The organism is Domibacillus aminovorans (genome assembly GCF_001643235.1).
GTDB classification, from domain to species: Bacteria; Bacillota; Bacilli; order Bacillales; family Domibacillaceae; genus Domibacillus; species Domibacillus aminovorans.
Map to the genome: position 1 here is coordinate 1 of NZ_LQWY01000005.1, position 115,343 is coordinate 115,343.

A 115,343-nucleotide genomic window follows, 5' to 3' on the forward strand; every position below is an offset into this window, starting at 1 on the left:
TGCCAAGGTGGGGGTCGCGGGTTCGAATCCCGTCTTCCGCTCCAATAATTGAATGATGTGCCGGGGTGGCGGAACTGGCAGACGCACAGGACTTAAAATCCTGCGGTAGGTGACTACCGTACCGGTTCGATTCCGGTTCTCGGCACCATTTATTATTAAGAAAAGTGAATAGCTGCGCCCGTAGCTCAATTGGATAGAGTATTTGACTACGAATCAAAAGGTTAGAGGTTCGAGTCCTCTCGGGCGCGCCATACATAACTTGCAAGGTAAACGATGAAGTGATTGGCAGGTTAACGTACTAAAATCGGGAAGTAGCTCAGCTTGGTAGAGCACTTGGTTTGGGACCAAGGGGTCGCAGGTTCGAATCCTGTCTTCCCGATCTTTTGTTTGATATAACTAAATGGGGCCTTAGCTCAGCTGGGAGAGCGCCTGCTTTGCACGCAGGAGGTCAGCGGTTCGATCCCGCTAGGCTCCACCATTTTTAAATTTTACAGGGGCGGTGTAGCTCAGCTGGCTAGAGCGTACGGTTCATACCCGTGAGGTCGGGGGTTCGATCCCCTCCGCCGCTACTTTAAAGGACCTTTAGCTCAGTTGGTTAGAGCAGACGGCTCATAACCGTCCGGTCGCAGGTTCGAGTCCTGCAAGGTCCACCACTCGACTTAATTGTATATATTTCGGAGGGATACCCAAGTCTGGCTGAAGGGATCGGTCTTGAAAACCGACAGGGGAGTCAAATCCCGCAGGGGTTCGAATCCCCTTCCCTCCTCCATTTTTTATTATTATCGCGGGGTGGAGCAGTCCGGTAGCTCGTCGGGCTCATAACCCGAAGGTCACAGGTTCAAATCCTGTCCCCGCAATCGTTGGTCCGGTAGTTCAGTTGGTTAGAATGCCTGCCTGTCACGCAGGAGGTCGCGGGTTCGAGTCCCGTCCGGACCGCCATTTTTTTAAAAAGGCTCAGTAGCTCAGTTGGTAGAGCAAAGGACTGAAAATCCTTGTGTCGGCGGTTCGATTCCGTCCTGAGCCACCATTTATAATATTGGCGGCTATGGCGAAGTGGTTAACGCATCGGATTGTGGCTCCGACACTCGTGGGTTCGATTCCCATTAGTCGCCCCATCTGATTTAATTTACTAGCTTCGCGGGTGTAGTTTAATGGTAAAACCTCAGCCTTCCAAGCTGATGTCGTGGGTTCGATTCCCATCACCCGCTCCATTATATATAATGGGCCTGTAGCTCAGCTGGTTAGAGCGCACGCCTGATAAGCGTGAGGTCGATGGTTCGAGTCCATTCAGGCCCATTAGTTTATTCCGCAGTAGCTCAGTGGTAGAGCAATCGGCTGTTAACCGATCGGTCGCAAGTTCGAGTCTTGCCTGCGGAGCCATATTCAATTGGGGAAGTACTCAAGAGGCTGAAGAGGCGCCCCTGCTAAGGGTGTAGGTCGGGTAACCGGCGCGAGGGTTCAAATCCCTCCTTCTCCGCCAGTTTGGCCCCTTGGTCAAGCGGTTAAGACACCGCCCTTTCACGGCGGTAACACGGGTTCGAATCCCGTAGGGGTCATCAATTTAAAAAACGCTTTAAGGAATTGTAATAATTCCTTAAAGCGTTTTTTTATTTCATATTATTAAATTCATAAAAACTTTACATGATTAAGATTGTTATTTAAATAGGAATTAGAGAATATAGTAATAGTTGGTCTTTCGAAGATGGCTTTTCTTGTGATGGGAATAAGATTAATAGAATATTAATTTTAAAAAAACAGACAAATAGAAGAGACGATTTTTATGAGTAACGAAGGGAGAATTATATACTTAGCATACATAATAAAAACTTAACTTCACTGAAAGATGCCCCTATTAGTTGCAAACACTAATTAACGGCTAGGTAGCACCCTGGCCTTTTATCCCTTCTTTAATTTCTCGAAAAAATGTAATGTTTTTAGAGCTTTTGTCGAATGTATGGTAATTCTTTTGAGATTATTTTATGATACTCCCTGTTGTGTTAGTGAAAATAAACTTACACAGGGGAGATGTAATGGTATCTACTCAATTAAGTTTAGAAGACTTATCCGTTCAAGTTAATGATATGCGTAAGTTACTGATAGCTGCTGGTTTAAAAAAGGGATTCACAGATAGTGAAACTCTTAAATATAGCGAAGAACTGGACAAGTTAATTATGCAATTTCAATTACAAAGATGTCTTTATTTTTAATTGGAAAAATAGATTCAAATAATTAATAAAATGAAGGAAGGAAATTTATCATTTATACAGAATACTAAAACTATTAGAAAAATACGGAATTATTCGAAATTTCCTCTTTTTCCACTTCACCAAGAATACATAACAAAAGGGTGTGGACCATGTCATCGAATTCATTTTATCCAAGCGATTTTGATCTTCATTTGTTTCATGAAGGAAATTTATTTAAAGCTTACAATTTATTTGGAGCGCATGTTCGAAATGGAAAGACTGTTTTTGCTTTATGGGCGCCAAATGCAAAAAAAGTACGGGTAATAGGTAACTTTAACGAATGGAATGGACATGCAGCAGAAATGAAGCGAACAACAAACGAAGGTGTGTGGTTTCTTGAGTTGCCAGAAAACCTAGAAGGATCTCTTTATAAGTATGAAATTGTTTCAGAAAGCGGAAGAGTAATTCATAAAACGGATCCATTTGCCTTTATGACGGAGTTACGTCCCAGAACAGCAGGTATTGTACATACACTTGACGGGTACATATGGCACGATGAAAAATGGCGCAGCCATCATCGTCCTTCTCATATATATGAAGAACCACTAGCTATATATGAAATGCATTTAGGTACATGGAAGAAAAAAGGTAAAGGAGAAGATGATCTTTATACGTATCGTGAATTAGCGGATATGCTGATCCCTCACGTAAAAGAGCAGGGTTTTACACATATTGAGGTAATGCCGGTCACAGAACATCCATTTGACCGTTCCTGGGGTTATCAAAGTACCGGCTATTTTGCAGCGACACGCCGATATGGAACACCCGAAGATTTTATGTACTTCGTCGATGAATGTCATCGCTATGGTCTTGGCGTTATTATGGACTGGGTGCCAGGTCATTTTTGTAAAGATTCGCATGGACTTCATAATTTCGATGGCGGATTTAGCTACGAATATGAAAACAATTGGGATCGTGAAAATTATGTATGGGGAACAGCCAATTTTGATTTGAGCAAAACGGAAGTGCATAGCTTTTTAATTTCAAATGCGCTTTTCTGGATGGATTATTATCATATAGACGGTTTTCGTGTCGATGCGGTATCAAATATTTTTTATTGGCCTAATCGGGATGGATTGGAACCAAATCCGCACGGTGTTTCTTTTTTACAGAAATTAAATAAAGCAGTGTTTGCATTTAAACCAGAAGCACTTATGATCGCGGAAGATTCAAGTGACTGGCCGCAAGTTACAGCCCCGGTACATCAAGGCGGCATTGGATTTAATTATAAGTGGAATATGGGCTGGATGAATGATGTACTTGATTACATGGAGACACACTGGAATGAGCGTTCAGATAAGCATCATCTGATGACATTTTCCCTCATGTATGCATATTCGGAAAACTATATTTTACCTTTTTCACATGATGAAGTCGTTCATGGGAAAAAATCATTGCTTGATAAAATGCCAGGAGATTATTGGCAAAAGTTTGCACAGCTTAGGCTCTTGCTCATGTTCATGATGGCGCATCCTGGTAAAAAACTGTTGTTCATGGGTACGGAGATAGCTCCTTTTTCCGAGTGGAAAGACCTTGAAGAAGTAGACTGGCACTTGATGGATTACGATATGCACCGCAGCTTTAATGATTATTTTAAACAGCTTATGCATGTATATAAAACAGTCCCTTCTTTATATGAATTGGACCATAGTCCGGATGGATTTCAATGGATTGATGTACACAATCAAGATCAAAGTGTTTTTTCCTATGTGCGAAAAGATAAAGAAGGAAATGCAGTTGTTGCCGTTTGTAATTTTGGAGATTACGGATACAGTGATTATAAAATAGGCGTACCTGAAATAGGTACCTATGAAGAGCTATTAAACAGCGATGAAGCGGCTTTCGGCGGCTCAAACCAAGTGAATAATACGAAGATTGAAGCGGTTGCGGAGGTAATGCATGGACAGCCTGCTTATGTCGATATAAATTTACCACCATTTGGCGCAGTATACTTACGGCGTATAGAAGAAGATAAAGGGAGGAACTAATATGGCAAAACAAAAATGTGTAGCGATGCTTCTGGCTGGAGGTAAAGGCAGTCGTTTAAAAGAATTGACGGAGAACTTGGCAAAACCAGCTGTACCATATGGTGGAAAGTATCGTATTATTGATTTCCCACTTTCTAATTGTGCAAATTCTGGTATTCATACGGTCGGCGTACTGACTCAGTATCAACCGCTCGTCTTAAACTCATATATCGGTATTGGCAGCGCATGGGATCTGGACCGTAGAAATGGCGGTGTGACGGTTTTACCTCCGTATAGTGAGTCATCGGAAGTAAAATGGTATTCTGGTACAGCAAGTGCGATATATCAAAACTTAAATTATATTAAACAGTATGATCCTGAGTATGTACTTATTCTGTCCGGAGATCATATTTATAAAATGAATTATGATATTATGCTAGATTATCACATTGAAAAACAGGCAGATGTGACTATATCGGTTATTGAAGTGCCATGGGTTGAAGCAAGCCGTTTTGGCATCATGAAAACGGATGAATCTTTCAATGTGACACGCTTTGATGAAAAACCAGAAAAGCCGGAAAGCAACCTAGCTTCAATGGGTATTTACATTTTTAAATGGTCGGTACTGAGCAAATATTTAGAAATGGATGAAAGTAATCCAGATTCATCGAACGATTTCGGGAAAGATGTCATTCCAGCGATGCTGTCAGATGAGTTGAAATTGGTGGCTTATCCATTTGAAGGCTACTGGAAAGACGTTGGAACGGTGAAAAGTTTGTGGGAAGCAAATATGGATTTACTGGATGATGAACAGGATTTGAATTTATTTGAACACTCGTGGCGCATTTATTCGGTTAATCCAAATCAGCCACCGCAAATTATTGGTAACGATGCCGTTATCAAACATTCGCTTGTAAATGAAGGATGCGTCATTGACGGTGAAATTCAGAATTCGGTTATGTTCCAAGGTGTTGAAGTAGAGAAAGAAGCGGTTGTGAAAGAGTGCGTTGTGATGCCGAATGCACGTATTGGACGAGGATCTTTCATTGAACGGGCAATTGTCATGAGTAATCTTGAAGTGCCAGAAAATACGATTATTCACAATAAATCAGATGATATTTTACTTATTACAGAAGCTTTCTTAGTAGAGCATGCACAAGAACGGACGAAATTGGAGGAAGCTTAATGAAAAAATCAATGCTCGGCATTATAGATGTTACAATGTATCCGGGAGAATTGGGTAAGTTATCTGCTCATCGTTCACCGGCAGCAATTCCATTTGCGGGCCGATATCGGTTAGTAGATTTTATTATATCTAACATGGTTAATTCAGGGATTCAAAGTGTCGCTATTTTCCCGCCTTCACCGTCTCGTTCGTTAATGGATCATCTTGGATCAGGAAAAGAATGGGATTTAAATCGAAAGCGTGATGGATTATTTTTCTTTCCGTCACTGTCCAAAGATGGACAATTAAGCCGTCTTGACGAACACCGTGATTATTTTGAGCGAAGCCAACAAAAATACGTGCTCGTGTCAAACTGCACGACGGTTGCAAATATGGATTTTACACCAGCGCTGGATCGTTTTATTAACCAGGAATGTGACTTACTTGAAATTACACATAAAGGCAAGTCAGCGGAAATGTATATTATATCGCTTCCTTTACTTATGGAAATTATTGATAATAGATATGAGACAGGTTATAAATCTGTAAAAGATGCAGCAGAGGATGAAAAATCGCCTTATACAAGATGCAAATATGAATATGATGGTCTTTTAAAGTGTATTAAAACGATCAATGACTATTATCAAACGAGTATGAATTTGCTTGAAAAAGAAAAATGGAGCCAATTATTTAATGAATTCCAGCCTATTTTTACAAAAGTAAAAGATGAACCGCCGACAAAATACATAGATGGTTCACAAGTTACTAATTCAATGATTGCAAATGGCTGTAACATTGAAGGGGAAGTGAACCACAGTATTATTTTCCGTGCAGTGTATATTGGAAAAGAGTCGATAATTCAAAACAGTATTGTCATGCAAAAAAGCAAAATCGGTAATAACTGTGTGCTTGAGCATGTCATTCTTGATAAAGATGTGGTCGTCGGAGACGGGGTTGTTTTGCGTGGAACAGCGGAAGAACCGCTTGTTGTGAAAAAAGGATCGGTTGTTGAGAATGCGGTGACAAGCTCATGAAGGTGATGTTTGCTGTATCTGAATGTGTACCATTCATTAAATCGGGAGGGCTTGCCGACGTGGCAGGCGCCCTTCCGAAAGAATTGGCGAAGCTAGGTGCGGATGTCCGGGTCATTATGCCAAACTACAGTATGATACCGGAAAAATACCGAGATAAAATGAAAAAAGTTGCCGTGTTTAATGTGCCGGTTGGATGGCGTAATCAATATTGCGCTATTTTTGAGCTTGTACAGGATGGGATCACATATTATTTCATTGACAATCTTTATTATTTTAGACGAGATAGCTTATATGGTCATTATGATGATGGCGAGCGCTTTTCTTATTTGACGCGTGCAGTGCTGGATTCACTATATCATCTTGATTTTTATCCGGACATTCTACATTGTCATGACTGGCACACAGGAATGATTCCATTTATGCTCAAAGTTGAACATCAGCATCGTCCAGGATACGAAAAAATAAAGACTGTGTTTACGATTCATAATTTAATGTTCCAAGGGATTTTTCCTCCGCAAGCTGTAACCGACTTGTTGAATTTACATAGCCAGCATTATCAAACAGGTCAGCTTGAATTTAACGGCAATACGAATTTCATGAAAGGTGGTATTGTAGCCTCTGATGAGATTACGACAGTAAGTCCAACGTATCGCAATGAAATTTTAAATCCGTATTATGGAGAACAAATGGATGGTATTTTGCAGGAGCGGCAAGGGAATTTAATAGGCATTTTAAATGGCATTGATTATTCGATTTATAGCCCAGAACAAGATGAGTCCATAGTACCTTATAAAGTAGGTGACATGGCTGGAAAAGCAGAAAACAAACAGAAGTTACAAGAATTTTTCCATTTGCCGGTTCGCGAAGATATACCCATTATCGGTTTAATTTCACGTTTGACAAAGCAAAAAGGACTGGACCTTATTACACGAGTGTTCCATCAAATAATTGAAGACGATGTACAGTTTGTTTTACTTGGGAGCGGCGACACTGAATTTGAAAACTTTTTTAGAGAAATGGAATGGCGATATCCGGAAAAAGTTCGTTCATATATTGGTTTTAATGAAAATTTGGCACATCAAGTATATGCAGGGACAGACCTCTTTTTAATGCCTTCGCAGTTTGAGCCGTGTGGTCTTGGTCAAATGATTGCGATGAAATATGGTTCGCTTCCGATCGTTCGCGAAACAGGTGGCTTAAACGATACAGTCCGTTCCTATAATGTGGAAACGGAATCAGGCAATGGATTTTCATTCAGCAACTTTAATGCGCATGATATGCTGCATACGATTCGCCGTGCGATACACTTATATCAGAAAGAGCCGGATACTTGGGCGAAAATTGTCGAAGAGGCAATGAATGAGGATTACAGCTGGTCGCAGTCGGCTCGGGAGTATATGCGTTTGTATGAAAATGTATCGATTAGGAGGGAAAGCCATGTTTTCTGAAAAAAATGCGTTTCAGGAGTCGTTTAAAAAACGGCTTGAGCAATCGTACAGTATCAGTTTTAATGATTCAACCCGTGCCCAGCAGTTTGTGACGTTAAGCCAGATGGTTCGCGAGCATATTAGCAAGGAATGGATTGAAACAAATGAACGGTATCGCCAAGGTAAAAAACAAACGTATTACTTATCAATTGAATTTTTACTTGGGCGTTTGCTCGGTCAAAATTTAATTAATCTTGGCCTGTATGAAACGCTTGAAACGTGGCTTCGTGATATTGGCATACCTCTTGAGGAATTAGAAAATGTTGAGCCGGATGCGGGATTAGGGAATGGCGGACTTGGCCGCCTAGCTGCTTGTTTTCTTGATTCTCTTGCATCACTCGGCTTGCCTGGACATGGCTTCGGCATTCGCTATAAACATGGCTTATTTGAACAGAAAATGGTTGACGGCTTCCAGATGGAGCTGCCAGAAAATTGGCTTCGCTACGGATACGTATGGGAAGTGCGCAAATCAGACCTAGCTGTAGAAGTGCCATTTTGGGGAAGCGTTGATGTGGTTGAACGTAAAGAAGGCATGAAATTCCGCCATGTCGATGCAGAGTATGTAAAAGCAGTACCATACGATGTACCGGTTATTGGCTATGGCGGTGAGACGGTCAATACACTTCGTCTTTGGACTGCAGAGACATCGAGTTTTTCACTGAATCAAGATGTTCTAAAGTATAAAAAAGAGACAGAAGCCATTTCCGAATTTTTATATCCGGATGATTCAAATGATGACGGGAAAATTTTGCGTTTAAAGCAGCAATATTTCTTAGTATCAGCAAGTATTCGCTCGATTTTGCGCCAACATTTAAATAACGGGGGCGAGCTGCACAGTTTGCACGAGCGCGTGGCGATTCATATTAATGATACGCACCCGGTGCTGGCGATTCCGGAATTGATGCGTGTATTGATGGATGATTATCAGATGTCCTGGGAAGATGCGTGGCATGTAACGGAAAACACATTTGCTTATACGAATCATACAACATTATCAGAAGCGCTCGAACGCTGGCCTATTCGTATTTTCAGACCGCTGTTGCCGCGTATTTTCATGATTGTTGAAGAAATTAATGAACGTTTCTGTAAAAGCTTGTGGGAGCAATACCCAGGTGAATGGGAACGTATTGAGAAGATGGCGATTGTTGCAAAAGACGAAGTACGGATGGCGCATCTTGCTATTGCAGGCAGCCACAGTGTCAATGGAGTAGCAAGGCTGCATACGGAAATTTTGAAAAACCGTGAAATGAACGATTTTTATCAATTTTATCCGGCGAAGTTTAATAATAAAACGAATGGTATTACGCACCGCCGTTGGCTCTTAAAAGCGAATCCGGAGCTGACTGCGCTCTTGACAGATACGATTGGCGACGGCTTTAAAAAGGATGCATCAGAATTATCAAAACTTGCGCCGTTTGCGGAAGATTCAGCGTTTCTTGAAAAACTGTGGGATGTGAAGCTGAAGCGAAAAGAAATTTTAGCGAAACGCATTTTTGAACAAAACGGCATTAAAGTTGATCCGACATCAATTTTTGATGTACAGGTAAAACGGTTGCATGCGTATAAACGTCAACTCTTAAATGTCCTTCATATTTTGTCATTGTATAACAAAGTGAAAAATGAGCCATCGTATCATATGCCGCCGCGCACGTTTATTTTCGGTGCCAAAGCATCGCCGGGTTATTTTTATGCAAAACGCATTATTAAATTAATTCATTCTGTTGCTGATCTTGTCAACAATGATCCGGATACGAAAGGCTTAATTACCGTCGTCTTTATGGAAAATTATCGTGTGTCGCTTGCAGAGGATATTATTCCGGCAGCGGACATTAGCGAACAAATTTCCACAGCAAGTAAAGAAGCCTCGGGTACAGGGAATATGAAGTTTATGATGAACGGTGCCGTGACGATGGGGACGCTGGACGGAGCAAATGTGGAGATTTTAGAGCAAACAGGACCGGATGATATTTTTATTTTCGGTTTGAAAGCAGAAGAAGTGATGGCTTATGATCGAGACGGAGGATACCGTTCGATGGATTATTACCATCATGGTCCGCTTATTCGCCGTACATTGGATCAACTTGTTGATGGCACACTTGATGATAAAGGATTATTCGGTGTTATTTATGACTCACTGCTAGCTGAAAACGATCAATATTTTGTCTTAAAAGACTTTGAAGCCTATCGTATAGCACAGGAAGAAGCAGGACGCATTTATGAACAGGATCCTGAGCGCTGGCGCAAAATGATGGTCAAAAATATTAGCGGTTCAGGTATCTTCTCAAGTGATAGGACTATTAAAGAATACGCAAATGAAATCTGGAACATCTAATAAAAAAGCCGGTGCATACATTGCCGGCTTTTTTGCTGTTTATTTATCCTCGTCCTCTTTATAGAATTCATTGTAATTGTCTTTATCTTCTATAAAATCGGACGGTGTTTCCGATGTACCATAATCAGCTGCATCATTGAAACTGTCAATGCCGTCATCGGGGTGCGGCAAACGGTCTTCCGGGACGCGATCGGTTTCAAGTGTTTGGTCCGGTGTATGTTCGACCGAGTAAAGTGTTGTCGGTACAGCTTGAAGCCGTTCGAACGGAATGTCTTCACCGCTTTTTTTACAAGCGCCATACGTACCTTCATTCATTGCTTTAAGAGCGGCCGCTACTTTTACGAGTTCATTGCGGCTATGTTCATCTAATGTAATATCCCGTTCATGTACATATAGTTCTGTTCCTATATCCGCAGGATGATTATCATACGAAGACAATTCACCTGTATCTTTGCTGTCATCGTCCTGTTCAATATGTTTCGTTAATCATTCTTTCTGACGGAGCAATTCTTTTTTTTATTCAGCTAATTGATCGGTTGTTAACATGAGTTCTCATCCTTTCATTATAGTATAGATATAACCGTTTTTGCCCATGAAAAAACCCGCTCATGTGAGAGCAGGTTAAAAAAGATAACTTAAACATAAGCCGATTGATAAAAGAAAACCGTACATCGTATTCGTTTGAGCCGTTGACTTCATCGCAGGCATCATCTCAATTGGGTTCTTTTTTCCTTTAAATCCATTCACTGCTCTCATTGCTTTCGGAATGCTTAAATAGGTTAAAAACAGCAAGTAAGAACTGTAAACGCTGAAAAACAGTATGAACACCCATAGATAAGCGATAATAAACAATGTCGCAAGAAGCATGACAGCACGATCATGACCAATTAAAATGGCAATCGTTTTCCGTCCCGCTTCTTTGTCGCCAACACGGTCACGGATATTGTTGGCCAGATTGATTCCGCCAACTAAAAGAATGATCGGAATCGAAAATGAAATGACGGCATTTGAAATGAATCCGGTTTGAATATAAAACGAAATATAAATAATGACGCCACCCATTAAAAAACCGGATGCAAGTTCTCCAAAAGGTGTGTATGCAATCGGAAGAGGACCGCCTGTGTATAAATAACCGACTGCCATGCAGATCACACCAACCAGACCAATCCACCAAGTTGTCACAGAACAAATAAAAATACCGAGCAAAAGCGCAATACCGAAAAACAAAAATGCCATATTTAATACGGTTTTTGGCTTAACACCATTACGCACAATGGCGCCGCCAATGCCGATCGATTCTTCGGTATCAAGCCCGCGCTTATAATCGAAATATTCATTGAACATGTTCGTCGCCGTTTGAATAAGCAGAGACGCAATCAACATTGCCAAAAATAAAAAGACATGTAATTCGGTATGCTCAAGTGCAAGCACAGTCCCGAGAAAAACAGGGACAAATGCAGCTGTCAGCGTATGAGGGCGCATAAGCTGCCACCATATTTGAAAGCCCGTATCCGCGGAAGGGATTTGTTTCATTATATAAGTCTCCCCTAATCAATCATTGTGAACAATTAAACATATGTCCTTTATCAAGTGTAGAAAACGAAATTAAAAGTGTCAATCTTTTTTCACAAATTAAAAGAGAAAGAAACCATTTTCGGAAAACTCGAACAATGTTATTCGAAATGAAAATCGATGTTAAGTGGTATATAATAAGGAAGAAGAATGCGAATCGTTGACACTCTGTTGAAAACAGGTGTATCTTAAAAGAAGTTTGACCGTTTTTGGTCTGCACAATGGAGGGATTTCATTGGCTAAGATAAAAGGGCATCCGCTAAAAGGGGCCTTTATTAATTTTATACAGGAAATAAACGGATCGACGCTGTTTAGCTACGTTGAAAAAGTGGAAGCAGCCGATCCTATTCGTTTTTATGAAAAAGGGAAAGAGTGGTATAAAGGCGAGCGGTTTTATTTTAAAGACCGTGATGGTGAAATGACGCTGGCCGGGCTTGGCAGTGTTCATACTATTCAGCATGGACCAAAAAATCGGTTTGCCGGAGTGGAGTCAGATTGGGATGCTTTAATGAAACGAGCGTCTGTCCATAATCCGTATGATGTATATGGAACAGGTCCGGTTGCATTCGGCGGCTTTTCATTCGATCCAGCGCAACAAGAAGGAGAAGAATGGTCCCGCTTCGCTCCCTCTTTTTTTTATGTGCCAGAGATGATGATGACCGTGTATGGCGGAGAAACATATGTGACGGTAAACATGCTTTGTGATGGGGCAGAATCTGAGCCTTTGTTTGATTATATTGAAAAACGAAAGAAATGGATTTTAGCGCGAAATGATTTGCAGTTTGATAAAGAAGCCGTTTTGAAAAAAATTCTTTCTGGTGATTCAAGTGTATGGAAGAAATCTATTCAATCGGCCATTCAAGCTATTGAATCGGATAATGAATTAAAGAAAGTCGTTCTTGCCCGTAAAGTGACAGCCGTTTTTGATCAAGCGATTGAACCAGATCGTGTCCTGCGCCGTCTTGATGAAGGGCAGCCGGATAGCTTCATCTTTTCTATTGAAGCGATGGACAGCTGTTTTCTCGGGGCTTCTCCGGAGCGGCTCGTTAAAAAGCGCAACAGTACGTTATTGACGACGTGTCTAGCCGGTTCTACTGCGCGCGGTAAGACGGAAGAAGAAGACCAACGTCTGGAAACGGCGTTATTAACGGACGATAAAAATCGAATTGAACATGATTATGTCGTTCAGATGATTCGCCGCGAAATGCAGTCGATGTGCGAAGAGGTAATGGTGCCGAATGAACCGATTATTATGAAAGTACGTGATATTCAACATTTGTATACACCGGTTATCGGAACAGCTGATGAACATGAATCGGTTTTACGATTCGTGGAGCGGTTTCACCCGACACCAGCACTTGGTGGATTGCCGGCGCAGAAAGCACTTCATGTCATCCGAAAACTAGAACCGATGGACCGCGGATTTTATGCGGCACCGATTGGCTGGATGGATTACCGGAAAAATGGCGAGTTTGCCGTTGCAATCCGTTCAGGTTTACTTGTGAAAAATGAGGCATTTTTATACGCAGGATGTGGAGTCGTACCCGATTCAAATCCAGAAACAGAGCTAGAGGAAACAAATATGAAACTTCGGCCGATGCTTCGGGCGATTGGAGGAAGCGATGAATAATCATCAAGAAAATATGACACAGTATAACGCTCATTTTATTGACAGCCTCAATCGTTCAGGCGTAGAGTATGCAGTCATCAGTCCAGGTTCTCGCTCGACACCGATGGCTATATTAATGGAAGAGCATCCGGATTTAACAACTTTTATTCAAGTAGACGAGCGGTCAGCCGGTTTTTTTGCATTAGGTCTAGCAAAATCAACACAAAAACCAGTGGCACTTCTTTGTACGTCAGGCACAGCAGCGGCTAATTACATGCCGGCAGTTGCTGAAGCGGCTATTTCGCGTGTACCGCTTATCGTCTTGACGTCAGATCGTCCCCCTGAATTGCGGGACGTCGGCGCACCGCAGGCGATTGATCAAATTCATCTATACGGCCACACGGCAAAATGGTTTGCAGAGATGGCCATTCCGGAATCAACTGAAAATGCACTAAGATATGTCAGAACGCAAGGTGCACGTGCTGTGTTTGAAGCGACTGCAGCGCCGGGGGGACCGGTTCATCTTAATTTTCCATACAGAGAACCGCTTTTGCCGGATTATGATGGGATTTATGAACGCATCTATATTCCTGCACCAATCCGGTTAATTACGGGGAAACAAATGCCAGATGAGCAGCAAATGAACGAAATTGCAGACACGATTCACGTTGAAAAAGGTGTCATTGTTGCCGGTGAATTAGTAAATATGAACGCATTATCAGCTATTCTTTCACTTTCTGAAAAAAGAGGCTGGCCCATTATTGCCGATCCACTTTCGCAGCTCCGTAAAAACGCAGATGTCATGGATAGCTATGATGCGTTTTTACGCGATGATGATATTAAAGATGCATTAAAGCCGGAAGTGATCATCCGGTTTGGAGCATTGCCTGTGTCAAAATCGCTCATGCTTTATATGGAGCGACACAGCAATGTTCCGCATGTCATTGTGGATACGGACGGCGGTTGGCGTGATCCATTTCATCTGGCAACGCATATGGTACGTGTCAATGAAGCCGCTTTTTGTATAGAAATGATGAAGCGGCTGCCCGAACAGTCATCGAACTGGACGACATGCTGGCAAAAAGTGAATGCAGCGGCACGGACTGTCATGAAAGAAGCGGATGGAATGGATGAAGGAGCTTTGTTCAGCCGGTTTTTACAGGCCGTTCCAGAGGGTGCCTCTATCTTCACAGGAAACAGCATGCCGATCCGCGATCTTGATTCATTTTTATTTGCGGGTGAACAGCATGTTCGTCTGTACGGAAACCGTGGTGCGAACGGCATTGATGGACTTGTATCCACGGCGCTTGGTATTGCCGCAAGTGGTGAAAATGTGTATGCCGTCATAGGAGATCTTTCCTTTTTCCACGATGTGAACGGATTGCTTGGGGCGAAAATGAACAGGCTATCGATGACCGTTCTTGTCATGAATAATGACGGCGGTGGCATTTTCTCCTACTTACCGCAGTCAGGTGAAAAAAAGCACTTTGAGCGGCTGTTTGGCACACCGACAGGACTTAAGTTTGAACATGCAGCGGCATTGTATGGCTGCCATTATGTGCGTATTGACAGTGGAGACCAACTTGCAAAAGAACTGAATGAGTCACGCGACGGTGTGACGATTTTAGAAGCGTTCACGGACCGGGCTGCAAATACATCGGTTCACCGGACGTTATGGAAAGAAGCCATTCAACAGGCAAAACAGGCACTGGAGGAAATGAGATGAACGATTTTTCCTTCTACCGAATTGAGAAGAAAGGTGAGGGGGAACCCGTTTTATTTTTGCACGGTTTTACGGGTACAGGGGACACATGGAAAGAAATCGCATCGTCTATTTCCTGCCATGCGGTCATGCCGGATCTTGCCGGGCACGGACGAACGCTATCGGCTACATTTAATCTGGAAGCAGAAGCAAAAGCAATGAAACAAATCATGGACGATGCAGAAATCCTGTCTTTTCATGTCGTCGGTTATTCAATGGGCGGCCGGCTGGCGCTTGCATTGGCTGTTTTATATCCAACATCTGTCCGCTCACTCGTCCTTGAAAGTGCTTCACCGGGACTTGATACGGAAGCAGAACGTGAATTACGCCGCCAGTCTGATGAGAAGCTTGCACAAAAAATTGAGCAGGACGGGATTGAAACATTTGTAGATTTCTGGGAAAATATACCTATGTTTGAAACGCAAAAATCATTGTCTGCTCCAATCCGTGAATCGATGCGCCGCGAGCGGTTGAGTCAGTCTAAATCAGGACTTGCTTCGTCGCTTCGTGGAATGGGTACCGGGGCACAGAAATCCTACTGGAATCGTCTCCATGACTTAACGATGCCTGTTCTATTATTGACGGGCACGCTCGACCAAAAATTCACAAACATCGCCCGCCGTATGAAAACAAGCATACCAAACTGCAAATGGACTGAATTTGATGGGGCAGGCCATGCAGTTCATGTGGAGCAACGCGAAAAATTTGGTACAATAGTAAAGACGTTTTTGTTTGATATAAAAGGGAGGCAATTTTGATGGCTGTGAATTGGGTAACTGAACGTGAATATGAAGATATTATGTATGAAACGTATAACGGCATTGCAAAAGTGACGATTAATCGTCCAGAGGTACATAACGCATTTCGTCCGAAAACGGTCATGGAAATGATCGATGCTTTCTCACGTGCGCGTGATGATTCTAAAGTAGGTGTCATCGTTCTTGCAGGTGCAGGCGGCAAAGCATTTTGCTCAGGCGGCGACCAATCTGTACGGGGTCACGGCGGCTATGTTGGTGATGATGAAATCCCGCGCTTAAATGTGCTTGATCTGCAGCGTTTAATCCGTGTGATTCCAAAACCCGTCATCGCGATGGTATCAGGCTATGCAATCGGCGGCGGCCACGTTCTGCATGTCGTCTGTGATTTAACGATTGCGGCAGATAATGCTGTATTCGGTCAAACAGGTCCGAAAGTCGGTTCGTTTGATGCAGGTTATGGTTCTGGTTACCTTGCTCGTATTGTTGGACATAAAAAAGCGCGCGAAATCTGGTTCCTTTGCCGTCAGTATAACGCACAGGAAGCACTCGATATGGGTCTTGTAAATACAGTCGTTCCGCTCGATAAACTAGAAGATGAAACGATAAAATGGGCGGAAGAAATGCTTGAAAAGAGCCCGACAGCGCTTCGTTTCATTAAAGCAGCGATGAATGCTGACACAGACGGTCTTGCTGGCCTTCAGCAATTCGCAGGTGATGCAACACTTCTTTATTACACAACAGACGAGGCAAAAGAAGGACGCGATTCATTTAAAGAAAAACGCGATCCAGACTTCGGTCAGTTCCCAAGATTTCCGTAAACATATGCAAAAAGGGTGTCCACTCAAACAGGACACTCTTTTTTTCAATTGAAAGGATGACTTTTATGAACATGCCAAACTGGTTAAAACAGCGCGTGTTTTTAACACCGGATCGAAGAGCACTTGTTTTTGAAAATAAAACGTGGACATTTGCGGAGATGTACAATGAAACGCTAAAAAAAGCATCAGTACTTAGCCTGTCGGGCATAAAAAAAGGGGATTTTTGCGGTGTGCTTGCTGCCAATCGTCCAGATATGATTTTCACGATTCAGGCACTTCAACAAATTGGAGCGGTTGCTGTTATGCTAAACAGTCGACTCACAGCCAAAGAAATCGAGTGGCAGCTACGAGATGCCAATGCATCGCATTTATTATTCGACTCTTTACATGAAAAAAAGGCATCAGCCATTTCCGGCATTCCATCTATTTCTATTTCAAGTAATTCCACTGACGAACAATTTACACCGCGAGACCTATTTTCAATGGGTGAAATATGTTCGATTATGTACACATCTGGTACAACGGGACGTCCAAAAGGCGTTATACAAACATATGGAAATCATTATGCTAGTGTGACTGCTTCAGCACTCAATCTCGGTCTTCACGTCGATGATTCATGGCTTTGTACCGTGCCGCTGTTTCATATTTCGGGTTACTCCATTTTAATGAAAAGTGTTCTGTATGGAATGGAAGTCCGTCTCGTTGAAAAATTTGACGCCTCAGTTATTAATGAATCGCTTCAAAATGGAGAAGCAACGATCATTTCCGTCGTGTCAGCGATGCTAAGCAATATGATAAACAGACTTTCAGGTACGTATAGTCCACGGTTTCGCTGCATGCTTCTCGGTGGCGGGCCGGCACCAGTATCGATTCTAGAGCAGTGCAAACAAAAGAACATACCTGTTTTTCAAACGTACGGGATGACAGAAACATCATCTCAAATTGTGACACTTGCACCTGAATATACCATGGAGAAACTCGGCTCTGTCGGCAAACCGCTTTTCCCTTGTGCTGTGAAAATTGATGGAGAAAACGAAGGTGAAATACTCGTCTCTGGTCCAAATGTGACAACAGGTTATTTAAACCGCCAGGAAGCAAATGAATCGTCATTTCAAGACGGATGGTTCCGCACCGGGGACATCGGCCGTCTCGACGCAGATGGATTTTTGTACGTACTTGATCGACGTTCGGATTTAATCATTTCCGGCGGTGAAAACATTTATCCAGCTGAAATCGAGTCGGTGCTTACCTCGCATCATGCCATTCGTGAAGCCGGTGTGGCGGGTGTAGCAGACGAGAAATGGGGCAGTGTGCCGGCAGCTTTTTATGTCGCCAATCATCCAGTTACATCGGAAGAATTAGCCGCATTTTGTATAGAAAAGATGGCCCGCTACAAAGTGCCAGCTTATTTTATTGAGACGGCTGAATTGCCGCGCAATGCATCAAATAAATTGATGCGCCGTGAACTCGCCGCAAGATGGAGAGATGATCATGCTTATTAAAAAGTTAACGATGCGCGTAATCGAAATGCCGCTGAAACAGCCCTTTTACACACATCTTGAAACAGTGTCCGTCCGTCAAGCGATTATCATTGAAGCAGAAGACGAACAAGGGATAACAGGGTGGGGAGAAGCATCGGCTTTTTCCACACCGTGGTACACAGAAGAAACGGTACAGACAGAATGGCACATTATAAAAGATGTGCTCTTTCCCCTTTTACAAGGAAAAACAATTGATCATCCAAAAGACGTGCATGCCCTCTTTAGAACGATTCGGGGCAATCGAATGGCAAAAGCGGGTGTGGAGTGTGCGATCTGGGATTTATATGCGAAACAGCAAAACAAACCGCTTCATGAACTACTCGGCGGAACACGCACATCGATCCCGGCCGGTGGGGTGGCGGCCGGCAAAACAACGGCGGATATGATCGCGAGAATAGAGGCACTCGTTCAATCCGGGTACGAACGTATTAAAATTAAAATCAATCCGAAAACAGATCGAATCATGCTGACGGAGATTCGCCGTCAATTTCCCGACGCGCCCATCATGGCAGATGCAAATTCTGCGTATAGGCTGCAAGATATCGATCAATTAAAAAGTCTTGATGAATTTAAATTGCTGATGATTGAGCAGCCGTTTCACGTGGAGGATTTGTGGGAGCACTCGAAGCTGCAAAAGCAATTGAATACCGCTGTTTGTCTCGATGAAAGCATTCGGTCTGTGCATGATGCGAAGTGTGCGATTCAAATGGAGGCATGCCGGATCATCAATGTGAAATTCAGCCGGGTCGGCGGCTTGACAGAAGCCGTTCGCATTCATGACGAGTGTAAGGTTGCACGTACAGGGCTGTGGGCAGGTGGAATGATTGAGTTCGGTATTTCCCGCGCTCATAATGTGGCACTTGCTTCACTGCCAGGCTTTACGATCCCTGGCGACATTGTCTCATCGAATCATTACTGGGAAGAGGACATTATTGAGCCGGAAATTTTGGTGGAAAACGGGCGAATCCAATTATCAAGCAAACCTGGAATCGGTTATGACGTCAATCGAAAAAGGCTTGAGATTGTAGGAAAAGAGATATATTTTATTTGAAATTTGGTTTAAGTGAAACTATTTAAGGGGAAAAAGAGTATAAAGCAGTAACGAATAAATAAGGGAACCATTCTTTATTCAGTGAAGTTTTCTTCATCCCAACGTAGTCTTTTTATGCGAAGTCTTACTGCCCATTAATGTGGGGATAAAGCAGGAAAGAGGTGGAGCATTGGAAAACGGATTGTGGATTATTTGTGCGGGGGCCGGTCCCACTCTTCTTCTGTTTGTCATGACCCATAGGAGACTTAATGGTTTGCAAAAAAAAACAGATCGATCGTTTCAAGACGTGGATCGGTTCATGGCAGTTTGTGTCAACGTGTATGGGCAGTGGGCGGAAATCGTGGCGGCTTATGATTTAAATGAGCAGGGAATGCTGGCTGAAATAATGACTATACGCGACACGTTTGCAAAGATGACAGTGGAAGAAAAGCTGCGAGTATGCGGACAGCTCGACACCTTTTATGACAGAATGACGGCATCTGCTGTGAAGTGTCCACGTCTTCGAACGTCCTCGATGTATATTCGCCTTCATGCGCAAGTGGATGAAATGATCGAGCAAATGCCGAATGCATGCAGTCATTATAATGAACTTGCCGGACAACTGAACGATGAAATCAGTCGTTTTCCAGCAAATATGACTGCTTTGCTGTTCGGATTTGAAAAAAAGGAACTGCTCACCGGGTCGGAAAAATCGGATATTTCTGCCATCTAGCAGTCCGATTTTCTCCTCGGCCATTGATCAGGTACGTAATCAACGCCGCCCGAATGAAACGGGTGACATTTACAAAGGCGGATGATGGTCATCAATCCGCCTTTTAATGTGCCGTGTTTTTGTATGGCTTCATATCCGTAATGAGAGCATGTCGGATAAAAGCGACACGTTGGCGGCTTAAGCGGTGAGATGCCTTTTTGATAAAAATGGATTAAACTGAGAAACAACTTTTTCACTTTGTCTCACGCGTTTCTTCCTGCTTTTCGCTAGCAGGTGGATCGATCGTATGTTTATAATCATAGCCTTTATTAATTGTCAGAACCGATAAGACAAGTATAATGAGAACGACAATGATGGAAATAATGATAATAGTTGTCAAAAAAATACCCCCCCCTTTACTTCTCTAGTTTATCACGATTATGTTTACTTTTGAACAAAGAGGGAAGTAATATAATGTCAAGATTAATTACATATTTGGAGGTATTTTTTTTATGGCAAAGAAATTAACAAGCAGCGTAAACAAGCAAATTGCAAACTGGACTATTTTATACACGAAGCTTCACAATTATCACTGGTATGTAAAAGGGCATCAATTCTTTACACTGCATGCAAAGTTTGAAGAGCTTTACACTGAAGCAAGCCTTCACATTGATGAACTGGCTGAACGCCTTCTTGCTCTTGACGGCAAGCCGATTGCGACACTCAGAGAATCACTTGATAAGGCAACGGTAAAAGAAGCGGAAGGAAAAGAGTCGGCGGAAGAAATGGTGAAATCGATTATCGATGACTTTTCAACCATGACAGCTGAATTGAAAGAAGCGATGGATCTTGCCGATGAAGTAGGCGATGAAACAACAGGTGATATGCTTCTTGCTATTCATCAAAGCCTTGAGCAGCATATTTGGATGCTTAAATCATTTCTCGGAAAATAAGACAAAAATCGAGCCTGCTCAAGGCTCGATTTTTGTTAGGTTTCTTCCTTCTTTTGTATGTATTAATGAAACTGGCTGTTTTTTCGTACAGGTATTTGATCCTGATTAAACTTTTCTTTCAAGCCTTCGTGCAAATAAACACGGAACAGCCAGGCCAGTTCTTCTTGTGGCATATCTTGAATGACTTTCAAAATATCCGCTTCAGACATTTCACCAAGTACCGTCAGCGTAATCATATCAAGATCATCTTCCGTCCCCTGCAGCCTCCCTCGGTACAATTCGAACAGCTCATCCACGAAATTCATCCCTGTCCCTCCTTAAATAGAATATATATATAGTTATACATGAAAACGCTATCATATTCCAACTTTTTTCAGTGGATGAAAAAAGTTTTAACGGGCATTCTACGGGAAAAGGAGGGATTCATATGGAAAAACAGCCCTATTATATACAGATGGCAAACGGTGAAATTCAGTCAAGATCGGATGTTTCACCATGGAACTTTCGTATTTTTGCAAATGAAAAAGAAATTCAAGATTTGCGTGAATTGTTTAACGAAATGAATGGAGCAGATTCTCGCACGTTCTGGCGGGCACATGTACCGTATATTCCGTATCATATGGACAAAGACAATGATCAATACGATAACAGAATGATGGAGGTGTATGATAAATTGTACGAACTCGGTGACGAGGATGCTCGTACACATATAAAAAAGCTGCGTAATGAAGTATAATAGAGTGATATGAAGCAGAGATGAGGGGTCATGGGTGCATACTTTTATAGACAAAAATGGATTTTCTGTAAATATGACATTTGAGCGCGGTGCTTTCAGGGAGTCACCGACGCATGTCTTTGTTATTTGTCGGTATATGGAGGGGTGGCTGTTAACGAAACATCGGAAGCGTGGTCTTGAATTTCCAGGTGGAAAAAAGGAACAAGATGAAACGTTGGAAGAGGCAGCGCGTCGGGAAATATGGGAAGAAACTGGTGCCCACGTTGCCGAATTGCACTTTATAGGTGAGTATTGTGTACATGTTCCAGAAAAACCGTTTCTAAAAGCGGTTTTTTTTGCACGTGTAACGGATATAGAAAAGAAAGAAGATTATTTGGAAACGGATGGTCCATACAATGAAACGGGCGATTTATTACACGTGCGTTTCCAAGAATCTTATTCATTTTTAATGAAAGACGATGTAATCGCCTGCTCGTTTCATGAGCTGGAAAGGAAAGGACTTTTATGATAGAGCGTACGCCTTATCCATCGCCAAATCCACATGTACGTCTGTATACAGTCGTATATAAATCAGGTGGACTACGCGTCAAAGGGTTTCTAGCGGAGCCTTTGGACGACGAACAGCATGATGGTCTCTTGTACTTGCGCGGTGGCATCAAAAGTGTTGGTATGGTGCGTCCGGCCCGAATTGCGGAGTTTGCAGCCGAAGGATTTATTGTCTTTGCACCATTTTACCGAGGCAACCGTGGTGGTGAAGGAAATGAAGATTTTGCCGGGGAGGATCGGGAAGATGCATTTTCTGGGTTTGACTTGTTACAAGACAATGAACGTGTAAGAAATGGACGTGTTCACGTATTCGGGTTTTCAAGAGGAGGTGTTATGGCGATATTAACGGCCATTTACAGGCCAGTTTCATCACTAGTGACATGGGGCGGCGTATCAGATATGATCCTCACCTATAAAGAACGAAGCGATATGCGTAGGATGATGAAACGTGTCATAGGCGGCAGTCCGAATAAAGTACCTGAGCAATATGATTGGCGTACGCCGTTAAACGAAGCAGCGATGATAACAGCTCCTGTGTTCATTATTCACGGGAGGCTTGATGACAACGTATCCGTAGAACATGCATATCGTCTTGAGAAAAAGTTGAATAAGGCAGATATATTATATTTTAACGAGTATGATCATTACATACCACCTGCTGTAAATCGCAAAATTGTCGGGAAAATTGCAGTATGGATGAAAGAAAAAGGGAAGGGGAATGTATGATGGGCATGCCAATGGAATTAAACACAATGATTGTCACGAAAGGAAATGAAACGAGAGAAGAGGAAAACAGATTTGTATTAACAAAGAACGGCTACCGTCTGTATCCAATAGACATTCCGATTGCCGTATACAAGGTGAAAGACAGTGAGCAAAGCGGGATAGCAATTATTGAAAAAGTGGAGTGGCAAAATGATACGACAACCATTACGTATACACTAGTATCATTGAAATCAACGAATTAATATGAAAACCCTCCTGATGAACAGGAGGGTTTTCATATTTACATTTTAGGTCCGCCAAGTACTTCGATGTCAGAAGGAACACCGGTGAATTTTTTGAAATTAGCACGGAATTTAGCAGAAAGTTCTTGTGCTTTGACCATGAACGCTTCCTGATCAGCCCATGATTTACGTGGAATTAATACATCATCAGGCACGCCTGGTACTTGAACTGGAATATTGAGACCGAATACTTTTGTTGTGTATGTTTCAACGTTATTTAGTTCTCCTTCAAGTGCTGCTTGAATCATCGCACGTGTGTATGAAAGCTTCATACGTTGTCCTGTCCCGTATTCGCCGGCTGTCCAGCCTGTGTTCACAAGGAATACCTGCACGTTATGCTCGTCAATTTTTTTGCCAAGCATTTCTGCGTACACGGTTGCAGGAAGCGGAAGGAACGGTGAGCCAAAGCATGTTGAGAATGTAGCTTCCGGGCTTGTAATGCCGCGTTCTGTACCGGCAAGTTTTGATGTGTATCCACTCAAGAAATGGTACATAGCCTGCTCTTTTGATAACTTGCTGATTGGAGGCAAAACGCCGAATGCATCAGCTGTTAAAAAGATAATTGTATGTGGATGACCCGCGATGCTTGGATCAATAATATTCTCAATTGCTTGAATCGGGTAAGCCGCACGCGTATTTTCAGTTAACGAGTTATCAGTGTAATCTGGAATGCGTGTATCATGATCAAGGATAACGTTTTCGAGAACAGAGCCGAAACGGATCGCATCGTAAATTTGCGGTTCTTTTTCACGTGTCAAGCCAATTGTTTTTGCATAGCAACCGCCTTCAATATTGAACACACCGTTTGCAGACCAGCCATGCTCATCATCCCCAATCAAGCGTCGGTTCGGGTCAGCAGAAAGCGTCGTTTTGCCTGTGCCGGAAAGACCAAAGAACAGGGCAACATCACCTTCGTAGCCGACATTTGCCGAGCAGTGCATGGACAATACGTTGTTTTCTGGCAAAAGGTAGTTCATCACGGAGAAGATCGATTTTTTCATTTCTCCAGCATATTCTGTTCCACCGATTAACACGACGCGCTGTTCAAATGAAATAATGATGAACGTTTCAGAATTAGTGCCATCCACAAGGGGATCGGCCTGGAACGTCGGAGCAGATAAAACCGTGAATCCCGCTTCATGCGTGCGGAGCTCTTCTTCTGTCGGACGGATGAACAATTGATGAGCAAACAGGTTGTGCCACGCGTATTCATTGATGACCTGAATGGGCAGGCGATGTTTATGATCTGCACCGGCAAAGCCATTGAAAACGAACAGTTCATCTTTTTCTTTTAAATGGCGTAGGACTTTATCGTACAAGTTATTAAACTTTTCTTCAGAGATCGGTTGGTTCGAGCCCCAATCGATTTTATCCTTTACGGCCGCTTCTTTGACGGTAAATTTGTCTTTTGGAGAGCGTCCTGTATATTTGCCTGTTTCGGCGCAAACCGCACCGGATGCGGTTAAAATACCTTCAGCGCGTTTGAGTACCTTTTCTACGAGTACAGGTACAGAAGGCTGTTGTAATACATTTGAGCCTTTCAGCAGCTCGACGATTTCGCTGGAAACAGTTAGAGAGTTCATATTTGTACGACCATCCTTTTTGAAATTTTTATATGTGTTGTGGTTAAGATGAAATTAGTATAACACATTAATATCAATAATCTATACTATTTAAAGATATTTTTATATTTTAATGATTTTTTTGATTTTTGGGGTTTGATCAGTGTACTATATTAATAAGAAAGAGTGATATTGGATCATATAAAGTTTCTCTTCCGTCCGATTCAATGGGAATTTACTGACCGTTCATCTGCGACAAATGATGCTGCACATGTAACTTATCTTTTTTCTAAGAAAAATCGGTTGACATGATGAATGATCTTTCGTAACATTGACACTTGAACGGATACTCTTATCCTGAGCCGGTGGAGGGACAGGCCCTGTGAAACCCAGCAACCTGCCGTATAAAACGCGGAAAAGGTGCTAAACCTGAGCAAGGATCAACCTTGGACGATAAGAGTGAAAGGCCCGAGTAAAAACAACCTTTCCTCTCTCTATGCCGGGAGAGTTTTTTTATTTTCCGGATCATCGGGGGAATATGAGTACCGTACCCATACTGATTTAAAGGAGGAATTTTTTCATGACAAAACAGCGTCGCCTGTTTACATCAGAATCTGTAACGGAAGGACATCCAGATAAAATCTGTGACCAAATTTCCGATGCGATACTTGATGCGATTCTTGACAAAGACCCGAATGCCCGTGTAGCAGCGGAAACATCTGTCACAACGGGGCTCGTACTCGTTGCCGGGGAAATTACCACTTCATCTTATGTGGATATTCCAAAAATCGTTCGTGAAACGATAAAAGAAATTGGGTATGTACGTGCAAAATATGGATTTGACTACGAAACAGCTGGTGTATTGACATCGATTGATGAACAGTCACCCGATATTGCAGCCGGTGTAAACGTGGCACTCGAAGCACGTGAAGGCCAGATGACGGATAAAGAAATCGACGAAATCGGTGCCGGTGACCAAGGCTTAATGTTCGGTTACGCATGCAATGAAACAGCGGAATTAATGCCGCTGCCCATTTCACTCGCACATAAACTTGCACGTCGTCTGACACAGGTACGTAAAGATGAAGTGCTTGAATACCTTCGTCCGGATGGCAAAACGCAAGTAACGGTTGAATACGATGAACATGGCCAGCCGGTTCGTGTGGATACAATCGTTATTTCAACTCAACATCATCCGGAAATTACACTTGAGCAAATTCAAAAAGAAGTTCGCGAACATGTCATTAATGAAGTCGTACCGGCTGAATTGATCGATAGTGAAACGAAATTTTTCATTAACCCGACAGGCCGCTTTGTGATCGGCGGACCACAGGGAGATGCAGGTTTAACAGGCCGCAAAATCATCGTTGATACGTATGGCGGATATGCTCGTCATGGCGGTGGGGCATTCTCTGGCAAAGATCCGACGAAAGTAGACCGTTCTGCGGCCTACGCAGCTCGTTACGTGGCAAAAAATATCGTGGCTGGGGGTCTTGCGGATAAATGTGAAGTTCAGCTTGCATACGCAATCGGTGTAGCACAGCCGGTATCGATTGCTGTTGACACATTTGAAACAGGTACAGTGTCAGAAGAAGTTCTTGTTGACTTAATTCGCAAAAACTTCGACCTTCGTCCAGCAGGAATTATTAACATGCTTGATCTGCGCCGTCCTATTTATCGTCAAACAGCGGCATACGGCCACTTTGGGCGTACGGACGTGGATCTTCCATGGGAACGTACGGACAAAGCTGAGCTTTTGAAATCAGAAGCAAAATAATAAAAAGCTGCCTGAAAGTTATTTGACTTTCAGGCAGTCTTTTTTGTATGATGGTATGCTTTTATGACAGCTGGTGGGATCCACCAATAAATGATCGGATCACAGGTTAAAAACGCAATGTTCATTTCCATACTTTTGTTAGCATATCTTGTACATCATTTTTGAATAGATTTATAATATTGTCCTTTTTCCGCATACTCTCGGACGATTCGTTCCATATCTTTCCGGTCCTCTTCAGTAACATCGCGAATGACTTTAGCGGGACGCCCGAATGCCATTGTGTTCGGTGGGATGATTTTGCCAGGCGGAACGAGGCTGCCGGCACCAATGAACGCACCTTCACCAATTTCAGCATTATCTAAAATAATGGACCCCATGCCGATGAGTGCACCTTTTCTAATTTTACAGCTATGTAAAAGAACTTGGTGGCCGATCGTCACATGATCTTCTAATATGAGCGGGTTGTTCGGACTTTGATGCAGGACGGAATTGTCTTGAACGTTGACTCGATTTCCAATAACAGTTGGAGCGACGTCGCCGCGAATCACGGTATTGTACCAAATGGTAGATTCCTCTCCGATGCTCACATCACCGGTAATTGTGACATGATCTGCAATAAAAGCAGACTCTGCAATCTCTGGTTCTTTGTCTTTATAAGGATAAATCATCTATGAAACCCCTTTCTTTTTTTATATGTACCGTTTTATTTTATCGAAAGCCAAAAGATTTGTATAATAGAAAAAACGATTGCCGTTTGTGAAGGAGAGAGCAACTATGTGGAAATGGGAGTGTGAAGGGCGACCAAAAGGTGTGATCGTCATCGTGCACGGTGCACTTGAACATCACGGACGTTACGGCTGGCTTATTGAAATGTGGCGGCAGAATGGGTTTAATGTCGTTATGGGCGACCTGCCAGGACAAGGAATGACATCACGTGCCAAGCGTGGTCATATTTCGTCCTTTACTGAATATACAAATGAAATTTCTGACTGGGTCAATGCAGCCTATCAGTTTGATGTGCCGGTTTTTTTACTCGGTCACAGCATGGGCGGACTGATTGTTACTCGTTATTTGCAGGAACAGAAGCCTGAACTTGCGGGTGTCATTTTATCATCACCACTATTTAAAATGAAACACGTGCCGCCAAAGCATTTAAACATGATGTCACACGGGCTTAATACTATGACGCCATCGCTAAAATTTGACTCGGGCATTACCGTCGATATGTCGACGCGGAATGAAGAGGTGCGGGCGTTCGACATGGAAGATACAATGTTTGTCCGAAAAGTGTCGGTCCGCTGGTATCGTGAAGTCATCCAGGCGATTAAAATGGTTGCTGCGGGGCCCGGTGAAATACCCGATATTCCTCATCTTATTATGCAGGCCGGCGATGATAAAATAGTTGACAGCAGTGCTGTCCGCTTATTCACGAAAAAAATCGACGTATCCGAGCTGCAGTATAAAGAATGGCCTAAATTGTATCATGAAATTTTTAATGAACCAGAGCGGGATGATGTATTTCGCTATACGATTGATTTTGTTCATAACCGATTGCGCGCACTCGGTTTTATTATTGAAAAGTGAGGTAACTTAATGAATGTCCCTAAAAATTCGCTATTATTAATGCGAAAAGCATATAAAAGCATTTATCCAGCAGTAAAGACGGAATGGAGTAAATGGAAAGTGATGGCGGAACGTATTCCGGATCCGGAGCTTCGTCAACAAGCGCTGGATGTATATGAAAAAAAATATTTTCATTGTGAAGCCGGTGGTATTATTTCCATGCTTGCAGGTGAGAAATCAGTAGATGCCATTGCATTTATTGTTCCGTATCAGCTCATTTGTGATTATCTTGATAATTTGTGCGATCAAACGAGGTCGTTTAATCCGGATGATTTTGCGGCGCTGCATGAAGCGCTGCACGACTGTTTCTTTCCCGGCGAGGCAAAAAGTGATTATTACCGCTTCCGCGAGACGAAAGACGATGGCGGCTACTTAAACGCGCTCGTTGATGGATGCCGGCGTATTGTTGCGAATACCCCATCATTTTCGGCCGCAAAGCCGCATGTGCTGGATTTAAGCCAGTATTACAGTGAATTGCAAATTCATAAGCATGTGCGAGAAGAAGAGCGGGAAGAGCGGCTGATCCACTGGTTTGAAAGCTATAAAGCAGATTTGCCAGATATGACATGGTATGAATTTTCTGCTTGCACCGGTTCAACGGTTGGTGTGTACTGCTTAATGTCGTGTGCAATGGGACCAGCTTTTACGCCGACATACGCTAAAATGGTGCGTGACTGCTACTTTCCATACGGTCAGGGCATCCATATTTTACTTGATTACTTTATCGATCAAGAAGAGGATCAAGAAGACGGCGAGCTGAATTTTTGTACTTATTATGAAAATGAATCGGTGATGATGGATCGCTTCTTACACTTTTTACAGCAAGCCAAAAAAGGAACAGAATCGCTTCCTCACGCAAAGTTTCATTCATTTTTAATTGAAGGTATCGTGGCGGTTTATTTGTCCGAAGAAAAAGCAACTGAGAAGAAAAGTGTACAAAACCAGTGCCGAAAGCTCGTTCATACAGCGGGATTTTCGAGTGTTTTCTTTTACTGGAATGGACGAACGTATAAAACAATCCGGAAAATGTACAAAGCTGAGTAATAGATTTTTTTCGTGTTCTGAAATAAAGTGAGACTTCATTAAAAACAAGCTCGTAGACTTCATCGTCTCCGGGCTTTTCGATTTTTTAGCGTGTTCGCACACAACGCCAACGAATCGTACACAACGTTACAAAAACAGGCAGCCTCCTCGTTGGAAGACTGCCTGTCACTTAAATTATGCTTTTCCCCCTTATCCATTTCGATAGCGTTTCATATACAATGGGGGCAATAACGAGCGTTAGTAACGTCCAGCCGGTCAATCCACCGATGACCGTCACGCCTCATCTCATCCTTTTAAAATCAATTCACATACTTGTTCACGCTCACCGCTTCTCGATCGCGATGATAAATGGCGGATTGTTTGCTTGATTGATAAATTCGTAGCGCATGACGTGAGCGTGCTTTTGATCCAGCGTCTCTGTGAATAACACGACTGCTTCGCGTTCAGCAGCGCCTTCTTCGTGTCCGTGGTAAATGACGAGCACAATGACACCACCGGTTTTCAACATCGTAAACAATTGCTGCACCGCTTCGATCGTTGTATCGGGTTTTGTTACGATCGATTTGTCACCTTTTGGCAAATAGCCAAGATTGAAAATAGCAGCAGATAATCGGCCGTGATAGTCAGCCGGAATGAGCTTTGCTGCTTGCTCATGACCGGAATGATAAAGCGATACACGGTTTGAAACACTCGCCTGTTTCAAGCGTTCGCCTGTATTTTTAATTGCCTGTTCTTGCACATCGAATGAGAAAACGTGTCCAGATTCGCCAACAAGCTTCGCTAAAAAGAGTGTATCGTGGCCGTTGCCTGCTGTAGCATCGACAGCGAAACCGCCGGCAGACACTGTTTTTTCAAGCAGAATTCGTGCGAATGGTAAAATGCCGTCGAGTGTCATGGTTGCAACACGGCCTTTTTGTACAATTTCCCTTGCCAGCTGCTACGCCGGACGAGTTCAGCGTCAATAGCGTTCAACACTTTCCATTTGTTTACACTCCACATTGGGCCGACCATTAAGTTAATGGGACCGTCGCCTGTAAGGCGGTGAATGACCATTTCTGGCGGCAATATTTCAAGCTGATCGCACACGAGATGGACGTAGTCGTCAAATGATAAAAAGTTGAGCAGTCCTTTTTCATACTGTTTCACAAGAGGTGTCCCTTTTAATAAATGTAGCAAATGAATTTTAATTCCCTGTACATCAAGATCAGCTATCGCTTGAGCCGTTTCCATCATCATTTTTGGCGTTTCGAGCGGGAGTCCATTTATAAGGTGGGAGCAGACACGGATATTATGTTTACGCAGTTTTTCAACACCTTCAACATACGTTTGGAAGTCATGTGCACGGTTGATCAGTTGAGCTGTTTGTTCGTGAACCGTTTGCAGACCAAGCTCGACCCATAAATAAGTACGTTCATTTAGTTCGGCTAAATAGTCCACGACGTCATCTGGCAGGCAGTCTGGTCGTGTTGCAATCGATAATGCAACAACATCATCTTGCTTCAATACCCGTTCGTATTTCGCGCGAAGCACATGAACGGGTGCATGTGTGTTTGTGTATGCCTGAAAATAGGCCATATATTTGCCATCTTTCCATTTTTGATGCATTTTGGCTTTTATATCATTAAACTGTTTTTCAAGTGGATCAACACGATCACCAGCGAAGTCACCGGAACCGGCTGCACTGCAAAATGTACAGCCGCCAAACGCCACAGTGCCATCACGGTTCGGGCAGTCAAAGCCTCCGTCAAGTGCTACTTTAAACACTTTATGACCAAAATGCTCACGTAAATGATAATTCCACGTAAGGTATCGCTTATCATCACTTGCGTAAGGAAATGGGTTTGTCATGATCATTCCTCCTTTCATGCTCCATCCAAGGTAAAATTTTAACATGAACGTGGTCCCGGGTAAAATGCGCTTGCATATTAACCGAAATTTTTTTACAATGAGTGTTAAAGGTTTATAATGAAGAGAGCCGGCGGATGGATGGTGCAGTCCGGTATACTCAACGCGTACAATCACAATTGGGTGGTACCACAGGAAGAGACAATTCTCTCCTGTCCCATATTTTGGGGCGGGGGTTTTTTCATTTGTAGATTACATAAGATGGAAGGCAGGTTCAACGAATGAATTTCGATCATAAGCAAATTGAACAGAAATGGCAGCAATACTGGGAGCAAAATAAAACATTTAAAACGAACGAAGAACCGGAAAAACCGAAATTTTACGCGCTTGATATGTTTCCATATCCATCTGGCGCAGGACTTCATGTCGGCCATCCAGAAGGCTACACAGCAACGGATATTTTAAGCCGTTTCAAACGTATGCAGGGCTACAACGTCCTTCATCCGATGGGCTGGGATGCATTCGGACTTCCTGCAGAACAGTACGCGCTTGATACGGGAAATGATCCCGCTGAATTTACGGAACAGAACATTAACAATTTCCGTCGTCAAATTAAATCACTTGGTTTCTCTTATGACTGGGACCGCGAAATTAACACGACAGATCCGAATTATTATAAATGGACGCAATGGATTTTCTTACAATTGTATAAAAAAGATCTCGCGTACGTTGATGAAGTGCCGGTTAACTGGTGCCCGGCGTTAGGTACAGTACTTGCGAATGAGGAAGTTATTGATGGAAAATCAGAACGGGGCGGTCATCCCGTCGAGCGCCGTCCGATGCGTCAATGGATGCTGAAAATCACGAAATATGCGGATCGTTTACTTGAAGATTTAGACGAACTTGATTGGCCGGAAAGCATTAAAGAAATGCAACGAAACTGGATTGGCCGCTCTGAAGGTGCTGAAGTAACGTTTGCGATTGATGGGTACAATGAGACGTTCAAGGTCTTCACGACGCGTCCGGACACATTGTTTGGCGCAACGTATGCGGTACTCGCGCCTGAACATCCATTTGTCGATAAAATAACGACAGCAGAGCAAAAATCAAAGGTTGAAGCGTATGTGAATCAAGTGAAATCGAAAAGTGATCTTGAGCGTACGGACCTTTCGAAAGACAAAACGGGTGTGTTCACAGGGGCGTATGCAGTCAATCCAGTCAACGGCGAAAAAATGCCGATCTGGATTGCCGATTATGTATTGATCACATACGGAACAGGTGCGATTATGGCCGTTCCTGCACATGATGAACGAGACTATGAATTTGCGCAGAAATTTGAACTGCCGATTACAGAAGTTGTTGCTGGCGGAAATGTTGAAGAAGCAGCTTATACAGGCGACGGTAAGCATGTGAATTCTGGCTTTTTGAACGGATTAAATAAAGAAGACGGTATTCAAGCGATGATTGAATGGCTTGAAAAAGAAGGAGTCGGCACGAAAAAAGTGACATATCGTCTGCGCGACTGGCTGTTCAGCCGCCAGCGCTACTGGGGTGAGCCGATTCCAATTATTCACTGGGAAGATGGTACATCAACAGCCGTTCCAGAATCTGAACTGCCGCTCGTCTTGCCGAAAACGACGGAAATTCGTCCATCCGGTACAGGTGAATCACCACTTGCAATCATTGAAAACTGGGTGAATGTTGTCGATCCCGCCACCGGTAAAAAAGGACGCCGCGAGACAAATACAATGCCGCAATGGGCAGGAAGTTGCTGGTATTATCTTCGTTTTATCGATCCGGATAATACGGAAGCACTTGCTGATCCGGAAAAATTAAAACGATGGCTGCCAGTTGATATTTACATCGGCGGCGCAGAGCATGCCGTTCTTCATCTTCTGTATGCGCGTTTCTGGCATAAAGTGTTGTACGATCTCGGTGTGGTTCATACGAAAGAGCCTTTCCAAAAATTGTTTAACCAAGGAATGATTCTCGGTGAAAATAATGAAAAAATGAGTAAATCAAAAGGAAACGTTGTGAATCCGGATCAAATCGTTGAAAGTCATGGTGCAGATACACTGCGTCTATATGAAATGTTCATGGGGCCGTTAGACGCTTCTGTTGCGTGGAGTACAACCGGTATTGACGGCGCACGCCGATTCCTTGATCGAATTTGGCGCTTGTTCGTAACGGATGATGGATCGTTGACTAAAAAAGTGACAGAAAGCGGTACAGAGCTTGAAAAAGTGTATCATCAAACTGTGAAAAAAGTAACAGATGACTATGCCGGTCTTCATTTTAATACGGCGATTTCACAAATGATGGTGTTTGTGAATGAAGCGAATAAGGCGGAAACGATTCCAGCTGATTTTGCGTCTGGCTTTGTGAAATTATTGGCGCCGCTCGCACCACATCTTGCAGAAGAATTGTGGGAAAAGCTTGGTCATAATGAAACGGTAACATATGAAGCTTGGCCAACATTTGATGAATCGAAGTTAATTGATGATGAAGTGGAGATTGTGATCCAGTTAAATGGAAAATTACGGACGAAATTAATGGTTTCAAAAGATGCAACGAAGGAACAGATGGAAGAGATCGCACTGGCGGATGAAAAGTTCAAGGAAGATCTTGCTGGTAAGACGATACGTAAAGTGATTGCCGTTCCAGGAAAACTTGTGAACGTGGTTGCTAATTAATTTGAAGGGATGATGAAAGTGATTCCAACGATTACAGCAGAAGAAGTAAGACAAAAGGTTGAAAGCGGGCAAAAGATTGAACTGATCGATGTACGTGAAGAAGAAGAAGTAGCAGAAGGTATGATTCCACAAGCTGAACATATTGTTATGGGCACAATCCCTGAAAATCTAGACCGTCTCGATAAAGAAACAGAATATATTATCATCTGCCGCTCCGGTAAACGTAGCGAAAATGTATCGCGCTATTTGATCGAAAATGGTTATAAAGCAACAAATATGACAGGCGGAATGCTTGACTATACAGGTGAAATAGTACCGAAATAAAAAAGAAAAAAGAGACTGTGCGATTTTTCGTACAGTCTCTTTTTAGATTTCGTTACGATAAAAGAGATTTACTTATGCCAGCTGCATTTGTGCCAGCAATATGACCGGTAATCAGTGCGGAAGTAATGTTGTAGCCCCCCGTGTAGCCGTGAATGTCGATAATTTCCCCACAGAAAAAGAGGCCGAGTTTCTTTTTTGATGCCATTGTTTTTGGTCCGATTTCTTTTACAGATACGCCGCCGCCGGTGACAAATGCTTTTTCAAGCGGCAGCGTGCCATTGACGGCAATTCTAAATGATTTCATCAATGAAGCGAGTTCACGAATCGCGCTGTCTGCCACTTGATTGCCGGGTGTATCTAAATCAATGTTTGCACGTTCAAGCAAAAAGTGTAAATAGCGTTCCGGAAGCAGGCCTTTCAAGCTATTTTTTATGGATTTTTTTGGCTCTTCTTTTAAGCATTTGCGAATTCGGACGCCTACTTCATGTTCATTGCCATCTGGCCATGCGTCAATGGACATGTAGATAGGAGATCCATTTTTCTTTAATTCTTTCACGACGAATTGGCTGCATCTAAGCGCTGCAGGCCCCGATAATCCGAAATGGGTAAAGAGCATATCCATCCGGTGCGTCACGAGTGTTTTGCCCTTTTTATTTAGCACGGATAAGCTGACGTCACGAAGCGCCAGTCCTTGCATCGAACGGTTGACGATAAATGGTTCTTTTGACGTAATCGGTACTTCTGTCGGGAAAAGTTCCGTTACCGTATGTCCGGCGCGTTCTGCCCACGGATAGCCGTCGCCCGTTGATCCGGTTTGCGGAACCGCTTTGCCTCCGGTTGCGAGTACAATAGCCCCGGCGCGAATTTCTTCGCCAGATTTGAGCCGGACACCGATTATTCGGTCGTCACTCATCAATAATTTTTTCACAGGTGATTCAAGCCGCAAATCTACACGAAGACGTTTTAGTTCATCAAGCAGTGCTTCAACGACATCCTGCGCCCGATCGGACACGGGAAACATGCGGCCATGATCTTCTTCTTTTAATTTTACACCGAGATTTTCGAAAAAGCGGATAATGTCTTCGTTGCTGAAGACGGAAAAGGCACTGTACAAAAATCGTCCATTGCCCGGTATATGGCGAATGATTTCTTCCACTGGCAGCCGGTTCGTTACATTACATCGGCCGCCGCCAGAAATTTGCAGTTTGTTGCCTGGTTTTTTCCCTTTATCAATTAACAGTGTGCGTGCACCCGCGCGTCCAGCTGCAATAGCCGCCATCAGTCCAGCGGGCCCGCCGCCTACAACGATTACGTCGTACATAACGTCATCTCCTAATTCAAACTTTGTTCATTATAGCAGACGTGAAAAAAATTGTCAGAAACAAATGAAAGAGTTACACTATTAATTGGTGCTCTATTTATAAGAATGAGGGATTAAACGATGTCATCCAATTTAATACGCGGAACGTTCATTTTAACGATCGGAACGTTCATCTCAAAGTTTCTTGGTCTTTTTTATGTCATTCCATTTTATAAAATTATAGGTGGAGAAGAAGCGGCTGCTTTGTATAGCTACGGCTACGTGCCATATACCATTTTTATTAGCATCGCAACTGCAGGTGTACCACTTGCCGTATCCAAGTACATAGCGAAATATAATGCGATTGAAGAATATGCGGTCGGGCGAAAGCTCTTTAAGTCAGGTCTTTTATTGATGACATTGACGGGTTTTTCCGCTTTTCTTATTATGTATATATTTTCGCCATTTTTTGCAGAATTGTCTATTCCAGACAGTGAGCAAGTCTATACGGTTGAACAAGTGACGACCGTCATTCGCGCTGTGAGTTTTGCGCTCATCATCGTCCCGTTTATGAGTTTAATGCGTGGCTTTTTCCAAGGGCATCAATCAATGGGACCATCCGCTGTATCAACGGTTGTGGAGCAAATTGCCCGCATAGCCTTTTTGCTTACTGGTGCATACATTGTGATTCATTTAATGGGTGGCTCCGTTGTCACAGCGATAAGTGTAGCAACATTCGCTGCCTTTATTGGAGCGATTTTCGGTCTTCTTGTTTTATTCTGGTATTTTTTCAAGCGGAAAAAGCAATTGGATGAACTGGTGAAAAAAGACAAAGGGCAGACAGATGTGTCCTTGTTCGGTATGTATTCAGAAATTGTGCTGTATGCGATTCCATTTATTTTTGTCGGCATTGCCATTCCGCTTTATCAGCTCATTGATCAAGTAACCTTTTCACGGGCCATGTCAGAAATTGGCCTAGCGGATCAGGCGGTCGTCGCGGCATTTGGTGTGTTGAACTTCAGTACACAAAAACTAGTCATTATTCCGGTTTCACTAGCGACTGCTTTTGCGATGACACTTGTGCCAATGGTAACGAGTTCATTTGTACAAGGTGATCAGTCTATTGTGAAACGGCAGCTTGATCAAACATTTGAAGTATTGCTGTTCTTAACGATACCGGCAGCGATCGGGATTGCGCTGCTGGCAGAGCCGCTTTATACGGTATTTTACGCTCATAGCGAGCTTGGAACGGACGTACTGCGTGTCTATGCACCGGTGGCCATTTTATTTGCGCTCTTCTCGGTTACAGCAGCCATTATGCAGGGAATCAATGAGCAGCGATTTACCATTTTAAGTTTGCTGACAGGTATTTTAGTGAAACTGTCGCTTAATATTCCGCTTATAAAAATGTTTGAAACAGAAGGAGCGGTCTATGCAACAGCACTCGGGTTTGTGTCATCGATTACGATTAACTTATTTGTTATTCGTTACTTTGCTGGCTATTCACTCCGATCGATTGGAAAAAAAATCAGCTTGATTGTTTTGTTTAATGTGGTGATGTCCATTGTCGTGTTCGGTCTATATAGCTTGCTGTCACTCGTTCTTTCTCCAGCTTCATTGTGGCCGTCTTTCTTGATTATTATCATTTGCGCAGCTACGGGAGCGATTGTGTATTTTGCTTTAAGCAGCAAATCAGGGCTTTTAGACACTTTGTTTGGCTCACGCTTAGATGGAATTAAACGAAAACTTCGCTTGAAAAAAGCATAATTTTAGAAAAGAGGAACGGTATGCGTCTTGATAAAATGCTCGCGAATTCAGGGATAGGCACCCGGAAAGAAGTGAAAAAGCTGCTTAAAGACGGCGGTGTGACAGTAAATGGATCGATGGTGAAAGAGGCAAAAACCCACGTGGACCCGGCTGTGGATGATGTCCGTCTTTTCGATGAACCGGTTGAGTATCGTGAATTTATTTATTTAATGATGAACAAGCCAGATGGTGTTGTGTCGGCAACAGAAGATAAGCGCGATGAAACGGTCATTGACTTACTTGATGAATCTCACAAGCATTTCGATCCGCATCCGGTTGGACGACTTGATAAAGATACAGAAGGCATGCTTTTGCTAACGAATGATGGACAATTGTCTCATAGCTTGCTGTCACCGAAGCGACATGTGGGGAAAACGTATTTTGCTCAAATAAAAGGGAATGTAACGGCGGAAGATGTGCAAGCTTTTGCTAAAGGTGTGACATTGGAAGATGGTTATTTAACGAAGCCAGCTGAACTCGTCATTTTATCAAACGGGGCTGAATCTGAAATCGAACTGACGATTACAGAAGGGAAGTTCCATCAAGTGAAACGCATGTTTATAGCGGTTGATAAAGAAGTGTTGTACTTGAAGCGTTTATCGATGGGGCCGCTTGCACTCGATGAATCACTTGAACTCGGTGAATACAGGGAACTGACGGAAGACGAAGTAAACATCCTAAAAGAAAACTAAAAAAAACGGCTGCCCGCATCGCGGACAGCCGTTTTTTTAGTATGAAAGGGTTACGATGTCATTCTCACCTTTTTTTCTGTCGTTGTCCATTTTCCGCGTGTTGGACTAAAGACGAGCTCATTATAAGCCAGTACATTTAAATCGCGTTGAATGGTGCGCGGGGTGATGCCAAACTCATCTACAATATCCTGTGTTGTCACAGTACCATTTTCTTTAATATACATGTAGACGGATTTAATGCGATTTAGCATCCGATTTGTAGTCGGTTTCAAAAAACCACTCCCTCGTCTTTTTTCCCTAAGGCATAACAACAGACGGCAGCAAATGATCTTACCAATTATAATAAAGTGTCTCAGACATCTCCTTTGCAAAATAGTATAAAGTGTCTGACAACTAAAGTGTACTGTATTTATTCTTATTTAGCTAGAAAAAAAGGTTGAATTTACACTTTGTTTACCCTTTTTTAATGATATTATGCCTTTAATCGGAAAATAACACTGATTGTAAATTTATATTCAGAAAATTTACAATTTAGTGAATAAATATGAAGTTGGTTTGTCAACACGTTCCGTTGTAAAATAAAAACAAGGAGGAATCGCTATGAATAATATAAACTGGATGGGCGAAATACTGGAGCGGCGCGATGAATTTATAGCTGATCTTCAGAAACTCATTCAAATTCCAAGTGTTAAAACCGAACAGGGGACAAAAGAAGCACCATTTGGAACTCACGTAAAAGAGGCACTCGATTATATGCTTTCACTTGGTGAAAAAGATGGATTCACAATAAAAAATACAGGAAATGTGGCTGGACACCTAGAAATAGGCTCAGGAGACGGACTTATTGGGGTATTATGCCACGTGGATGTTGTACCGGCAGGGGACGGCTGGACGCATGAACCGTTTGGTGGAGAACTCGAATCGGGTAAATTATTTGGCAGGGGAGCGATTGACGATAAAGGACCAACAATGGCAGCCTATTACGCGATGAAAATTGTAAAAGAACTTGGCATCCCACTAGAAAAAAGGGTACGGATGATTATTGGCACCGATGAAGAAAGTGACTGGCAATGTGTCGAGCGTTATTTTGAAACGGAAGAAATGCCGGATATTGGATTTGCTCCAGATGCTGATTTTCCAATTATTTTTGCGGAAAAAGGAATTGCTGATGTCCAGATCAAGCTCTCATTGCCAGCGCCGGATGAGGCGGCTGTTGCGATGATAGCATTTGAAAGTGGAGAAAGGTATAATATGGTACCTGATTTTGCTCGTGCATCTTTATTAATCGATCAAAATCATACACTTTTTTTACAAAACTACACAGAATATATAAATGAGTCCAATTTTGAAGGCAATTATCACATTGAAAACGGTGCTGTTGTTCTAGAAATGAAAGGAACATCTGCACACGCAATGGAGCCAGATTTCGGACAAAATGCGGCGCTCATGTTAGCTAGATTTTTGAGCAATCAGCGTCTTGATACAGCATCTATCGCTTATATTGATTTTATGATACGTTATTTCGATGGTGACACGCGCGGACGGGCATTAGGGATTGCGGCGACGGATCTTGAAATGGGTGACGTAACTGTGAATGCAGCGATTTTTCGTTATGAAAAAGGGAAGTCTGCTCAAATTGGCGTAAATGTGCGCTATCCGGCATCGTTTTCGTTTAATGAAGAAATACAAAAGCTGAAAAAGAGGATTCAAAAAGAAAAAGCGGAATTGTCTGTTATATCGAATAGTGAACCTCATTATGTGCAACCGGATGATCCACTTATTGAAACATTGAAGCGTGTATATGAAGAAGAGACAGGCAAAAAAGCAGATCTGCTGTCAATCGGTGGCGGGACGTATGCACGCGCTTTGAAAACAGGTGTTGCATTCGGTGCACTGTTCCCGGGACGTCCAGATGTCGCACATCAAAAAGATGAATATGCTTTTGTTGGAGACTTATTTCAAGCTGCGGCGATTTATGCACGGACAATAGTGGAACTGGCGGGCAAGAATGAGAAAGAATGACGTATATTAAAAGAGCCCCCCTTTCTATTCAAAGGGGGATCCATCTTATTATTTATATTGAAAAACGTCTGTTGATAAGTATCGTTCACCGGTATCAGGTGCAATACAGATAACGATATCGTCTTTCGATAATGTTTTCGCCACTTCGATCGCTGCAAAACAAGTAGCACCTCCGGAAGGGCCGACTAAAATGCCTTCCTCTGCGGCTAAGCGGCGTGTAATAGTATAGGCGTCATCATCTTCAATTTTAAAAATGGAGTCGTACACATCGATGTTTAGGGTTTTCGGAATGAAGCCAGGGCTCGTGCCGATGAGTTTATGTTTGCCCGGCTGGCCGCCTGATAATACAGGAGATCCCGCTGGCTCAACGACGTGTACCGTCAAATTGGGATACACTTTCTTTAACTCTTCACCTGTACCTGTAATGGTGCCACCTGTTCCGGAGCTGGCAATAAATGAGGCGAAGTTCTTCCCAATTTGATCAACTGCATCGATAATTTCAGCTGATGTTGTGCCGCGGTGGGCATCTGGATTTGCGGGATTATCAAATTGCATTGGAATATAACTGCCGGGAATTTCTTTTGCCAGTTCAATTGCTTTTTGGATCGACCCCATCATTTTTTTATCGCCTGGTGTTAACACGACTTCGGCGCCGTACGCTTTTAAAATATTGATACGCTCTTTCGTCATTGTATCGGGCATAACGAGAATCGTTTTGTAACCCCGGGCTGCGGCATTCATCGCAATGCCAATACCAGTGTTGCCGCTTGTTGGTTCGATAATGGTCGCACCAGGTGTCAGTTTTCCTGATTTTTCCGCTTCAATTATCATATTATAAGCGGCACGGTCTTTCACGCTTTTACTCGGGTTATAAAATTCTAATTTTACGTATACGTCCGCTCCATGTTTAGGCGACAGACGCTGCAATTTGACGACAGGCGTGTCGCCAATCAAATTTGCGATATTATGAACCACTTTCATTAAAAAGTCATCCTTTCTATACCTTTTATTAAATCACATCATTCAAATAAATCCAATCCATACACAATGATTTAAAAAACATAATAAATGATATATACTTTTTTGTTAAACTAAAGATAAACTCAGGGGGAGAAAATGAAACCGCATTATTTTTTCGCGATTGTAATACCCGATGATATGAAAAAGGCTATTTTTCATGAAATGAAGCAGCATCAATTACCATTTAAAAAATTTACACATCCAGAAGATTATCATATTACACTGGCGTTTATCGGTGATTCAGAAGAAAGGTTACTTGAAGAAGTATGCGCCCAGCTGGAAGAATCGTTAAAAGAGACGCATTCATTTCCACTAAGGCTCACTTCTTTTTATACATTTGGTCTGCCAGCATCCCCACGTATTTTCTGGATAGGCACGGACGAACCAAGAGAATTGTACCAATTGCAGTCGATTACTGTGAATGTTTGCACAAAAGCGGGATTCAAACTTGATGAAAGACCATACCGTCCTCATTTGACAACGGCGAGAAAGTGGAAGGGGGATAAACCATATAAACCTGTTGTTGCACCTAAGTGGAATAATATTACAATAAATGAAGTGGCGTTGTATGAAACAAATCGTTTAGAAGATCCTAAATATACGAAAAAATGGTCATACTTGTTAAACGAAACGAGAGAGGACTAATCTCATGGCGCAGTTAATTAAATTACAAAATTACATATCCCGTTATGAAAATGATTTGTTTCATTATCCAGCTCGCTATGTCCGTTTGAAAAAACAGGAATGGAGAAGGTTTCAAGAGAAATGGGCGCATCATCAAGCGGTATCATTCATAGAGCCTATTCAATTAGAAGATGACTGGATGATTGAACCGGAAAAAGAACGAACTGGTTTTTTTCGTTCATTCTTTTCAAAAAAAGAGTGTCAACTATCGGAGGAAGAATCGATTCAAAAAGCGGAAGATACACCGATTTTTTCTATTAATGAGACAGAATCGACATTTTTACACACAGAAGAGGATGCGAAGAAGCTATTCGTTGAAAAAATGTATCAATTTCAGGTGAAATGGGCGAGTTCGACGCTGCTTCATAAATCACCTCTTGATCATAAATACTACGTTGATGAACGGTTGAAATTTTTATTGCAGCGTCTGCCAGATACATTTCTCGTCTTTTACGAACCCGTTTTACGTTTTCAAAAAGCAACTGTTGAACTTGATATCGTCATCATGACGCCGATTGAAGTGTGGTGTCTTACTTTTTTAGAAGAACAAAATGATGCCGTTTTTTCAGGAACTGCGGAGCGCTTCTGGACAAAACGATACGGCGAGGCCGAATCAAAGCTGCTTAGCCCGGTCGTATCGCTGTCGAGAACAGAAACGCTCGTCAACAAGCTTTTGCGATATGAACAGATTGATCTTCCGGTTCGAAAGGCGATTTTATCCCGCAATGGCTATATTGATTATCCCAGCGCGCCGGCAGGTATTGACTACATTGATAAACGTGCGTTTGACACTTGGTTTCACTATATGAGAAAGGTGTCATCGCCACTTAAGATGATTCAGCTAAAAGCCGCTAAAGCATTGCTGGATCATGCAGACACGATCAGCATCCGCCGCCCAGAATGGGAAGAGGAGGAATCAAAATGATGAACACCCGTCCATTTAATGCGTATTTAGATAAATTAAATGAAGTGACCATTTTGTTACCTAAGCACTACTACGATGGAAAGTCTGCTTTTTTCTATATCGAAAGTGGGCATGACGTGACAAAAATGACGATTGTGGAAAAGCAGGAATTTGAGATGATGGTGAAATATGTTTGCCACATATCCGAGACTCCGGATTTTGGGTCCGAGCATATTATTCTCGATGAACGGTTGATGCGGACTGATTTGCAAATGGGATCTGTCATTCGAACAGAAGAGTTTGATCATTTATTTTATTACGATGGTGAGCTCGGGGCGATGTATAGTCCGGAAAAAACAAACTTTCGCGTATGGGCGCCAACGGCCACAGAAGCATTCGTGAAGTTTAAAGAACGATCTGACAGTCCGCTTCGCTACATTACGATGAAGCGAGGACCCCGCGGTACATTTGAAGCCACATTGCCTGAACAGGCAGAAGGTTATTATTACCAGTATCAAGTGCGTATTAATAATATTTGGCATGAAGCGGTAGACCCGTATGCGAAAATGGTGTCTGTCCATAGTGAATGGGCGCGTATTGTTGATGAAAATCATATGCATGTCCCACAAAACAAATTGCCACCGTTTTCATCACCGCTCGATGCGGTTATTTATGAAGCATCTATTCGGGATTTATCTGTTCAGCCAGAAAGCGGCATTAAACAGCGTGGAAAGTACCTTGGTTTAACGGAAGAAGGAACGCAAAGTCCGGACGGACAGCCGACAGGACTGGATTATGTAGCATCGCTCGGCGTGACACATATTGAATTTTTACCTTTTTTTGATTTTTTCGGTGTTTCGGATGTTGATGCATCTGTCAACTATAATTGGGGATACAACCCGCTTTATTTCAATGTTCCTGAGGGCAGTTTCAGTACGAATGCCGCTGATTTATATGCTCGTACAGTGGAACTGAAGAGGATGATTGAAGCGCTTCATAAAAAAGAACTACGCGTCATTATGGATGTTGTCTACAATCATGTATTTATTCGTGAAACGTCTTCATTTGAACGGCTTGTTCCTGGTTATTATTTCAGGCAAGGGCCAGATGGTATGCCGTCAAACGGATCAGGATGCGGCAATGATTTTGCATCGGAGCGGAAAATGGCGAGGAAATTCATTCTCGATTCGCTTGAATACTGGTTAACGGCGTACAATCTTGATGGATTCCGATTTGATTTAATGGGACTGATCGACGTGGAAACGATGCAGGAAGCGGTAAAGCGGGTACGTGCAAAGAAACCCGATGCGGTCATTCTCGGAGAAGGATGGGATTTAAACACAGCGCTTTCAGCAGAGAAAAAAGCAACGATTCAAAATGAACAGCAGCTGCCGGGCACGGCCTTTTTTAATGATCGGTTTCGAGATTCTATTAAAGGAAGCACGTTTCAATTATTTGAACCGGGCTTTGCTTTTGGGAATAGACAATTGATGGATCATGCCTTTGCGGCGTATACAGCAAATGTAGGGTGTGCAGGTATAGACCGTCTATTTCATTCACCCGCACAATCGGTGAATTATGTGGAATGCCATGATAATTATACACTTTGGGATAAACTTGAAGCTTGTTTTCCGGGAGATACTTTGCAAAATAAACGAAAACACCGGCTCGCAACCGCATTTGTCTTATTGTCGCAAGGTATTCCATTTTTACACGCTGGACAGGAATTTTGCCGGACGAAGCACGGTGTCGAAAATAGCTACACGAGTTCTGATATAATTAATCAAATCGACTGGCGCCGACGCGGGGAATATATTGATCAAGTGGAGTACGTGAAAGGTTTAATCAAGCTCCGTAAATCACACGGTGCATGGCGGATGCGGACAGAAGAAGAGATTTGTCATCATATTGTGAGATGGCCATCAAATGTCGATACATTGTCGATCTGGTTAAAAGATGTCGGCTTCTATGGTGCATGGCACGATATACTGCTATCATTCAACACCGGTGCCTCCATCTCGAGCTTCATTCTTCCAGAAGGCGACCCATGGGATCAAATTGTATCCGGTTCAATTGTTGGTACTACACCAGTTGCAAAAGGGCTTGTAACCGGCTATATAGACGGATTTAGCTGTGCAGTCTTTGTTCGGTAGCTTTGTCTTGAAATGAACTGGTGGAAAGCGCGTATTCGTGATACAATACTTCAGACAATAAAGAGTACGATATTATAAATTAAAAAGACAGTAATTGTTTTTCAAAGCGGCTGCTGTCTTTTTCTGTGAAACAGGTGAGGCATTGTGGAACACTTTCTTGGTGGAGACTGGGAGATAACACCAGCAGGCGGCATAACCGGAAAAGCATTTTTTGCAAGACAGGGAGGACAAGAGCTGTTTTTAAAACGGAACTCATCTCCTTTTCTTGCTATGCTCTCGGCTGAAGGAGTCGTTCCGAAACTCGTCTGGACGAAGCGGCTTGAAAATGGGGATGTTATCTCAGCGCAGCATTGGATGAATGGTCGAGAGCTTACGCCGGAAGAAATGAAATTCGACCGTGTCGCAAAACTAATGGGAAAAATTCATTCTTCAGACCCGCTATTGTCCATGCTGAAGCGGCTTGGTAAAAAGCCTTTTTGGCCATCAATGATGCTCGATGAAGTTCATGCGACAATCGACGTGATGTATACGCACCCTGAAGTGGCAGCAGCAGTCCGATTCCTCGAAACACAGCTTCCATCAGTGCCGGAATCCCAGCTTGTCGTCTGTCATGGTGATGTAAATCATCACAACTGGCTTTTGTCTGATGAGGATGAACTGTTTTTAATCGATTGGGATGGAGCGATGATTGCCGATCCGGCAATTGACCTCGGTACCCTGCTGTTTGGCTACGTTGAACGGGAAAAATGGACAAGCTGGCTCACGCAGTATGGTATCAGATTAACACCGTCTTTTTTTCGGCGGATGAAATGGTATGCGACCGCGCAACTGTTATTGTCGATTGAATGGGATGGTGAAAAAGGCCGCTTCCACGACATGAACAAAAGCATTGCTGCGTTGCATCGGTTAATGATTGAAGAGAAGAATTTATACGGAAATGGAGAGACGAGGCACGATGCGTTTAAGAAATAAACCGTGGGCACGTGAGAAAATCGATGCTCATCCGCAGTACATTATTCCAGAATCGTCCAATGTGAAAGGACACTGGCATGACATTTTCGGCAACAATAATCCGATTCATATTGAAGTTGGCACAGGGAAAGGCCAATTTGTGACCGGTATGGCGAAACAAAATCCAGACATTAATTACATCGGCATTGAACTGTATGAAAGTGTCATTGTCTCTGCACTAGATTTATTAATGGAAGCAGAGGTACCGAATTTGAAATTATTAAATGTCGATGGTTCTGATCTTTTGAATTATTTTGAAAAAGGGGAAGTAAAGCAAGTGTACTTAAACTTCTCCGACCCGTGGCCAAAAACGCGCCATACGAAGCGTCGTTTAACGTATAAATCATTTTTAAACCTGTATGAAGAACTCATGCCAGAAGGCGGCGAAGTGCATTTCAAAACGGATAATCAAGGCCTTTTTGAATATTCACTGAAGAGTTTTTCAGAATACGGTATGATGCTTAAATATGTCAGTCTAGATTTACACAACAGTGAGTTTGAAGGCAATGTGATGACGGAATATGAAGAAAAATTTTCAGCAAAAGGCCAGCGTATTTACCGGTCAGAAGCGAAATTTCAGCCGCGCCTATAAAGTGAAACTTCATTCAATGGGGGCTTTATTCCCGCTGAATAAGGAGGAACACAGGTGAAAAGCGCCGCGTCCTGCAGCAATACTTGAGTGACCAGGCTCAGCCGGTCCAAACTAATCGGGCTTTTACGGGCAGTTGATCGCCAAGTGGAGCCTTCTTTTCATAGTCTTGAAGTAGAGGTCTTATTGTCCGTTACTACGGGATAAAAAAGCTCAAACGGTGATGACCGTTTGAGCTTTTTTATATTAATGAATGGAATGTACGTTTAAAAGTGTACCTGTTTTTGCATCAGCTGCAAATTCAAATTGTTCATTGCTAGTTTTACCTTGACGGGAAATACCGCCTTTATACACTAAAACCTGAAAACCATTATGTGTGTAATCTTCCGGTTTCATTTGAATCCATGAGCCGTTGATCGGACCTTGCTGTTTAAATGTTTCTTTAATTTGTTTCAAGACTTTCTCAGGCGGCGCATTCTTCGACTCGGACGTTTGTTTTTGAATTAAAACGGTTGCGGCTGCTCCAGCGGCCACACCGATCAAAAAAGCTGTACGATCACACTTTATCATGTTTTATCCCCCCTGTCTCTCCATTTGTATACTTCTAAAGTATACAGGATTTCATCATTACGGAAAACTAAAAGGCGCTTCATTCCAAATTGAGGACCATTTCCGGTATAATGAACGAAAAAGACGTGCCGGGAGGAGATCGATCATGAAACAGGAAACGAAAGATATGTTTAAAACTTTAACAGAATTGCCGGGTGCACCAGGAAATGAGCATGCAGTACGTGCATTTATGAAGAAAGAAATGGAGCCATATGCAGACTCGATTATTCAAGACGGGCTCGGCAGCCTGTTCGGCGTAAAAGAAGGAGATGAAAATGGGCCGCATGTGATGGTAGCGGGTCATATGGATGAAGTTGCTTTTATGGTGATCGCTATTACCGATAACGGGATGATTCGTTTTCAAACGCTTGGCGGCTGGTGGGGCCAGACGATGCTCGCTCAGCGCGTTCACATTTTTACGAAAAAAGGGCCAGTAGAAGGTGTTATTTCATCGACACCACCGCATTTGCTGACAGAAGATCAGCGCAATAAACCGATGCAAATTAAAAATATGCAAATTGATATCGGTGCAGATGATAAAGCGGACGCTGAAGCGATTGGTATTAAGCCAGGTCAGTCTATCTTGCCTGTATCCGCCTTTACACGACTCGCTAACCCGAAGAAAATCATGGCAAAAGCATGGGATAATCGATATGGATGTGGGCTTGCGATTGAGCTTTTAAAAGAATTACATGGAAAAACTGTGCCGAACATGCTTTATTCAGGTGCGACTGTACAGGAAGAAGTTGGCTTGCGCGGTGCACAAACAGCTGCACACTTAATTAATCCTGATATATTTTTTGCACTTGATGCGAGTCCAGCGAACGATACAACCGGCGATAAAAATGAATTTGGCCAGCTTGGCAAAGGAGTATTGCTGCGCATTCTTGACGGAACGATGGTGACGCATAGCGGCATGAGAGAGTTTGTTCTTGATACAGCCGAATCTAATAGTATTCCATATCAATATTTCGTCTCACCGGGTGGAACGGATGCCGGCCGCGTTCATACGACAGGAAACGGCGTACCGAGTGCAGTAATAGGCATTTGTTCCCGATATATTCATACGCATTCATCGATTATTCATACGGATGATTATGATGCGGCGAAAGAACTGCTCGTGAAACTTATCACAACACTAGATAAGACGACGGTTGATACGATTAAAAATAGCTGAAAGAAGGAATTACGTATATGCAAACAAATAAATTGAGAAAAAAGCTGGAAGAAGAATTAAAGAGGGACAACCGGAGGATCGTGTTTGATCGTGAAAAAGAAGAAATGCGTTTTGAAAATAGTGATACAAAAAAAGGTGTAACGGTTACGCTTGGCGGTATCCTCGCTAAATTTGAAGGAAATGTAGAAAAAGCAGCGGAAGAAACGATTTATTATGTAAATGAAGCATTAAATGCATTTGACGGTTCTGGAAAAAAGGAAGAGAAAGAGAAACGTATCTATCCGGTTATTCGCGCGGCCTCGTTTACGAAAGAAGCAGAAGAAGGCGTACCACTTTTTTACGATGATCATACAGCGGAAACACGTATTTATTATGCTGTCGATCTCGGCACAACGTACCGGCTTATTGACGAAAAACTGATGACAAAGGAAAAATGGACAGCGGAGCAAATTCGGGAAATTGCTCGATTCAATCTGCGCTCACTTCCGCTAGAAATGAAGCAGGACACGGTTGCTGGCAACGTCTTTTATTTCTTGAATTCAAATGATGGCTACGATTCAAGCCGTATTTTAAACGATCGATTTTTAAAAGAGATGAGTGAAAAGATGGAGGGAGATATGACCGTGTCTGTTCCTCATGGCGATGTGCTTATTATCGGGGATATTCGCAATGTGACGGGTTATGATATTCTCGCTCAGATGGCGATGAGCTTTTTCGCTGCAGGACGCGTTCCGATTACGGCTCTTTCGTTCATTTATGAAGATGGCCATCTTGAACCGATTTTTATTATGGCACAAAATCGTCCGCAAAAAGACTGATCTCTTTTTACGGGCGGTCTTTTTTTATCCGATAAAGGCCTAAATGAAGATTTACTTTATCCCCATCCAATTTCCCAAAATGCTGTTTTTCTGTTAACAAATTTCATAATGCTGTTACAATGAAGAAAACTTCAAGTGGAAAGAGTGGTCAAAAATGAACATGTTTAAAAAAATCCTCTCTTATTTTAGAGAAGAAATTTACATAATTGAAGAAGAAGAAACTGAACAACTGAAGAGTGAAGAGATAAAACGCGATGAACAGGAAATGAAAAATGATGTAACCAAGCAGCGTTTGCTAGAGCCAGAAGCAAAATCAAAAAGGGAGCGGTATGTACCGTTGATCAATGCGGCACCATCTGCTCAGCAAATTTCAACGCGTGTCGCTTATCGCTATCCGACTGTAAAGCGTGGCGGTGAACCGGCACTGCCACGTAAAAGACAACGTGATCATGATATTAAAGCCGAAGTAGAAGAGTCTGTAAAGCATTATGAACAATCGACGTCTGCACCAGCAGCGCGTATTACACCGAGGCCATTTAGGCCAACTGAAATTCCATCACCGATTTATGGATTCCGCACGCGTCCTACCAAAGAAGATGTACGAATCATCCGCGGTGAAGAACAGGAGGAGCATGAGAAGCCGCTTCTTTTATTTACGAAAGAAACCGCAAACCGTCTGCCCGAACTGGAAAAGCCGGCGCCGGTGAAAATGAAACAGGAAGAAAAGCCGCTGGAAATAGTGAGTAAACGAGCGCCCGTTGATAACGAAGAGGGAAAACTGCCGTCAGCTGACCGTCGGGAACGATCGCGCGAAAGACGACACTCTCCGTTTAATGTTATCATGCTGAAAAAGGATCGTGAAAAAATAGCGGAATCAGCAATGAAACCAGTCTCGGCTGTAAAACCCGTCCCGGAAACGGTTGTGAAAAAGGCAACACAAGTCGTTATCGAAGCAGCCATTGACCGTCCACCGCTGTCTATTTTGACACCGCCATCGAAAAAGCCAATAGATGATGAATGGGTTTCGGAAAAAACAAAGCGATTAAATGAAACGTTTAAAAGTTTCAATATTGATGCTAAAGTAACGGGTGTCACGACTGGACCAGCAATTACCCGATTCGAAGTCACACCGTCAATCGGTGTAAAAGTGAGTAAAATCTCCAGCTTAACAGACGATATAAAGCGCAGTCTGGCGGCGAGAACACTCCGGATTGAATCACCGATTTCGGGTACTGAAGTGGTCGGCATTGAACTGCCAAACGACAAAAGCCGCTCCGTTTTTATTAGTGAAATTATCAGTCATAGTAAATTTCAGTTAGCTAAATCTCCGCTTGCGTCCGCACTCGGCCTTGATATTGCAGGGGAACCCGTCGTATTGGATCTGCAAAAAATGCCACATGGTCTTATTGCCGGTGCAACGGGTTCAGGAAAAAGTGTGTGTATTAACTCGATATTAGTCAGTCTTTTGTATAAAGCAGCGCCGCACGAATTAAAGCTGCTTCTCATTGACCCGAAAATGGTCGAGTTGACGCCTTACAATGGTATCCCACATTTGGCTAGCCCCGTCATTACCGACGTTAAAGCGGCTACAGCGGCATTGAAGTGGGCCGTTGAAGAAATGGAGCGTCGCTATCAGCTGTTTGTTCATGCCGGTGTACGCGACATCACTTCCTATAATGTGAAAGTAGAGAAGTCGGAATTTAATGAACCGCAGTTGCCGTATATCGTAATTGTTATCGATGAACTCGCTGATTTAATGATGATGGCACCATCGGAAGTGGAAGAAGCCATTTGTCGAATTGCTCAAAAAGCGCGTGCATGCGGTATTCATTTAATCGTCGCCACTCAGCGTCCGTCGGTTGATGTTATTACCGGTCTTATTAAAGCAAATATTCCGACGCGAATCGCTTTCTCTGTATCATCGCAAATTGATTCTCGTACAATATTAGATAAAGTAGGGGCAGAAAAGCTGCTTGGCAAAGGCGATATGCTATTTTTAGATAACGGGGCCAGTGAAGCAGTTCGTTTGCAAGGAACATTTGTTACAAATGAAGAAATTGATGAAGTGGTCCGATTCGTCAAAGAACAGCAAAAACCAGATTATTTATTTAAACAAGAAGAACTTCTGCAAAAAGCAGTCGTACAAGATGAAGAGGATGAATTGTTCCGAGAAGCTTGTGAATTTGTTGTCCGGCAGGGGGGGGGCATCGACATCGATGCTGCAGCGAAAGTTAAAAGTCGGATATAACCGTGCAGCCAACTTGATTGAAATGATGGAAGAACATGGACTCATCTCGGGTCAGCGTGCCGGACGTCCGCGCGAAGTGCTCGTATCTGAAGAAGAACTTTTTGCTTTTTTTAAGGAGACAAACTAAGAAACCGGTGCCTTAGCATCGGTTTTTCAAGTGGCATAGTCACGTTTTGAAAAAAGTGCTATAATGTACAAATGCAATGATTTGACTGCCATTCGTTTCAAAATAAACGATGATACATATACTGTATGTAGCAGGCTAGAGAATGTTGGAGGTTTAATGATGACAACCTATCATTTTGTTGGAATAAAAGGCTCGGGAATGAGCGCCCTTGCGCATATTCTTCACGATAAAGGATACGCGGTACAGGGTTCAGATATCGAAAAAACGTTTTTTACACAAAAAGGACTTGAAGATGCAGGCATTTTAATTTTGCCATTTAACGCAGATAATATTCAAGAAGGTATGACAGTGATTGCCGGCAATGCGTTCAGTGATGAGCACAAGGAAATTAAGCGTGCAGAGGAGATCGGGGTGCCGGTTATTCGCTATCACAAGTTCTTAGGAGACTTCATTCAAAATTTTACGAGTGTAGCAATTACCGGATCACACGGCAAAACATCAACGACTGGTTTAATGGCACATGTCATTAGCGGTGCAGCACCGACATCATACTTAATTGGAGATGGAACAGGATGCGGGGTAAAAGATGCACAGTATTTTGCATTTGAAGCGTGTGAATATCGCCGCCACTTTTTATCATATGCACCGGATTATGCGGTTATGACGAATATTGACTTTGATCACCCGGATTATTTTGCTGATGTCGATGACGTATTTTCCGCTTTCCAGGAAATGGCGAAGCAGGTGAAAAAAGCGATTTTTGCATGTGGTGATGACGAATATTTACAGGGTATTCAAGCAAACGTACCGGTTGTATTTTACGGTTTTGGTGAAGAAAATGATTTTCAGGCCCGCAACGCTGCGTTTGACGAAAATGGTACAACATTTGATGTCTTTGTACGCAACGAATACTATGCAAATTTCCGAATTCAAGGGTATGGCGACCATAATATTTTAAATGCGCTCTCCGTCATCGGTCTCTGCCATTATGAAGAAATTGATACAAATATCGTGAAAGAACGTCTTCTAACATTCTCAGGTGTGAAACGGCGTTTTACTGAAAAGAAAATCGGCGGTCAAGTGTTGATTGATGACTATGCGCATCATCCAACTGAAATTCGGGCAACAATTAATGCGGCTCGTCAAAAATACCCGAACCGTGAAATTGTTGCTGTCTTCCAGCCGCATACATTCTCACGGACACAAACATTTCTTGATGAATTCGCGGATGCTTTAAATAAAGCAGATGCGGTTTATTTATGCGATATTTTCGGCTCAGCCCGTGAAAATCATGGCAAGCTGACGATTGAAGATTTGCAGAAGAAAATTCCGGGAGCAAGGTTGATCAAAGAAGATGGCACAGAAGTGCTTGAAAATCATGAAACGAGCGTTCTCATCTTCATGGGTGCCGGTGATATTCAAAAGTTCCAGGCTGCGTACGAACAACATAGTGTATAAAAGAAAAACGCCCTCGCCGGTTTTGGCGAAGGGCGTTTTTCACTGCCAGCTCCAAACATTTACTTCAAGTTGTCTGGATTCAAGCCATCTAGCTCAGGCAAAACGAACAATCCGTCTTTTCTGATCAAAACATCGTCAAACCAGATTTCACCGCCACCATATTCTGGACGCTGAATGTTCACCATATCCCAGTGAATATTTGAGTGATTGCCGTTGTATGCTTCTTCATAACATTCACCTGGTGTAAAATGGAAGCTGCCGGCGATTTTTTCATCAAATAAAATATCCTGCATCGGATGCAGTATGTGTGGATTGACGCCAATCGCAAATTCACCAACAAAACGAGCTCCCTCGTCCGTATCAAAAATCGTATTAATTCGTTTTACATCATTTGCGTGGGCGTCAATAATTTTTCCGTTTTCAAACCGTAACTTCACATTTTCAAATGTAAAGCCGTTATAAGGAGACGGTGTGTTGTATGAAATAACGCCATTCACGGAATCGCGAACTGGTGCCGTATACACTTCGCCATCTGGAATATTTAAACGGCCGGCACACTTAATCGCGGGAATATCTTTAATGGAAAACATTAAATCGGTTCCCGGTCCTTTCAAATGAACTTGATCCGTCCGGTTCATTAACTCAACGAGCGGGTCCATCGCAGCCGCCATTTTCCGATAATCAAGATTGCATACGTCAAAATAAAAATCTTCGAATGCATCTGTGCTCATTTTGGCCAGCTGCGCCATTGATGTTGTAGGGTACCTTAAAACGACCCATTTCGTTTTCGGCACACGAATATCACGATGTACTTTTTTGCCAACCGTATTCCCTTGAATTTTTATTTTTTCTGCTGGAACATCTGCGTGTTCATTAATATTATCGCCAGCACGCAGTCCGATGTATGCATCCATTTCTTTCATCACATTTGCTTCAAAATCCGCCATTAAATCAAACTGTTTGTCGATCGCTCCCATTAAAAGTGAACGATCGACACGGTGATCCTTCAATAGAACAAACGGCCATCCGCCTGCTTTGTACGTTTCTTCAACAAGTGCCGTTATAAGCTCACGCTGAAGACCAAAATTTTCAATTAACACTTTTTCACCCGGCTGAATCTCGCACGAGTAGTTGATTAAATTGGCTGCCAATGTTTGAATTCTTGCATCTTTCATAAAAAACGCCTCCTTTTCATCCATTTCATTGTACGACGATCGCTATTTTTGTGCAAAAGAAGGAAAAAAGAGTGTTTTAAAGAATTATATTAGTGTTTAGATTTAGCGGAACAGGGTAATTTTATTAAATATAACATGCAGGAGGTGTCACGGAGTGGAAATCATTCTTTACTTAAGCGCAGCCGTTGCGGCAATTGCGTTTCTTATTTTGGTCATCAATTTGTCCAAAACATTAAAATCAGTCGATAACACGCTCGACACGCTTTCTCGGACAGTAGACCGTCTAGAAGGACAATTGAAAGATGTAACAGCGGAAACAGCGGAACTGCTACATAAAACAAATGTATTAGCTGAAGATGTCCAACACAAAACGGAGCAGCTAAACACAGTGGTTTATGCAGTGAAAGATGTTGGGTCATCAGTTCATAATTTGAACCAATCTCTGAGAAAAGTAACGACAACAGTTGCTTCACAAGTCGAGAAAAATCAGTACAAAATTTCGCAGGCTGTTCAGTGGGGAAACGTTGTAAAACAAATAGTGGACAAGTTTAAAGAAGAGAAAGGACATACGAAACAGGCTTCGCCTGCCAGTCATAACGAAATACTTCCTGTCAGTACAAACACAAATCAGTATCAAAATAATCTATAAAACAAGAGGAGCGTTTTATTTATGAGAAATAATAACACATATGATCAATTCAATATTAAAAAGAACGATGCAATTGCACCACAGCAAACACAATATGAAAATTTAGATTTGAATACAGACCGCTATAATTATAATGATTCAATTAACACAAAAGATTTTATCATCGGTGCATTGTGTGGTGCGTTCATTGGCGCGACGACGGCACTCATGGTCGCACCGAAATCAGGACGTGAACTGCGTGATGATTTGAACGTGCAGGCAGGTTCATTAAAGGAACGCGCAAGCTCCTTGACAGATACAGCTAAAGACAAAACATCTACTTTAACAAAAACAGTTCAGGAGCAGTCTACAGCGATCGTTGATAAAGTAAAATCGCTCAAACCAAGCGGAAGCTCAACAAATTCGGAAACAGCAGAAGGGAAAAAAGAAGAAGCAAAATCTGTTGTTGAAAATGTGGCAGACGCAGTGACGGACAAAGTGGACACAACAGCTGACACGGCAAAAACAAAACTGGATGAAGCGAAAAAAGCATTTGATAAAGTGGAAGAATCAACTAATTCACCATCTGTCACAGGCAATTCTTCTAAGCCGGCCTCTGAAGCTCCAGCAAGCCCGGCTGATAAAGGCATCAATGAGAAGAAAAACGGTGGTTTCAACAGTAATACGAATAATAGCATGAACAAAAAAACATATAATAAGTAATGAAAGAGCCGGGCTGATCCCGGTTTCTTTTTGACTAAAGGAGTTTTTACTATGGAAAAGATTGATGGGATTGCTCAATTTGAACAGCTGCTTGAAGAAAAAAAAGGCTTTTTTTTCTTCAAGCATAGCATGACATGCCCAGTAAGCGCAGCAGCATTTGATGAGTATGAAGCATTTTTAAGTGCAGAAGAAACCGATCAAATAGGATATTACCTGACTGTACAGGATTCGCGTGAACTATCTAATCACATTGCAGAAACAGCAAACATTCGCCACGAGTCGCCACAAGTCATCTATTTTAAAGACGGCAAGCCGGAATGGACCGAATCTCACTGGAAAATCACGAAAAATAAATTAGCATCGATTTATTAAAAACGTTATCCAGACGCAGTTTGTCTGGATTTTTTTAAACGAAAACACTTTAGTGCTTAAAAGCGTTTAATTAATAAAGCAAGTTTTTCGTGACATTTCGAAATGGATGATTTATAATAACGTTAATAACTCGTATCGGCTTTTAAACGGTATTTTTTTGCAGTCAAATGCGAGAATAATTTGAATTTCTACTTGCGGAAGGATGATAAATGTGAGCAATCAAGAACTGGATCAATTAAGAGGAAAAGTGGACGAGATGAATGTCCAAATTTTAAAGCTAATTAATGAGCGTGCTGAGCTTGTACAAGACATCGGCCGCATTAAAGAAAAACAGAGCGTGAATCGTTATGATCCAGTCCGCGAGCGTTCAATGCTTAACACTCTTTTAGAAAAAAATGACGGACCGTTTGAACGTTCAACGGTTGAACATATTTTTAAAGAAATTTTCAAAGCGAGTCTTGAATTGCAAGAAGATGATCATCGAAAAGCACTTCTCGTTTCTCGTAAAAAGAAACAGAGCGATACGGTCGTTACTGTTCGCGGTCATCAGGTGGGCAATGGCACACCGACATTCGTATTCGGTCCATGTTCAGTAGAGTCATACGAACAAGTTGCTGAAGTGGCAAAAGCGATTAAAGGCAAAGGCTTGAAAATGATGCGCGGTGGAGCTTTCAAACCACGTACATCACCATACGACTTCCAAGGTCTTGGTCTTGAAGGATTGAAAATCTTGAAACGTGTAGCCGATGAATTCGATCTTGCAGTTATCAGTGAAATCGTTAGTCCTGCTGATGTTGAAATGGCATGCGAATACATTGATGTCATTCAAATCGGCGCGCGTAACATGCAAAACTTTGAGCTTTTAAAAGCAGCAGGTTCTGTTAAAAAGCCGATTCTTTTGAAACGCGGTCTTGCTGCAACAATTGATGAGTTCATTAATGCGGCAGAATATATTTTAGCACAAGGAAATGATCAAGTTATTCTTTGTGAGCGCGGTATCCGCACGTACGAGCGTGCAACACGTAATACACTCGACATTACAGCTGTGCCGATCTTGAAGCAAGAAACACATCTTCCAGTCTTTGTTGATGTAACGCATTCAACAGGACGCCGTGATCTTCTTCTTCCGGCAGCGAAAGCAGGACTTGCAATTGGTGCAGATGGCATCATGGCAGAAGTTCATCCAGACCCAGCCGTAGCACTTTCAGATGCGGCTCAACAAATGAATTTACAACAATTTGATGAATTTTACACTGAAATTCTTAAATCCATGCCAGTAAAAGCGTAAAATTTAGACTCCTGTGTTTGCACAGGAGTCTTTTTTCGTTAATATAGAGAGAAAGAGACAAGAAGGAGTGAAAGCCACATGAATATTACTATTTATGATGTAGCACGTGAAGCAAGTGTATCGATGGCAACCGTATCGCGCGTAGTAAACGGAAATCCAAATGTAAAACCTGCAACGAGAAAGAAGGTCAATGAAGTTATTGAACGTCTTGGCTATCGTCCAAATGCAGTTGCGCGGGGACTTGCGAGTAAAAAAACAACGACAGTCGGGCTGATTATTCCAGATATCTCAAATATTTTTTATGCAGAACTTGCGCGCGGAATTGAAGATATTGCGACAATGTATAAGTACAATATTATTTTAAGCAACTCGGATCAAAATGAAGAGAAAGAAATGCGTCTTATTCAAACGATGCTTGGCAAACAAGTAGACGGCCTTATTTTCATGGGAAATCACATTAATGATGAGCATGTGAAAGAATTCGATCGTTCTCCCGTACCGATTGTACTGGCTGGATCAGTAGAACAGACAGGCAAGGCACCATCTGTTAATATCGACTATAAAGAAGCAGCGCGTGAAGCTGTTCAGCTTTTAATAGATAAGGGACATAAACGCATTGCATATGTGGCTAGCCCGTTTCATGATGTGATCAATACGGCATATGCGCTTGCTTCGTATAAAGAAGTTCTTAAAGGAGCAGGAATTTATGCAGAAGAGCTTATTATAGAAGGAGACTACACGTATGATTCCGGTATGGAGGCATGGCAGAAGCTTAATGATGTGAACGATCGTCCAACAGCTGTTCTTGTCTATAACGATGAAATGGCGCTTGGTGTCGTCCATGGGGCACAGGATGATGGATTAAATATACCGAACGATTTGGAAGTGATCAGTTTTGATTCAACAAAACTATCGCTTATGGTACGTCCGCAGCTAACAGCGGTTGTGCAGCCATTGTATGATATTGGGGCTGTAGCGATGCGCCTATTGACGAAATTAATGAACAAGGAAGAAGTCGATAATCCGGTTGTTGTCTTACCGCACCGTATTGAAAAACGGGGTTCAACGAAAGCTGAATGAGGGAAAGAGGGTAATGAGGCGCAGTCCCGGGTATAACCCGGGCTGCGCTGTCTTTATTTTTTATGATCGCGCAGCGGATACAATAGCTTTTCCACTGTTAGACGATTTTTCTCGTTAATCTCTTCTTTTCTTGGAATAACGGGATACATATTGTCCGGATCCGTCCAACTAACAGGAAGAGTATAAGGTGCTTTTGGTTGCCACTGTTTGGCCCAGTCCTCAGGAAAGCGATTTATCAAATGAGACTGACCGCTCATTTCCAACCAGAGAAGTGACCATGCACGAGGAACGACCCGCCATATATCATAACCGCCGCCACCGACTGCTATCCAGCGACCATCGCAATATTCATGTGCTAATTTGTGCGCCAGTTCCGGAATACGTTTATAAATATTCATCGATGCTGATAAATGAGTGAGTGGATCATAATAATGAGAATCGGCACCATTTTGCGTTAAGATAACATCAGGCTTAAAAAAGTGTGTCACTTCACTAAGGGTTGTTTCGTACGAATCGAGCCATGATTCATCCTCTGTAAACGCATCAAGAGGTACATTAAATGAATATCCATATCCTTGCCCGTGGCCACGTTCATTTACGTTCCCTGTGCCAGGAAAAAGGTAACGGCCTGTTTCATGAATAGAATATGTACATACATCGGGATCATCGTAAAAAGACCATTGAACGCCGTCACCGTGATGTGCATCTGTATCAACATACAATACGCGCACTTTGTATTTATCCTGCAAGTATTTAATGGCCACTGAGCTATCGTTATAAATGCAAAAGCCTGAAGCTTTGCCGCGGAAGCCGTGATGAAGTCCACCGCCTAAATGAACGGCGTGATTTGCCTTTTCCTGCATGACTTGATCCACTGCGGTTAATGTACCACCGACAAGGAGAGAGCTTGCTTCGTGCATTCCTTCAAACATCGGCGTATCTTCTGTACCAAGTCCATAACTTTCACCATCCGATTCAGATAATTCACCTCGACTTGCTTTTTTGACTGCGTCCACGTACTCACGATCGTGGATAAGCGCTAATTCGTCATCCGTTGCGTTGTGAGGTTCAACGATATCGCTGTCATTTAGTGCACCCATTTTACGAAGCAAATCAATCGTCAACGTAAGCCGAAACTGATTGAAAGGGTGATTTTCTGAAAATCGATAGCTTAATAATTGATCAGAATGTACGAAGACGGCATCATGTTTCATAAACAAACTCCAGGCATATTTGGCCAGAGAACATGATGTCCTGCTTTTTTCAAATCGTCGATCACCCCGACTGGATTCATCGTCCGGACACGAAACGCAATGACCTTATAGTTTTCATCATTTCGATCCGGATAAATGAGAACACTGTGAATATTGGCACGCCGTTGATTAAGTACTTGCAAAATTTCAAACAGCATACCGGCTTTATTCGGCACTTTTACTTCAATGCGTGAGCCGGGCTGATTAACGCCCGTTAGCTCAACAAATGTGTGCAATACGTCAGTTTCGGTTAAAATGCCAACCATGTCACCATTTTGAACGACTGGTATGCAGCTGATGTTATGTTCATAAAGCGTCGTAGCAGCATCTTCTACAAAATCGAGTGGGTGGCCGGTAATGACATTTTTCTTCATAATTAAACGGAGCGGTTTATTTAATTCGTCTTTTCCCGTTTCTTTTTGCAAAATCGAAGGCGTTGCATCTTTAATATCACGGTCGGTCACAAGCCCGACGAGTGCACCTTCTTCATTCGTAATGGGGATATGGCGAATTTTATGATCACGGCAAAGCTGAAGAGCTGTCGCGATCGTATCATCCGGTGAAAGCGTATGTACGTTTATTTGCATAATTTCCTCTACAATCATCTGTCATCCCTCCCTCATTCAATTAATACATAAACCGATTCATGAACCTTATTTGATCAAACTTTTGAATCGAGTCTTGATTAACACGCGCACCGATTCTCACCATTAAGCAGTTAGCAGGGTGGGAGCTGATTTCAGGATCATCGGTTGCATACCAAATAAGGCCGCCGGCGCCCATCATTTTTTCCATTATTTTTCTGTATTCCCACACATTCAAACCGGTTCCCTTCAGGTCCCAGTGCCAGTAATATTCGGTTGTGATGACAATGTAATCTTCCATTTGATCATCCATCATGGCTACTCTAAGCATGTTTTGGCCGACACGTGCACCGCGAAATTCAGGAGCTACTTCAATCGCCCCAAGTTCGATCAAACTATCCAATTTCGCTTCAGCCCAGCGTTCAAGCGGGTCTGGGTATAAAAATGTCACATACCCGACAATGGTATTCCCGCTTCGTGTAATAATAATTCGTCCCTCGGGAAGTTCTGCAATTTCAACGAGTGCTTTGTGTTGTTGTTCGGGTTGACGAAATGCGACAAGCCCTTCATGAAAATCATATTGGGAAAGTGATTCTGGCGTGACAGGCCCTTCAATAAATAGCTTGCCAGCCGGTGTCTCCACTTCTGTTGAATAATACGTTCTACTATGTTCCATTAAATCACCACCTTTACAATGATCTGCATTTAACATTATACTTCATTATTTATAAAAAAAAGCGTTATCAATAAATATTCAAAGAATCAACATAATCTTGACAAAAAGAATTTTGAAAAAATTGAGAAAAGATTAAAAGTATTATATAATATTTTTGTTAATCTATACATAAGGGGGAATCGATTATGAGATTGGAAGCGCTCCCAGCAGGCCAGGGGAATTATAATTTAAAAAGTTATGAAGATACATATGCTTCTTTTGATTGGAAAGAAGCAGAGAAGGCTTTTTCATGGTCTGAAACAGGAAAAGTAAATGCTGCTTATGAAGCGATTGACCGTCATGCTGAATCTGGCAAAAAAGACAAAGTGGCCCTTTATTATCGCGATGCGAATCGGAATGAGAAATACACATTTGCAGATATGAAAGCGAACTCAAACAAAGCAGCTAACGTGTTAAAAGAGTACGGAAATGTAGAAAAAGGAGACCGTGTTTTTGTTTTTATGCCGCGATCACCGGAACTTTATTTTGCCGTTATCGGAGCGATTAAAGCAGGTGCCATCGTAGGCCCATTATTTGAAGCGTTTATGGAAGGGGCCGTCCGTGACCGTCTGGAAGACAGCGAAGCGAAAGTGATCATTACGACACCAGATTTGCTTGAACGTATTCCAGTGAGCAAATTGCCGCATCTTGAAAAAGTATTTGTCGTGGCAGGTAGTGTAGAAGAAGACGACAAACATATTGATTTTCAATCGAAATGGAACGAAGCATCAGATGAGTTTGATATTGAATGGGTGGATCGTAACGACGGCTTGCTTCTTCATTACACATCAGGTTCAACAGGCAAGCCAAAAGGTGTTTTGCACGTACATAATGCAATGATTCAACAGTATCAAACAGCGAAATGGGTACTGGATTTACAGGAAAATGACGTCTATTGGTGTACAGCTGATCCGGGCTGGGTAACAGGGACAGCTTATGGCATCTTTGGACCGTGGCTGACAGGTACAACAAACGTCATTGTTGGAGGACGCTTCAGTCCAGAAGCATGGTATGGAACAATTGAAGAATATAAAGTGACAGTCTGGTATAGCGCACCAACGGCATTCCGTATGCTAATGGGTGCAGGCGATGAAGTCGTGAAAAAATTTGATCTATCTTCACTGAGACACATTTTAAGCGTTGGCGAGCCGCTTAACCCGGAAGTCGTCCGCTGGGGCAAAAAAGTATTTGACTTGCGCATCCATGACACATGGTGGATGACTGAAACAGGCGCACAAGTTATTTGTAACTATCCGGCAATGGATATTCGTCCAGGTTCAATGGGTAAACCGATTCCAGGTGTGAAAGCAGCGATCGTTGATGATCAAGGAAACGAATTGCCTCCAAACCGGATGGGGAACCTCGCAATTAAAAAAGGCTGGCCATCTATGATGACGGCGATTTGGAACAACGAAGCGAAATATGAGTCCTATTTTATGCCGGGTGACTGGTACGTGTCAGGTGACTCTGCATACATGGATGAAGACGGCTACTTCTGGTTCCAAGGCCGTGTTGACGATGTCATTATGACAGCGGGTGAGCGCGTCGGACCGTTTGAAGTGGAAAGCAAACTCGTTGAACATCCTGCTATTCAAGAAGCAGGTGTGATCGGGAAACCAGATCCGGTTCGCGGTGAAATTATTAAAGCATTCATCGCGCTTCGTGACGGCTACGAGCAGTCAGATGAATTAAAAGAGGAAATTCGCCAATTTGTGAAAAATGGACTTGCAGCACACGCCGCACCACGTGAAATCGAATTCCGTGACAAGCTTCCAAAAACACGTTCCGGCAAAATTATGCGCCGTGTCTTGAAAGCATGGGAACTCGATTTACCAACAGGTGACCTTTCTACAATGGAGGATTAATGAGTTTTTAGCTGCCCTGATTTTTGGGGCAGCTTTTGTTTTTGTGAATGGTCACAAATAGGCTTGAGTGTTTAGAAAACACTGTGAACGGTCATAAATCAAGATGAGTGGTCGCAAATTCAGTTTGACAAACAGAAATAAGCCGGCTACAATGTTTCTGTGTATAAAATAAACAAAGCGTTGAACGGAATAAGTAGTCCGCTGTCACTGTTCTTAGAGAGCTTTCGGCCGGTGAAAGAAAGCACAAACAGATGGATGAATTACCTCCCGGAGCTTCCACCGTGAACATTTAGTAGCGGTTGACGTAACCGTCGTTACCGGTTTAAGTGGAGAAATCAAATTTCTCAAGTTTGGGTGGTACCGCGCGTTAGCGTCCCTGCATAATGATGCAGGGACGTTTTTTGTTTGAAAAAAGGAGAGATAAACATGGAATTGTTAGAAGATTTAAAGTGGAGAGGCATCGTCTATCAGCAAACAGATGAAGAAGGTATTGAAAAAGTACTTAAAAAAGAAAAAATTGCGCTATACTGTGGTGTCGATCCGACAGCTGACAGCATGCATATTGGCCATTTGCTCCCATTTTTAACGCTGCGCCGTTTTCAAAAACACGGCCATAAACCAATTGTATTAGTCGGTGGGGCAACAGGTACGATCGGCGACCCGAGCGGTAAAAAAGAAGAGCGCACATTGCAGACGATGGAGCAAGTGCAAAAAAATGTTGATGGTTTGAGTATACAGCTGGAGAAAATTTTTTCGGTGGAAGGCGATAACGGTGCGCTCTTAGTGAACAACTATGACTGGATCGGTTCGATGGACGTTGTCACATTCCTTCGTGACTTCGGAAAAAATATTGGCGTCAATTACATGTTGGCGAAAGATACGGTATCATCACGCCTTGAGAGCGGCATTTCATTTACAGAATTTGCGTACACGATTTTGCAGGCGATGGATTTTTACTACTTGAATAAAAATCATAACTGTCGCATGCAAATTGGCGGAAGCGACCAATGGGGCAACATTACGACTGGACTTGAGATGATCCGGAAAATGAACCCGGAAGCGGAGCAGGCGTATGGATTTACAATTCCGCTTGTCACAAAATCAGACGGAACAAAATTCGGCAAAACAGAAAGCGGCGCAATCTGGCTCGACCCAGAAAAGACATCTCCGTACGAATTTTATCAATTCTGGATTAACACGGCAGACGCGGATGTGGTTCGATACTTGAAAATTTTCACTTTCTTGGAGCAGGCTGAAATTGAAGCGCTCGAAACATCTGTAAACGAAGAACCGCACCTTCGCAAAGCGCAAAAAGCACTCGCAGAAGCAATGACGCGTCTTATTCATGGTGACGATGCATTAAAACAGGCAGAAAGTATTACGAAAGCGTTATTCAGCGGCGATATTAAATCATTATCAGCGAATGAAATTGAGCAAGGATTGAAAGATGTGCCGACATATGTGCAAGAGGGAGAAATTCCAGCCATCGTGGATCTTCTTGTTGCAGCAGGTATTTCACCATCAAAACGCCAGGCGCGTGAAGATGTGCAAAATGGCGCTGTTTCAATTAACGGAGAGAAAATGACAGATACAGCATATGTATTGTCGAAAGAGGACAAAGTGGATGGCCGTTTCACAGTCATCCGCCGTGGGAAAAAGAAATACTACTTAATTCAATATAAATAATGAAAAGAGCTGCTCAGAATATTGGGCAGTTCTTTTGTTACATAATAAAACCGCCAATCCTAAACGGAAAGGCGGTTTTATAAGCTTGCTATTAACGAGAGTAGAACTCAACGATAAGTGCTTCGTTAATTTCAGCAGGAAGTTCTGAACGCTCCGGAAGGCGCGTGAATGTACCTTCAAGTTTGTCAGCGTCAAACGTCAAGTAATCAGGTACGAAGTTGTTTACTTCTACTGCTTCTTTAACGATTGCGAAGTTGCTTGATTTTTCACGCACGCCGATTGTTTGACCAATTTTCACACGGTAAGATGGGATGTCAAGACGTTTTCCATCAACAACAACGTGACCATGGTTAACAAGTTGGCGGGCTTGACGACGAGTGCGAGCAAGACCAAGACGGTAAACAAGGTTATCAAGACGTGTTTCAAGAAGAATCATGAAGTTCTCGCCGTATACACCTTTCATTTTGCCAGCGCGATCGAACAAGTTACGGAATTGACGCTCAGTCACGCCGTACATGTGACGAAGTTTTTGCTTCTCTTGAAGCTGCATTCCATATTCAGACAATTTTTTACGCTGATTCGGACCGTGTGGACCTGGAGCGTAAGGGCGTTTTTCGATTTCTTTACCTGTACCACTTAGTGAAATGCCGAGTCGGCGGGATAATTTCCAGCTTGGACCTGTGTAACGAGCCATAATATGACTCCTCCTTTAATGTTTTTATTTTGTTGTAAAATAAAAACCGGTGTGAATTAACTGCCAGCACATTTTGTTTTCATGCACCATCGCCCTGCAGCAACGGGTTACACGATGCCCCTTTTCCGGATCATGCCGGACAAAGAAACAAAATGAAATCAAAACAGCATACACATAGGCTGCATTTATTTTACACAAAGAATAGTATATAACGCACAAATACTACTGTCAATCTTTTTTAAAGGAAACGAGTCAGCACGTTTGCAAAGTGCGTGAGACCAATTTCATCTTCTTCTTCGAATCGGTTCACTTCTGGACTGTCAATATCAAGTACACCGATCAGTTCACCATCTTTTACAAGAGGCACGACAATTTCCGAGCGAGATGCCGCGTCGCACGCAATATGTCCGGGAAATTCATTCACATCAGCGACACGAATCGTTTTTTGTTCAAATGCAGCCGTTCCGCAGACCCCTTTTCCTAATGGAATACGGACGCAGGCAGGTAATCCTTGAAATGGGCCAAGGATAAGTTCATGGCCATCATATAAATAAAATCCGACCCAGTTGATTCGGTCCAGAAATTGGCCGAGAAGTGCAGATGCATTGCTTAAATTCGCTATTTTGTTTGGCTCGCCTGCTAAGAGTGCTTCCAGCTGCTTCGTAACAAGTGCATATTGCTCCTGTTTTGTACTAGAATAGTGAATGTATTGAAACAAGATTAAACACTTCCTTCTATTAATATAAGATCTATTTTGTCGAAACCTTGTCCGATGCCAGCTGCTGCATGCGCATCAGATCCATAAATAAGGGGGATACCGAGTGAACGGGCTGAGCGCGCAATGTGCTCAGGAGGATAGGATTCAAGACAAAGCGGTTTGACGGTGCCAGCTCCATTGTAATCTAATGAATAGCGGTTTTTTTTCACTGCTTGTAAAATCGCCGTGATACGGTCATCAAATGATACATGACACGGATACATACGCTGAAATTTATGAACAAGAGTCATATGTCCAATGCGGTCTGGTTTAAATGCGCCAAGATTTGCCTCGACTGATTGCAACAATGTGTCATAGTACGATGTATAGACTTCTTCAACTGATCCGAATCGTTCTACTATGATACGAAACTCATCTTCGCTAAAATCAACACAGTAATAGCGGTCTGCATGGCGCAAAAAATGCACCGATAAAATGCTATCATCAAGGTGTGGTCCATATTCATTAAGTAGATTAGTTGTATCTTGCTCAAAACCTTCGATAAAATCAACTTCAAGACCTGTTCGAATACGGATTGACGATTTATACTGTTTTTTCGCTAATTCGACATCTTTTAAATATGATTCCAAATCGATCCAGTCCATTGCACTGTCCCGTTCAGGTGCGGGATCGATGAAGTTTTTCGGAAGCGGTGCGTGCTCGGTGAAGGTAATATCGGTAAATCCGCACTCAATTGCGCGTTCAACATATTGATTAAGTGAATCTTTTGATCCATGCGGACAATAGATAGTATGAATATGCCCATCTCTAAACATATGCTAAATCTCCTTTTTAAAAAATTTGTTGGCCTTTTTGACATTTTTTTGCGAAAACTATGCGAAAAAACACAAGTTCCCATCCAAAAAATGTGTAGTCGTGCTATTATTAATACTAGTGAAATTATACGTAATTGAACTAAAGGACGCAATGTGTGGCGTCTATTTTACATATATCTTATTTATTCGTTGTTACGAGGGGGCTTATGATGGTGAAATTCGTCATTGGAGCGGTAGTTGTCGTATTGATTTTACTCATTTACATAATAATGACTAGGAAAAAAAATGCGACGGAAATTGATCGACTGGATATGAAAAAGACGGAGCTTCTGCATCGTCCTGTGAATGAAGAATTGACAAAAGTAAAACGGCTCAACATGACCGGACAGACGGAAGAACTGTTTGACAGATGGCGTGCAGAATGGGATGAAGTTGTAACGGTTGATATCCCTGCTATCGATGAAATGTTATTTGAATCTGAAGGAAAGATAGATCAATTTCGGTTCGGTACAGCAAAAAAGACGAATGCTGACATTGCCAGCCAACTCGATCAAATTGAGAAAAAAGTGGATGGGATTTTAACTGAACTTGACCAACTTGTGGGCAGTGAAGAAAAAAACCGGGCCGAAGGGGAAGACATGCATGCACGGCAGCGTGATGCTAGAAAGCGGCTTCTTGCTCATCGTCATACGTTTGGGAAAGCAGCATCTGTTCTTGAAGTGCAGTTAGATGTATTAACAGGGCGTTTTGAAAAATTTGCTGACTTAACAGAGGATGGGAATTATCTGGAAGCACGTGAATTGTTGATGGAAATTCAAGTAGAAATGGATAAGATCCAGCATAAAATGGAACGAATTCCGGTATTGATGACAGAAGTAAATCACATATTGCCGGCACAATTGAATGAAATTGAAAACGGCTATAAAGAAATGAAGCAGGACGGTTATTTACTTGACCACTTGCAAATTGAAAAAGAATCGGCTGGGTTAAAAGAAGATCTTATCCGTTGTCGTGACTTTCTCGTAAAAACGGAAGTGGAAGAAACAGAACTCATCGTAACAGATGCGAGAGACAGCATTGAATTTTTCTATGATTTGCTTGAAAAGGAAGTCATAGCTCGGCACAATGTTATGAAAGATGAAGGGCAAACTGGTTTAATCATTGATGAGATAAGAGGATATAATAGCGATTTAATTGAAGAAACAGATGTTGTGAAACAAAGCTATCAGCTGGACGAGGAAGAGTCAAGCGTACCGCGCCATCTGGAAGAAGAAATTTATCATCTCGAAAAACAATATGAAATTTTACATGGACGGATTGTGGAAGAAAAAACGGCTTATTCGTTTTTATACGATGAATTGAAAGATATTCAAGCACGGATTAACGAAATGAAAAAAGAGCAGGAAGGATTTACAGCCTTTTTGCAAACGCTCCGAAAAGATGAAATAGAAGCAGGAAAAGAATTACAGTCATTGAGGCTGCATGTACAGCATATTACACGTAAAGTGAAGCAAAGCAATTTGCCTGGGCTGCCGGATTATTACAGCGATATGACGGAAGAAGCACGTCTTCGATTAAAGGAAACGAACACCTATTTAAATGAAAAGCCGCTTAATATGAAAGCTGTCCGTGAGAAACTGGATGCAGCGAAAGGCGCGATCGATCATTTGGCGAATAAAACAGATGAATTAATTGAGCAAGTTGCGCTGTCTGAGCGAATGATCCAGTTTGGCAACCGATACCGGCGGACACATCCATCAATCGAGTCAAAGCTAAATGAAGCAGAAATAGCTTTCCGTCATGCGGATTACGGAAAAGCACTTGAATTATGTGCCACGGCGATTGACAAAGTCGATTCAAAGGGATTAAAAAAATTCGATGCGCAATATAACGAAGAGCAAAAAAAATAAAGAAACAGCCGCCTCGAAATAAAAGAGGCGGTTTTTTTTTAGTTGATGTGCTAACATGGATAGGTGAAAAAAGATGAGGGGTCTTAAACAATGATTTATTATGATAATAGTGCGACGACGATGCCGGATGCGTCGGTCATGGACACGTTTGTGAAAGCAGGCATTCGTTTTTTTGCAAATCCGTCCTCTTTGCATTCACCAGGGATGGAAGCCGAGCGATTAATAGAAAAAGCACGTGAACAAATTGCTGAATTAATGGGCGTGTCTGCAGATGAAATCATATTTACTTCCGGAGGCACAGAATCGAACAATCTGGCGATAAAAGGGGTTGCCTCTTTTTATAGAGGCCGCGGTCGCCATATCGTCACGACGATGATCGAGCACCCGTCTGTATTTGAAGCATGTCGTGACCTTGAAAAAGGCGGATACAGTGTTACATATGTAAAGCCAGATGAAAAAGGATTGGTCCGAAAGGAAGATATTGAACAGGCGATCACAGATGAGACGATTCTTGTATCCGTTATGCATGTGAATAACGAAACAGGTGCTGTACAGCCAGTCAAAGAGATTGGGAAGCTATTGAAAAAATATCCGTCTGTTCTATTTCATGTTGATGACGTACAAGGATTTGGGAAAGTGCCGCTTGATTTACAGGCAGCGGGTGTGGACTTATTGTCTGTATCTGGTCATAAATTACATGGCTTAAACGGAACAGGTTTTTTATTTAAGCGACATGGTGTACATGTTGCCCCTCTTTTTTCTGGTGGCGGACAGGAGCGGGGTGTTCGGAGCGGTACAGAAAATGCAGCGGGAATTGCATCACTAGCAAAAGCGATTCGTCTTCTGCAACAAAGTGATCCAGAAAAAATAAGAGTGCTGACGGAATTCATTCGCGGTCAGCTATTAAAGCGTGAATGGGTTGTTATTCATACACCGCTTCAGTCAGCCCCGCACATACTTCATTTTTCCATACCTGGTATAAAAGGAGAAGTGCTTGTTCATGCGCTTGAGAAGGAAGAAATTATTGTTTCTACAACGAGTGCATGTTCGTCAAAGCAAAATAAGTCAAGTCGGATACTCGAAGCGATGAATGTAAGTAGAGAACATGCCGCGTCTGCTATTCGAATCAGTCTTTCGCGGTATAATATAATCAAAGAAGCAACACAATTTATTGACGCATTGGACCGCATCGTGCCGGTTCTGGCGAAAAAAAGGAATGAACGAACATGAACTATGACCGCATTTTAATCCGTTACGGTGAAATGTCGACAAAAGGGCGCAATAGGAGCAAATTTACAAATAAAATGAAATCAAATATTAAGCGGCTGCTCGCGGATGACCGCATTCAAGTGGAAGCGCAGCGTGACCGCATGTTTATTTATTTAAATGGTGCCTCATTTCACGAGGTGAAAGAACAGCTTTTGCACGTGTCGGGCATTCAATCATTCAGTCCAGTTGTGAAAACGTCTCAGGACCTTGATGAAATGAAAGAAGCGGCACTTGGATTGATGAAAAGAGCAATGATCGGTACGACGACATTTAAAGTTGAAACACGCCGAGCTGATAAAACATTCCCGCTTGATACACACGCGTTAAATCATGAAATTGGCGGTCATGTATTACGAGGAACAGAAAATTTAACAGTCGATGTACATCATCCGGATCTCACACTTGTTGTTGAAGTACGTCAGGAAGCGGTCTATTTGTCTTGTGAATCGTATCCAGGAGCAGGCGGGTTGCCAGCAGGTGCTGCAGGTAAAGCAGTCTTGTTATTATCTGGCGGTCTCGATAGTCCTGTCGCAGGCTATATGATGATGAAACGTGGTGTCGAAATTGAAGCAGTCCACTTTTTTAGTCCACCGTATACGAGCGAACGGGCGAAGCAGAAAGTGATTGATTTAGCGGACGTATTAACGAAGTATGGGGGCCATGTACGCTTGCATATCGTCCCATTTACACACATTCAAGAAACGATACATAAGCAAGTACCGGAAAATTATACGATGACGTCAACGCGCCGCATGATGATGCGAATTGCCGACCGTATTCGTGAACAGACAGGTGCACTTGCTATTGTGACGGGGGAAAGTCTTGGGCAAGTTGCAAGCCAGACGATGGAAAGCATGGCGGCGATTAATGATGTCACAAATACACCGGTCTTGCGTCCGCTTATTGCGTCAGATAAGCTTGATATTATGGAAGTGGCCCGTAAAATTGGTACGCATGATATTTCCATTTTACCATATGAAGACTGTTGTACGATTTTCACACCGGCCGCACCAAAAACACGGCCAAGAACAGAGAAAGTCCAATATTTTGAAAGCTTTCTCGATTTTGAGCCGCTTATTGAACAAGCTATACGTGATACAGAAACGATCATGCTGCCGAAAAAAGAAACAGAAATCGATGACTTATTATAAGATTAAATCCCGTCTGAAATATGGCGCGGATTTTTACTGAAAATGATTTTAAGTATGGAAGGAAATCAGGTGCAAATATGCAACATGAAATGAAAGCAGGTATTTTGTTTACAGCCGCTTCTTATGTGATGTGGGGGCTTATTCCGATTTACTGGAAAATGGTCACGCATGTGTCAGCATATGAAATACTGGCCAACCGAATAATCTGGTCGTTCGTTTTCATGATCGTCCTGCTTGTCGTCTTAAAAAAGTTAGCCCCATTGCAGAAGGTATTAAAAGAAATAAAAATGTATCCGAAAAAAGCACTCGCACTCGCCGCTGCTTCATTTTTAATTAGTATAAACTGGTTCGTTTATATATGGGCAGTAAACCATGATCAGATTATTGAAACGAGTATGGGGTATTATATTAACCCGCTTATGAGCGTGTTGCTTGGTATTGTTGTGTTAAAAGAAGCACTGTCGAAAACGCAGATTTTGTCGTTTCTTCTTGCTGCAGGGGGTGTGCTTATTATGACATTTTCATATGGTTCTTTTCCATGGGTATCGCTTTCGCTGGCGACCTCATTTGCACTATATGGTCTCGTGAAAAAAATAATTAAAATGGATGCATCAGTCGGATTAACAATTGAAACGGCTGTTGTAACGCCACTAGCCCTTCTTTATCTTGTATATGAATCGATGCAAGGCAGTCTTTACTTGTTTTCAGGTAATCTAAAAACGGATTTGTTTCTAATGGGCGGCGGGATATTGACAGCTATTCCATTGTTGTTATTTGCAAATGGCGCGCAAAAGATACCGCTGTATATGATTGGTTTTTTGCAATATATTGCCCCGACAATGACATTGTTACTTGGCGTGTTTGTGTACAAGGAGATGTTTACCCAATCGCAAATGCTGTCATTTGTCTTTATATGGAGCGCGCTCGCTATGTTTACATACGCCCAAATGAAGGGAATGCAAAAGAAAAAAGCAGTGGCTTAACTCTTTTCCGTTGCAATCGCTATAACATGTTCTGTATGATGTATGTATACTGCTGAATTTGGAGGGAATTATACATGGCAAACGTAACATTTAAAGGAAATCCAATGACATTAATTGGTAACGAAGTGAAGGTAGGGGACAAAGCACCTGATTTTAACGTACTTGCAAACGATCTATCTTCAGTAACTCTTGCAGATACAACTGGTAAAGTCCGCTTGATCAGTGTTATACCTTCGATTGATACAGGTGTATGCAGTACTCAAACACGCCGTTTTAACGAAGAAGCAGCAAAAGTGGACAATGTTCAAGTATTAACCGTCTCTGCTGATCTTCCATTTGCTCAAGCACGCTGGTGTGCAGCTGCAGGTCTTGAAAATGTAAAAACGTTGTCTGACCACCGCGATTTTTCTTTCGCGGAAGCATATGGTGTCGGTATGAAAGAACTTCGTTTGCTAGCACGTTCTGTATTCGTTGTCGACTCGAATGATACTGTTACATACGTAGAGTACGTCGGTGAAGGAACAGATCATCCAAACTACGATGCAGCGATCGAAGCAGCAAAAGCAGCAAACTAATTCAGTTCAGGCTCGTTTTCTCAGCCGGCTTTGACATTTTGTCGGAGCCGGCTGTTTTTTGCGAAAAGAAAGAGAGGATTTTAATTATGAATCAAGAAGTATCCATTGAACAATTATTTTCAGTGTTCGATGAATCGGCTGTATTACTGGGCCATGCACTGTCGATTACATACTTGGAGGCACTCGGTGAAACGGCAGAAAATTTGTTTCATGGCTATGTCATGCAGGAAGAATTAAACGATGTAGATGAAAAACGTCTTCAAAAATTATATGATAATGTGAATCTGGAACGCTATTCCTATTCAAAAGAATTGATCCGTAAATCATATCAGCTGGCGATTTTAAAAGGTATGAAAGAGCATGTACAGCCGAACCATCAAATGACGCCTGATTCAATCGGTATATTCATTTCCTATTTAATGCGAAAAAGTAACGGCAGCAAAAGAACGTTTACACTTCTTGATCCGGCGGTTGGAACAGGTAATCTTGTGATGACTGTACTAAATGAATTTGATGAAATGGTGGAAGCGCATGGGATTGATCTTGACGATGTCTTATTAAAGCTTGCGTATGCAGGAGCAAATCTGCTGCAACATCCCATTACGCTTCACAATCAGGATGCACTTGAACCACTATTAATCGATCCAGTTGATGTTGTCGTCTGTGATTTGCCGATCGGCTATTATCCGAATGACGTGCGAGCAGCGGCATATCGTTTAAAAGCAGATAACGGTCATTCGTATGCACATCATTTATTTATTGAGCAAAGCTTGAACCATATAAAGCCTGGCGGACAACTATTTTTTATTATCCCGAATGGACTATTTGAATCGGCAGAAGCAAAAAAACTGCAGTCATTTTTAACAGAAGAAGCGTACATTGAAGGAGTCATTCAGCTGCCGGAATCATTATTTAAAAACAAGCAGGCAGCTAAAAGTATTTTAATGATGCGTAAAAAAGCACCGGGGGTGAAAAAACCGAAAGAAGTACTGCTTGCGTCCATGCCATCTTTGACCGATAAAAAAGCGATAGCGAATATTATGCAAAAAATTGACCGCTGGTTCAGCGCTCAACAGAAAGGATGACGTCGATGTGGACAGAACGTGACCGTGCTTACTGGGACAGGCTTATGAGCTGGGAGCAGCAGCTTATTTCATATGAAGGAAATGATATTGAATATTCTACGGCCAGTGTGATTGAGCGACTTATGCAGGAAATTCCGGAAAACATGCGTGACCGGGTATTTTCACAAATAGACAATGTATTGTTTAATGTGCATTCTTTATTGCAAGGTTCGCAGCTGCAAACAGAAGCACGTGAACGCATTTTAACATCGGCGCGTATTTTTCGAGATGATATTGAAACGGTGCTGGATTTACGCAAGTTGACGATCGATCAACTTAGCTACATAAACCGCCAGCAAATGGCAAGAAACCGGTTTTATTCTGCGGTGCAAGGAGCGGTCACTGGAACAGGCGGCGTACTGCCTGTTGCTGCAGATTTTCTCGCAATGGCTGCAGTCAATTTACGTGCAGTGCAGCTCACAGCACTTTCATACGGCTATGACGTCGAGTATCCATTTGAAATGACGGCTTCATTAAATGTATTTCATGCTTCGATGCTGCCAGACCGTTTAAAAGCAGAAGGGTGGGCACAGTTAATAACAGACGTGGAGGATGGCAAAGAACCTTTTTATTTTTATGAAGGAACAGAACATATAGCGGATGAATCGTGGCTGGAAGAACCGCTCCGTCAAAGTGTGAAGCTCGCTGTGGTTATGGCGCTCCGCAATAAAAAAGTATCAGGTATTCCACTCCTGTCTGTGGCAATTGGTGCTGGCGTGAATTACCGTTTAACGAAAAAAGTGACCGAATTTGCGGAAAGCTATTATCAATACCGCTATTTAAATGAAAAAAAAGAAAGAACCGGGAGATAATGCCGGTTCTTTCTTCAGTTAGGAATGAATTTTTTGTCGTGCATCAACTCCATTTACATCTGGTACTGTACGAAACCAGAGCCATAGGTCATTAATGATGGAGGCAAGTTCGCTAATCTCCGTGTTCAACTGGCATGAAGCGGCAAAACTATCTTCATTATTTAATGCATCCTGTTTTTCGTTGATTGATCTTTCCAGCTCTTGAATCCGGTCAGGAATCGTTCCTCGTTCTGTTTCCCATTTATGCATAATCAGCTGCTGTTCTTCAAGTCGGTATTCCGTCCATTCACGTGTCAGAATAGGAATGGAAATACCGAGCCGATCGTCATACTGAAACATCATATCACCTACTAAAATATTTCTTTCTATCTTAATAGATGTCACGTGAAATGGCAAAATCGGTGTTTATCCGGCTTATACATGAATTCTACATAAATACACAAAAAGGTGTATTTTTTTCTGAAAAGCACTTGAAAGGAAGGGGATAACATGATATTCTTTATACATGTTAACAGAATAAAAATAAAAATTAATGAATATTTATACTAGCTTTCGCAACTTAGAGGAGGAAAAAAGTAAATGAGTAATAAAGTCGTTCTGGCTTATTCAGGTGGTCTTGATACATCCGTCGCGATTCCGTGGCTGAAAGATAAAGGATATGACGTTGTGGCAGTATGCCTTGATGTTGGAGAAGGAAAAGATCTTGAATTTATTAAAAACAAAGCGCTTCAAGTTGGTGCTGTTAAAAGCTATATGATCGACGCAAAAAAAGAGTTTGCAGAAGATTTCGCGCTTGTCGCTCTTCAAGGGCATACATGGTACGAAAACAAATATCCGGTTGTATCCGCATTGTCTCGTCCGCTTATCTCCAAAAAATTGGTTGAAATCGCGGAGCAAGAAAATGCAACAGCTGTTGCCCATGGCTGCACAGGAAAAGGAAACGACCAGGTTCGTTTTGAAGTAGCTATTCGCGCACTGAATCCGGATCTTGAAGTGTTAGCACCTGTTCGTGACTGGGCTTGGTCACGTGAAGAAGAAATTGAATACGCGAAGCAGCACAATGTTCCGGTTCCAATTGGAAAAGAAAGCCCGTTCTCAATTGATCAAAATCTTTGGGGGCGCGCGAATGAGTGTGGCGCGTTGGAAGATCCTTGGGCAGCACCGCCGCTTGACGCATACGACTTAACGGCTCATTTAGAAGATACACCGAATACACCAGATATCATTGAAATCGACTTTGAAGAAGGCATTCCAACAGCTGTAAACGGTGAAAAAATGGAATTGGCTGAATTAATTCTTCATTTAAATGAAGTGGCAGGCAAACACGGTATTGGTCGTATTGACCACATTGAAAACCGTCTTATTGGTATTAAATCACGTGAAGTGTACGAAACGCCAGGCGCGACAACACTGATTACAGCACACAAAGAGCTTGAAGATATTACGCTTGTAAAAGAACTTGCTCACTTTAAACCAGTTATCGAAAAGCGTTTAACTGAAATCATTTATGATGGTCTTTGGTTCAACCCGATTCGTGAATCACTTGTGGCTTTCTTAAAAGATACACAGAAATATGTAACAGGGACAGTGCGTGTGAAACTCTTTAAAGGCCACGCTATTGTTGAAGGAAGAAAATCGCCATATTCATTGTATGATGAAAGCTTGGCAACTTATTCTAAAGACGATGCGTTTGACCATGCATCAGCAGTTGGCTTTATCAACCTATATGGCCTTCCAACAGTTGTCAGCTCACGTGTTCATAAAGAGAAGGGGCTTAAGTAATCATGACAAAAAAGTTATGGGGCGGCCGGTTCCAAAAATCAGCGGAAGAGTGGGTAGACGAATTTGGAGCGTCCATCTCATTTGACCAGGAGCTCGTTTTCGAAGATATCGAAGGCAGCATCGCCCACGTGACCATGCTTGGTGAAACAGGCATTTTAACAAAGGAAGAAATGGATCAAATCAAGACTGGACTTGAGGTTTTAAAGAAGAAAGCTGAAGCCGGTGAAATCGAGTATTCGACTTCTCTTGAAGATATTCATTTAAATTTAGAAAAAGCATTGATTGATTCAATTGGTCCGGTAGGAGGAAAGCTTCACACTGGACGGAGCCGTAACGACCAGGTTGCAACCGATATGCATTTGTACTTGAAGAAGCAAGTCAAAGAGATTATCGGCCTTATCAGCCAGTTCCAGTCTGTTTTAGTGGAGAAAGCAGACAAACATAAAGAAACAATCGCGCCAGGTTACACTCATTTACAGCGTGCGCAGCCGATTTCATTTGGACATCATTTAATGACATACTTCTGGATGCTGCAACGTGATAAAGAACGGTATCAAGAAGGGTTGAAACGTATCGATGTGTCTCCGCTCGGGGCAGGGGCACTTGCTGGTACAACGTTTCCTATTGATCGTAAACGTTCAGCTGAATTATTAGGCTTCTCTGCTGTGTATCAAAATAGCATTGATGCTGTCAGTGATCGTGATTTCATTTTAGAATTTTTAAGTGCTTCATCGATTTTAATGATGCATATGTCCCGTTTTGCGGAAGAGATTATTCTCTGGTCGAGTCAAGAGTTTCGCTTCGTCGAGATGGACGATACGTTCTCAACCGGTTCAAGTATTATGCCGCAAAAGAAAAATCCGGACATGGCGGAGCTTATCCGTGGCAAGACAGGACGTGTCTATGGCAACCTGTTCAGCTTGCTGACCATTTTAAAAGGCATTCCACTTGCATATAACAAAGATATGCAAGAGGATAAAGAAGGCATGTTTGATACCGTACATACGGTTCTTGGCTCTCTTAAAATTTTCGCTGGCATGGTCGATACAATGACGGTAAACGAAGACCGCATGAAAGACGCTGTGAACAATGATTTCTCAAATGCGACTGAATTAGCGGATTATCTTGCTGCAAAAGGCATTCCGTTCCGCGAAGCGCATGAAATTACCGGCAAACTTGTCTTCACGTGCATTCAAAAGAACTGCTTCTTGCTCGATCTTTCAATGGAAGAGCTGAAAGAAGCGTCCAATGTGATCGAAGAAGATATTTACGGTGTTCTATCTCCTTATGAAGCGGTTAAGAGAAGGAAGTCTCTTGGCGGCACTGGTTTCGATCAAGTCGAAAAACAGATTCAAGCGGCGAAAGAACTACTTAAATAAAACAAAAATCCGCCAAAGGAGTGGCGGATTTTTTGATGCTGAAAATGATGGCGATTCGTTATACCCAGAGAGAATGGCTCGCGACTATTGGAGTTTACTCATGCTCAATTTCAGTTATTCAGATAAAAAACCGCCGTCCATTTTGTGGACGGCGATTTTTTTACAGTTATTCAGCTGCTTCATCTGTACGAACGATTAGCACATCACATTTTGCAGCACGTGTAATATGTTCAGAAACACTTCCAATTAAGAACCGTTCCATTGCATTCAAACCTGTTGCTCCACAGACGATGAGATCAGCTTGTACTTGTTTGGCTATATCTTTTGGAATAATGACTTTCGGGGAACCAAATTCTGTAAATGTATTGACTTGCTTGACACCGGCATCTGTAGCTTCTTTTTTGTACTCATCGAGAAGTTCTTTGCCGTATTTTGTTGCACGTTCTGCAATCGAGCGGTCATAGGCTTCAATTGCGGCGAATGAGCGTGTGTCGATGACGTGAACAAGATTTAAGGCAGCTTCATTCCGTTTGGCAATTTCAACGGACTTTTTAAATGCCCATTCTGCTTCTTTTGAACCATCAACCGCTACTAATACATTTTTGTACTTTAACATAAGTCATTCCCCCTTCTATCTTTATTGTACAATAAAACAGATAAATAGAAAGCAAAAACTACGAAAAGTTCCACAATTTTACTGATTAATTTACAGTTATTTACTAAAAAATAAAAAGGTGTGTGTCCGGTTTTATTGACTAAATAAAGGGAAAAAGAAAATGATAAGAGACAAACTAAAAGGGGATTAAAAAATGAAAATATCATTTCACGGACATTCAGTCGTTAAAATTGAATCAAACGGTAAAAAGATATTGATTGATCCGTTTATTACCGGCAATGAACTGACCGATTTAAAGGCAGAAGAACAAAATCCGGATTTTATTATTTTGACACACGGTCATGGCGATCATGTCGGGGATACGGTTACGATCGCGAAACGAAGCGGTGCGCTCGTTATTGCAGTAAATGAGCTGGCGCTATATTTACAGCATCAGGGCTTAAATACGCACCCAATGCACATTGGCGGCAGCAGGGAGTTTGAATTTGGCAAAGTAAAATTTACACCGGCATTTCACGGTTCTGGTCTGGAGCAGGAAGACGGTACATTCTTATACATGGGCATGCCGGCGGGTGTCCTCGTTATGAATGATGGTAAAACGGTGTATCATGCAGGAGATACAAGTATATTTTTAGATATGAAATTAATTGGCGAGCTTCATCCAATTGATCTGGCATTCTTGCCGATTGGTGATAATTTCACGATGGGACCTGATGATGCGGCGCTCGCAGCAGAGTTTTTAAAGGCGAAAACGGTTGTGCCTGTTCATTATAATACGTTCCCACCAATTAAACAGGATCCAAACAAATTTATAGCAAAATTAAAAGCAAGTAATGGAAAAGTAATGAAACCAGGGGACTCTATTCAACTGTAAGGAGAGGGCTGTCTCATTTGAGGCGTCTTCTTTTTTTTGACGCTCTTTTGTTCTATAATAGAATATAAAGATCAAAGGCTATATTTGCGGCATCATGCCGCAACACCTTTGTGACCCATATCTTGTGGGCCCAAGTGCGGAAAGGGACGGGTGGATCAGTTGGTAACTAAACACGAACAAATTCTTCAACACATCGAGGAATTGCCGATCGGTGAAAAAATTTCCGTCAGGCAGATCGCGAAGGTACTTTCATTAAGTGAGGGGACAGCTTATCGAGCGATTAAAGACGCGGAGACAAAAGGGCTTGTCAGTTCAATAGAACGGGTCGGGACCATCCGGATTGAGCAAAAAAAGAAAGAAAATATTGAAAAGCTGACGTTTGCTGAAGTCGTCAATATTGTCGATGGACAAGTACTAGGCGGACGAAATGGATTACATAAAACATTGAATAAATTTGTCATTGGCGCGATGCAGCTCGAAGCGATGATGCGCTACACGGGACCTGGCAATTTACTGATTGTTGGAAATCGTGTAAAAGCACATGAGCTTGCTCTCCAGGCAGGGGCAGCTGTCCTCATTACAGGCGGATTTGAAGCAGGGGAGGAAGTAAAGAAACTTGCTGATGATCTTGAACTGCCGGTTATATCAACAAGCTACGATACGTTTACTGTTGCAGCAATGATTAACCGGGCGATTTACGATCAGCTCATCAAAAAAGAAATTGTCCTCGTCGGCGACATTTTTACACCGGTAGAAAGCAGTGTTTTTTTAGAACTCGGTGATACGGTTGGTCACTGGCTCGATAAAAACCAGGAAACGTCGCATAGTCGTTTTCCAGTTGTAGATGAAAATTTGAAGGTATTCGGCATCGTGACGGCGAAAGATATTATGGGAAATGGCCGTGAAATCATGATTGATAAAGTAATGACGAAGCATCCAATTACGGTCACGATGAAAACAAGTGTGGCGTCTGCTGCTCATATGATGATCTGGGAAGGCATTGAATTATTGCCGATTGTTGATGAGCAGAGCCGGCTGCAAGGCATCATTAGCCGCCAGGACGTGTTGAAAGCGATGCAAATGGCGCAACGTCAGCCGCAAACAGCGGAAACACTCGATGATACGATCGCGAAACAGCTTATCCTGCCCGAAGATCGAGAAGCAGGAAACATATATCAATTTGAAGTGACACCGCAAATGACGAATCATCTCGGGACGATATCCTATGGTGTTTTTACAACCATTGTGACAGAAGCAGCAAAAAGGGCGCTCCGGGCACATAAGCGCGGAGATCTCATTGTAGAAAATATCACCATATACTTTTTGAAGCCCGTGCAGATGGAATCAAAACTAGACATTTATCCAAAAGTGATGGAAATTGGACGGAAATTTGGGAAAGTGGATGTAGAAGTGTACAATGCGGGTGTTCTTGCAGGCAAAGTCATGATGATGTGCCAGCTTATTGACAGATAAAAAAGCAGACTTTGAATCAGTCTGCTTTCAGAGCGAATATTAGCGGTCCAATTCATCTGCTTCAGATTGAGCAAATGGCAAGTAATGCTTGTACATTTTATATCCCGCAATCATGCTGGCAAATCCGTATAAAATGAAAACCGCGGCGACGATATAAGCAACGGTTGTTTGCTGAATGAGCAATGTGTTAATACCGAAAAAGCCGACGAACAGTCCGAGCGCCATGCTTGATTTGGCGGATAGCCATTTTCGCTCCATCGGGCGTCTGCTGCGGACATACTGTACTTTGTAAAAAAGGTAAAAAACAAACGCTAATACAATAATAACGACAAAAAAGAAATTGGGCATGAATAAAATACCTCCGTTTTTAAACTCTTGTTCATTGTAACGGGAAAACAGAGGGATTTCCACCCAGAATCCACCTTTAGAGAAGGAGAAATCACGTGAAACAACACATTATTGACAAAATTAAAGAGTACGATACGATCATACTTCACCGTCACGTGCGCCCAGACCCGGATGCATACGGCTCACAAGGAGGACTGGCGGAGATTATAAAAGCAACATTCCCGGAAAAAACAGTCTTTACAGTCGGTGAAGAAGAACCGACACTTTATTTCATGCGGCGTCTCGATCAAATTGATGACAGCGTATATGAAGGAGCACTGGTTATTGTGTGTGACACAGCAAATCAAGCGCGCATTTGCGACCAGCGTTTTAAACTAGGCAAAGAAGTGATTAAAATTGACCACCATCCGAACGAAGACCCTTACGGGGACCTGCTCTGGGTTGATACGGACGCCGCTGCGTGCAGCCAGATGGTTTACGAGTTATATAAAACATCTGACGGTCAGTTGAAAATGAGTAATGAAGCAGCCCGTCTTTTATATGCTGGTATTGTAAGTGATACAGGCCGTTTTCTATATTCTTCAACAACGATTGAAACGATGCAATATGCCGGTGAATTAATGCAATATGACTTTAACCGTCAAGAACTATTTAACGGTATGTATGAAAAAGAAGCACATGTACTGAAAATGGAAGGCTATATTTTGCAAAACTTTAATATGGATGAGTCGGGTGTAGCGGAAGTACGAATATCAAAAGAGCTGCTTGAAAAGTTTAATGCGACGCAGGCTGAAACATCGCAGCTCATTAGTATTTTAAATGGTGTAAAAGGCATTCGGGCATGGGTATTTTTCATTGAAGAGGATGATCAAATCCGTGTTCGCTTCCGTTCAAAAGGAACCGTTATTAACAGTCTTGCTGTGAAATATGGCGGCGGCGGTCATCCACTGGCAGCCGGTGCAAGTGTTTATTCATGGGAAGAAGCTACAAATGTCTTAAACGATTTAAAAGCATTGATTATAGAAAGATAAAGTGAAACTTCATTCAAGTAAGGAGGATTCTGTCTCCTTCTTTTTTTACGAAAGCAAGAACGTACATTCACTATATATGGAAAGGAGCGGAGGATGTGTTTATTCATCTTGAAACAGAAACAGCTTTTAGCTTTCGGTCATCGACCTTAATGCCTGAATCACTGGCTAGAAAAGCGAAACAATCCGGATGCAGTGCTGTCGCATTGACAGATTACAACACGCTTCACGCAGCCATTCCATTTTACCAAGCATGTTTAGCATTAGGCATTAAACCAATTCTTGGATTGAAAGCTGTTATTCAATCGAAATCTAGGAGCGATCAGTCGTTTCCGCTCCTTTTATATGCGAAAAACGAAAAGGGATTTTCCCAACTTGTGAAAATATCGAGTGCCATTCAAACGAAGGTGAAAGATGGGCTCCCTTTAAAATGGTTGGAGGCCTATGCTGATGGATTAGTAGCGGTACTCCCAGGAATAGACGGTGAAGTGACAGAAGATGCAGCGGCTTATTTTAATGAGTTATTTGAGCACTTTTATATCGGTATTCGCGGTCGTACATCTGAACAAAGAGTAAGAGAGATTGCAGCAACTTTTACGATCCCGCTTGTAGCGATCGGTGATGTTCAATATACAGAAAAAACAGGTGCATTCGCATCGCGCTGTCTGCAGGCTATCCGTGACAATAGACTGCTCGAAATAGAAGATGAAATAATAGAACCAGCCAATGCATTTGAATCATTTAATGAGATAAAAAGGAAGTTTCAGGACAATCCTGAAGCGATTAAAAATACAGAGGAAATTGCGCGGTTATGTGAAGTTAAGCTGTCATTTGATGAGCGACTTATTCCATCAATTCCACTCAAAAATGGAGAAACGGCAGATTCTGTACTAAAAAAATTATGTCTCGAAGGATTAAAACAGCGAGATGACGTGTACATGGACCGGATTAAATATGAATTGTCAGTCATTAGCGAGATGAAGTTCAGTGACTATTTTTTAATTGTTCATGACTTTATGTCATACGCAAAAAAACAAGGCATTTTAACTGGGCCGGGCCGTGGTTCTGCTGCGGGTTCACTTGTCGCTTATGCACTCGGGATTACAACGGTCGATCCGATTGAGTTCGGTCTTTTATTTGAACGGTTTTTAAATCCGGAGCGTGTGACGATGCCTGATATTGATATTGATTTTCCAGACAATCGACGGGATGACGTGATTCAATACATTGTCGACAAGTATGGCGCGCTTCATGCAGCACAAATTGTCACGTTTGGCACATTATCAGCGAAAGCAGTCATGCGGGATGTGGCACGTGTATTTGGATTTGAGACAGCGGAACTCTCTCGTCTTTCGAAGCTCATCCCATCCACTTCGGGGACGAAGCTTTCGGATACGGACTTAACAGATTGGATAAATGAGTCACCTGTTCATGAACGTATTTATAGGACATCTATACTACTTGAAGGACTGCCACGCCATACGTCGACGCATGCAGCGGGTATGATTATATCGGAAGAACCGCTGACAAACCGCGTGCCGATCATGGATGGGCATGATGGTGTATATTTAACGCAATATGCGATGGACGCACTCGAATCAATCGGGCTCTTGAAAATTGATTTGCTTGGGCTGCGTAATTTAACCATTATCGAACGTATTCAATCGTCCATTAAACGTGCGACAGGGAAGTTAATTGATTTCAATTCGCTGCCGCTACATGATGAATTGGTGTTTAAACTGCTTGGCAAGGGAAAAACAGCAGGTATTTTTCAGTTTGAATCAGACGGTATGAAAAATGTACTTATGCAATTAAAACCGGACCGTTTTGAAGATATGGTGGCCGTCAATGCTTTGTACCGGCCGGGTCCAATGAGTCAAATCCCTGTTTATATAAAACGACGCCATGGTGCGGAGCAGGTCAGCTATATGCATCCAGTTTTAGAAACCATTTTAAAGCCAACGTACGGCATTATTGTATATCAAGAGCAAATTATTCAAATCGCGGTTGAACTGGCTGGTTTCACGCCCGGTGAAGCGGATATGCTTCGCCGGGCTGTCAGCAAAAAGAAAAAAGAAACGCTGGAAGAAGAGCGGCGCCATTTCATTAACGGTGCACGCCAAAAAGGAATTGGAGAAAACATTGCATCCACTGTGTATGATTTCATTGTCCATTTTGCTGATTATGGATTTAATAGAAGCCATGCAGTCGCCTATAGTATGATCGCTTACTGGCTTGCCTGGCTGAAAGCACACTATCCTGCACATTTTCTGGCCGAGCTTTTACAATCTTCTGTTGGCAATGAAGATAAGTTTCGACAATATATGGCGGAAGCAGCTGAATATTCGATTCCGTTTCTCCCACCGTCTGTTAATAAAAGTGGCTATTCATTTCAAACGGCGAAAGAAGGAATCCGGTTTGGACTCGTTCCGGTGAAAGGTATCGGTCAGTCTGCCGCCAAAGCTATTATTGATGCAAGACGAAACGAGTCGTTTAAAGATTTATTTGACTTTTGTCTGCGCGTGCCGCTCCATATCGTCAACCGGAATGCCATCAAATCGCTTATTGTCTCCGGCGCAATGGATGAGTTTGGAAAAGATCGGGCTGTCTTGCTTGCGAGCATTGATGCGGCACTTGAACATGCGGCGCTTTTAAATCCGGATGAAGGGAGCTTGTTTGAAGGACTGGACCTCTCGTTTAAACCAAAATATACGGAGGCAGACGAAATGCCAGTGGATGTGAAACTAGAAAAAGAGAAAGACGTGCTCGGCGTCTACATTTCTGATCACCCGATTGCAAGACGGCGGCCATCGTTAACAGCGGCTGGTGCAGTTCCGCTCATATCCATTCCAATAAACCGCCAGGTTCAAGCTGGCGGATTGATCGGTGCCATTCGTGAAATTCGGACGAAAAAGGGCGATAAAATGGCTTTTATAAACGTAATGGATGAGACAGGAGAGCGGGACGCGGTCCTATTTCCAGAAGTGTACCGGAAATACGCAACGACTATTGAAAAAGGGACTGCCGTGTTCATTACTGGTTCAGCAGAAGAACGAAATCATACGGTGCAGCTTGTTGTCCAAATGATTCAGCTGCTGGACGAAGGTTTGAATCAAGCGCTTGAAGAGAGGCAGACATTGTACATTAAAGTGCCAGAAGGACCTGGAACGGATCAACTGGCAGAGCGAGTATATGAATTATTGCTCGATTCTCCGGGGCGTACGTCTGTTGTCATTCATTATGAACGAACGAAAGAAACGGTGCGGCTCGGTAAAAAATATTTTGTTTCACCAGGAGAACATCTTGTGCATGCATTGAGTAAAGAATGTGGGACGGAAAATGTCGTGCTGAAGTAGCTGTAACTACTTTACAATTTTACGATAATCGTATAAAGTGTTATAGTAAATCATGTGGTCTGACCACTTGAATGAATATACGGGAGAGATGAGAAATGTCCAATCGCGAAGATGCTCTGCACATGCACAGAGAGAACCAAGGGAAACTGTCCACAGGTATTAAAACACCAGTGAAAAATGCACATGATTTGAGTCTAGCGTACTCACCAGGTGTGGCAGAACCATGTAAAGAAATTTATGAAAAACCAGAAACCGTGTATGATTATACGATGAAAGGTAACATGGTAGGGGTTGTTTCCAATGGGACTGCTGTACTTGGGCTAGGCAACATTGGTCCCGAAGCAGCTTTGCCGGTTATGGAAGGGAAAGCTGTTTTGTTTAAAAGCTTCGCGGGGGTAGATGCATTTCCAATCTGTTTAGATACGATAGATCCTGAAAAAATTATTGAAACAGTCAAATTGATGGAGCCAACATTTGGCGGTATTAATTTAGAAGATATTGCAGCACCGAACTGTTTTATTATTGAAGAGCGGTTGAAAAAAGAAACGAATATTCCTGTTTTCCATGATGATCAGCATGGTACAGCGATTGTTACTACGGCAGGACTTATTAATGCGCTTAAAATAACGGGACGTAAATTGGCTGATATTAAAGTTGTTGCAAATGGTGCGGGAGCTGCAGGTATTGCGATCATTAAACTATTGACAGGTTATGGCGTGCAAAATATCATTATGTGTGATTCACGTGGAGCGATTTATGAAGGCCGTCCAGAAGGAATGAATCCTGTCAAAGAAGAAGTCGCGAAATTCACAAACCGTGAGAAGCAAGCAGGAAATCTGGCGGACGTTATTCAAGGTGCAGATGTCTTTATCGGGGTATCGGTTGCCGGTGCGCTTACGAAAGAAATGATCGAAACGATGAACAAAGAACCAATTATTTTTGCCATGGCGAATCCGACGCCGGAAATTATGCCAGAAGAAGCAAAAAAGGCTGGTGCAAAAGTAATCGGAACAGGTCGTTCAGATTTTCCAAACCAAGTCAATAATGTACTCGCATTTCCAGGCATTTTCCGCGGTGCATTGGATGCACGCGCAACGCATATTAATGAAAAAATGAAGCAGGCGGCTGTCGAAGCAATCGCTGGACTTATTGAAGAACATGAACTTCATTCAGATTATGTCATTCCAAGTCCGTTCGATGCACGCGTGGCACCAGCTGTTGCAGCAGCAGTAGCAAAAGCCGCGATGGAGACGGGTGTCGCTCGTTTGAAAGTGGACCCAGAAGAAGTGCGTGAAAAAACGATTCGATTATCGTTAATTGGCAAAGGCGAATAAATGACGGAATCAAAGCGTCCGCCATCAAAGTTTGTGGCAGCTATTTCACATATTCAAGAGATAATTAAAGCGGATCGGATCAAACGGGGAGATAAACTCCCATCCGAGCGTGAATTATCAGAGCGGCTATCCATTGGCCGCTCTTCTGTTCGCGAAGCATTACGTGCACTTGAACTTCTCGGCTTGATTGAAACAAGACGGGGAGAAGGAACATACCTTCGTGATTTTAAAGACCATCAGCTGGTTCCGTTAATCGGTACATTTATTTTTAACGATGACCAAAAAAAAGAACACATTCACGATATGAAAGCCATTTTAGAATTGGGTTGCCTCGCCCTATTGGCCGTGCAGCCTGATTTTAATCAAAATTCATTTAACTATACAGAGGCGGCATTTCATGAGTTGATGGATGCTTCGGGCAATAGCCTGCTGAAAAAAATGTGGCTGATCATTTCTGACTATGGCGGTGATAGCGGTGGACAAGCAGATGAACGTTTAACCAAGCTTTTATCAGGAATTAGACACATCAATCACTCATAAGGATGATTAAAGGGGTGGGACAGTGGCAATAAAAGATATGTTTACAAAACAAAAACCAAAAAAGAAAAAGTATGCAACAATTCCATCAGAGGCGGCCAAACAGGACGTACCAGAAGGCATTATGCAAAAATGCCCGAAGTGTAAAAAAATTATGTATAAGAAAGAATTGAAGAAAAATCATCAAGTTTGTCTCGGCTGTGGCTATCATTATCAAATGACTGCGTATGAGCGTATTGAATCACTTCTCGATGAAGGATCATTCCGTGAACTAGATAAGGACCTTTCAACAACCAATCCGCTTAATTTTCCAGGCTATGATGAAAAAATAGCAGGTGACCAGAAAAAAACGGGTATGAACGAAGCGATTGTGACCGGTGTCGGTTCGATTGACGGACACGAAGCAGTATTTGCGATTATGGATGCGTCTTTCCGAATGGGCAGCATGGGTTCAGTCGTCGGTGAGAAAATTGCCCGCGCTGTTGAAGAAGCCATTTGTCTTCATATTCCATTTATTATTTTTACAGCTTCAGGCGGTGCACGTATGCAGGAAGGCGTTTTGTCCTTGATGCAAATGGCAAAGACTGGTGCAGCATTAAAACGGCTCAGTGACCGCGGAGGACTTATTATTTCTGTTATGACTCATCCAACAACAGGTGGTGTGTCCGCAAGCTTTGCATCACTAGGTGATTATAACTTTGCAGAACCTGGTGCATTAATTGGTTTTGCCGGCCGCCGCATCATCGAACAGACGATTCGAGAAAAGCTGCCGGAAGACTTTCAAACAGCTGAATTTTTATTGAAATGTGGACAACTGGATGCGGTTCTTCACCGCAGTGCTATGAAAGAAAAGTTATCCTTTTTACTCGACATTCATCAACCAGGCGGTGATAAAAAATGACGGGACTTGAATTTGAAAAACCGGTCCGTGATCTGCAAGAAAGAATTGCGGAACTCAAAAACTTTACTTCCACGACTGACATTGATTTGTCAGATGAAATTACCAAGCTGGAGCTCCGGTTAAAAAAGCTGGAAGATGATATTTATAACAGTATGACACCTTGGGATCGTGTTCAAATGGCGCGCCATCCAAATCGTCCGACAACACTTGATTACATATCGCACTTATTTGAAGATTTTTTTGAACTACATGGCGATCGGACGTACGGGGATGATGCAGCGATTGTCGCTGGTGTCGCCAAATACCATGGCATTCCTGTGACAGTGATTGGTCATCAGCGTGGGCGTGATACGAAGGAAAATATTAAACGTACATTTGGCATGCCTCACCCGGAAGGATACCGGAAAGCTTTGCGCTTGATGAAGCAGGCGGAGAAATTTAACCGTCCGATTATTTGTTTAATTGATACGAAAGGAGCATATCCTGGTAAAGCAGCAGAAGAACGAGGACAAAGCGAAGCCATTGCCCGCAATATTTTTGAAATGGCCGGTTTCCGCGTTCCGATTATATGTATTGTTATTGGTGAAGGTGGAAGTGGCGGAGCGCTTGCGCTTGGTGTCGGAGACCGTTTGTTTATGCTTGAAAATTCTACGTATTCCGTGATTTCACCGGAAGGCGCAGCAGCTTTATTGTGGAAAGATGCGTCACTTGCAAAACAAGCTGCGGAAACGATGAAAATTACTGCACTAGATTTGCATTCACTTGGTATTATCGATAAAATTATTCCTGAAGTGCGCGGTGGTGCACATCGAGATGCATTAGGCCAGGCCTTATTGATTGATGACGTGCTAAAGCCGGCGCTTCATTCGTTGCAGATAATTGATTCAGATACGCTTATCGAACAGCGATATGAAAAGTATAAGCAGATCGGCGGTTATGCCGAAGAAAAAACCGGCCCAAAAGGATAACCTTTTCGGGTCGGTTTTTTGGGGGCTTAAAACGTCCCGAAAATTGTTTTTTTTTCGTTGTGAACGCTTACTTTTTGAGTAAAGATTGTGAAGCAGAAAACGTTCTGTTATCTTAAAAGAAGATGTGCATAAGAGAATTGTGACTGACAATAATGAACTAGAGGTGAAAGAGTGATGAAAAGAATTGGTGTATTAACAAGTGGCGGGGACGCTCCAGGAATGAATGCAGCCGTACGGGCGGTTGTTCGTAAAGCGATTTATCATGAAATGGAAGTGTTCGGTGTGTATCAAGGGTATCTTGGCTTGATGAATGGACAAATTCAACAATTGGACAGGGGTTCTGTTGGTGACATCATTCACCACGGTGGTACAGTACTTCGTTCTGCGCGCTGTCTCGAATTCAAGACGCTCGAAGGACAAAAAAAGGGAATTAAGCAACTTGAAAAGTATGGAATTGAAGGGCTTGTCGTGATCGGCGGTGATGGATCATACCGTGGCGCAAAAGCATTGACCGAGCACGGATTTCCGTGCGTAGGTGTTCCAGGTACAATTGATAATGATATTCCAGGAACAGAATTTACAATTGGTTTTGACACAGCACTCAATACCGTTATTGATGCGATTGATAAAATTCGAGATACAGCAAGTTCTCATGAACGTACGTTTGTTGTCGAAGTAATGGGCCGTCACGCCGGCGACCTTGCTCTTTGGAGCGGGCTTGCTGGAGGCGCAGAAACGATTTTAATTCCAGAAGCATCATACGACATTAATAGAATTGTTGCAAAGCTGAAGCGAGGACAGGAGCGAGGCAAGAAACATAGTATCATTGTCGTAGCAGAAGGGGTCACGGATGGTAGAGAACTTGGTAAAGTTATTGAAAAAATGACAAATTTCGATACGCGTGTATCTGTGCTTGGTCATATGCAACGCGGCGGTGCACCATCAGCAGCGGATCGTGTTCTTGCTAGCCGTCTCGGTGCCTATGCAGTAGAACTGCTTATGGAACATAAAGGCGGACGTGCTGTTGGCATAGAACGAAATCAAATTGTTGATTATGATATTATAGAAGCGTTAGCAAAACCACATAAAATTGATCAACGTATGTATGAGTTGTCGCAAGAGCTGTCGATTTAATGAAAAAACAGGAGGAACTATCAATGCAAAAAACGAAAATTGTCTGTACGATCGGACCGGCAAGTGAAAGTCTTGAAATGTTGCAATCATTAATGGAAGCCGGCATGAATGTTGCCCGTTTGAATTTTTCACACGGCAGCCATGAAGAACATGGAGCTCGCATCCAAAATATTCGCCAAGCAGCAAAAAACACAGGGAAATCAATTGGAATATTGCTGGATACGAAAGGACCGGAAATCCGCACACATGATATGGAAAATGGTTCGATTGAAATGGTCAGCGGTACAAACGCCGTTATTTCGATGACAGAAGTGACGGGTACTCCGGAAAGATTTTCAATTACGTATCCAGGGCTTATTAATGATGTAGAACCAGGTTCAAGCATTTTGCTTGATGATGGATTAATTGGTCTTTCAGTAACAAGTATTAACCACGAAAAAGGCGAAATTGCAGTCCGTGTGTTAAACAGCGGCACATTGAAAAATAAAAAAGGCGTAAATGTACCAGGTGTATCTGTTAAATTGCCAGGTATTACGGAAAAAGATGCAGCAGATATCCTTTTTGGTGTTGAACAAGACGTTGATTTTATCGCAGCATCGTTCGTACGCCGTGCATCAGACGTTCTTGATATTCGCCAACTTCTTGAAAAACATAATGCAACACATATTCAAATCATTCCGAAAATTGAAAACCAGGAAGGCGTCGACAATATTGATAGTATCTTAGAAATATCAGAAGGATTGATGGTTGCCCGTGGAGATCTCGGTGTAGAAATTCCAGCTGAGGAAGTACCAATTGTTCAAAAAAAGCTGATCAAAAAGTGTAATATGCTTGGGAAGCCAGTTATTACAGCGACTCAAATGCTCGATTCAATGCAGCGAAACCCTCGTCCGACACGTGCGGAAGCAAGTGACGTCGCCAATGCTATTTTCGATGGAACGGATGCGATTATGCTTTCCGGTGAAACAGCAGCGGGTAACTATCCACTCGAGGCCGTTCAAACGATGCAGAACATTGCGATACGTGCAGAAGAAGAACTTCCGATGAAAAAAGACATACCGGCGCGCCGGCGCAACAATACAGGCCGCTTAACGGTAACAGATGCAATCGGTCAATCTGTTGCAAAAATAGCGGAAGCACTCGAAGTTCGTGCCATTATTGCACCGACAGAAAGTGGTCATACAGCACGAATGATTTCACGCTATCGTGCAAAAGCATCTGTTATTGCCGTTACAGAAAGCGAGCGTATATCTAGACGTTTATCACTTGCTTGGGGTGTATTCCCTGTGCTTAGTCCTAATAAAGTGAAATCAACAGATGAAATGCTTGAAATGGCCGTTGCACGCTGTCTAGAAGAGAAATTGATCAGCCGCAGTGACCTCGTAGTCATTACAGCAGGTGTACCAGTCGGTGAATCGGGTACAACGAACTTAATGAAAATCCACATTGTCGGTGATATTTTAGTGAAAGCACAAGGAATTGGTCGTCATTCCGCTTATGGTAAGGTCGTAACAGCAAAAACAGCAACAGAAGCACTGCAAAAAGTAGAACAGGGCGATATTCTTGTCACGTACGGAACAGACCGCGATATGATGCCTGCTATTGAAAAATGTGCAGCGATCATTACTGAAGAAGGCGGTTTAACAAGCCATGCAGCAGTTGTTGGAATCAGCCTCGGTATTCCAGTCATTATTGACTTGAAAGATGCGCTTACAAAGCTTAAAGACGGTCAGGAAATTACGGTTGACGCAGCACGCGGTATTATTTATAACGGCCATGCTAACGTTTTGTAAAAAGCATTTGCAATAAGCCGGAGCGGTGAACGGACAGAATGGCTAAAAGTAAAAAGGGTCCAGCTGCCATGCCCGCTGCGCCAAAAAAGGTGAGCCCGGCAAACATAGAAAATAAAACGGCAAGTGGATGAAGACCGACAGCACCTGATACGAGCTTCGGCTCTAGCAGCTGACGCATGATCATCAGTACAGTGTAAAGAACGGCTAATAAGGCGGCGGAAACAGGTTGGCCGATTAAAAGAAAAAACGCGATCCATGGTAAAAAAATAAGACTGGATCCGACAATTGGAATAAATTCAGCCACCGCAGCTAAAAAAGCAACTTCAACTACATGTGGGGTTCGCAGAAGAAGCAGCCCGAGTGCTGCTGTCATAAACGTTGCCGAAAACAGGATGCATTGTGCCTTTATAAATGAACGGAAAGAGGATGAAAAGTCTGTAAACGTAAACAGAAGACGCTCGTGTACGGAAACCGGCAGCATCTTTATCATGTGGCCTCCATCTTTTGCGATGAAAAAAGCAGAAAGGGCTGCGACAATGATTTCGGTGGCGGCGCCGGGAATGCTTAGCATAAAAGAAGTACCAGAGAGAATCCATGTTTCTGCATAATCACCGGTTATTTTCGATACAGATCCATTCAATGTTTGAATAAGTTGGATGATGGTTTCTTCCTGTGTATTTGACAGGCGTGCGGAAATGATATCCATTCCATGTTCAATATGAAAAGTGGCAATGTCCATATAGCTTGGAATAACAGCGATGAGATGAGAGACTGTTCGAGCGGCGATAAGCAGGACGATGAAACATCCGGCGCCAAAAAGAAAAGCGACAAAAATTAATGCTGAAACAATGGATAATGAAGATGAAAACCTGCCTTTTTTCTGAAGAAAGTGGGCCGGTTTTTGAGCAGCAGCGGCAAAAAATGCCCCTATAATAAATGGTTTTAAAACAGGCATGAACCAATAAAAGGCTAGTCCAATGGCCAATAACACGATGAAATGATGAATGAATCGCATGGCGTCCCCCCTTCTTTACTCGTATGAAGAAATGGAGATGGCCATGCGTCTTTTTTTTAGGAGGATAACATGCAGGGTTATTTATTTTTATTTTTATTGCTGGCGATCAGTCTTATCGCCAAAAATCAATCGCTCCTCATCGCGTCCGGACTGCTTATTGCATTAAAAGCAATCGGCCTTGATGCGAGGTGGTTTGATATTATGCAAAAAAATGGAATTAATTGGGGTGTAACCGTGATCACGATTGCCGTACTTGTACCGATTGCAACCGGTGCGATCGGGTTTAAGGATCTTGGTGCTGCGCTTAAGTCTCCTTATGCGTGGATTGCACTGACTGCGGGTATTCTTGTTGCGCTCATTGCAAAAAATGGGGTTGTGTTGCTTGCGGAAGATCCACACATTACAACTGCACTTGTTTTCGGAACGATTCTGGCCGTTGCTCTTTTCAACGGTGTGGCGGTTGGACCGCTTATCGGTGCCGGCATCGCATACTATGCGATGAAATTATTTTCTTTCTTTTAATGAAAAACAGATTTTTTATAAAGATTAATGAAACTATTACAATGATTTCGTCGTATAGTTATAGTAAGAAAACAGAGAAAGGAGCAATATGAATATGATGAAAAATCCTGGTATCGCTGCTGTGTTAAGCTTTTTCTGGGCAGGCGTTGGCCAAATTTATAATGGACAGATTATGAAAGGGCTTATCTTGATTGTTGTACAAATGATCAATGCAGCGCTTATGTTTGTACTAATCGGCTTCATTACGTATCCAATCGTCTGGATCTGGGGTATTTATGATGCGTATAAAACAGCCGAACGACATAATAAAAGTTCAAGTTTTTAGATGAAACTCCTTATAATAACATAAATCAAACACGTGTCGTGTTCGAAATTCAAACGATTCATAATAAAATTTCGAACTTTTTGACACGTTTTGATTCACAAACAGGTGCTTATTGTTTATAATAAGCAATGTAAGCGTACACTTTTTCAAACGTTACATCTATTTTTTTTCTTCAAAAAAGTGTATATAAAGAGCTAAGCTTTTTTATTTTTCAAAATGGTACTGAGCAGTTGCTCAGTTATGTGCATACATAAATAAAAAAGTGGATAATGGGGAAATTAAAAGGCGAAGGAGAGATAATCTTATGACAACTGCACGCGGACTCGAAGGAGTAGTTGCTACGACGTCATCTGTCAGCTCCATCATTGATGACACACTTACATATGCAGGCTATGATATTGATGATCTGGCCAAAAATGCGAGCTTTGAAGAAGTAATTTATTTACTTTGGCACCGCAGCCTTCCAACACAGGCACAGCTTGATGAGTTGAAACAACAACTTAAGGAAAGCTATGACATACCTCAAGAAATTATTGAACATTTCAAAATGTATCCTATTGAAAAAGTTCATCCAATGGCTGCTCTTCGTACAACTGTATCACTACTCGGCCTTTATGACGACGAAGCAGATGTGATGACAGACGAAGCAAATTACCGGAAAGCCGTTCGTATTCAAGCTAAAATTCCAGCACTTGTTACAGCTTTTGCGCGCATTCGTAAAGGCCAAGAGCCCGTTGCGCCTAAAAAGGAATATGGCATCGCAGCAAACTTTTTATACATGTTGTCTGGCAAGGAGCCGACAGCTGTTGAAATTGAAGCATTTGACAAAGCGCTCGTTCTTCATGCAGATCATGAATTGAATGCATCTACATTTACAGCGCGTGTTTGCGTTGCAACTCTTTCTGACATTTATTCAGGTGTGACTGCAGCTCTTGGCGCATTGAAAGGCCCGCTTCATGGCGGCGCAAACGAGCAGGTGATGAAAATGTTGATTGAAATCGGTTCTCCGGATAATGTAGAACCGTATATTCTCGAAAAATTAAACAAAAAAGAAAAAATCATGGGATTCGGCCATCGCGTATATCGCCAGGGAGATCCACGTGCGAAGCATCTTCGTGAGATGTCGAAGCGTTTAACAGAACAGACAGGTGAGCCACAATTGTATGATATGTCTGTGGAAATTGAACGGCTTGTGACAGGACAAAAAGATCTTCCGCCAAATGTTGATTTTTATTCAGCTTCTGTTTATCACAGTCTCGGAATTGAACATGACTTGTTCACACCGATTTTCGCGGTAAGTCGTGCATCAGGCTGGCTCGCTCACATTATGGAGCAGTATACGAATAACAGACTGATCCGTCCGCGTGCTGAGTATACAGGTCCGGATATGCAAAAATACGTGCCGATCAACGAGCGTGGCTAATGAAGTAAGATTTGCAACTAAGCTGAAAATTAGTGTACTATAAATGTGGCAAACGAAGGTTAGAAAATGTAGTTTCTAACCTTTGATCATGGAACTTGGAGGGAATAGTAAGATGACTCAAGGCGCAAAAATTACTATGCAAAATGGGGAACTAAACGTACCAAACAATCCGGTCATTCCTTTTATCGAGGGAGATGGAATTGGTCCTGATATTTGGGCTGCAGCATCACGCGTATTGGATGCAGCAGTTGAAAAAGCATACAGCGGTGAAAAGAAAATCGTTTGGAAAGAAGTTCTTGCAGGCGAAAAAGCATTTAATCAAACAGGCGAGTGGCTTCCAAAAGCAACGCTAGATGAGATTGATCAATATTTAATCGCAATTAAAGGTCCTCTAACAACTCCAGTTGGCGGTGGCATTCGTTCATTGAACGTAGCACTTCGTCAAGAATTGGATCTTTTTGTATGTCTTCGTCCAGTTCGCTACTTTGACGGTGTTCCTTCTCCTGTTAAGCGTCCTGAAGACACAGATATGGTTATTTTCCGTGAAAATACAGAAGATATTTATGCTGGTATCGAGTACGCAGAAGGCTCTGATGAAGTGAAAAAAATGATTGGTTTCCTTCAAAATGAAATGGGCGTAAGCAAGATCCGTTTCCCAGAAACATCCGGTATCGGTATTAAGCCTGTATCAAAAGAAGGAACTGAACGTCTTGTGCGCGCAGCGTTGAACTACGCGATTAAAGAAGGACGTAAATCGCTTACACTCGTCCATAAAGGCAACATTATGAAATTTACAGAAGGCGCGTTCAAAACATGGGGCTACGAGCTTGCTGAAAAAGAATTTGGCGATCAAGTATTTACATGGGCTCAGTACGATAAAATTAAAGCTGAACAAGGCACAGATGTGGCTAACAAAGCACAATCTGACGCTGAAGCAGCTGGCAAACTGATCGTGAAAGATTCAATTGCAGACATCTTCTTACAACAAATTTTGACTCGTCCAAAAGAGTTTGATGTTGTCGCAACAATGAACTTGAACGGCGACTACATTTCCGATGCTCTTGCCGCGCAAGTAGGCGGAATTGGTATCGCTCCTGGTGCGAACATTAATTATGAAACAGGTCATGCTATTTTCGAAGCAACTCATGGTACAGCTCCTAAATACGCAGGTCTTGATAAAGTAAATCCATCTTCTGTTCTTTTGTCAGGCGTTCTTCTTCTTGAGCACCTTGGATGGAACGAAGCAGCAAGCATGATCACAAAATCAGTTGAAAACACGATTTCTTCTAAAGTGGTAACATATGACTTTGCCCGCCTTATGGATGGTGCAACAGAAGTAAAATGCTCTGAGTTTGCTGACGAATTGATCAAAAATCTTTAATTATTAAAGCTCCCTTTTGAGGGAGCTGTTATACATATGCAAGCTAAATAAGGAGGATCTTTATTATGACAACATATAATCGTAAAAAAGTATCTGTAATCGGCGGCGGTTTCACTGGTGCAACAACAGCTTTCCTTCTTGCTCAAAAAGAACTTGGCGATGTTGTTCTCGTCGATATCCCACAAGCTGATGGACCAACGAAAGGAAAAGCGCTTGATATGCTAGAAGCAAGCCCTGTTCAAGGCTTTGATGCAAATATTACGGGTACATCTGATTATGCAGATACAGCCGGCTCTGATATCGTCATCATTACAGCGGGTATTGCGCGTAAACCAGGCATGAGCCGTGACGACCTTGTTCAAACGAACCAAAAAGTAATGAAATCTGTTACAGCTGAAATCGTCAAACATTCTCCGGACTGTACAATCATCGTATTGACAAACCCAGTTGATGCTATGACGTACACTGTATTGAAAGAATCAGGATTCCCGAAAAACCGTGTAATCGGTCAATCAGGTGTTCTAGATACTGCCCGCTTCCGCACATTCGTAGCGCAAGAATTGAAAGTGTCTGTGAAAGACGTAACTGGATTTGTTCTTGGCGGCCACGGTGACGACATGGTACCACTCGTACGCTACTCTTACGCAGGGGGTATTCCGCTTGAATCATTGATTTCGAAAGATCGTCTTGATGCAATTGTTGAACGTACACGTAAAGGCGGCGGCGAAATTGTTCAGCTTCTTGGAAATGGATCCGCTTACTACGCACCAGCTGCGTCACTTGTTGAAATGACAGAGGCTATCTTGAAAGATCAACGCCGTATTTTGCCGGCGATCGCTTACCTTGAAGGTGAGTATGGCTACAATGAATTGTACCTTGGTGTTCCAACTATTCTTGGCGCTAGTGGTATCGAAAAAATTATCGAGCTTGAATTGACTGCAGATGAAAAAGAAGGTCTTGATAAATCAGCTGAAGCTGTTCGCAATGTCATGTCTGTTCTTACATAAATATAAAATGTAATAGAAAAAGGGCCTGCCAATTTACTGGCAGGCCCTTCTTAGTGATGTAATTTCGGTATCGACAAGCAGAACGGCTCTTTCTCAAGCGAAACAAATTCGCTATAATAGAAGGTAGATATTTAACGAGGGAGGATGAAATGAAGAAAATTTTAGTCGTAGATGACGAGTCATCGATCGTTACGTTAATTAAATACAATTTAGAGCAATCTGGGTTTATGGTGGAAACAGCATTTGACGGGGAAGAAGCACTTCGGCGTGCAGAAGAAGTATCACCGGACTTGATTATTCTTGACTGGATGCTTCCGAAGTTTGATGGAATGGAAGTGTGTAAAGATTTACGGCAACGCCGTGTGACAACACCCATATTGATGTTAACGGCAAAAGATGAAGAGTTCGATAAAGTGCTTGGCCTTGAACTAGGTGCAGATGATTATATGACGAAGCCATTTAGTCCGAGAGAATTAATTGCCCGTGTAAAAGCAATCTTACGCCGTGTGCAGAAGCCGTCATCTGAGCCAATTGAAGTGGAAAGTGAAACGGATCAATATATTGAAGTAGCAGATTTAACGTTATTCCCTGAAAAATACGAAGCGTATTACAAAAATAACTTGCTGGATTTGACGCCGAAAGAATTTGAGCTTCTTTTATTTTTAGCTGAAAATAAAACACGTGTCTTGACGAGAGATCAATTGCTTAGTGCGGTCTGGAAATACGACTTTGTCGGAGATACACGTATTGTCGACGTTCACATTAGTCATTTACGTGAAAAAATAGAGGAAAATACAAAAAAACCGCAATATATTAAAACAATTCGCGGTCTTGGATACAAGCTGGAAGAACCGAAAGACGCATGACCAATTCCCGGACGCGACTCTTTTTATCACTCGTTACACTTATTGTGATCGTGCTCCTGGCACTTGGTATATCGCTCGGTCAGTTATTTAAAATGTATTATTTAGAGACAATCAATGAACGACTTGAAAAAGAAACCGCGCTGTTCGCAGATGTAATTGGAAATGCGGGAGGCATTGCCTTTATCAACCCCATCATGCTTAATGAATGGGGTGAGCAAATGGGGACGCGATTAAGTGTAGCGGACAGTGATGGAACCATATTATATGACAGCGGCGACATTGATAAGCGTAACAATGAAATACATTTGGATGTCGTCAAGCGAATCGCGAGATCGGTTAATCCGGAAACGTATCAAAATTCACTGCGCCGCAAAATGGATGTGCAGTACCATTGGCGAGACATTGTCAACGTAAATGGGGAAAAAGAAGGATACATCGTCACGAGTATGCGTGTAGATGCTCTAGATGGTCTATACAAACAAATATGGCTTATATTATTAGCCACTCTCGGCCTGTCACTTATATTAATCGCATTGATTGGAATGAAGATCACACGCAATTATATTAAACCTATTGAGTCTGCAACCGCTGTTGCCATTGAGCTGGCCAAGGGGAATTATCGGGCGCGTACGTATGAAATGCCGCCAGATGAAATTGGCATGCTGAATACGTCGGTTAATATTCTTGCACGAAACTTGCAAGAAATGATGCAGGCGCAGGAAGTTCATCAAAATCGGTTAACAACATTAATTGAAAATATTGAAAGCGGCCTGCTGCTTATTGATGACCGAGGCTATATTATTATGGCCAATCGCTCGTTTAAAAAAATGTTTGTCACCGGGCGGATTATCAAAAAGCGGTATCATGAAGCGATAGAACAAAAAGAAGTGACAGGTATTGTGGAAGAAGTATTTATGACGGAAAAAAGTGTTCGCCGGCAAATGATGATTCCGTTGCAGTTAGAGCAAAAAGAATTTGAAGTGTCAGGGGCGCCCATCATCGGGACGAATGATGAATGGAAAGGTATTTTAGTTGTTTTTCATGATATTACCGAATTGAAGCACTTGGAACAAATGAGAAAAGATTTTGTCGCGAATGTATCACATGAACTGAAAACACCGATTACATCCATTAAAGGGTTTTCGGAAACATTGCTTGACGGTGCCTTAAATGATCCAGATGCAGCAAACTTGTTTCTTGATATTATTTGGAAGGAAAGCGAACGGATGGAAACACTCGTCGCCGACTTATTAGATTTGTCGAAAATTGAACAAAAAGGACTTGTACTGAATGTCTCCTCTATTTCGTTAAATAAACTGCTTGAAGAAGTTATTATGACGCTTGAAAATAGAATGGAAACAAAGCAAATTGACTTGCATGTTGAACTGAAAGAAGAATTGCTAATTCCAGGAGATGAATATCGTTTAAAACAAGTGTTTTTAAATTTAATTACGAATGCGATTTTGTACACACCGCAGGGTGGATCGATCATCATTAAAGGCTGCGATGCAGGGGAGACCGTCAATGTAACCATTTCTGATACAGGTATTGGTATTGAAAAAGCAGAACTGTCTCGTATATTTGAGCGCTTTTATCGCGTGGATAAAGCACGAAGCCGTGATTCAGGTGGAACCGGGCTAGGCCTTGCGATTGTGAAACACATTATGGAAGCACATCATGGGAAAATTAGTGTGGAAAGTGAAGTAAGTAAAGGAACATCTTTTACCGTTTCTTTTCAAAAAAAATTCTCGAATGATTTTACAAAAAATTAATGAAACGTTTACATTCTTTTTATAATTAACTGTTATAGTATAAATATCAACCCCCTTTATCCAGCTTTTTGTTGGAGAGGCCCCTTTTTACAAACTTTTTGTTTGAAGGGGTCCCTCCCTTTTTTTAATTGGGGCTGATGAAAGAAGCCGTTGTTTTCTTTTTTTGTTCTGCACATGGTAGAATAAGAAAGAAAATAACGGCTTTTTTTGATGTGCACTTATCTAGAGTGCAAAGGAGGACCTATGGAAAAAAAACTCGTACTGATTGACGGAAACAGCATTGCGTACCGGGCGTTTTTCGCGCTGCCGCTTTTGAGCAATTCAAAAGGTGTGCACACGAATGCCGTATATGGATTTGCGATGATGTTAAATAAAATTGTGAAAGACGAACAGCCGACGCACATTCTCGTTGCATTTGATGCCGGCAAAACGACATTCCGTCATGAAACATATAAAGAATATAAAGGAACGCGTCAGAAAACGCCGCCGGAATTATCCGAGCAATTTTCATACGTACGCGAACTATTGAAAGCATATGGGATTCCGTATTACGAACTTGAAAATTACGAAGCAGATGACATTATCGGGACGCTGTCGCTTGAAGCAGAAAAAGAAGCTTTTCTTATAAAAGTGTACTCGGGCGATAAAGATTTAACGCAGCTGGCAACGGATAAGACGACAGTGTGTATAACGCGAAAAGGCATTACTGATATTGAAGAATATACACCAGAGCATGTACAGGAAAAATATGGACTTACACCTAATCAAATTATTGATATGAAAGGGCTGATGGGTGACACATCTGACAACATTCCAGGCGTGCCAGGCATTGGCGAAAAAACAGCCATTAAACTGCTAAAGCAATTTTACACAGTAGAAGCACTGCTTGAATCAATTGATGACGTGGGCGGTGCAAAATTAAAAGAAAAATTGCATGAACATAAAGATTTGGCACGCTTAAGCAAAGAACTGGCGACGATTATGCGCACCGTGCCGCTTGATGTGACAATAGACAGGCTCATTTATAATGGAGCAGACGAAAATCAATTATACAACTTGTTCCGTGATCTTGAATTTAAAACGCTTCTTGACGGGTTAAATCGATCAGAAGAAAAAGTAATGGAAGATGTTTCATTTGATATCATCCATTCACCGGAACCGGCTCATTTTGAACAGGTCAACGCAATATATGTCGAAATGATAGATGTAAACTATCATAAATCACCTGTCGCAGCAGTCGCTGTTTCAGGACGGAATGGTACTTGTTTTATGTCAGCTAAGACAGCTATTGAATCTGATGTGTTTAAACAGTGGGCAGAGAATAAGTCCATCCGCAAAACGGTTTTTGATGCGAAGAGAACCATCATTGCCCTGCGTCGTCATGGAATTGAACTCGCAGGCATTGATTTTGACGTGTTTCTTGCTTCGTATTTAATCAACCCATCTGAGTCCCCAGAAGATTTTGCGGCCGTTGCCAAACTTCATGGTGAAACAGGAATCGCATTGGATGAAGCTGTTTATGGAAAAGGAGCTAAGCGAGCGCTGCCGTCTGAAGAGATATATGCCAAACACGTCAGCGCAAAAGCGGAAGCGCTCAGCCGGCTTGATGATACGTGTCGGAGAGAGCTGTCTGAAAACAGTCAGAATAAATTGTTTGATGAGCTTGAGCTGCCACTCGCACTTATTTTAGCAGATATGGAATCAGAAGGCGTCCGAGTTGATATGAATCGTTTAGAGGAAATGGGTGTCGAACTGAAAAAACGACTCGCTGAAATGGAGCAGACAATTCATAGTCTTGCGGGCACTGACTTTAATATTAATTCACCAAAACAGCTTGGGGTCATTCTATTTGAAAAGCTTGGATTGCCGCCATTGAAAAAAACGAAAACAGGCTATTCCACATCAGCGGACGTACTAGAAAAACTGGCGCCGTCTCATGAAATCGTTCAGTATATTCTGGACTATCGCCAAATCGGCAAGTTGCAGTCGACCTATATCGAAGGGCTTTTGAAAGTAGCTGATCCAGATACACATAAAATTCATACGCGTTTTAATCAAGCATTGACACAGACTGGCCGTCTAAGCTCGACAGAACCGAACTTGCAAAACATTCCAATCCGTTTAGAAGAAGGACGGAAAATTAGACAGGCATTCATTCCTGAAAAATCAGACTCTGTTATATTTGCAGCCGATTACTCACAAATTGAACTGCGCGTTCTCGCTCACATTTCCGGTGATGAAAAATTAATCGAGGCGTTTCGTCAAGATATGGATATTCATACCGCAACAGCAATGGAAGTATTTCATGTTGACAATGACGCTGTAACATCGAATATGCGCCGTCAGGCAAAAGCCGTCAATTTTGGCATCGTATACGGGATCAGTGATTACGGATTATCGCAAAATCTTGGCATTACGAGAAAAGAGGCGTCCGAATTTATTGAGCGCTATTTAAAAACGTATCCGGGTGTAAAAGAATATATGAGCAATGTTATTCGTGAAGCGAAAGAAAACGGGTATGTGACGACGCTGTTAAATAGACGGCGCTATATTCCAGAAATGACGAGCCGCAACTTCAATTTGCGTTCATTTGGTGAACGGACGGCAATGAACACGCCCATTCAAGGAAGTGCAGCAGATATTATTAAAAAAGCGATGATTGATGTCGCAGCACGGCTTGAAAAAGAAACTTTAACGTCAAAACTTCTATTGCAGGTACACGATGAATTAATTTTTGACGTACCAAAAGAAGAAATTGACAAAATGAAAAGCATTGTTCCAGACGTCATGGAGCATGCCTTTAAACTTGATGTACCGCTCAAAGTCGATTATTCATTTGGGCCGACATGGTACGATGCAAAGTAAGGAGTGAACAATATGCCGGAATTACCGGAAGTAGAAACAGTTCGGCGTACATTAATTGATCTGGCTGCGGGTAAAACAGTCGTTAAAACCGATGTCCGCTGGCCTAAAATTATTAAACGTCCTGATGAACCGGCGCAGTTTCAAGACGCACTTGCCGGTGAAACAATTCAAAATATCACACGGCGCGGGAAGTTTTTAATTTTCCATCTGGATCATTACACACTCGTCTCCCATTTGCGAATGGAAGGGAAATTCAGTGTAAACGCACAGTCCGAACCGGAAGCACCGCATACGCATGTTGTGTTTACATTTACAGATGGAACACAGCTGCGCTACCGGGACGTACGCAAATTTGGCACGATGCATCTGTTTGAAAAGGGAACGGAAAATGACTTAGCGCCACTTAGCGGTCTGGGCCCCGAACCGTTTGATGTGACATTCACACCAGATTATCTGTACGAGCGGCTGCAGCGGACGTCGCGACAGGTGAAAACGGCCTTGCTCGATCAAATCATCGTCACTGGGCTTGGCAATATTTATGTGGATGAAGTATTATTTCGTTCGCATATACATCCGCACCGTGTATCGTCTACGATTACAGAAGAAGAAGCGGAGCACATCCATCATTACACAAAAAGCGTGCTCGCTGAAGCGGTTGAACGTGGCGGAAGCACAATTCGAACATACGTGAACAGCCAGGGACAAAAAGGAACATTTCAGGAAGTATTAAACGTATATGGGCGCACCGGTGAAGCGTGTGTGGAATGCGGAGCGGAAATTGTCAAAATAAAAACAGGCGGACGAGGCACGCATATTTGTCTCCAATGTCAGCCGTTGCCGGAGGCTCTGTCATGATTATCGGACTGACTGGCGGCATTGCAAGCGGGAAGAGCACAGTGAGCAATCTATTGAAAGAAAAAGGATTTACAGTTATTGATGCGGATATAGCGGCACGCGTCGTTGTTGAGCCTGGACAACCAGTGCTAGAAAAAATTATTGAAGTGTTTGGTCCAGGTATACGAACATCAGACGGTGCCCTTGATCGTCCGGCATTAGGTAAAATGGTTTTCCATGATGAGGAAAAACGAAAGCAGTTAAATGAAATCATTCATCCAGCAGTACGTAAATGGATGATTGATCAAAAAGAAAAAGCGATCATAGCCGGTAAAAAAACCATCATTTTAGATATCCCACTTTTATTTGAGAGTGACCTTACTTGGATGGTTGAAAAAACATTGCTCGTTTATGTAGATCCGGAAACACAGCTGAAGCGGTTAATGGAGCGAAACAATTATCTAGAAGAGGAAGCGAAAGCGAGAATTCAATCGCAGATGCCAATTGATGAAAAAAGAGCACGGGCAGACGATATTATTAATAATAATGGAACGATAGATGAAACGGAAAATCAAGTAAATAAATGGATTACCCAATTAAGGATACAGCCTTAATTGGGTCTTTTTTCGTCCTGATATGATGAAGGTGAAATAAATGATGAAATGGGTCATTTTATTGTTCCATTTTGCGATTAATATGTTATACTAATCTTAAATAATTCAAATATAGAGTATAACATTAAAGCGCAGGGGGGACATGAGTTATGACAAAGACGAAAATAGCGATTAATGGATTTGGCCGTATTGGCCGTATGGTGTTCCGTAAGGCGATTTTGGACAATGAACTTGATATTGTAGCGGTAAACGCCAGCTATCCGGCGGAAACGCTTTCACATTTAATCAAATACGATACAAATCACGGGAAGTTTGAGGGAGAGGTACAAACAGAGGAGGACGCACTCATCGTTAATGGCAAACGTGTACAACTGCTTTCAAGCCGCGACCCTCTTGAACTCCCATGGAAGCAACTAGGCATTGACATTGTGATTGAAGCGACAGGTAAATTTAATGCGCGAGAAAAAGCAGCACTTCATCTGGAAGCGGGTGCAAAAAAAGTAGTGCTGACAGCCCCAGGTAAAAATGAAGATGTCACAATTGTCATGGGTGTGAATGAAAATGTACTAGATGTAGAACATCATGATATCATTTCTAACGCCTCGTGCACAACAAATTGTTTAGCACCGGTTGTGAAAGTACTTGATGATCAATTTGGCATTGAAAACGGGTTAATGACAACCGTTCATGCTTATACAAATGATCAAAAAAATATTGATAATCCACATAAAGACTTGCGTCGTGCTCGTGCATGTGCACAATCAATTATACCAACATCAACAGGAGCGGCAAAAGCATTATCACTTGTGCTGCCGCATTTGGAAGGCAAACTTCATGGAATGGCACTTCGTGTACCTACGTCTAATGTTTCACTAGTGGACCTCGTTGTTGATGTGAAACGTCCGGTAACAGTCGAAGAAGTAAATGCGGCATTTATTAAGGCATCACAAAATGAATTGAACGGCATTCTTGATTTCACGCTAGAACCGCTTGTATCGATTGATTATAATACAAATCCATACTCGGCTACGATTGATGGATTAACGACGATGGTAATGGGTGAAACGAAAGTGAAAGTGCTAGCTTGGTATGATAACGAATGGGGCTACTCGTGCCGCATTGTTGATCTTGTCCATTTCGTGGCAGATGAAATGAGAAAAAAAGTGAAGCACTTCGTATAATATAGACGTCGACGGACTCCGACAAATGTCGGGGTTTTTCTATTATATAAAAAATTAAAAGAAACCTGTTGCAAAATATGTCGGCAGATCGTATACTCAAATTTGTGAAATAAGTTCTGCTTAAAGGGTTAGGACCTCTTCGGACTAACTTTCCCCCGTGGCAGTGATCACTTTTACAATTTTTCCAAAAATTTACTTTGTAAAAGGGGGAAACGATCATGGAAACAATGGGTCGTCATGTTATATCAGAATTATGGGGCTGCAATTTTGACAAATTAAACGATATGGAAGTAATCGAGAGAATTTTTGTCGACGCCGCTCTTAAATCAGGTGCGGAAATCCGCGAAGTCGCGTTCCACAAATTTGCTCCGCAGGGAGTAAGTGGAGTCGTCATCATCTCCGAGTCACATTTAACGATTCACAGTTTTCCTGAACATGGATACGCAAGCATTGACGTATATACATGCGGGGATCTTGATCCGAATATTGCTGCGAACTATATCGCAGAAGCACTCGAAGCTGATACACGTGAAACAATTGAACTGCCGCGTGGTATGGGACCAGTGCGTTCACAACTTAAACAAACAGTAAGCGCTATGTAACAAAACGAGATGTATGATCTTCATACATCTCGTTTCTATTTTCAGAGTGCCTTTTTTTTAGTATGATAAAGAGTAAAGACAGAAAAATCGGAGTTGATTTAACATGATTTGCCCTGATTGCCGCTATAACGGGACGAAAGTAGTTGATTCACGTCCTGCAGATGAAGGGCATTCCATCCGCCGCCGTCGAGAGTGTGAAGCGTGCGGTTACCGGTTTACGACATTCGAACGGGTGGAGCATATGCCGCTTATTGTCGTTAAAAAAGAAGGAATGCGCGAAGAGTTCAACCGTGACAAAATGCTGCATGGATTAATTAAAGCATGTGAAAAGAGGCCGGTTCCACTTAGCACGCTTGAAAAAATGACAGCTGATATTGAAAGAGATATACGAGCAAAAGGTATTTCGGAAATTCAATCAGAGTGTGTCGGCGAAATGGTGATGGACCGGCTGGCTGACATTGACGAAGTGGCATACGTCCGATTTGCGTCTGTATACCGCCAGTTTAAAGATATTAGCGTCTTTTTAGATGAGCTAAAAGATATTATTAACAAAGAAAAATAAGAACCCGGGAGAAACTACTCCGGGCTTTTTTTTCTTCTAGCAGGGAGTGGACAGCATGAATAGACACTGGAATGAAATACAACCTTCAGATGCTTATACGATTTCGATCTCGGGATGCATTGATAGTTTGGAACGGAAAGTAATCACTCTTTTGTATCAACCACTTGTTGGTGCGCAAGCGCTTAGTCTGTACATAACGATGTGTGCGGAAGTAGAAGATGGCAAACTTTCGTCAGGCGGAGCGCCGCATTATCATTTAATGAATACGCTTTGCTGCAACTTGCAACAAATTTATGAAGACAGATTAAAGCTTGAAGGAATCGGTCTCTTAAAAACGTATGTGAAAAAGATAGATGAAAGCCGAGAATTTTTATATGAAATTCAGCAACCTCTTGCACCGGATCAATTTTTTTCGGATGGATTACTTAATGTGTTTTTATACCGAAAAATTGGCAAACCGCATTTTCTTCGTTTAAAGCATATGTTTTGTGATAAAGAAGTAAAGACAGCTGAATTCCGTGATGTGACCCATGATTTTACGGATGTGTTTTCAACGGGTTATACAGACAGTCAAGAAGCAGAGAAAGACAGCACCCCGCAGCAGGACAGCCGATTTGCGGGAAAAGGAGAAAGTAGTAGTCCTATATTAGCGGATTCATTTGATTTTTCAGAGCTTGAATTGACATTAAAAGATGCGCTCATTCCAAAGACAGCTTTAACGCCATTTTTAAAAGAAACGATTGAAAAGCTATCCTTTCTCTATGGCATTCAACCGTCCGAAATGAAAAATTTTGTGTTGTCCGCCATCAATGAACAGGACGAAATAGATGTCGAAGAATTACGAAAATCCGCGCGTGATGCGTATCAATTTGAATCAGGCGGACGTTTGCCGGATATGACACCGCGTATTCAAACGGCACCGTCTAGCACTGCTGCACCAGAGCTGAAAACGCAGGAAGAAAAACTTATACATTATTTGGAGACGGTATCGCCACGCCAATTGTTAATCGACATTTCTGGCAGTGTACCGTCAAAAGCGGATATGCAGATCGTGGAGCAAGTGATGCTGCAGTATAAATTAGCACCAGGTGTTGCCAATGTACTAATTCAATATGTTATGCTGAAAACAGATATGAAGCTTTCGAAAAGCTATGTTGATAAAATTGCCTCTCACTGGGCGCGTAAAAAAGTAGCGACAGTACTTGAGGCAATGAATTTGGCGAAAAGCGAGCAGCGTCAATACGACGATTGGGCCCAAAATAAAGATAAGCCGAAAACGACGAAACGAAAAACGACGCGACAGGAAAAATTGCCTGCGTGGTTTACGAATACGAACAAAAAAGAAGAGAAACAAACTGTCGATCAAAGCTTTGAAGAAGAAAAACGAAAACTGGAAGAAGCGTTGAAAAAACGTACAGAAAGGGCGTCCGCCGGTGAAAAAGATTAAAGATGCACTTAGGAATATATCAACATCACCCGGGTTCAATGAACGATATGAACAGATGAAGCGGGAATTGTTGGATGACCTGTTAATCCGTTCATTTATAAAAGAAAACGAATTAAGCAAAACGGACATTGAAAAAGCACTTGTTAAGCTGTATGAATATAAATCGCAAAGTCATAAATGTGATAAATGCCCATCGCTTAAAGAATGCGTAAATGACGTGATGAAAGGCTATGAACCGGAGCTTGTCTTTCGTCACGGAGCAGTAGAGCTTGATTACAAGCGCTGTCCGCGAAAAGTAAGAGATGATGAGATGAAGCATTTACACCGCCATGTAAAAAGTTTATACGTGCCAAAAGATGTACTACAGGCAACATTTACCGAAGTGGATCTCGACAATCGGAGCCGTCTTGATGCAGTGAAGGCGGCAAAAGATTTTGTCGATCAATATGACCTAGAAAATAAACCGAAAGGACTATACATATATGGGCCATTCGGTGTTGGAAAATCATTCTTATTTGGTGCGATTGCGAATGAACTGGCGGAAAAAAATATAGCATCATTGATCGTCTATTTCCCGGAATTTGTAAGAGAGATGAAGCAGTCACTCAATGATCAATCGACGGGTTCGAAAGTGGATGCGGTGAAGTCTGCACCTGTACTGATGATTGATGATATTGGTGCCGAAACGATGTCGGGCTGGATTCGTGATGATATTCTCGGAACCATTTTGCAATACCGTATGCTTGAAGGACTGCCGGTTTTGTTTACATCGAATTTTGACCATGCCGGACTTGAACATCATTTAACGTATTCGCAGCGGGGCGAATCAGAAGCTTTAAAAGCAGCACGCATTATGGAACGTATTAAATATTTGACTGTACCAGTTGAAATGAACGGTGTAAACCGCCGTAAGTAAATCACGCTTGATTTTAGCGTGGGGAGATACTATAATAACGTCATATGAAAAGTGATGACAGGGACACGTTTGATTTGGAACGTCTTCAGAGAGGGGAAGCATCTAGGCTGTAACTTTCCCGGCGCGAACAATCTATTCACCACCCTCGAGCTCTGTTTGTGAACGCAAATTTTTTTGCAAGTAATAAACGGCGGCACCAGACCGTTATCTGACTGCAATGAGCCGGGGAAAATTTCCCGGAAAGTTGGGTGGAACCGCGATTTAAACCTCGCCCCTTCGTAATAGAAGGAGCGGGGTTTTTTGACGTTTTTTAATAATAAGGAGGAAACAATCATGTCGATTCAATTAACATTTCCAGATGGCGCCGTAAAGGAATTCCCATTGGGAACAACAATGGAAGATGTCGCGCAGTCGATCAGTCCGGGACTTCGCAAAAAAGCGCTTGCCGGTAAACTATCGGGTACACCAATTGATTTGAAAACACCGATCGAACAGGATGGAGCCATTGAAATTATTACGCCTGACCATGCGGATGCATTGGAAATTCTGCGTCACAGCACAGCGCATTTAATGGCCCAGGCGATTAAGCGTGTATACGGCGCAGACAAAGTAAAGCTTGGTGTAGGTCCGGTTATTGAAGGCGGGTTTTATTACGATATCGACATAGACGAGTCGATCACGCCGGAAGATTTGCCAGTGATTGAAAAAGAAATGAAAAAAATCATCAATGAAAATGTGCCAGTCATTCGTAAAGAAGTCACACGTGATGAAGCGAAGAAATTTTATGAAGAAATCGGCGATGAGTACAAAATTGAGCTTCTTGAGGCGATTCCGGCTGATGAAACGGTTACGCTTTATGAGCAAGGTGATTTCACTGACCTTTGCCGCGGTGTGCACGTACCGTCAACAGGCAAGCTGAAAGAATTTAAATTGTTGAACATTGCCGGTGCGTACTGGCGCGGCAATTCCGACAATAAAATGCTTCAGCGCATTTATGGAACAGCCTTTTTCAAAAAAGAAGAGCTTGAGCATCACTTGAAAATGCTGGAAGAAGCAAAAGAGCGTGACCACCGCAAAATTGGGAAAGAACTCGATTTGTTTACAAACTCACAAAAAGTGGGCCAGGGACTTCCGCTATGGCTGCCAAAAGGCGCGACGATTCGCCGCATTATTGAACGCTATATCGTCGACAAAGAAGTCAGCCTCGGCTATGATCATGTGTATACACCGGTGCTTGGCAGCGTGGAGCTGTACAAAACAAGCGGCCACTGGGGGCATTACCAGGATGGCATGTTCCCACTCATGGAAATGGACAACGAGGACCTTGTTCTTCGTCCGATGAACTGCCCACATCATATGATGATTTATAAAAATGATATTCACAGCTATCGTGAGCTGCCGATCCGTATTGCTGAACTTGGCACGATGCACCGCTATGAAATGTCAGGCGCGCTTGCCGGCCTTCAGCGCGTTCGCGGCATGACGTTAAACGACGCACACATTTTCGTTCGTCCGGATCAAATTAAAGATGAACTAAAGCGTGTGGTTGAATTGGTTCTTGCTGTATATGAAGATTTTGATTTAACCGATTACTCATTCCGCTTGTCTTACCGTGACCCGCAGGATACAGAAAAATATTATGACGACGATCAAATGTGGGAGAAAGCGCAGGGCATGCTGAAAGAAGCAATGGATGAGATTGGCATTGACTATGTGGAAGCGGAAGGCGAAGCAGCGTTTTACGGACCAAAGCTTGATGTGCAGGTGAAAACAGCGCTTGGCAAAGAAGAAACACTTTCGACCGTTCAGCTGGATTTCCTCATGCCGGAGCGTTTTGACTTAACATATGTAGGAGAAGACGGCAAACAGCACCGCCCGGTCGTTATCCACCGCGGTGTCGTTTCTACAATGGAACGGTTTGTTGCGTTCTTGATTGAAGAATACAAGGGCGCATTTCCAACGTGGCTGGCACCTGTGCAGGTTCAAATTATTCCAGTATCAAATGAAGTTCATTATGATTATGCGAAACAATTAAAAGATCAATTGAAAGCAGCGGGTATTCGCGTTGAAATGGACAACCGTGAAGAAAAACTCGGCTACAAAATCCGCGAGTCGCAAATGAAGAAAATTCCGTACATGCTCGTTGTGGGCGACAAGGAATTGGAATCCGGTTCTGTCAACGTTCGCAAATATGGCGAACAAGATTCAGATACAATGTCATTTGATGACTTCCGTGACTATGTACAGCAAGAAGGCAAAAGATAAAAATAAAAGTTGTTTTTTTCAGCAGGTAATGGTATTATTTAAAACGTTGGTTCTTTCAATTGCTCTTCTAGACATTTGAAAGAATATATGATACAGTTACTTAGGTGAATAGAACACACGATAAAAGAAAGCAGAAGCGCCCGCTTCTCACCTCGTCTGACAAATTTGTTGGCAGGTTGACATGGTAAATGACAAAGCTATTTAAAAGCTTTTTACTGGCGGGGCATCTACTTCAGATGCCTCGTCTTTTTCATGCAGGCAGCGCTCTGTTTTCCCATGGGAACCCCGTTCTTTTAAAGATACGTGTTTTCTAAAATTACCTGGAGGTGGCTTATTATTAGCAAAGATATGAACTTAAACGAAGGCATCCGTGCCCGTGAAGTACGCCTGATTGATCAAAACGGCGAACAACTCGGCATTAAACAAAAACGTGACGCTCTTGATATTGCAGCACGTGTTAATCTTGATCTTGTGCTTGTTGCACCGAACGCGAAACCACCTGTAGCCCGTATCATGGATTACGGAAAGTTCAAGTTTGAACAGCAGAAGAAAGAGAAGGAAGCCCGCAAAAACCAAAAAATCATCCTATTGAAAGAAGTGCGTCTCAGTCCGACGATTGATGAGCATGATTTCAATACAAAACTTCGCAGTGCAATTAAGTTTTTGGAAAAGGGTGACAAAGTAAAAGCTTCGATCCGATTTAAAGGACGTGCGATTACGCATAAAGAAATCGGCCAACGTGTACTTGACCGCTTTGCAGAAGAGTGTAAGGAAGTTGCGACAGTTGAGTCTAAGCCGAAAATGGATGGCCGTAGTATGTTCCTAATTATGGCGCCGAAAAACGAAAAGTAAACCAGTTTGAGGAGGAAGTCGAAATGCCAAAAATGAAAACTCACCGTGGTTCTGCCAAACGTTTCAAGAAAACAGGTTCGGGTAACCTGAAACGTTCAAAAGCTTATACAAGCCACTTGTTCGCGAATAAATCTACGAAGCAAAAACGTAAATTGCGTAAAAGCACAATGGTTTCTAAAGGCGATTTCAAACGTATTCGTCACATGCTCGACAATCTGTAATAAAATTATGTAACATCATTAGGAGGGAATAGTATGCCACGCGTAAAAGGCGGTACTGTAACACGCAAACGTCGTAAAAAGGTTCTTAAGTTAGCAAAAGGTTATTTCGGTTCGAAACATCGTTTATATAAAGTTGCCAATCAACAAGTGATGAAATCCCTGCAATATGCATACCGGGATCGTCGTAACAAAAAACGTGACTTCCGTAAATTGTGGATTACACGTATTAACGCAGCTGCTCGTATGAACGGTCTTTCTTATAGCCGTTTAATGCACGGTTTGAAACTTGCTGGTATTGAAGTAAACCGCAAAATGCTTGCTGAACTCGCTGTTAGCGATGAAAAAGCATTCACGCAGCTTGCTGATGCAGCTAAAAAACAACTCGGTTAATTGTAACTAGAAAACTGCCCTGAATCTATTTCAGGGCAGTTTTTTAGTTTATGTGAAGACTCTATTTTTTACCTTTTCCGTTTAATTTTGATAAAATAAGAAGGGAGGTGCATCGGTGTCGATTTTATTTATGTATTTTATAATGATCAACTTTGTCGCCTACATCGTGATGGCAGGGGATAAACGAAAAGCCCGGCAGAAGAAGTATCGGACGAGTGAACAGACACTCTGGCTGCTGGCGCTGCTAGGAGGTGCACCTGGCAGTTTTGTTGCGATGCAGACACATCGTCATAAAACGAAACATGTGTCGTTTAAATATGGAATACCGGTGCTTGCGGTCATTGATCTCGTCATATTGGGTATAATAGGGGGAGTAATGTGAATATTGAAAAGTTGTTTAATATGCAGCGAGGGCTCGATCGTTACATAGAAGAGGGGCATAATCTGGCAGGTAAAGATTTATTTGATCAAAAAACATTGGCGTTACTCGTTGAAATTGGCGAACTGGCAAACGAAACACGCTGCTTTAAATTTTGGAGTACGAAAGGGCCATCTGAGCGAAACGTTATTTTAGAAGAGTTCGTTGATGGGGTCCATTTTATTTTATCGCTCGGGATTATGGCTGGCTTCGATCAAGATAAGCCGGTATTTGAAGCGGGAGCCGTAGATCAGACGAAACAATTCATCCTTGTGATGGAGTCAGTTCATGCGTTCCATAAAGAAAAAACAAAATCGAATTATGAGCAGTTAATGAATCGTTATTTTGCGCTTGGAGATCTGCTCGGATTTTCACCCGATGAAGTGGAAGCAGCGTATGTCGCAAAAAATGAAGTAAATTATGAACGGCAAAAATCAGGTTATTAAAAAAGGGGGCATATTAAAATGAAGAAACTTGATGAAACATTAACGATGTTAAAAGAATTGACAGATGCAAAAGGGATTGCAGGTAATGAACGTGAAGTGCGTCAAGTCATGCAAAAATACATTGAACCGCACGCTGATGTTGTGACAACAGATGGATTAGGCAGTTTAATCGCGAAAAAAACTGGCAACGGGGACGGGCCGAAGATTATGGTCGCCGGTCACCTCGATGAAGTTGGATTTATGGTGACGCGTGTTGACGAGAAAGGATTTATCCGTTTTCAAACGGTAGGAGGCTGGTGGAGCCAGGTGATGCTGGCACAGCGCGTGACGATTGTGACGAAAAAAGGGGATGTAACAGGTGTCATTGGCTCAAAACCGCCGCATATTTTGCCTCCGGAAGCGCGTAAAAAGCCGGTTGATATAAAAGACATGTTCATTGATATAGGAGCATCAAGCCGTGAGGAAGTAACAGAATGGGGTGTACGTCCAGGCGATATGATCGTTCCCTATTTTGAATTTACGGTTATGAACAATGAGAAAATGCTTCTCGCTAAAGCATGGGACAACCGGATTGGCTGTGCCATTGCGATTGATGTGATGAAATATGTGAAAGATAAGAAGCATGAGAACATTGTATACGGTGTTGGAACGGTACAGGAAGAAGTCGGTTTGCGTGGCGCGAAAACGTCCGCTCATATGATCGAGCCGGATATCGCATTCGGTGTTGACGTCGGCATTGCGGGTGATACTCCGGGCGTGACTGAAAAAGAAGCAATGGGTAAAATGGGCAAAGGCCCGCAAATTATTTTGTATGATGCATCGATGGTATCACATAAAGGACTGCGTGATTTTGTAACAGATACAGCGGATGAACTCGATATTCCGTATCAGTTTGATGCGATGGCGGGCGGCGGAACAGATTCTGGGGAGATTCATAAATCAGCAAATGGTGTGCCAACATTGTCTGTGACAATCGCAACGCGCTATATTCATAGTCACGCGGCGATGCTCCATCGTGATGATTATGAAAATACGGTGAAATTACTCGGTGAAGTTATTCTTCGTCTCGATCGCAATACAGTGAACAAGATCACATTTGAAGCATAAGAAAAGCCGCTCACGATACTGTGAGCGGTTCTTTTTTGACTTCTGTTGCAGATTCTTCAATAAATAGCTTGTGCCATTGCATAAAAATAAGCAGAGTCCACAATTTGCGGCTGTTATCTTCTTTTCCTTCAACATGATCGTCAAGTAACTGATGAACGTATGATTTGTTAATTAAATGATCGACTTCACTTTCTTGAATCATCGTACGTGCCCAGTCGTACAGTTCATTTTTCAACCAGACGCGGATTGGCACAGGAAAGCCAAGCTTTTTCCGTTCGAGCACATGATCAGGAACGATGCCTTCAGCAGCTCGTCGAAGTAAATATTTCGTCGTTTTATTTGATGTTTTGTCTTTTGTGTTTAGGCGGCGGGCCACATCGAATACTTCTTTATCAAGAAATGGAACACGCAATTCAAGCGAATGCGCCATCGTCATTTTATCAGCTTTTAACAAAATATCTCCGCGCAGCCATGTTTGCATATCAATATATTGCATTTTTTCCACGTCATCCGATGATTGGCAATCTTTATAATAAGGAGATGTGATATCCGTGTAAGGGACATTCGCGTTGTAATGCTGCATAAATTGCTTTTTTTCACGCTCTAAA

The 115,343-nt window shown here is 42.4% G+C and carries 107 protein-coding genes, 16 tRNA genes, 1 pseudogene, 1 riboswitch and 2 other annotated features (1 of these 127 running past the window's edge); of the genes and pseudogenes, 99 read left to right on the plus strand and 25 right to left on the minus strand.

Going from position 1 to position 115,343, the window contains the following annotated elements; translation table 11 throughout:
- The first annotated feature begins 59 nt into the window (after positions 1 to 59).
- The 22 genes from AWH49_RS02055 (at position 60) to AWH49_RS02155 (ending at position 10,231) form a co-directional block, all read left to right on the plus strand.
- Positions 60 to 148 (plus strand) — tRNA-Leu (locus AWH49_RS02055).
- Between the two features lie 26 nt (positions 149 to 174).
- Positions 175 to 251, plus strand: a tRNA-Arg gene (locus AWH49_RS02060).
- A 54-nt stretch (positions 252 to 305) separates the two neighbouring features.
- A tRNA-Pro gene (locus tag AWH49_RS02065) sits at positions 306 to 379 on the plus strand.
- A 23-nt stretch (positions 380 to 402) separates the two neighbouring features.
- A tRNA-Ala gene (locus tag AWH49_RS02070) sits at positions 403 to 478 on the plus strand.
- Between the two features lie 17 nt (positions 479 to 495).
- Positions 496 to 569, plus strand: a tRNA-Met gene (locus AWH49_RS02075).
- Between the two features lie 7 nt (positions 570 to 576).
- Positions 577 to 653: transfer RNA gene (locus AWH49_RS02080), tRNA-Ile, on the plus strand.
- A gap of 23 nt (positions 654 to 676) precedes the next feature.
- Positions 677 to 769: transfer RNA gene (locus AWH49_RS02085), tRNA-Ser, on the plus strand.
- A 14-nt stretch (positions 770 to 783) separates the two neighbouring features.
- Positions 784 to 857, plus strand: a tRNA-Met gene (locus tag AWH49_RS02090).
- A gap of 5 nt (positions 858 to 862) precedes the next feature.
- Positions 863 to 939 (plus strand) — tRNA-Asp (locus AWH49_RS02095).
- Between the two features lie 12 nt (positions 940 to 951).
- Positions 952 to 1,027: transfer RNA gene (locus AWH49_RS02100), tRNA-Phe, on the plus strand.
- 12 nt (positions 1,028 to 1,039) lie between these two features.
- Positions 1,040 to 1,115 (plus strand) — tRNA-His (locus AWH49_RS02105).
- A gap of 22 nt (positions 1,116 to 1,137) precedes the next feature.
- Positions 1,138 to 1,211 (plus strand) — tRNA-Gly (locus tag AWH49_RS02110).
- 11 nt (positions 1,212 to 1,222) lie between these two features.
- Positions 1,223 to 1,296: transfer RNA gene (locus tag AWH49_RS02115), tRNA-Ile, on the plus strand.
- A 9-nt stretch (positions 1,297 to 1,305) separates the two neighbouring features.
- Positions 1,306 to 1,380, plus strand: a tRNA-Asn gene (locus tag AWH49_RS02120).
- A 9-nt stretch (positions 1,381 to 1,389) separates the two neighbouring features.
- Positions 1,390 to 1,480, plus strand: a tRNA-Ser gene (locus AWH49_RS02125).
- Between the two features lie 4 nt (positions 1,481 to 1,484).
- Positions 1,485 to 1,556 (plus strand) — tRNA-Glu (locus tag AWH49_RS02130).
- A 474-nt stretch (positions 1,557 to 2,030) separates the two neighbouring features.
- Positions 2,031 to 2,207, plus strand: a complete 177-nt coding sequence (locus AWH49_RS18895) for an aspartyl-phosphate phosphatase Spo0E family protein (protein ID WP_082862637.1) — start codon at positions 2,031 to 2,033, stop codon at positions 2,205 to 2,207.
- Between the two features lie 149 nt (positions 2,208 to 2,356).
- Positions 2,357 to 4,234, plus strand: coding sequence for a 1,4-alpha-glucan branching protein GlgB (gene glgB, locus AWH49_RS02135; RefSeq protein ID WP_063964497.1), 1,878 nt, complete (start codon positions 2,357 to 2,359; stop codon positions 4,232 to 4,234).
- Position 4,235: 1 nt separating this feature from the next.
- Complete coding sequence (locus AWH49_RS02140) at positions 4,236 to 5,399, plus strand: glucose-1-phosphate adenylyltransferase (protein ID WP_034286383.1); 1,164 nt, start codon at positions 4,236 to 4,238, stop codon at positions 5,397 to 5,399.
- Positions 5,399 to 6,412, plus strand: a complete 1,014-nt coding sequence (locus AWH49_RS02145; protein ID WP_063964498.1) for a GlgC family sugar phosphate nucleotidyltransferase — start codon at positions 5,399 to 5,401, stop codon at positions 6,410 to 6,412. The genes AWH49_RS02140 and AWH49_RS02145 overlap by 1 nt, the downstream gene beginning before the upstream one ends.
- The gene (gene glgA / locus AWH49_RS02150) at positions 6,409 to 7,860 is read left to right on the plus strand and encodes a glycogen synthase GlgA (protein ID WP_063964499.1); all 1,452 of its coding nucleotides are present in this window, start codon (positions 6,409 to 6,411) and stop codon (positions 7,858 to 7,860) included. Before AWH49_RS02145 ends, glgA begins: the two co-directional genes overlap by 4 nt.
- On the plus strand, positions 7,850 to 10,231 hold the full coding sequence (locus AWH49_RS02155) for a glycogen/starch/alpha-glucan phosphorylase (RefSeq protein ID WP_063964500.1): 2,382 nt from the start codon (positions 7,850 to 7,852) through the stop codon (positions 10,229 to 10,231). Before glgA ends, AWH49_RS02155 begins: the two co-directional genes overlap by 11 nt.
- 39 nt (positions 10,232 to 10,270) lie before the next feature.
- On the opposite strand, the gene AWH49_RS02160 is transcribed toward AWH49_RS02155, so the two are convergent.
- Both AWH49_RS02160 and AWH49_RS02165 read right to left on the minus strand, forming a co-directional pair.
- Positions 10,271 to 10,669, minus strand: coding sequence for a TraR/DksA C4-type zinc finger protein (locus AWH49_RS02160; protein WP_063964501.1), 399 nt, complete (start codon positions 10,667 to 10,669; stop codon positions 10,271 to 10,273).
- A 183-nt stretch (positions 10,670 to 10,852) separates the two neighbouring features.
- Complete coding sequence (locus AWH49_RS02165) at positions 10,853 to 11,764, minus strand: 1,4-dihydroxy-2-naphthoate polyprenyltransferase (protein WP_018394223.1); 912 nt, start codon at positions 11,762 to 11,764, stop codon at positions 10,853 to 10,855.
- Positions 11,765 to 12,038: 274 nt separating this feature from the next.
- Here AWH49_RS02165 and AWH49_RS02170 point away from each other — a divergent pair, with 274 nt between their 5' ends.
- The 7 genes from AWH49_RS02170 (at position 12,039) to AWH49_RS02200 (ending at position 20,054) form a co-directional block, all read left to right on the plus strand.
- Positions 12,039 to 13,433, plus strand: a complete 1,395-nt coding sequence (locus AWH49_RS02170) for an isochorismate synthase (protein ID WP_082862638.1) — start codon at positions 12,039 to 12,041, stop codon at positions 13,431 to 13,433.
- Positions 13,426 to 15,138, plus strand: coding sequence for a 2-succinyl-5-enolpyruvyl-6-hydroxy-3-cyclohexene-1-carboxylic-acid synthase (gene menD, locus AWH49_RS02175; RefSeq protein WP_063964502.1), 1,713 nt, complete (start codon positions 13,426 to 13,428; stop codon positions 15,136 to 15,138). Before AWH49_RS02170 ends, menD begins: the two co-directional genes overlap by 8 nt.
- Positions 15,135 to 15,932, plus strand: a complete 798-nt coding sequence (menH, locus tag AWH49_RS02180) for a 2-succinyl-6-hydroxy-2,4-cyclohexadiene-1-carboxylate synthase (protein WP_063964503.1) — start codon at positions 15,135 to 15,137, stop codon at positions 15,930 to 15,932. The genes menD and menH overlap by 4 nt, the downstream gene beginning before the upstream one ends.
- On the plus strand, positions 15,932 to 16,750 hold the full coding sequence (gene menB, locus AWH49_RS02185; protein ID WP_018394219.1) for a 1,4-dihydroxy-2-naphthoyl-CoA synthase: 819 nt from the start codon (positions 15,932 to 15,934) through the stop codon (positions 16,748 to 16,750). Before menH ends, menB begins: the two co-directional genes overlap by 1 nt.
- 56 nt (positions 16,751 to 16,806) lie before the next feature.
- A complete protein-coding gene (locus tag AWH49_RS02190) occupies positions 16,807 to 18,252 on the plus strand; it encodes an o-succinylbenzoate--CoA ligase (RefSeq protein WP_063964504.1) in 1,446 nt (481 codons plus the stop codon).
- Entirely contained in the window at positions 18,242 to 19,342 is a 1,101-nt protein-coding gene (menC, locus tag AWH49_RS02195) for an o-succinylbenzoate synthase (RefSeq protein ID WP_082862640.1), read from the plus strand. The genes AWH49_RS02190 and menC overlap by 11 nt, the downstream gene beginning before the upstream one ends.
- A gap of 169 nt (positions 19,343 to 19,511) precedes the next feature.
- The gene (locus AWH49_RS02200) at positions 19,512 to 20,054 is read left to right on the plus strand and encodes a LemA family protein (protein ID WP_082862641.1); all 543 of its coding nucleotides are present in this window, start codon (positions 19,512 to 19,514) and stop codon (positions 20,052 to 20,054) included.
- Here AWH49_RS02200 and yidD read toward each other — a convergent pair.
- Together yidD and ytzI are read right to left on the minus strand one after the other, a co-directional pair.
- Positions 20,051 to 20,290, minus strand: coding sequence for a membrane protein insertion efficiency factor YidD (gene yidD, locus AWH49_RS18900; RefSeq protein ID WP_018394215.1), 240 nt, complete (start codon positions 20,288 to 20,290; stop codon positions 20,051 to 20,053). The genes AWH49_RS02200 and yidD overlap by 4 nt on opposite strands.
- On the minus strand, positions 20,287 to 20,433 hold the full coding sequence (ytzI, locus tag AWH49_RS18905) for a YtzI protein (protein ID WP_082862642.1): 147 nt from the start codon (positions 20,431 to 20,433) through the stop codon (positions 20,287 to 20,289). The genes yidD and ytzI overlap by 4 nt, the downstream gene beginning before the upstream one ends.
- Before the next feature lie 112 nt (positions 20,434 to 20,545).
- On the opposite strand from ytzI, the gene AWH49_RS02205 reads away from it, so the two are divergent.
- A complete protein-coding gene (locus AWH49_RS02205) occupies positions 20,546 to 20,986 on the plus strand; it encodes a Dps family protein (protein ID WP_034286370.1) in 441 nt (146 codons plus the stop codon).
- A 62-nt stretch (positions 20,987 to 21,048) separates the two neighbouring features.
- Here AWH49_RS02205 and AWH49_RS02210 read toward each other — a convergent pair whose 3' ends face one another.
- Complete coding sequence (locus AWH49_RS02210) at positions 21,049 to 21,291, minus strand: DUF6154 family protein (protein WP_018394212.1); 243 nt, start codon at positions 21,289 to 21,291, stop codon at positions 21,049 to 21,051.
- Between the two features lie 122 nt (positions 21,292 to 21,413).
- On the opposite strand from AWH49_RS02210, the gene AWH49_RS02215 reads away from it, so the two are divergent.
- From AWH49_RS02215 to AWH49_RS02230, 4 genes are read left to right on the plus strand one after another with little or no spacing between them, the layout of a single operon-like run.
- Positions 21,414 to 21,722 (plus strand): hypothetical protein, encoded by a 309-nt coding sequence (locus AWH49_RS02215; RefSeq protein ID WP_034286369.1) that lies wholly within the window; start codon positions 21,414 to 21,416, stop codon positions 21,720 to 21,722.
- 34 nt (positions 21,723 to 21,756) lie between these two features.
- Entirely contained in the window at positions 21,757 to 22,230 is a 474-nt protein-coding gene (ytkD, locus tag AWH49_RS02220) for an RNA deprotection pyrophosphohydrolase (protein ID WP_018394210.1), read from the plus strand.
- Positions 22,227 to 22,994: an alpha/beta hydrolase family protein gene (locus tag AWH49_RS02225; RefSeq protein WP_063964507.1), complete on the plus strand. Its 768-nt coding sequence runs from the start codon at positions 22,227 to 22,229 to the stop codon at positions 22,992 to 22,994. The genes ytkD and AWH49_RS02225 overlap by 4 nt, the downstream gene beginning before the upstream one ends.
- A complete protein-coding gene (locus tag AWH49_RS02230; protein ID WP_063964508.1) occupies positions 22,994 to 23,236 on the plus strand; it encodes a DUF2584 domain-containing protein in 243 nt (80 codons plus the stop codon). Before AWH49_RS02225 ends, AWH49_RS02230 begins: the two co-directional genes overlap by 1 nt.
- 38 nt (positions 23,237 to 23,274) lie before the next feature.
- Here AWH49_RS02230 and pckA read toward each other — a convergent pair whose 3' ends face one another.
- Positions 23,275 to 24,858: a phosphoenolpyruvate carboxykinase (ATP) gene (gene pckA, locus AWH49_RS02235; RefSeq protein ID WP_063964509.1), complete on the minus strand. Its 1,584-nt coding sequence runs from the start codon at positions 24,856 to 24,858 to the stop codon at positions 23,275 to 23,277.
- A 328-nt stretch (positions 24,859 to 25,186) separates the two neighbouring features.
- Positions 25,187 to 25,297, plus strand: a riboswitch (SAM riboswitch).
- Positions 25,298 to 25,417: 120 nt separating this feature from the next.
- Here pckA and metK point away from each other — a divergent pair.
- Entirely contained in the window at positions 25,418 to 26,614 is a 1,197-nt protein-coding gene (metK, locus tag AWH49_RS02240) for a methionine adenosyltransferase (protein WP_018394206.1), read from the plus strand.
- Positions 26,615 to 26,769: 155 nt separating this feature from the next.
- On the opposite strand, the gene AWH49_RS02245 is transcribed toward metK, so the two are convergent.
- Positions 26,770 to 27,282 carry a gamma carbonic anhydrase gene (locus AWH49_RS02245; RefSeq protein ID WP_034286363.1) on the minus strand — a complete coding sequence of 171 codons (513 nt, stop codon included), beginning with the start codon at positions 27,280 to 27,282 and terminating at the stop codon, positions 26,770 to 26,772.
- 106 nt (positions 27,283 to 27,388) lie between these two features.
- On the opposite strand from AWH49_RS02245, the gene AWH49_RS02250 reads away from it, so the two are divergent.
- On the plus strand, positions 27,389 to 28,198 hold the full coding sequence (locus AWH49_RS02250) for an alpha/beta hydrolase (protein ID WP_034286362.1): 810 nt from the start codon (positions 27,389 to 27,391) through the stop codon (positions 28,196 to 28,198).
- Positions 28,199 to 28,207: 9 nt separating this feature from the next.
- The gene (locus tag AWH49_RS02255; RefSeq protein ID WP_034286361.1) at positions 28,208 to 29,281 is read left to right on the plus strand and encodes a tetraprenyl-beta-curcumene synthase family protein; all 1,074 of its coding nucleotides are present in this window, start codon (positions 28,208 to 28,210) and stop codon (positions 29,279 to 29,281) included.
- 322 nt (positions 29,282 to 29,603) lie between these two features.
- Here the strand turns inward: AWH49_RS02255 and mnmM are convergent, their stop codons facing one another.
- Positions 29,604 to 30,176: a tRNA 5-(aminomethyl)-2-thiouridylate-methyltransferase MnmM gene (mnmM, locus tag AWH49_RS02260; RefSeq protein ID WP_034286360.1), complete on the minus strand. Its 573-nt coding sequence runs from the start codon at positions 30,174 to 30,176 to the stop codon at positions 29,604 to 29,606.
- Positions 30,173 to 31,135, minus strand: coding sequence for a tRNA modification radical SAM protein MnmL/YtqA (gene mnmL / locus AWH49_RS02265; protein ID WP_063964671.1), 963 nt, complete (start codon positions 31,133 to 31,135; stop codon positions 30,173 to 30,175). The genes mnmM and mnmL overlap by 4 nt, the downstream gene beginning before the upstream one ends.
- Before the next feature lie 272 nt (positions 31,136 to 31,407).
- Between mnmL and leuS the strand changes: the two genes are divergently transcribed.
- Together leuS and AWH49_RS02275 are read left to right on the plus strand one after the other, a co-directional pair.
- Positions 31,408 to 33,819 carry a leucine--tRNA ligase gene (leuS, locus tag AWH49_RS02270; RefSeq protein WP_063964510.1) on the plus strand — a complete coding sequence of 804 codons (2,412 nt, stop codon included), beginning with the start codon at positions 31,408 to 31,410 and terminating at the stop codon, positions 33,817 to 33,819.
- A gap of 12 nt (positions 33,820 to 33,831) precedes the next feature.
- Complete coding sequence (locus AWH49_RS02275; protein ID WP_018394198.1) at positions 33,832 to 34,143, plus strand: rhodanese-like domain-containing protein; 312 nt, start codon at positions 33,832 to 33,834, stop codon at positions 34,141 to 34,143.
- Between the two features lie 52 nt (positions 34,144 to 34,195).
- Here the strand turns inward: AWH49_RS02275 and AWH49_RS02280 are convergent, their stop codons facing one another.
- Complete coding sequence (locus AWH49_RS02280; protein ID WP_063964511.1) at positions 34,196 to 35,464, minus strand: BaiN/RdsA family NAD(P)/FAD-dependent oxidoreductase; 1,269 nt, start codon at positions 35,462 to 35,464, stop codon at positions 34,196 to 34,198.
- Between the two features lie 120 nt (positions 35,465 to 35,584).
- On the opposite strand from AWH49_RS02280, the gene AWH49_RS02285 reads away from it, so the two are divergent.
- Both AWH49_RS02285 and AWH49_RS02290 read left to right on the plus strand, forming a co-directional pair.
- On the plus strand, positions 35,585 to 37,210 hold the full coding sequence (locus AWH49_RS02285) for a putative polysaccharide biosynthesis protein (protein WP_063964512.1): 1,626 nt from the start codon (positions 35,585 to 35,587) through the stop codon (positions 37,208 to 37,210).
- Between the two features lie 20 nt (positions 37,211 to 37,230).
- Positions 37,231 to 37,941, plus strand: a complete 711-nt coding sequence (locus AWH49_RS02290; RefSeq protein ID WP_063964513.1) for a pseudouridine synthase — start codon at positions 37,231 to 37,233, stop codon at positions 37,939 to 37,941.
- 50 nt (positions 37,942 to 37,991) lie between these two features.
- On the opposite strand, the gene AWH49_RS02295 is transcribed toward AWH49_RS02290, so the two are convergent.
- Entirely contained in the window at positions 37,992 to 38,213 is a 222-nt protein-coding gene (locus tag AWH49_RS02295) for a DeoR family transcriptional regulator (protein WP_018394194.1), read from the minus strand.
- Positions 38,214 to 38,541: 328 nt separating this feature from the next.
- Here AWH49_RS02295 and pepV point away from each other — a divergent pair, with 328 nt between their 5' ends.
- A complete protein-coding gene (pepV, locus tag AWH49_RS02300) occupies positions 38,542 to 39,963 on the plus strand; it encodes a dipeptidase PepV (RefSeq protein WP_063964514.1) in 1,422 nt (473 codons plus the stop codon).
- Positions 39,964 to 40,011: 48 nt separating this feature from the next.
- Here pepV and cysK read toward each other — a convergent pair whose 3' ends face one another.
- Positions 40,012 to 40,944 carry a cysteine synthase A gene (gene cysK, locus AWH49_RS02305; protein WP_063964515.1) on the minus strand — a complete coding sequence of 311 codons (933 nt, stop codon included), beginning with the start codon at positions 40,942 to 40,944 and terminating at the stop codon, positions 40,012 to 40,014.
- A 135-nt stretch (positions 40,945 to 41,079) separates the two neighbouring features.
- Between cysK and thpR the strand changes: the two genes are divergently transcribed.
- The 5 genes from thpR to trmB all read left to right on the plus strand — a co-directional run bounded on the left by thpR (position 41,080) and on the right by trmB (position 46,327).
- Complete coding sequence (gene thpR / locus AWH49_RS02310; protein ID WP_051927821.1) at positions 41,080 to 41,628, plus strand: RNA 2',3'-cyclic phosphodiesterase; 549 nt, start codon at positions 41,080 to 41,082, stop codon at positions 41,626 to 41,628.
- 4 nt (positions 41,629 to 41,632) lie between these two features.
- Positions 41,633 to 42,592 (plus strand): NERD domain-containing protein, encoded by a 960-nt coding sequence (locus tag AWH49_RS02315; protein WP_063964516.1) that lies wholly within the window; start codon positions 41,633 to 41,635, stop codon positions 42,590 to 42,592.
- Complete coding sequence (gene pulA / locus AWH49_RS02320; protein WP_063964517.1) at positions 42,589 to 44,724, plus strand: type I pullulanase; 2,136 nt, start codon at positions 42,589 to 42,591, stop codon at positions 44,722 to 44,724. The genes AWH49_RS02315 and pulA overlap by 4 nt, the downstream gene beginning before the upstream one ends.
- A 144-nt stretch (positions 44,725 to 44,868) precedes the next feature.
- Positions 44,869 to 45,696, plus strand: coding sequence for a phosphotransferase family protein (locus AWH49_RS02325; RefSeq protein WP_018394188.1), 828 nt, complete (start codon positions 44,869 to 44,871; stop codon positions 45,694 to 45,696).
- Positions 45,680 to 46,327, plus strand: coding sequence for a tRNA (guanosine(46)-N7)-methyltransferase TrmB (gene trmB / locus AWH49_RS02330; protein WP_034286350.1), 648 nt, complete (start codon positions 45,680 to 45,682; stop codon positions 46,325 to 46,327). Before AWH49_RS02325 ends, trmB begins: the two co-directional genes overlap by 17 nt.
- Before the next feature lie 243 nt (positions 46,328 to 46,570).
- Here trmB and AWH49_RS02335 read toward each other — a convergent pair whose 3' ends face one another.
- Positions 46,571 to 46,894, minus strand: a complete 324-nt coding sequence (locus AWH49_RS02335) for a PepSY domain-containing protein (protein ID WP_034286348.1) — start codon at positions 46,892 to 46,894, stop codon at positions 46,571 to 46,573.
- A 145-nt stretch (positions 46,895 to 47,039) separates the two neighbouring features.
- Between AWH49_RS02335 and AWH49_RS02340 the strand changes: the two genes are divergently transcribed.
- The 4 genes and pseudogenes from AWH49_RS02340 (at position 47,040) to murC (ending at position 52,761) form a co-directional block, all read left to right on the plus strand.
- On the plus strand, positions 47,040 to 48,110 hold the full coding sequence (locus tag AWH49_RS02340) for a M42 family metallopeptidase (RefSeq protein ID WP_063964518.1): 1,071 nt from the start codon (positions 47,040 to 47,042) through the stop codon (positions 48,108 to 48,110).
- A gap of 17 nt (positions 48,111 to 48,127) precedes the next feature.
- The gene (locus tag AWH49_RS02345) at positions 48,128 to 48,928 is read left to right on the plus strand and encodes a DUF1444 domain-containing protein (protein ID WP_034286345.1); all 801 of its coding nucleotides are present in this window, start codon (positions 48,128 to 48,130) and stop codon (positions 48,926 to 48,928) included.
- A gap of 154 nt (positions 48,929 to 49,082) precedes the next feature.
- Positions 49,083 to 51,303 (plus strand): annotated as a pseudogene (locus AWH49_RS20925) (DNA translocase FtsK).
- A 159-nt stretch (positions 51,304 to 51,462) separates the two neighbouring features.
- Complete coding sequence (gene murC, locus AWH49_RS02355; RefSeq protein WP_034286344.1) at positions 51,463 to 52,761, plus strand: UDP-N-acetylmuramate--L-alanine ligase; 1,299 nt, start codon at positions 51,463 to 51,465, stop codon at positions 52,759 to 52,761.
- 59 nt (positions 52,762 to 52,820) lie between these two features.
- On the opposite strand, the gene AWH49_RS02360 is transcribed toward murC, so the two are convergent.
- Positions 52,821 to 53,936: an aminopeptidase gene (locus tag AWH49_RS02360; RefSeq protein WP_034286342.1), complete on the minus strand. Its 1,116-nt coding sequence runs from the start codon at positions 53,934 to 53,936 to the stop codon at positions 52,821 to 52,823.
- Between the two features lie 154 nt (positions 53,937 to 54,090).
- On the opposite strand from AWH49_RS02360, the gene AWH49_RS02365 reads away from it, so the two are divergent.
- The 5 genes from AWH49_RS02365 to ccpA all read left to right on the plus strand — a co-directional run bounded on the left by AWH49_RS02365 (position 54,091) and on the right by ccpA (position 58,027).
- A complete protein-coding gene (locus tag AWH49_RS02365; RefSeq protein WP_034286341.1) occupies positions 54,091 to 54,585 on the plus strand; it encodes a DUF948 domain-containing protein in 495 nt (164 codons plus the stop codon).
- A gap of 21 nt (positions 54,586 to 54,606) precedes the next feature.
- Positions 54,607 to 55,287, plus strand: coding sequence for a YtxH domain-containing protein (locus AWH49_RS02370; protein ID WP_063964519.1), 681 nt, complete (start codon positions 54,607 to 54,609; stop codon positions 55,285 to 55,287).
- Between the two features lie 51 nt (positions 55,288 to 55,338).
- Positions 55,339 to 55,659, plus strand: a complete 321-nt coding sequence (ytxJ, locus tag AWH49_RS02375; RefSeq protein ID WP_063964520.1) for a bacillithiol system redox-active protein YtxJ — start codon at positions 55,339 to 55,341, stop codon at positions 55,657 to 55,659.
- A 211-nt stretch (positions 55,660 to 55,870) separates the two neighbouring features.
- Positions 55,871 to 56,947 (plus strand): bifunctional 3-deoxy-7-phosphoheptulonate synthase/chorismate mutase, encoded by a 1,077-nt coding sequence (locus AWH49_RS02380; RefSeq protein ID WP_034286338.1) that lies wholly within the window; start codon positions 55,871 to 55,873, stop codon positions 56,945 to 56,947.
- A 78-nt stretch (positions 56,948 to 57,025) separates the two neighbouring features.
- Positions 57,026 to 58,027, plus strand: a complete 1,002-nt coding sequence (ccpA, locus tag AWH49_RS02385; protein ID WP_018394176.1) for a catabolite control protein A — start codon at positions 57,026 to 57,028, stop codon at positions 58,025 to 58,027.
- A 53-nt stretch (positions 58,028 to 58,080) separates the two neighbouring features.
- On the opposite strand, the gene AWH49_RS02390 is transcribed toward ccpA, so the two are convergent.
- The 3 genes from AWH49_RS02390 to AWH49_RS02400 are packed head-to-tail and all read right to left on the minus strand — an operon-like array spanning position 58,081 to position 60,540.
- Complete coding sequence (locus tag AWH49_RS02390) at positions 58,081 to 59,241, minus strand: acetoin utilization protein AcuC (RefSeq protein WP_034286335.1); 1,161 nt, start codon at positions 59,239 to 59,241, stop codon at positions 58,081 to 58,083.
- The gene (locus tag AWH49_RS02395) at positions 59,238 to 59,885 is read right to left on the minus strand and encodes an acetoin utilization AcuB family protein (protein ID WP_063964521.1); all 648 of its coding nucleotides are present in this window, start codon (positions 59,883 to 59,885) and stop codon (positions 59,238 to 59,240) included. Before AWH49_RS02395 ends, AWH49_RS02390 begins: the two co-directional genes overlap by 4 nt.
- A 22-nt stretch (positions 59,886 to 59,907) precedes the next feature.
- Entirely contained in the window at positions 59,908 to 60,540 is a 633-nt protein-coding gene (locus tag AWH49_RS02400; protein WP_063964522.1) for a GNAT family N-acetyltransferase, read from the minus strand.
- 185 nt (positions 60,541 to 60,725) lie between these two features.
- Here AWH49_RS02400 and acsA point away from each other — a divergent pair, with 185 nt between their 5' ends.
- Both acsA and tyrS read left to right on the plus strand, forming a co-directional pair.
- Positions 60,726 to 62,444, plus strand: a complete 1,719-nt coding sequence (gene acsA / locus AWH49_RS02405) for an acetate--CoA ligase (protein WP_063964523.1) — start codon at positions 60,726 to 60,728, stop codon at positions 62,442 to 62,444.
- Positions 62,445 to 62,615: 171 nt separating this feature from the next.
- Positions 62,616 to 62,825, plus strand: a binding site (T-box leader).
- Positions 62,826 to 62,870: 45 nt separating this feature from the next.
- On the plus strand, positions 62,871 to 64,130 hold the full coding sequence (tyrS, locus tag AWH49_RS02410; protein WP_063964524.1) for a tyrosine--tRNA ligase: 1,260 nt from the start codon (positions 62,871 to 62,873) through the stop codon (positions 64,128 to 64,130).
- Positions 64,131 to 64,221: 91 nt separating this feature from the next.
- Here the strand turns inward: tyrS and rpsD are convergent, their stop codons facing one another.
- The 3 genes from rpsD to hisJ form a co-directional block, all read right to left on the minus strand.
- Entirely contained in the window at positions 64,222 to 64,824 is a 603-nt protein-coding gene (gene rpsD, locus AWH49_RS02415; RefSeq protein ID WP_018394170.1) for a 30S ribosomal protein S4, read from the minus strand.
- 238 nt (positions 64,825 to 65,062) lie between these two features.
- Positions 65,063 to 65,542, minus strand: coding sequence for a GAF domain-containing protein (locus tag AWH49_RS02420; RefSeq protein WP_063964525.1), 480 nt, complete (start codon positions 65,540 to 65,542; stop codon positions 65,063 to 65,065).
- Positions 65,543 to 65,544: 2 nt separating this feature from the next.
- Positions 65,545 to 66,357: a histidinol-phosphatase HisJ gene (gene hisJ, locus AWH49_RS02425; RefSeq protein WP_063964526.1), complete on the minus strand. Its 813-nt coding sequence runs from the start codon at positions 66,355 to 66,357 to the stop codon at positions 65,545 to 65,547.
- 209 nt (positions 66,358 to 66,566) lie between these two features.
- Between hisJ and ezrA the strand changes: the two genes are divergently transcribed.
- The 7 genes from ezrA (at position 66,567) to AWH49_RS02460 (ending at position 74,181) form a co-directional block, all read left to right on the plus strand.
- Positions 66,567 to 68,267 (plus strand): septation ring formation regulator EzrA, encoded by a 1,701-nt coding sequence (gene ezrA / locus AWH49_RS02430; protein ID WP_157723656.1) that lies wholly within the window; start codon positions 66,567 to 66,569, stop codon positions 68,265 to 68,267.
- Positions 68,268 to 68,357: 90 nt separating this feature from the next.
- Entirely contained in the window at positions 68,358 to 69,497 is a 1,140-nt protein-coding gene (locus AWH49_RS02435; RefSeq protein ID WP_063964527.1) for a cysteine desulfurase family protein, read from the plus strand.
- Complete coding sequence (gene thiI, locus AWH49_RS02440; protein WP_063964528.1) at positions 69,494 to 70,687, plus strand: tRNA uracil 4-sulfurtransferase ThiI; 1,194 nt, start codon at positions 69,494 to 69,496, stop codon at positions 70,685 to 70,687. Before AWH49_RS02435 ends, thiI begins: the two co-directional genes overlap by 4 nt.
- A gap of 77 nt (positions 70,688 to 70,764) precedes the next feature.
- Complete coding sequence (gene rarD, locus AWH49_RS02445) at positions 70,765 to 71,670, plus strand: EamA family transporter RarD (protein ID WP_063964529.1); 906 nt, start codon at positions 70,765 to 70,767, stop codon at positions 71,668 to 71,670.
- A gap of 74 nt (positions 71,671 to 71,744) precedes the next feature.
- A complete protein-coding gene (tpx, locus tag AWH49_RS02450; RefSeq protein ID WP_063964530.1) occupies positions 71,745 to 72,245 on the plus strand; it encodes a thiol peroxidase in 501 nt (166 codons plus the stop codon).
- 86 nt (positions 72,246 to 72,331) lie between these two features.
- Positions 72,332 to 73,330: a class I SAM-dependent methyltransferase gene (locus AWH49_RS02455; protein WP_034286324.1), complete on the plus strand. Its 999-nt coding sequence runs from the start codon at positions 72,332 to 72,334 to the stop codon at positions 73,328 to 73,330.
- A gap of 5 nt (positions 73,331 to 73,335) precedes the next feature.
- Positions 73,336 to 74,181 (plus strand): EcsC family protein, encoded by an 846-nt coding sequence (locus tag AWH49_RS02460; RefSeq protein ID WP_063964531.1) that lies wholly within the window; start codon positions 73,336 to 73,338, stop codon positions 74,179 to 74,181.
- Positions 74,182 to 74,199: 18 nt separating this feature from the next.
- On the opposite strand, the gene AWH49_RS02465 is transcribed toward AWH49_RS02460, so the two are convergent.
- Positions 74,200 to 74,520 (minus strand): hypothetical protein, encoded by a 321-nt coding sequence (locus AWH49_RS02465; RefSeq protein ID WP_051927818.1) that lies wholly within the window; start codon positions 74,518 to 74,520, stop codon positions 74,200 to 74,202.
- Between the two features lie 240 nt (positions 74,521 to 74,760).
- Here AWH49_RS02465 and AWH49_RS02470 point away from each other — a divergent pair, with 240 nt between their 5' ends.
- Both AWH49_RS02470 and argH read left to right on the plus strand, forming a co-directional pair.
- Entirely contained in the window at positions 74,761 to 75,963 is a 1,203-nt protein-coding gene (locus AWH49_RS02470; RefSeq protein WP_034286322.1) for an argininosuccinate synthase, read from the plus strand.
- Positions 75,964 to 75,965: 2 nt separating this feature from the next.
- On the plus strand, positions 75,966 to 77,342 hold the full coding sequence (gene argH, locus AWH49_RS02475; protein WP_034286321.1) for an argininosuccinate lyase: 1,377 nt from the start codon (positions 75,966 to 75,968) through the stop codon (positions 77,340 to 77,342).
- 166 nt (positions 77,343 to 77,508) lie between these two features.
- Here the strand turns inward: argH and AWH49_RS02480 are convergent, their stop codons facing one another.
- Positions 77,509 to 77,958 (minus strand): universal stress protein, encoded by a 450-nt coding sequence (locus tag AWH49_RS02480; protein ID WP_018394157.1) that lies wholly within the window; start codon positions 77,956 to 77,958, stop codon positions 77,509 to 77,511.
- A gap of 193 nt (positions 77,959 to 78,151) precedes the next feature.
- Here AWH49_RS02480 and AWH49_RS02485 point away from each other — a divergent pair, with 193 nt between their 5' ends.
- Entirely contained in the window at positions 78,152 to 78,832 is a 681-nt protein-coding gene (locus tag AWH49_RS02485) for a metal-dependent hydrolase (protein ID WP_063964532.1), read from the plus strand.
- Between the two features lie 159 nt (positions 78,833 to 78,991).
- Positions 78,992 to 80,305: a DRTGG domain-containing protein gene (locus AWH49_RS02490; protein WP_063964533.1), complete on the plus strand. Its 1,314-nt coding sequence runs from the start codon at positions 78,992 to 78,994 to the stop codon at positions 80,303 to 80,305.
- 39 nt (positions 80,306 to 80,344) lie between these two features.
- On the opposite strand, the gene AWH49_RS02495 is transcribed toward AWH49_RS02490, so the two are convergent.
- On the minus strand, positions 80,345 to 80,653 hold the full coding sequence (locus AWH49_RS02495) for a YtpI family protein (protein WP_026221714.1): 309 nt from the start codon (positions 80,651 to 80,653) through the stop codon (positions 80,345 to 80,347).
- Between the two features lie 95 nt (positions 80,654 to 80,748).
- Here AWH49_RS02495 and AWH49_RS02500 point away from each other — a divergent pair, with 95 nt between their 5' ends.
- From AWH49_RS02500 to pyk, 8 genes are all read left to right on the plus strand, one after another.
- Positions 80,749 to 81,684 carry a DHH family phosphoesterase gene (locus AWH49_RS02500; RefSeq protein ID WP_034286317.1) on the plus strand — a complete coding sequence of 312 codons (936 nt, stop codon included), beginning with the start codon at positions 80,749 to 80,751 and terminating at the stop codon, positions 81,682 to 81,684.
- 95 nt (positions 81,685 to 81,779) lie between these two features.
- Positions 81,780 to 85,037, plus strand: a complete 3,258-nt coding sequence (dnaE, locus tag AWH49_RS02505) for a DNA polymerase III subunit alpha (RefSeq protein ID WP_082862645.1) — start codon at positions 81,780 to 81,782, stop codon at positions 85,035 to 85,037.
- 95 nt (positions 85,038 to 85,132) lie between these two features.
- On the plus strand, positions 85,133 to 86,371 hold the full coding sequence (gene ystJ / locus AWH49_RS02510) for an NADP-dependent malic enzyme (RefSeq protein ID WP_034286314.1): 1,239 nt from the start codon (positions 85,133 to 85,135) through the stop codon (positions 86,369 to 86,371).
- On the plus strand, positions 86,372 to 86,911 hold the full coding sequence (locus AWH49_RS02515) for a FadR/GntR family transcriptional regulator (RefSeq protein WP_051927817.1): 540 nt from the start codon (positions 86,372 to 86,374) through the stop codon (positions 86,909 to 86,911).
- A 37-nt stretch (positions 86,912 to 86,948) separates the two neighbouring features.
- On the plus strand, positions 86,949 to 87,809 hold the full coding sequence (gene accD / locus AWH49_RS02520) for an acetyl-CoA carboxylase, carboxyltransferase subunit beta (RefSeq protein WP_063964674.1): 861 nt from the start codon (positions 86,949 to 86,951) through the stop codon (positions 87,807 to 87,809).
- Complete coding sequence (accA, locus tag AWH49_RS02525) at positions 87,806 to 88,777, plus strand: acetyl-CoA carboxylase carboxyl transferase subunit alpha (protein WP_034286313.1); 972 nt, start codon at positions 87,806 to 87,808, stop codon at positions 88,775 to 88,777. The genes accD and accA overlap by 4 nt, the downstream gene beginning before the upstream one ends.
- Before the next feature lie 174 nt (positions 88,778 to 88,951).
- Complete coding sequence (gene pfkA / locus AWH49_RS02530; protein ID WP_018394147.1) at positions 88,952 to 89,911, plus strand: 6-phosphofructokinase; 960 nt, start codon at positions 88,952 to 88,954, stop codon at positions 89,909 to 89,911.
- Positions 89,912 to 89,934: 23 nt separating this feature from the next.
- A complete protein-coding gene (pyk, locus tag AWH49_RS02535; protein WP_063964534.1) occupies positions 89,935 to 91,704 on the plus strand; it encodes a pyruvate kinase in 1,770 nt (589 codons plus the stop codon).
- On the opposite strand, the gene ytvI is transcribed toward pyk, so the two are convergent.
- A complete protein-coding gene (gene ytvI / locus AWH49_RS02540; RefSeq protein ID WP_063964535.1) occupies positions 91,691 to 92,719 on the minus strand; it encodes a sporulation integral membrane protein YtvI in 1,029 nt (342 codons plus the stop codon). The two genes, pyk and ytvI, sit on opposite strands and share 14 nt — an antisense overlap.
- Positions 92,720 to 92,788: 69 nt before the next feature.
- On the opposite strand from ytvI, the gene AWH49_RS02545 reads away from it, so the two are divergent.
- The 22 genes from AWH49_RS02545 (at position 92,789) to AWH49_RS02650 (ending at position 114,735) form a co-directional block, all read left to right on the plus strand.
- The gene (locus tag AWH49_RS02545; protein ID WP_063964536.1) at positions 92,789 to 93,241 is read left to right on the plus strand and encodes a DUF441 domain-containing protein; all 453 of its coding nucleotides are present in this window, start codon (positions 92,789 to 92,791) and stop codon (positions 93,239 to 93,241) included.
- Between the two features lie 94 nt (positions 93,242 to 93,335).
- Positions 93,336 to 93,566 carry a hypothetical protein gene (locus AWH49_RS02550; protein WP_018394143.1) on the plus strand — a complete coding sequence of 77 codons (231 nt, stop codon included), beginning with the start codon at positions 93,336 to 93,338 and terminating at the stop codon, positions 93,564 to 93,566.
- 304 nt (positions 93,567 to 93,870) lie between these two features.
- Positions 93,871 to 94,989 (plus strand): citrate synthase, encoded by a 1,119-nt coding sequence (citZ, locus tag AWH49_RS02555; RefSeq protein WP_018394142.1) that lies wholly within the window; start codon positions 93,871 to 93,873, stop codon positions 94,987 to 94,989.
- Between the two features lie 112 nt (positions 94,990 to 95,101).
- Positions 95,102 to 96,370 carry an NADP-dependent isocitrate dehydrogenase gene (gene icd, locus AWH49_RS02560; protein ID WP_034286305.1) on the plus strand — a complete coding sequence of 423 codons (1,269 nt, stop codon included), beginning with the start codon at positions 95,102 to 95,104 and terminating at the stop codon, positions 96,368 to 96,370.
- 65 nt (positions 96,371 to 96,435) lie between these two features.
- Positions 96,436 to 97,377: a malate dehydrogenase gene (gene mdh / locus AWH49_RS02565; RefSeq protein WP_034286304.1), complete on the plus strand. Its 942-nt coding sequence runs from the start codon at positions 96,436 to 96,438 to the stop codon at positions 97,375 to 97,377.
- Between the two features lie 149 nt (positions 97,378 to 97,526).
- Complete coding sequence (locus AWH49_RS02570; protein ID WP_063964537.1) at positions 97,527 to 98,243, plus strand: response regulator transcription factor; 717 nt, start codon at positions 97,527 to 97,529, stop codon at positions 98,241 to 98,243.
- Positions 98,240 to 100,015, plus strand: coding sequence for a two-component system histidine kinase PnpS (gene pnpS / locus AWH49_RS02575; protein WP_063964538.1), 1,776 nt, complete (start codon positions 98,240 to 98,242; stop codon positions 100,013 to 100,015). Before AWH49_RS02570 ends, pnpS begins: the two co-directional genes overlap by 4 nt.
- Positions 100,016 to 100,258: 243 nt before the next feature.
- The gene (polA, locus tag AWH49_RS02580; protein WP_063964539.1) at positions 100,259 to 102,880 is read left to right on the plus strand and encodes a DNA polymerase I; all 2,622 of its coding nucleotides are present in this window, start codon (positions 100,259 to 100,261) and stop codon (positions 102,878 to 102,880) included.
- Between the two features lie 12 nt (positions 102,881 to 102,892).
- Complete coding sequence (gene mutM, locus AWH49_RS02585; RefSeq protein WP_063964540.1) at positions 102,893 to 103,735, plus strand: DNA-formamidopyrimidine glycosylase; 843 nt, start codon at positions 102,893 to 102,895, stop codon at positions 103,733 to 103,735.
- Positions 103,732 to 104,328 carry a dephospho-CoA kinase gene (gene coaE / locus AWH49_RS02590; RefSeq protein ID WP_063964541.1) on the plus strand — a complete coding sequence of 199 codons (597 nt, stop codon included), beginning with the start codon at positions 103,732 to 103,734 and terminating at the stop codon, positions 104,326 to 104,328. The genes mutM and coaE overlap by 4 nt, the downstream gene beginning before the upstream one ends.
- A gap of 149 nt (positions 104,329 to 104,477) precedes the next feature.
- Complete coding sequence (locus tag AWH49_RS02595) at positions 104,478 to 105,509, plus strand: glyceraldehyde-3-phosphate dehydrogenase (RefSeq protein WP_063964542.1); 1,032 nt, start codon at positions 104,478 to 104,480, stop codon at positions 105,507 to 105,509.
- A 218-nt stretch (positions 105,510 to 105,727) separates the two neighbouring features.
- A complete protein-coding gene (gene speD, locus AWH49_RS02600; RefSeq protein ID WP_018394133.1) occupies positions 105,728 to 106,111 on the plus strand; it encodes an adenosylmethionine decarboxylase in 384 nt (127 codons plus the stop codon).
- A gap of 103 nt (positions 106,112 to 106,214) precedes the next feature.
- Positions 106,215 to 106,673 carry a transcriptional regulator NrdR gene (nrdR, locus tag AWH49_RS02605; protein WP_018394132.1) on the plus strand — a complete coding sequence of 153 codons (459 nt, stop codon included), beginning with the start codon at positions 106,215 to 106,217 and terminating at the stop codon, positions 106,671 to 106,673.
- Between the two features lie 55 nt (positions 106,674 to 106,728).
- Positions 106,729 to 108,120 (plus strand): replication initiation and membrane attachment family protein, encoded by a 1,392-nt coding sequence (locus tag AWH49_RS02610; protein WP_063964543.1) that lies wholly within the window; start codon positions 106,729 to 106,731, stop codon positions 108,118 to 108,120.
- Positions 108,107 to 109,036 carry a primosomal protein DnaI gene (dnaI, locus tag AWH49_RS02615; RefSeq protein ID WP_063964544.1) on the plus strand — a complete coding sequence of 310 codons (930 nt, stop codon included), beginning with the start codon at positions 108,107 to 108,109 and terminating at the stop codon, positions 109,034 to 109,036. The genes AWH49_RS02610 and dnaI overlap by 14 nt, the downstream gene beginning before the upstream one ends.
- 333 nt (positions 109,037 to 109,369) lie before the next feature.
- Positions 109,370 to 111,301 carry a threonine--tRNA ligase gene (gene thrS, locus AWH49_RS02620; protein ID WP_063964545.1) on the plus strand — a complete coding sequence of 644 codons (1,932 nt, stop codon included), beginning with the start codon at positions 109,370 to 109,372 and terminating at the stop codon, positions 111,299 to 111,301.
- A gap of 122 nt (positions 111,302 to 111,423) precedes the next feature.
- Positions 111,424 to 111,558, plus strand: a sequence feature (ribosomal protein L20 leader region).
- Between the two features lie 76 nt (positions 111,559 to 111,634).
- Positions 111,635 to 112,153 (plus strand): translation initiation factor IF-3, encoded by a 519-nt coding sequence (gene infC / locus AWH49_RS02625; RefSeq protein ID WP_196803591.1) that lies wholly within the window; start codon positions 111,635 to 111,637, stop codon positions 112,151 to 112,153.
- A gap of 23 nt (positions 112,154 to 112,176) precedes the next feature.
- A complete protein-coding gene (rpmI, locus tag AWH49_RS02630; protein ID WP_018394127.1) occupies positions 112,177 to 112,374 on the plus strand; it encodes a 50S ribosomal protein L35 in 198 nt (65 codons plus the stop codon).
- Positions 112,375 to 112,407: 33 nt separating this feature from the next.
- Positions 112,408 to 112,764: a 50S ribosomal protein L20 gene (rplT, locus tag AWH49_RS02635; protein WP_018394126.1), complete on the plus strand. Its 357-nt coding sequence runs from the start codon at positions 112,408 to 112,410 to the stop codon at positions 112,762 to 112,764.
- Between the two features lie 130 nt (positions 112,765 to 112,894).
- A complete protein-coding gene (locus AWH49_RS02640; RefSeq protein ID WP_034286817.1) occupies positions 112,895 to 113,146 on the plus strand; it encodes a DUF1294 domain-containing protein in 252 nt (83 codons plus the stop codon).
- Complete coding sequence (locus AWH49_RS02645; RefSeq protein ID WP_063964546.1) at positions 113,143 to 113,628, plus strand: dUTP diphosphatase; 486 nt, start codon at positions 113,143 to 113,145, stop codon at positions 113,626 to 113,628. Before AWH49_RS02640 ends, AWH49_RS02645 begins: the two co-directional genes overlap by 4 nt.
- Positions 113,629 to 113,646: 18 nt before the next feature.
- Positions 113,647 to 114,735, plus strand: a complete 1,089-nt coding sequence (locus AWH49_RS02650; protein ID WP_063964547.1) for a M42 family metallopeptidase — start codon at positions 113,647 to 113,649, stop codon at positions 114,733 to 114,735.
- Positions 114,736 to 114,745: 10 nt separating this feature from the next.
- On the opposite strand, the gene asnB is transcribed toward AWH49_RS02650, so the two are convergent.
- Positions 114,746 to 115,343 carry the 3' portion of an asparagine synthase (glutamine-hydrolyzing) gene (asnB, locus tag AWH49_RS02655; RefSeq protein WP_063964675.1) on the minus strand. 1,283 nt of this gene lie beyond the right edge of the window, so only the last 598 of its 1,881 coding nucleotides appear in the window; its start codon lies beyond the right edge, outside the window; its stop codon occupies positions 114,746 to 114,748.

Excerpts from the sequence above, each read along its gene's own strand:
- mutM (WP_063964540.1), top strand. The coding sequence starts at position 102,893 with ATGCCGGAATTACCGGAAGTAGAAACAGTTCGGCGTACATTAATTGAT.
- AWH49_RS02515 (WP_051927817.1), top strand. The coding sequence starts at position 86,372 with ATGACGGAATCAAAGCGTCCGCCATCAAAGTTTGTGGCAGCTATTTCA.
- menC (WP_082862640.1), top strand. The coding sequence starts at position 18,242 with ATGCTTATTAAAAAGTTAACGATGCGCGTAATCGAAATGCCGCTGAAA.
- murC (WP_034286344.1), top strand. The coding sequence starts at position 51,463 with ATGACAACCTATCATTTTGTTGGAATAAAAGGCTCGGGAATGAGCGCC.
- polA (WP_063964539.1), top strand. The coding sequence starts at position 100,259 with ATGGAAAAAAAACTCGTACTGATTGACGGAAACAGCATTGCGTACCGG.
- AWH49_RS02165 (WP_018394223.1), bottom strand. The coding sequence starts at position 11,764 with ATGAAACAAATCCCTTCCGCGGATACGGGCTTTCAAATATGGTGGCAG.
- pnpS (WP_063964538.1), top strand. The coding sequence starts at position 98,240 with ATGACCAATTCCCGGACGCGACTCTTTTTATCACTCGTTACACTTATT.
- AWH49_RS02335 (WP_034286348.1), bottom strand. The coding sequence starts at position 46,894 with ATGATAAAGTGTGATCGTACAGCTTTTTTGATCGGTGTGGCCGCTGGA.
- mdh (WP_034286304.1), top strand. The coding sequence starts at position 96,436 with ATGACAACATATAATCGTAAAAAAGTATCTGTAATCGGCGGCGGTTTC.
- ytvI (WP_063964535.1), bottom strand. The coding sequence starts at position 92,719 with ATGCGATTCATTCATCATTTCATCGTGTTATTGGCCATTGGACTAGCC.
- AWH49_RS02250 (WP_034286362.1), top strand. The coding sequence starts at position 27,389 with ATGTGGAAATGGGAGTGTGAAGGGCGACCAAAAGGTGTGATCGTCATC.
- AWH49_RS02495 (WP_026221714.1), bottom strand. The coding sequence starts at position 80,653 with ATGCCCAATTTCTTTTTTGTCGTTATTATTGTATTAGCGTTTGTTTTT.
- tpx (WP_063964530.1), top strand. The coding sequence starts at position 71,745 with ATGGCAAACGTAACATTTAAAGGAAATCCAATGACATTAATTGGTAAC.
- AWH49_RS02485 (WP_063964532.1), top strand. The coding sequence starts at position 78,152 with ATGAAAATATCATTTCACGGACATTCAGTCGTTAAAATTGAATCAAAC.
- AWH49_RS02455 (WP_034286324.1), top strand. The coding sequence starts at position 72,332 with ATGAATCAAGAAGTATCCATTGAACAATTATTTTCAGTGTTCGATGAA.
- AWH49_RS02480 (WP_018394157.1), bottom strand. The coding sequence starts at position 77,958 with ATGTTAAAGTACAAAAATGTATTAGTAGCGGTTGATGGTTCAAAAGAA.
- mnmL (WP_063964671.1), bottom strand. The coding sequence starts at position 31,135 with ATGATCATGACAAACCCATTTCCTTACGCAAGTGATGATAAGCGATAC.
- AWH49_RS02435 (WP_063964527.1), top strand. The coding sequence starts at position 68,358 with ATGATTTATTATGATAATAGTGCGACGACGATGCCGGATGCGTCGGTC.
- metK (WP_018394206.1), top strand. The coding sequence starts at position 25,418 with ATGACAAAACAGCGTCGCCTGTTTACATCAGAATCTGTAACGGAAGGA.
- AWH49_RS02155 (WP_063964500.1), top strand. The coding sequence starts at position 7,850 with ATGTTTTCTGAAAAAAATGCGTTTCAGGAGTCGTTTAAAAAACGGCTT.
- AWH49_RS02210 (WP_018394212.1), bottom strand. The coding sequence starts at position 21,291 with ATGAATTTCGTGGATGAGCTGTTCGAATTGTACCGAGGGAGGCTGCAG.
- trmB (WP_034286350.1), top strand. The coding sequence starts at position 45,680 with ATGCGTTTAAGAAATAAACCGTGGGCACGTGAGAAAATCGATGCTCAT.
- AWH49_RS02230 (WP_063964508.1), top strand. The coding sequence starts at position 22,994 with ATGGGCATGCCAATGGAATTAAACACAATGATTGTCACGAAAGGAAAT.
- accA (WP_034286313.1), top strand. The coding sequence starts at position 87,806 with ATGACGGGACTTGAATTTGAAAAACCGGTCCGTGATCTGCAAGAAAGA.
- AWH49_RS02225 (WP_063964507.1), top strand. The coding sequence starts at position 22,227 with ATGATAGAGCGTACGCCTTATCCATCGCCAAATCCACATGTACGTCTG.
- AWH49_RS18895 (WP_082862637.1), top strand. The coding sequence starts at position 2,031 with ATGGTATCTACTCAATTAAGTTTAGAAGACTTATCCGTTCAAGTTAAT.
- pfkA (WP_018394147.1), top strand. The coding sequence starts at position 88,952 with ATGAAAAGAATTGGTGTATTAACAAGTGGCGGGGACGCTCCAGGAATG.
- pyk (WP_063964534.1), top strand. The coding sequence starts at position 89,935 with ATGCAAAAAACGAAAATTGTCTGTACGATCGGACCGGCAAGTGAAAGT.
- AWH49_RS02545 (WP_063964536.1), top strand. The coding sequence starts at position 92,789 with ATGCAGGGTTATTTATTTTTATTTTTATTGCTGGCGATCAGTCTTATC.
- AWH49_RS02215 (WP_034286369.1), top strand. The coding sequence starts at position 21,414 with ATGGAAAAACAGCCCTATTATATACAGATGGCAAACGGTGAAATTCAG.
- AWH49_RS02570 (WP_063964537.1), top strand. The coding sequence starts at position 97,527 with ATGAAGAAAATTTTAGTCGTAGATGACGAGTCATCGATCGTTACGTTA.
- cysK (WP_063964515.1), bottom strand. The coding sequence starts at position 40,944 with ATGAAAGTGGTTCATAATATCGCAAATTTGATTGGCGACACGCCTGTC.
- AWH49_RS02280 (WP_063964511.1), bottom strand. The coding sequence starts at position 35,464 with ATGTACGACGTAATCGTTGTAGGCGGCGGGCCCGCTGGACTGATGGCG.
- AWH49_RS02400 (WP_063964522.1), bottom strand. The coding sequence starts at position 60,540 with ATGGAACATAGTAGAACGTATTATTCAACAGAAGTGGAGACACCGGCT.
- glgB (WP_063964497.1), top strand. The coding sequence starts at position 2,357 with ATGTCATCGAATTCATTTTATCCAAGCGATTTTGATCTTCATTTGTTT.
- menH (WP_063964503.1), top strand. The coding sequence starts at position 15,135 with ATGAACGATTTTTCCTTCTACCGAATTGAGAAGAAAGGTGAGGGGGAA.
- AWH49_RS02460 (WP_063964531.1), top strand. The coding sequence starts at position 73,336 with ATGTGGACAGAACGTGACCGTGCTTACTGGGACAGGCTTATGAGCTGG.
- leuS (WP_063964510.1), top strand. The coding sequence starts at position 31,408 with ATGAATTTCGATCATAAGCAAATTGAACAGAAATGGCAGCAATACTGG.
- menB (WP_018394219.1), top strand. The coding sequence starts at position 15,932 with ATGGCTGTGAATTGGGTAACTGAACGTGAATATGAAGATATTATGTAT.
- AWH49_RS02290 (WP_063964513.1), top strand. The coding sequence starts at position 37,231 with ATGCGTCTTGATAAAATGCTCGCGAATTCAGGGATAGGCACCCGGAAA.
- rplT (WP_018394126.1), top strand. The coding sequence starts at position 112,408 with ATGCCACGCGTAAAAGGCGGTACTGTAACACGCAAACGTCGTAAAAAG.
- AWH49_RS02390 (WP_034286335.1), bottom strand. The coding sequence starts at position 59,241 with ATGAAACATGATGCCGTCTTCGTACATTCTGATCAATTATTAAGCTAT.
- AWH49_RS02610 (WP_063964543.1), top strand. The coding sequence starts at position 106,729 with ATGAATAGACACTGGAATGAAATACAACCTTCAGATGCTTATACGATT.
- ezrA (WP_157723656.1), top strand. The coding sequence starts at position 66,567 with ATGGTGAAATTCGTCATTGGAGCGGTAGTTGTCGTATTGATTTTACTC.
- AWH49_RS02315 (WP_063964516.1), top strand. The coding sequence starts at position 41,633 with ATGGCGCAGTTAATTAAATTACAAAATTACATATCCCGTTATGAAAAT.
- AWH49_RS02340 (WP_063964518.1), top strand. The coding sequence starts at position 47,040 with ATGAAACAGGAAACGAAAGATATGTTTAAAACTTTAACAGAATTGCCG.
- rpsD (WP_018394170.1), bottom strand. The coding sequence starts at position 64,824 with ATGGCTCGTTACACAGGTCCAAGCTGGAAATTATCCCGCCGACTCGGC.
- pepV (WP_063964514.1), top strand. The coding sequence starts at position 38,542 with ATGAATAATATAAACTGGATGGGCGAAATACTGGAGCGGCGCGATGAA.
- AWH49_RS02205 (WP_034286370.1), top strand. The coding sequence starts at position 20,546 with ATGGCAAAGAAATTAACAAGCAGCGTAAACAAGCAAATTGCAAACTGG.
- argH (WP_034286321.1), top strand. The coding sequence starts at position 75,966 with ATGACAAAAAAGTTATGGGGCGGCCGGTTCCAAAAATCAGCGGAAGAG.
- ytxJ (WP_063964520.1), top strand. The coding sequence starts at position 55,339 with ATGGAAAAGATTGATGGGATTGCTCAATTTGAACAGCTGCTTGAAGAA.
- rpmI (WP_018394127.1), top strand. The coding sequence starts at position 112,177 with ATGCCAAAAATGAAAACTCACCGTGGTTCTGCCAAACGTTTCAAGAAA.
- pckA (WP_063964509.1), bottom strand. The coding sequence starts at position 24,858 with ATGAACTCTCTAACTGTTTCCAGCGAAATCGTCGAGCTGCTGAAAGGC.
- AWH49_RS02640 (WP_034286817.1), top strand. The coding sequence starts at position 112,895 with ATGTATTTTATAATGATCAACTTTGTCGCCTACATCGTGATGGCAGGG.
- mnmM (WP_034286360.1), bottom strand. The coding sequence starts at position 30,176 with ATGACACTCGACGGCATTTTACCATTCGCACGAATTCTGCTTGAAAAA.
- acsA (WP_063964523.1), top strand. The coding sequence starts at position 60,726 with ATGAGATTGGAAGCGCTCCCAGCAGGCCAGGGGAATTATAATTTAAAA.
- AWH49_RS02275 (WP_018394198.1), top strand. The coding sequence starts at position 33,832 with ATGAAAGTGATTCCAACGATTACAGCAGAAGAAGTAAGACAAAAGGTT.
- coaE (WP_063964541.1), top strand. The coding sequence starts at position 103,732 with ATGATTATCGGACTGACTGGCGGCATTGCAAGCGGGAAGAGCACAGTG.
- AWH49_RS02285 (WP_063964512.1), top strand. The coding sequence starts at position 35,585 with ATGTCATCCAATTTAATACGCGGAACGTTCATTTTAACGATCGGAACG.
- AWH49_RS02360 (WP_034286342.1), bottom strand. The coding sequence starts at position 53,936 with ATGAAAGATGCAAGAATTCAAACATTGGCAGCCAATTTAATCAACTAC.
- AWH49_RS02370 (WP_063964519.1), top strand. The coding sequence starts at position 54,607 with ATGAGAAATAATAACACATATGATCAATTCAATATTAAAAAGAACGAT.
- pulA (WP_063964517.1), top strand. The coding sequence starts at position 42,589 with ATGATGAACACCCGTCCATTTAATGCGTATTTAGATAAATTAAATGAA.
- AWH49_RS02395 (WP_063964521.1), bottom strand. The coding sequence starts at position 59,885 with ATGATTGTAGAGGAAATTATGCAAATAAACGTACATACGCTTTCACCG.
- tyrS (WP_063964524.1), top strand. The coding sequence starts at position 62,871 with ATGGAATTGTTAGAAGATTTAAAGTGGAGAGGCATCGTCTATCAGCAA.
- thiI (WP_063964528.1), top strand. The coding sequence starts at position 69,494 with ATGAACTATGACCGCATTTTAATCCGTTACGGTGAAATGTCGACAAAA.
- rarD (WP_063964529.1), top strand. The coding sequence starts at position 70,765 with ATGCAACATGAAATGAAAGCAGGTATTTTGTTTACAGCCGCTTCTTAT.
- speD (WP_018394133.1), top strand. The coding sequence starts at position 105,728 with ATGGAAACAATGGGTCGTCATGTTATATCAGAATTATGGGGCTGCAAT.
- thpR (WP_051927821.1), top strand. The coding sequence starts at position 41,080 with ATGAAACCGCATTATTTTTTCGCGATTGTAATACCCGATGATATGAAA.
- citZ (WP_018394142.1), top strand. The coding sequence starts at position 93,871 with ATGACAACTGCACGCGGACTCGAAGGAGTAGTTGCTACGACGTCATCT.
- accD (WP_063964674.1), top strand. The coding sequence starts at position 86,949 with ATGTTTACAAAACAAAAACCAAAAAAGAAAAAGTATGCAACAATTCCA.
- menD (WP_063964502.1), top strand. The coding sequence starts at position 13,426 with ATGAATAATCATCAAGAAAATATGACACAGTATAACGCTCATTTTATT.
- AWH49_RS02190 (WP_063964504.1), top strand. The coding sequence starts at position 16,807 with ATGACTTTTATGAACATGCCAAACTGGTTAAAACAGCGCGTGTTTTTA.
- AWH49_RS02255 (WP_034286361.1), top strand. The coding sequence starts at position 28,208 with ATGAATGTCCCTAAAAATTCGCTATTATTAATGCGAAAAGCATATAAA.
- thrS (WP_063964545.1), top strand. The coding sequence starts at position 109,370 with ATGTCGATTCAATTAACATTTCCAGATGGCGCCGTAAAGGAATTCCCA.
- ystJ (WP_034286314.1), top strand. The coding sequence starts at position 85,133 with ATGTCCAATCGCGAAGATGCTCTGCACATGCACAGAGAGAACCAAGGG.
- AWH49_RS02345 (WP_034286345.1), top strand. The coding sequence starts at position 48,128 with ATGCAAACAAATAAATTGAGAAAAAAGCTGGAAGAAGAATTAAAGAGG.
- ccpA (WP_018394176.1), top strand. The coding sequence starts at position 57,026 with ATGAATATTACTATTTATGATGTAGCACGTGAAGCAAGTGTATCGATG.
- AWH49_RS02550 (WP_018394143.1), top strand. The coding sequence starts at position 93,336 with ATGATGAAAAATCCTGGTATCGCTGCTGTGTTAAGCTTTTTCTGGGCA.
- AWH49_RS02245 (WP_034286363.1), bottom strand. The coding sequence starts at position 27,282 with ATGATTTATCCTTATAAAGACAAAGAACCAGAGATTGCAGAGTCTGCT.
- icd (WP_034286305.1), top strand. The coding sequence starts at position 95,102 with ATGACTCAAGGCGCAAAAATTACTATGCAAAATGGGGAACTAAACGTA.
- hisJ (WP_063964526.1), bottom strand. The coding sequence starts at position 66,357 with ATGTTTAGAGATGGGCATATTCATACTATCTATTGTCCGCATGGATCA.
- AWH49_RS02470 (WP_034286322.1), top strand. The coding sequence starts at position 74,761 with ATGAGTAATAAAGTCGTTCTGGCTTATTCAGGTGGTCTTGATACATCC.
- AWH49_RS02140 (WP_034286383.1), top strand. The coding sequence starts at position 4,236 with ATGGCAAAACAAAAATGTGTAGCGATGCTTCTGGCTGGAGGTAAAGGC.
- nrdR (WP_018394132.1), top strand. The coding sequence starts at position 106,215 with ATGATTTGCCCTGATTGCCGCTATAACGGGACGAAAGTAGTTGATTCA.
- AWH49_RS02145 (WP_063964498.1), top strand. The coding sequence starts at position 5,399 with ATGAAAAAATCAATGCTCGGCATTATAGATGTTACAATGTATCCGGGA.
- glgA (WP_063964499.1), top strand. The coding sequence starts at position 6,409 with ATGAAGGTGATGTTTGCTGTATCTGAATGTGTACCATTCATTAAATCG.
- AWH49_RS02650 (WP_063964547.1), top strand. The coding sequence starts at position 113,647 with ATGAAGAAACTTGATGAAACATTAACGATGTTAAAAGAATTGACAGAT.
- AWH49_RS02465 (WP_051927818.1), bottom strand. The coding sequence starts at position 74,520 with ATGTTTCAGTATGACGATCGGCTCGGTATTTCCATTCCTATTCTGACA.
- AWH49_RS02595 (WP_063964542.1), top strand. The coding sequence starts at position 104,478 with ATGACAAAGACGAAAATAGCGATTAATGGATTTGGCCGTATTGGCCGT.